Annotated in this window: 105 protein-coding genes, 2 pseudogenes and 1 riboswitch (2 of these 108 cut by a window edge); of the genes and pseudogenes, 52 read left to right on the top strand and 55 right to left on the bottom strand. The window is 43.3% G+C overall.

The genetic code is table 11. The features are described from left to right. Positions 1-168, bottom strand: partial view of a TrkA family potassium uptake protein gene (locus QQ041_RS07580; protein ID WP_285953484.1) — the 5' end (the start) only. 489 nt of this gene lie to the left of the window's left edge; only the first 168 of its 657 coding nucleotides appear in the window; its start codon is at positions 166-168; its stop codon lies off the left edge, out of view. 186 nt (positions 169-354) lie between these two features. Between QQ041_RS07580 and QQ041_RS07585 the strand changes: the two genes are divergently transcribed. The 3 genes from QQ041_RS07585 to QQ041_RS07595 all read left to right on the top strand — a co-directional run bounded on the left by QQ041_RS07585 (position 355) and on the right by QQ041_RS07595 (position 4,500). Continuing rightward, positions 355-1,470, top strand: coding sequence for a mechanosensitive ion channel family protein (locus QQ041_RS07585; RefSeq protein WP_285953485.1), 1,116 nt, complete (start codon positions 355-357; stop codon positions 1,468-1,470). 105 nt (positions 1,471-1,575) lie between these two features. Next, positions 1,576-3,060: a mannose-1-phosphate guanylyltransferase/mannose-6-phosphate isomerase gene (locus QQ041_RS07590; RefSeq protein ID WP_285953549.1), complete on the top strand. Its 1,485-nt coding sequence runs from the start codon at positions 1,576-1,578 to the stop codon at positions 3,058-3,060. A 15-nt stretch (positions 3,061-3,075) separates the two neighbouring features. Further along, positions 3,076-4,500: a phosphomannomutase CpsG gene (locus tag QQ041_RS07595; protein ID WP_285953486.1), complete on the top strand. Its 1,425-nt coding sequence runs from the start codon at positions 3,076-3,078 to the stop codon at positions 4,498-4,500. A gap of 110 nt (positions 4,501-4,610) precedes the next feature. Here the strand turns inward: QQ041_RS07595 and aroG are convergent, their stop codons facing one another. The 4 genes and pseudogenes from aroG to QQ041_RS07615 all read right to left on the bottom strand — a co-directional run bounded on the left by aroG (position 4,611) and on the right by QQ041_RS07615 (position 6,860). Continuing rightward, a complete protein-coding gene (aroG, locus tag QQ041_RS07600) occupies positions 4,611-5,663 on the bottom strand; it encodes a 3-deoxy-7-phosphoheptulonate synthase AroG (protein ID WP_060981594.1) in 1,053 nt (350 codons plus the stop codon). A gap of 313 nt (positions 5,664-5,976) precedes the next feature. Beyond that, positions 5,977-6,192 carry a DUF3820 family protein gene (locus tag QQ041_RS07605; RefSeq protein WP_004730103.1) on the bottom strand — a complete coding sequence of 72 codons (216 nt, stop codon included), beginning with the start codon at positions 6,190-6,192 and terminating at the stop codon, positions 5,977-5,979. Positions 6,193-6,296: 104 nt separating this feature from the next. After that, positions 6,297-6,407, bottom strand: a pseudogene (locus QQ041_RS07610) (DUF3313 domain-containing protein); the annotation flags it as partial. A gap of 99 nt (positions 6,408-6,506) precedes the next feature. Next, positions 6,507-6,860, bottom strand: a complete 354-nt coding sequence (locus tag QQ041_RS07615) for a hypothetical protein (RefSeq protein WP_048659090.1) — start codon at positions 6,858-6,860, stop codon at positions 6,507-6,509. Between the two features lie 322 nt (positions 6,861-7,182). Next, positions 7,183-7,272, top strand: a riboswitch (cyclic di-GMP riboswitch). 72 nt (positions 7,273-7,344) lie between these two features. On the opposite strand from QQ041_RS07615, the gene gbpA reads away from it, so the two are divergent. Continuing rightward, on the top strand, positions 7,345-8,811 hold the full coding sequence (gbpA, locus tag QQ041_RS07620) for an N-acetylglucosamine-binding protein GbpA (protein WP_086712601.1): 1,467 nt from the start codon (positions 7,345-7,347) through the stop codon (positions 8,809-8,811). Positions 8,812-8,922: 111 nt separating this feature from the next. On the opposite strand, the gene cyoE is transcribed toward gbpA, so the two are convergent. The 4 genes from cyoE to QQ041_RS07640 all read right to left on the bottom strand — a co-directional run bounded on the left by cyoE (position 8,923) and on the right by QQ041_RS07640 (position 12,598). Beyond that, complete coding sequence (gene cyoE / locus QQ041_RS07625) at positions 8,923-9,897, bottom strand: heme o synthase (RefSeq protein ID WP_086712600.1); 975 nt, start codon at positions 9,895-9,897, stop codon at positions 8,923-8,925. Then, positions 9,887-10,942, bottom strand: a complete 1,056-nt coding sequence (locus QQ041_RS07630) for a heme A synthase (protein ID WP_285953487.1) — start codon at positions 10,940-10,942, stop codon at positions 9,887-9,889. Before QQ041_RS07630 ends, cyoE begins: the two co-directional genes overlap by 11 nt. A gap of 102 nt (positions 10,943-11,044) precedes the next feature. After that, complete coding sequence (locus QQ041_RS07635) at positions 11,045-11,653, bottom strand: hypothetical protein (protein WP_146490062.1); 609 nt, start codon at positions 11,651-11,653, stop codon at positions 11,045-11,047. A 54-nt stretch (positions 11,654-11,707) separates the two neighbouring features. Continuing rightward, on the bottom strand, positions 11,708-12,598 hold the full coding sequence (locus tag QQ041_RS07640; protein ID WP_285953488.1) for an SURF1 family protein: 891 nt from the start codon (positions 12,596-12,598) through the stop codon (positions 11,708-11,710). Here QQ041_RS07640 and QQ041_RS07645 point away from each other — a divergent pair. After that, the gene (locus QQ041_RS07645) at positions 12,537-12,767 is read left to right on the top strand and encodes a DUF2909 family protein (protein ID WP_029203703.1); all 231 of its coding nucleotides are present in this window, start codon (positions 12,537-12,539) and stop codon (positions 12,765-12,767) included. The genes QQ041_RS07640 and QQ041_RS07645 overlap by 62 nt on opposite strands. 19 nt (positions 12,768-12,786) lie before the next feature. Here QQ041_RS07645 and QQ041_RS07650 read toward each other — a convergent pair whose 3' ends face one another. The 4 genes from QQ041_RS07650 to coxB are packed head-to-tail and all read right to left on the bottom strand — an operon-like array spanning position 12,787 to position 17,226. Then, entirely contained in the window at positions 12,787-13,671 is an 885-nt protein-coding gene (locus tag QQ041_RS07650) for a cytochrome c oxidase subunit 3 (RefSeq protein WP_086712597.1), read from the bottom strand. Positions 13,672-13,709: 38 nt separating this feature from the next. Further along, the gene (locus QQ041_RS07655) at positions 13,710-14,339 is read right to left on the bottom strand and encodes a cytochrome c oxidase assembly protein (RefSeq protein WP_285953489.1); all 630 of its coding nucleotides are present in this window, start codon (positions 14,337-14,339) and stop codon (positions 13,710-13,712) included. Between the two features lie 11 nt (positions 14,340-14,350). Further along, the gene (gene ctaD / locus QQ041_RS07660; RefSeq protein ID WP_052880005.1) at positions 14,351-16,012 is read right to left on the bottom strand and encodes a cytochrome c oxidase subunit I; all 1,662 of its coding nucleotides are present in this window, start codon (positions 16,010-16,012) and stop codon (positions 14,351-14,353) included. Continuing rightward, the gene (gene coxB / locus QQ041_RS07665; RefSeq protein ID WP_285953490.1) at positions 16,009-17,226 is read right to left on the bottom strand and encodes a cytochrome c oxidase subunit II; all 1,218 of its coding nucleotides are present in this window, start codon (positions 17,224-17,226) and stop codon (positions 16,009-16,011) included. Before coxB ends, ctaD begins: the two co-directional genes overlap by 4 nt. 470 nt (positions 17,227-17,696) lie before the next feature. Between coxB and QQ041_RS07670 the strand changes: the two genes are divergently transcribed. After that, a complete protein-coding gene (locus tag QQ041_RS07670; RefSeq protein ID WP_285953491.1) occupies positions 17,697-19,403 on the top strand; it encodes a phospho-sugar mutase in 1,707 nt (568 codons plus the stop codon). A gap of 102 nt (positions 19,404-19,505) precedes the next feature. Here QQ041_RS07670 and QQ041_RS07675 read toward each other — a convergent pair whose 3' ends face one another. The 4 genes from QQ041_RS07675 to yegD all read right to left on the bottom strand — a co-directional run bounded on the left by QQ041_RS07675 (position 19,506) and on the right by yegD (position 24,111). Beyond that, the gene (locus QQ041_RS07675) at positions 19,506-20,138 is read right to left on the bottom strand and encodes a LysE family translocator (protein ID WP_285953492.1); all 633 of its coding nucleotides are present in this window, start codon (positions 20,136-20,138) and stop codon (positions 19,506-19,508) included. 150 nt (positions 20,139-20,288) lie between these two features. After that, positions 20,289-20,921 carry a fumarylacetoacetate hydrolase family protein gene (locus tag QQ041_RS07680; protein ID WP_285953493.1) on the bottom strand — a complete coding sequence of 211 codons (633 nt, stop codon included), beginning with the start codon at positions 20,919-20,921 and terminating at the stop codon, positions 20,289-20,291. 288 nt (positions 20,922-21,209) lie between these two features. After that, the gene (locus tag QQ041_RS07685; protein ID WP_102479721.1) at positions 21,210-22,268 is read right to left on the bottom strand and encodes a porin; all 1,059 of its coding nucleotides are present in this window, start codon (positions 22,266-22,268) and stop codon (positions 21,210-21,212) included. Between the two features lie 490 nt (positions 22,269-22,758). After that, entirely contained in the window at positions 22,759-24,111 is a 1,353-nt protein-coding gene (yegD, locus tag QQ041_RS07690; RefSeq protein ID WP_285953494.1) for a molecular chaperone, read from the bottom strand. 158 nt (positions 24,112-24,269) lie between these two features. Here yegD and QQ041_RS07695 point away from each other — a divergent pair, with 158 nt between their 5' ends. Beyond that, on the top strand, positions 24,270-24,578 hold the full coding sequence (locus QQ041_RS07695) for a DUF1289 domain-containing protein (protein ID WP_146490051.1): 309 nt from the start codon (positions 24,270-24,272) through the stop codon (positions 24,576-24,578). A gap of 109 nt (positions 24,579-24,687) precedes the next feature. Here QQ041_RS07695 and QQ041_RS07700 read toward each other — a convergent pair whose 3' ends face one another. Next, positions 24,688-25,038, bottom strand: coding sequence for a HopJ type III effector protein (locus tag QQ041_RS07700; RefSeq protein WP_285953495.1), 351 nt, complete (start codon positions 25,036-25,038; stop codon positions 24,688-24,690). A gap of 193 nt (positions 25,039-25,231) precedes the next feature. Here QQ041_RS07700 and QQ041_RS07705 point away from each other — a divergent pair, with 193 nt between their 5' ends. Further along, the gene (locus QQ041_RS07705; protein WP_060981612.1) at positions 25,232-25,891 is read left to right on the top strand and encodes a PilZ domain-containing protein; all 660 of its coding nucleotides are present in this window, start codon (positions 25,232-25,234) and stop codon (positions 25,889-25,891) included. Between the two features lie 54 nt (positions 25,892-25,945). Here QQ041_RS07705 and luxQ read toward each other — a convergent pair whose 3' ends face one another. From luxQ to QQ041_RS07730, 5 genes are all read right to left on the bottom strand, one after another. Continuing rightward, the gene (gene luxQ, locus QQ041_RS07710) at positions 25,946-28,510 is read right to left on the bottom strand and encodes a quorum-sensing autoinducer 2 sensor kinase/phosphatase LuxQ (protein WP_285953496.1); all 2,565 of its coding nucleotides are present in this window, start codon (positions 28,508-28,510) and stop codon (positions 25,946-25,948) included. Next, positions 28,510-29,604, bottom strand: a complete 1,095-nt coding sequence (locus QQ041_RS07715; RefSeq protein ID WP_146490048.1) for an autoinducer 2-binding periplasmic protein LuxP — start codon at positions 29,602-29,604, stop codon at positions 28,510-28,512. Before QQ041_RS07715 ends, luxQ begins: the two co-directional genes overlap by 1 nt. Positions 29,605-29,912: 308 nt before the next feature. Next, positions 29,913-30,227: a GIY-YIG nuclease family protein gene (locus QQ041_RS07720; protein ID WP_285953497.1), complete on the bottom strand. Its 315-nt coding sequence runs from the start codon at positions 30,225-30,227 to the stop codon at positions 29,913-29,915. After that, positions 30,228-30,884 (bottom strand): YceH family protein, encoded by a 657-nt coding sequence (locus tag QQ041_RS07725; protein ID WP_285953498.1) that lies wholly within the window; start codon positions 30,882-30,884, stop codon positions 30,228-30,230. It abuts the gene before it with no gap. 63 nt (positions 30,885-30,947) lie between these two features. Then, positions 30,948-31,148, bottom strand: a complete 201-nt coding sequence (locus QQ041_RS07730) for a hypothetical protein (RefSeq protein WP_017630496.1) — start codon at positions 31,146-31,148, stop codon at positions 30,948-30,950. A 195-nt stretch (positions 31,149-31,343) separates the two neighbouring features. On the opposite strand from QQ041_RS07730, the gene QQ041_RS07735 reads away from it, so the two are divergent. The 3 genes from QQ041_RS07735 (at position 31,344) to QQ041_RS07745 (ending at position 32,854) form a co-directional block, all read left to right on the top strand. Beyond that, positions 31,344-31,658 (top strand): DUF496 family protein, encoded by a 315-nt coding sequence (locus QQ041_RS07735; protein WP_060981617.1) that lies wholly within the window; start codon positions 31,344-31,346, stop codon positions 31,656-31,658. Between the two features lie 169 nt (positions 31,659-31,827). Further along, positions 31,828-32,454 (top strand): D-Ala-D-Ala carboxypeptidase family metallohydrolase, encoded by a 627-nt coding sequence (locus tag QQ041_RS07740; RefSeq protein WP_146490045.1) that lies wholly within the window; start codon positions 31,828-31,830, stop codon positions 32,452-32,454. 163 nt (positions 32,455-32,617) lie between these two features. Continuing rightward, positions 32,618-32,854 (top strand): hypothetical protein, encoded by a 237-nt coding sequence (locus QQ041_RS07745; protein ID WP_146490044.1) that lies wholly within the window; start codon positions 32,618-32,620, stop codon positions 32,852-32,854. Positions 32,855-32,885: 31 nt separating this feature from the next. Here the strand turns inward: QQ041_RS07745 and QQ041_RS07750 are convergent, their stop codons facing one another. Then, entirely contained in the window at positions 32,886-35,477 is a 2,592-nt protein-coding gene (locus QQ041_RS07750; protein WP_285953550.1) for an ATP-binding protein, read from the bottom strand. An 880-nt stretch (positions 35,478-36,357) separates the two neighbouring features. On the opposite strand from QQ041_RS07750, the gene QQ041_RS07755 reads away from it, so the two are divergent. Beyond that, positions 36,358-37,794 carry a glyceraldehyde-3-phosphate dehydrogenase gene (locus QQ041_RS07755; protein ID WP_050621730.1) on the top strand — a complete coding sequence of 479 codons (1,437 nt, stop codon included), beginning with the start codon at positions 36,358-36,360 and terminating at the stop codon, positions 37,792-37,794. Positions 37,795-38,033: 239 nt separating this feature from the next. Here QQ041_RS07755 and QQ041_RS07760 read toward each other — a convergent pair whose 3' ends face one another. Together QQ041_RS07760 and hcp are read right to left on the bottom strand one after the other, a co-directional pair. Then, a complete protein-coding gene (locus QQ041_RS07760; protein ID WP_285953499.1) occupies positions 38,034-39,113 on the bottom strand; it encodes a hybrid-cluster NAD(P)-dependent oxidoreductase in 1,080 nt (359 codons plus the stop codon). Positions 39,114-39,217: 104 nt separating this feature from the next. Then, entirely contained in the window at positions 39,218-40,879 is a 1,662-nt protein-coding gene (gene hcp / locus QQ041_RS07765; RefSeq protein WP_146490043.1) for a hydroxylamine reductase, read from the bottom strand. A gap of 273 nt (positions 40,880-41,152) precedes the next feature. On the opposite strand from hcp, the gene QQ041_RS07770 reads away from it, so the two are divergent. Together QQ041_RS07770 and QQ041_RS07775 are read left to right on the top strand one after the other, a co-directional pair. After that, on the top strand, positions 41,153-41,383 hold the full coding sequence (locus tag QQ041_RS07770) for a hypothetical protein (RefSeq protein WP_009845683.1): 231 nt from the start codon (positions 41,153-41,155) through the stop codon (positions 41,381-41,383). 53 nt (positions 41,384-41,436) lie between these two features. Further along, positions 41,437-42,600, top strand: coding sequence for a carboxylesterase (locus tag QQ041_RS07775; RefSeq protein ID WP_285953500.1), 1,164 nt, complete (start codon positions 41,437-41,439; stop codon positions 42,598-42,600). A 122-nt stretch (positions 42,601-42,722) separates the two neighbouring features. On the opposite strand, the gene QQ041_RS07780 is transcribed toward QQ041_RS07775, so the two are convergent. The 3 genes from QQ041_RS07780 to QQ041_RS07790 all read right to left on the bottom strand — a co-directional run bounded on the left by QQ041_RS07780 (position 42,723) and on the right by QQ041_RS07790 (position 44,840). Next, a complete protein-coding gene (locus tag QQ041_RS07780; protein WP_017630487.1) occupies positions 42,723-43,337 on the bottom strand; it encodes a LysE family translocator in 615 nt (204 codons plus the stop codon). A gap of 100 nt (positions 43,338-43,437) precedes the next feature. Then, entirely contained in the window at positions 43,438-44,385 is a 948-nt protein-coding gene (locus QQ041_RS07785) for a LysR family transcriptional regulator (protein WP_285953501.1), read from the bottom strand. Beyond that, positions 44,379-44,840 carry an Lrp/AsnC family transcriptional regulator gene (locus QQ041_RS07790; RefSeq protein ID WP_146490040.1) on the bottom strand — a complete coding sequence of 154 codons (462 nt, stop codon included), beginning with the start codon at positions 44,838-44,840 and terminating at the stop codon, positions 44,379-44,381. Before QQ041_RS07790 ends, QQ041_RS07785 begins: the two co-directional genes overlap by 7 nt. A 231-nt stretch (positions 44,841-45,071) precedes the next feature. Here QQ041_RS07790 and yjeH point away from each other — a divergent pair, with 231 nt between their 5' ends. Further along, complete coding sequence (yjeH, locus tag QQ041_RS07795; RefSeq protein ID WP_285953502.1) at positions 45,072-46,340, top strand: L-methionine/branched-chain amino acid transporter; 1,269 nt, start codon at positions 45,072-45,074, stop codon at positions 46,338-46,340. A gap of 46 nt (positions 46,341-46,386) precedes the next feature. On the opposite strand, the gene QQ041_RS07800 is transcribed toward yjeH, so the two are convergent. Further along, entirely contained in the window at positions 46,387-47,844 is a 1,458-nt protein-coding gene (locus QQ041_RS07800) for a PLP-dependent aminotransferase family protein (RefSeq protein WP_285953503.1), read from the bottom strand. A gap of 90 nt (positions 47,845-47,934) precedes the next feature. Between QQ041_RS07800 and QQ041_RS07805 the strand changes: the two genes are divergently transcribed. Then, positions 47,935-48,594 (top strand): pyridoxamine 5'-phosphate oxidase family protein, encoded by a 660-nt coding sequence (locus QQ041_RS07805; protein ID WP_285953504.1) that lies wholly within the window; start codon positions 47,935-47,937, stop codon positions 48,592-48,594. A gap of 82 nt (positions 48,595-48,676) precedes the next feature. Beyond that, positions 48,677-49,642, top strand: a complete 966-nt coding sequence (locus QQ041_RS07810) for an urea transporter (RefSeq protein WP_285953505.1) — start codon at positions 48,677-48,679, stop codon at positions 49,640-49,642. Between the two features lie 4 nt (positions 49,643-49,646). On the opposite strand, the gene QQ041_RS07815 is transcribed toward QQ041_RS07810, so the two are convergent. The 10 genes from QQ041_RS07815 to QQ041_RS07860 form a co-directional block, all read right to left on the bottom strand. Beyond that, entirely contained in the window at positions 49,647-50,756 is a 1,110-nt protein-coding gene (locus QQ041_RS07815; protein WP_285953506.1) for a BatD family protein, read from the bottom strand. Between the two features lie 151 nt (positions 50,757-50,907). Next, positions 50,908-52,503, bottom strand: coding sequence for a VWA domain-containing protein (locus QQ041_RS07820; RefSeq protein ID WP_285953507.1), 1,596 nt, complete (start codon positions 52,501-52,503; stop codon positions 50,908-50,910). Then, positions 52,500-53,666, bottom strand: a complete 1,167-nt coding sequence (locus tag QQ041_RS07825; protein WP_285953508.1) for a VWA domain-containing protein — start codon at positions 53,664-53,666, stop codon at positions 52,500-52,502. Before QQ041_RS07825 ends, QQ041_RS07820 begins: the two co-directional genes overlap by 4 nt. Further along, positions 53,653-54,165: a DUF4381 domain-containing protein gene (locus QQ041_RS07830; RefSeq protein ID WP_285953509.1), complete on the bottom strand. Its 513-nt coding sequence runs from the start codon at positions 54,163-54,165 to the stop codon at positions 53,653-53,655. Before QQ041_RS07830 ends, QQ041_RS07825 begins: the two co-directional genes overlap by 14 nt. Beyond that, complete coding sequence (locus tag QQ041_RS07835; protein ID WP_285953510.1) at positions 54,155-55,099, bottom strand: DUF58 domain-containing protein; 945 nt, start codon at positions 55,097-55,099, stop codon at positions 54,155-54,157. Before QQ041_RS07835 ends, QQ041_RS07830 begins: the two co-directional genes overlap by 11 nt. Positions 55,100-55,110: 11 nt before the next feature. Continuing rightward, a complete protein-coding gene (locus QQ041_RS07840; protein ID WP_285953511.1) occupies positions 55,111-56,139 on the bottom strand; it encodes a MoxR family ATPase in 1,029 nt (342 codons plus the stop codon). Positions 56,140-56,202: 63 nt separating this feature from the next. After that, positions 56,203-57,234, bottom strand: coding sequence for a hypothetical protein (locus QQ041_RS07845; RefSeq protein WP_285953512.1), 1,032 nt, complete (start codon positions 57,232-57,234; stop codon positions 56,203-56,205). Then, on the bottom strand, positions 57,231-57,767 hold the full coding sequence (locus tag QQ041_RS07850; protein ID WP_146492759.1) for a hypothetical protein: 537 nt from the start codon (positions 57,765-57,767) through the stop codon (positions 57,231-57,233). Before QQ041_RS07850 ends, QQ041_RS07845 begins: the two co-directional genes overlap by 4 nt. A 12-nt stretch (positions 57,768-57,779) precedes the next feature. Beyond that, on the bottom strand, positions 57,780-59,084 hold the full coding sequence (locus QQ041_RS07855; RefSeq protein WP_285953513.1) for an anaerobic sulfatase maturase: 1,305 nt from the start codon (positions 59,082-59,084) through the stop codon (positions 57,780-57,782). Between the two features lie 296 nt (positions 59,085-59,380). Next, positions 59,381-60,961: an arylsulfatase gene (locus tag QQ041_RS07860; protein WP_285953514.1), complete on the bottom strand. Its 1,581-nt coding sequence runs from the start codon at positions 60,959-60,961 to the stop codon at positions 59,381-59,383. Positions 60,962-61,177: 216 nt separating this feature from the next. Between QQ041_RS07860 and QQ041_RS07865 the strand changes: the two genes are divergently transcribed. The 6 genes from QQ041_RS07865 (at position 61,178) to QQ041_RS07890 (ending at position 68,197) form a co-directional block, all read left to right on the top strand. Continuing rightward, complete coding sequence (locus tag QQ041_RS07865) at positions 61,178-61,957, top strand: response regulator transcription factor (protein ID WP_285953515.1); 780 nt, start codon at positions 61,178-61,180, stop codon at positions 61,955-61,957. Positions 61,958-62,201: 244 nt separating this feature from the next. Next, positions 62,202-63,029, top strand: a complete 828-nt coding sequence (locus QQ041_RS07870) for an SDR family oxidoreductase (RefSeq protein WP_285953516.1) — start codon at positions 62,202-62,204, stop codon at positions 63,027-63,029. 359 nt (positions 63,030-63,388) lie between these two features. Beyond that, on the top strand, positions 63,389-64,816 hold the full coding sequence (locus QQ041_RS07875) for a sodium-dependent transporter (protein ID WP_285953517.1): 1,428 nt from the start codon (positions 63,389-63,391) through the stop codon (positions 64,814-64,816). Between the two features lie 250 nt (positions 64,817-65,066). Further along, positions 65,067-65,390, top strand: coding sequence for an MFS transporter (locus tag QQ041_RS07880; RefSeq protein WP_146492754.1), 324 nt, complete (start codon positions 65,067-65,069; stop codon positions 65,388-65,390). A gap of 2 nt (positions 65,391-65,392) precedes the next feature. Beyond that, the gene (locus tag QQ041_RS07885) at positions 65,393-66,616 is read left to right on the top strand and encodes an HlyD family secretion protein (RefSeq protein WP_061017574.1); all 1,224 of its coding nucleotides are present in this window, start codon (positions 65,393-65,395) and stop codon (positions 66,614-66,616) included. A gap of 390 nt (positions 66,617-67,006) precedes the next feature. Further along, complete coding sequence (locus tag QQ041_RS07890; RefSeq protein WP_285953518.1) at positions 67,007-68,197, top strand: OmpP1/FadL family transporter; 1,191 nt, start codon at positions 67,007-67,009, stop codon at positions 68,195-68,197. 58 nt (positions 68,198-68,255) lie between these two features. Here the strand turns inward: QQ041_RS07890 and QQ041_RS07895 are convergent, their stop codons facing one another. Beyond that, the gene (locus QQ041_RS07895) at positions 68,256-69,017 is read right to left on the bottom strand and encodes a hypothetical protein (RefSeq protein WP_285953519.1); all 762 of its coding nucleotides are present in this window, start codon (positions 69,015-69,017) and stop codon (positions 68,256-68,258) included. A 132-nt stretch (positions 69,018-69,149) separates the two neighbouring features. Here QQ041_RS07895 and QQ041_RS07900 point away from each other — a divergent pair, with 132 nt between their 5' ends. The 3 genes from QQ041_RS07900 to QQ041_RS07910 all read left to right on the top strand — a co-directional run bounded on the left by QQ041_RS07900 (position 69,150) and on the right by QQ041_RS07910 (position 71,412). Continuing rightward, a complete protein-coding gene (locus QQ041_RS07900) occupies positions 69,150-70,106 on the top strand; it encodes a LysR family transcriptional regulator (protein ID WP_285953520.1) in 957 nt (318 codons plus the stop codon). A 217-nt stretch (positions 70,107-70,323) separates the two neighbouring features. Further along, positions 70,324-70,977 (top strand): OmpA family protein, encoded by a 654-nt coding sequence (locus tag QQ041_RS07905; RefSeq protein ID WP_285953521.1) that lies wholly within the window; start codon positions 70,324-70,326, stop codon positions 70,975-70,977. Between the two features lie 24 nt (positions 70,978-71,001). After that, positions 71,002-71,412, top strand: coding sequence for a hypothetical protein (locus QQ041_RS07910; protein ID WP_060981647.1), 411 nt, complete (start codon positions 71,002-71,004; stop codon positions 71,410-71,412). Positions 71,413-71,432: 20 nt separating this feature from the next. On the opposite strand, the gene QQ041_RS07915 is transcribed toward QQ041_RS07910, so the two are convergent. Then, positions 71,433-72,440 (bottom strand): AraC family transcriptional regulator, encoded by a 1,008-nt coding sequence (locus tag QQ041_RS07915; protein WP_146492748.1) that lies wholly within the window; start codon positions 72,438-72,440, stop codon positions 71,433-71,435. Between the two features lie 133 nt (positions 72,441-72,573). Between QQ041_RS07915 and QQ041_RS07920 the strand changes: the two genes are divergently transcribed. Next, positions 72,574-72,924, top strand: a complete 351-nt coding sequence (locus QQ041_RS07920; protein WP_146492747.1) for an MFS transporter — start codon at positions 72,574-72,576, stop codon at positions 72,922-72,924. After that, complete coding sequence (locus QQ041_RS07925; RefSeq protein WP_146492746.1) at positions 72,918-74,141, top strand: HlyD family secretion protein; 1,224 nt, start codon at positions 72,918-72,920, stop codon at positions 74,139-74,141. Before QQ041_RS07920 ends, QQ041_RS07925 begins: the two co-directional genes overlap by 7 nt. Positions 74,142-74,576: 435 nt before the next feature. Here QQ041_RS07925 and QQ041_RS07930 read toward each other — a convergent pair whose 3' ends face one another. Continuing rightward, on the bottom strand, positions 74,577-74,882 hold the full coding sequence (locus QQ041_RS07930; RefSeq protein WP_285953522.1) for a hypothetical protein: 306 nt from the start codon (positions 74,880-74,882) through the stop codon (positions 74,577-74,579). Between the two features lie 15 nt (positions 74,883-74,897). On the opposite strand from QQ041_RS07930, the gene codB reads away from it, so the two are divergent. The 4 genes from codB to QQ041_RS07950 all read left to right on the top strand — a co-directional run bounded on the left by codB (position 74,898) and on the right by QQ041_RS07950 (position 79,438). Beyond that, a complete protein-coding gene (gene codB / locus QQ041_RS07935) occupies positions 74,898-76,136 on the top strand; it encodes a cytosine permease (protein WP_060981651.1) in 1,239 nt (412 codons plus the stop codon). A gap of 9 nt (positions 76,137-76,145) precedes the next feature. Continuing rightward, positions 76,146-77,423, top strand: a complete 1,278-nt coding sequence (locus tag QQ041_RS07940; RefSeq protein WP_285953523.1) for a cytosine deaminase — start codon at positions 76,146-76,148, stop codon at positions 77,421-77,423. 361 nt (positions 77,424-77,784) lie between these two features. Next, positions 77,785-77,997, top strand: coding sequence for a cold-shock protein (locus tag QQ041_RS07945; RefSeq protein WP_004730009.1), 213 nt, complete (start codon positions 77,785-77,787; stop codon positions 77,995-77,997). A gap of 424 nt (positions 77,998-78,421) precedes the next feature. After that, positions 78,422-79,438, top strand: coding sequence for a GGDEF domain-containing protein (locus QQ041_RS07950; protein WP_060981653.1), 1,017 nt, complete (start codon positions 78,422-78,424; stop codon positions 79,436-79,438). Between the two features lie 185 nt (positions 79,439-79,623). On the opposite strand, the gene QQ041_RS07955 is transcribed toward QQ041_RS07950, so the two are convergent. Further along, complete coding sequence (locus QQ041_RS07955) at positions 79,624-80,220, bottom strand: hypothetical protein (RefSeq protein WP_285953524.1); 597 nt, start codon at positions 80,218-80,220, stop codon at positions 79,624-79,626. 169 nt (positions 80,221-80,389) lie between these two features. Here QQ041_RS07955 and QQ041_RS07960 point away from each other — a divergent pair, with 169 nt between their 5' ends. Further along, positions 80,390-81,919, top strand: coding sequence for a DUF3612 domain-containing protein (locus QQ041_RS07960; protein WP_019823380.1), 1,530 nt, complete (start codon positions 80,390-80,392; stop codon positions 81,917-81,919). 532 nt (positions 81,920-82,451) lie between these two features. Here QQ041_RS07960 and QQ041_RS07965 read toward each other — a convergent pair. Further along, entirely contained in the window at positions 82,452-84,080 is a 1,629-nt protein-coding gene (locus tag QQ041_RS07965; RefSeq protein ID WP_146492742.1) for a DEAD/DEAH box helicase, read from the bottom strand. A 163-nt stretch (positions 84,081-84,243) separates the two neighbouring features. After that, positions 84,244-85,599 (bottom strand): diguanylate cyclase, encoded by a 1,356-nt coding sequence (locus tag QQ041_RS07970; RefSeq protein WP_146492741.1) that lies wholly within the window; start codon positions 85,597-85,599, stop codon positions 84,244-84,246. Positions 85,600-85,882: 283 nt separating this feature from the next. Here QQ041_RS07970 and QQ041_RS07975 point away from each other — a divergent pair, with 283 nt between their 5' ends. Then, a complete protein-coding gene (locus tag QQ041_RS07975; protein ID WP_285953525.1) occupies positions 85,883-87,019 on the top strand; it encodes a DUF3541 domain-containing protein in 1,137 nt (378 codons plus the stop codon). Positions 87,020-87,129: 110 nt separating this feature from the next. Here the strand turns inward: QQ041_RS07975 and QQ041_RS07980 are convergent, their stop codons facing one another. The 3 genes from QQ041_RS07980 to QQ041_RS07990 form a co-directional block, all read right to left on the bottom strand. Next, positions 87,130-87,738: a trans-aconitate 2-methyltransferase gene (locus QQ041_RS07980; protein ID WP_285953526.1), complete on the bottom strand. Its 609-nt coding sequence runs from the start codon at positions 87,736-87,738 to the stop codon at positions 87,130-87,132. Between the two features lie 31 nt (positions 87,739-87,769). Then, the gene (locus tag QQ041_RS07985) at positions 87,770-88,039 is read right to left on the bottom strand and encodes a hypothetical protein (protein ID WP_146492738.1); all 270 of its coding nucleotides are present in this window, start codon (positions 88,037-88,039) and stop codon (positions 87,770-87,772) included. 248 nt (positions 88,040-88,287) lie between these two features. Next, positions 88,288-89,496, bottom strand: a complete 1,209-nt coding sequence (locus QQ041_RS07990) for a NupC/NupG family nucleoside CNT transporter (RefSeq protein WP_285953527.1) — start codon at positions 89,494-89,496, stop codon at positions 88,288-88,290. A gap of 613 nt (positions 89,497-90,109) precedes the next feature. On the opposite strand from QQ041_RS07990, the gene QQ041_RS07995 reads away from it, so the two are divergent. From QQ041_RS07995 to QQ041_RS08010, 4 genes are all read left to right on the top strand, one after another. Next, on the top strand, positions 90,110-90,586 hold the full coding sequence (locus QQ041_RS07995) for a hypothetical protein (RefSeq protein ID WP_146492768.1): 477 nt from the start codon (positions 90,110-90,112) through the stop codon (positions 90,584-90,586). A 284-nt stretch (positions 90,587-90,870) separates the two neighbouring features. Then, positions 90,871-91,140: a PTS sugar transporter subunit IIB gene (locus QQ041_RS08000; protein ID WP_017064872.1), complete on the top strand. Its 270-nt coding sequence runs from the start codon at positions 90,871-90,873 to the stop codon at positions 91,138-91,140. A 10-nt stretch (positions 91,141-91,150) separates the two neighbouring features. Then, positions 91,151-92,407 (top strand): PTS ascorbate transporter subunit IIC, encoded by a 1,257-nt coding sequence (locus QQ041_RS08005; RefSeq protein WP_285953528.1) that lies wholly within the window; start codon positions 91,151-91,153, stop codon positions 92,405-92,407. Next, positions 92,404-92,853 carry a PTS sugar transporter subunit IIA gene (locus tag QQ041_RS08010; RefSeq protein WP_029223524.1) on the top strand — a complete coding sequence of 150 codons (450 nt, stop codon included), beginning with the start codon at positions 92,404-92,406 and terminating at the stop codon, positions 92,851-92,853. Before QQ041_RS08005 ends, QQ041_RS08010 begins: the two co-directional genes overlap by 4 nt. Before the next feature lie 136 nt (positions 92,854-92,989). Here the strand turns inward: QQ041_RS08010 and QQ041_RS08015 are convergent, their stop codons facing one another. After that, positions 92,990-94,255, bottom strand: a complete 1,266-nt coding sequence (locus tag QQ041_RS08015; protein ID WP_285953529.1) for an HD-GYP domain-containing protein — start codon at positions 94,253-94,255, stop codon at positions 92,990-92,992. 226 nt (positions 94,256-94,481) lie between these two features. On the opposite strand from QQ041_RS08015, the gene QQ041_RS08020 reads away from it, so the two are divergent. Continuing rightward, entirely contained in the window at positions 94,482-95,027 is a 546-nt protein-coding gene (locus tag QQ041_RS08020; RefSeq protein WP_285953530.1) for a GNAT family protein, read from the top strand. 110 nt (positions 95,028-95,137) lie between these two features. Here the strand turns inward: QQ041_RS08020 and QQ041_RS08025 are convergent, their stop codons facing one another. Together QQ041_RS08025 and QQ041_RS08030 are read right to left on the bottom strand one after the other, a co-directional pair. Then, positions 95,138-96,487, bottom strand: a complete 1,350-nt coding sequence (locus QQ041_RS08025; RefSeq protein WP_285953531.1) for a HAMP domain-containing sensor histidine kinase — start codon at positions 96,485-96,487, stop codon at positions 95,138-95,140. Continuing rightward, positions 96,480-97,160 (bottom strand): response regulator transcription factor, encoded by a 681-nt coding sequence (locus QQ041_RS08030; RefSeq protein ID WP_285953532.1) that lies wholly within the window; start codon positions 97,158-97,160, stop codon positions 96,480-96,482. The genes QQ041_RS08025 and QQ041_RS08030 overlap by 8 nt, the downstream gene beginning before the upstream one ends. 534 nt (positions 97,161-97,694) lie before the next feature. On the opposite strand from QQ041_RS08030, the gene QQ041_RS08035 reads away from it, so the two are divergent. The 4 genes and pseudogenes from QQ041_RS08035 to QQ041_RS08050 all read left to right on the top strand — a co-directional run bounded on the left by QQ041_RS08035 (position 97,695) and on the right by QQ041_RS08050 (position 103,627). Further along, entirely contained in the window at positions 97,695-98,252 is a 558-nt protein-coding gene (locus QQ041_RS08035) for a hypothetical protein (RefSeq protein WP_285953533.1), read from the top strand. A 149-nt stretch (positions 98,253-98,401) separates the two neighbouring features. Beyond that, positions 98,402-100,357, top strand: a complete 1,956-nt coding sequence (locus QQ041_RS08040) for a bifunctional diguanylate cyclase/phosphodiesterase (protein ID WP_285953534.1) — start codon at positions 98,402-98,404, stop codon at positions 100,355-100,357. A 249-nt stretch (positions 100,358-100,606) separates the two neighbouring features. Further along, positions 100,607-101,086: a type II secretion system protein gene (locus QQ041_RS08045; protein ID WP_285953535.1), complete on the top strand. Its 480-nt coding sequence runs from the start codon at positions 100,607-100,609 to the stop codon at positions 101,084-101,086. 796 nt (positions 101,087-101,882) lie between these two features. Further along, positions 101,883-103,627, top strand: a pseudogene (locus tag QQ041_RS08050) (EAL domain-containing protein). A gap of 21 nt (positions 103,628-103,648) precedes the next feature. Here the strand turns inward: QQ041_RS08050 and QQ041_RS08055 are convergent. Next, positions 103,649-106,234: an EAL domain-containing protein gene (locus QQ041_RS08055; RefSeq protein ID WP_285953536.1), complete on the bottom strand. Its 2,586-nt coding sequence runs from the start codon at positions 106,232-106,234 to the stop codon at positions 103,649-103,651. Positions 106,235-106,393: 159 nt separating this feature from the next. On the opposite strand from QQ041_RS08055, the gene QQ041_RS08060 reads away from it, so the two are divergent. From QQ041_RS08060 to QQ041_RS08085, 6 genes are all read left to right on the top strand, one after another. Beyond that, the gene (locus QQ041_RS08060; protein WP_285953537.1) at positions 106,394-106,765 is read left to right on the top strand and encodes a GntR family transcriptional regulator; all 372 of its coding nucleotides are present in this window, start codon (positions 106,394-106,396) and stop codon (positions 106,763-106,765) included. After that, positions 106,762-107,616 carry an ABC transporter ATP-binding protein gene (locus QQ041_RS08065; protein WP_285953538.1) on the top strand — a complete coding sequence of 285 codons (855 nt, stop codon included), beginning with the start codon at positions 106,762-106,764 and terminating at the stop codon, positions 107,614-107,616. Before QQ041_RS08060 ends, QQ041_RS08065 begins: the two co-directional genes overlap by 4 nt. Further along, a complete protein-coding gene (locus tag QQ041_RS08070; protein WP_285953539.1) occupies positions 107,616-108,473 on the top strand; it encodes a hypothetical protein in 858 nt (285 codons plus the stop codon). The genes QQ041_RS08065 and QQ041_RS08070 overlap by 1 nt, the downstream gene beginning before the upstream one ends. A 1,024-nt stretch (positions 108,474-109,497) precedes the next feature. Further along, entirely contained in the window at positions 109,498-109,785 is a 288-nt protein-coding gene (locus tag QQ041_RS08075; protein ID WP_146492723.1) for a putative quinol monooxygenase, read from the top strand. Continuing rightward, positions 109,785-110,339, top strand: coding sequence for a nucleotidyltransferase family protein (locus QQ041_RS08080; RefSeq protein ID WP_285953540.1), 555 nt, complete (start codon positions 109,785-109,787; stop codon positions 110,337-110,339). Before QQ041_RS08075 ends, QQ041_RS08080 begins: the two co-directional genes overlap by 1 nt. Positions 110,340-110,498: 159 nt before the next feature. After that, positions 110,499-110,924 carry a bifunctional diaminohydroxyphosphoribosylaminopyrimidine deaminase/5-amino-6-(5-phosphoribosylamino)uracil reductase RibD gene (locus tag QQ041_RS08085; protein WP_285953541.1) on the top strand — a complete coding sequence of 142 codons (426 nt, stop codon included), beginning with the start codon at positions 110,499-110,501 and terminating at the stop codon, positions 110,922-110,924. A gap of 76 nt (positions 110,925-111,000) precedes the next feature. Here QQ041_RS08085 and QQ041_RS08090 read toward each other — a convergent pair whose 3' ends face one another. Then, on the bottom strand, positions 111,001-111,453 hold the full coding sequence (locus QQ041_RS08090; RefSeq protein WP_146492720.1) for an NUDIX pyrophosphatase: 453 nt from the start codon (positions 111,451-111,453) through the stop codon (positions 111,001-111,003). Between the two features lie 280 nt (positions 111,454-111,733). On the opposite strand from QQ041_RS08090, the gene QQ041_RS08095 reads away from it, so the two are divergent. From QQ041_RS08095 to QQ041_RS08105, 3 genes are all read left to right on the top strand, one after another. Further along, a complete protein-coding gene (locus tag QQ041_RS08095) occupies positions 111,734-113,446 on the top strand; it encodes an RluA family pseudouridine synthase (RefSeq protein WP_285953542.1) in 1,713 nt (570 codons plus the stop codon). Between the two features lie 196 nt (positions 113,447-113,642). Beyond that, positions 113,643-114,038: a hypothetical protein gene (locus QQ041_RS08100; RefSeq protein ID WP_146492718.1), complete on the top strand. Its 396-nt coding sequence runs from the start codon at positions 113,643-113,645 to the stop codon at positions 114,036-114,038. Between the two features lie 124 nt (positions 114,039-114,162). After that, a complete protein-coding gene (locus QQ041_RS08105; RefSeq protein WP_285953543.1) occupies positions 114,163-115,179 on the top strand; it encodes a dienelactone hydrolase family protein in 1,017 nt (338 codons plus the stop codon). Positions 115,180-115,209: 30 nt separating this feature from the next. Here QQ041_RS08105 and QQ041_RS08110 read toward each other — a convergent pair whose 3' ends face one another. Continuing rightward, positions 115,210-115,343, bottom strand: the 3' end of a protein-coding gene (locus QQ041_RS08110; protein WP_285953544.1) for an AraC family transcriptional regulator. 925 nt of this gene lie beyond the right edge of the window; only the last 134 of its 1,059 coding nucleotides appear in the window; its start codon lies off the right edge, out of view — the gene reads right to left on this strand; the stop codon is at positions 115,210-115,212.

Here is a 115,343-nt window from a genome sequence, read left to right on the forward strand (position 1 = left end):
GCTCGTACAGTTCGCAACAATAGCTTGTGAAACGAAAGTCGCTGCTTCTTTCACTCGCTCTTCATCAATATCGACGGCTAATACCTGCGCCCCTGAACCTTGCAGCTCTTTGCAAACTGACACACCAAAACGCCCTAAACCGATAACTGCATATTGTTTGTCGCTCATTTGAAATCCTGTTTAGAAATTTTAATTACACGGGATAGCCAAACCTACATTAGTTTCTATCTCAAAAAAAGTTAGTTCTGTAATAATAAGGTTATACTATTGTCATAATCGCTTGATTTATAAAGGTAGAGAACAACTCGAGTTTCTGCTAATTTCCAATTCATAATTTCTGCGGCAGCACACACAATGAATGAATTCATAACCCAAGTACAAACCTACATCAACCAGAGCCATAGTGATTGGGCAAACAGCGTCCTATTCATCACTATTGCAAGTTTTCTCGCTTGGGTAGCTTGGCGAATTATCCATAATCGCTTGGAAGTTCTGGCACAGAGAACCCACTTTCACTGGGATGACCTGCTACTAGAGGCACTGAAAACCCCTGTCAGTACGTTACTTTGGTGTTGGCCCGCGACCGTATCTATCGGGTTGATCCTTCAAGACCAATTTGGCAACGAAATCAACTGGTTAAAAACGCTCAAGCACATATTGATCATATGTACCTTCGTTTGGTTCACCTTACGAATGATCACCAATGCTGAAGCGTACATCTTAGAGCAGAAAAACAGAGATGAAACCACAGTACAAGCAATTGCAAAAGTAGCTCGTCTGTTCTTTATGGTTATGGGCGGCCTGACGATCATGCAGGCATTTGGGCTCAGCCTGTCAGGCTTGCTCACCTTTGGTGGTGTGGGTGGTTTAATCGTTGGTTTGGCAGCAAAAGACCTACTATCGAACTTCTTTGGTGGCATGATGATCTACTTCGACCGCCCTTTTAAAGTCGGAGACTGGATTCGCTCACCTGACCGCCAAATTGAAGGTACTGTCGAACGTATAGGCTGGCGTATGACCATTATTCGCACCTTCGATAAACGTCCTTTGTACGTACCAAACTCGGTATTCAGTAACATTGTGGTGGAGAATCCATCGCGAATGCTAAACCGCCGAATTAATGAAACCTTCGGGCTTCGTTACGAAGACGCAAGCAAGTTGGCTGTTATTGTGGATGACGTAAAAGCCATGCTTGAAACGCACCCAGATATTGATGCCAAACAGACGCTGATCGTTAACTTTGATAAATTTGGGCCATCAACGCTTAATTTCTTTATCTACACCTTTACAAAAACGGTCAACTGGGTGAGATACCATGAAGTTAAGCAAGATGTTCTGTTACAGGTGCTAGCGATCATCCATAAACACAATGCGGATATCGCATTCCCAACACAAACACTCAAGATTGATCCTCAAGGTTTTAGCGAAGCTCAAGCTATGATCATGTCCAATCCAGAAGCGCATCAATAAGCACACCTATATTGCTTATCGTTAAGTAAATTTCTTAGCGATAAGCAAAAAAGGTGAAGCGTGGTAACATGGTGCCAGTCTTCCAATGCACCCAATTACCACTCTATGATTGTACCTGTCATTCTAGCTGGCGGCTCCGGAAGTCGTCTCTGGCCACTATCTCGCGAGCTTTACCCTAAGCAATTTCTCAATATTGCCGGCAAGCAGTCCATGCTTCAGCAAACACTTCAACGACTGCAAGGTCTTGATGAGTACTTAACGGATAGTAACTGCGATGCCCCGCTCATCATCTGTAATGAAGAGCATCGCTTCATTGCCGCAGAACAAGCTCGAGCATCCAATATCCAACACAGTGGAATATTGTTAGAACCTGTAGGTAGAAATACAGCCCCAGCCATCGCACTAGCTGCGTTACAGGCTTTAGGTCACTCGAACAGCAGCCAACAACATAAATCTGACCCAATATTATTAGTGCTGGCTGCAGATCATCACATCGCAAAAACAGCTGCATTTCAGCAAACGGTGGCAAGAGGCGTTGAATACGCAAAACAAGGTAAACTGGTTACTTTTGGTATTACTCCAAACGTACCAGAAACTGGCTATGGTTATATAAAACAAGGAGAGCCACTCTCCCATCATGCTTTTGCCATTGAATGTTTCGTTGAAAAACCAGCTCTAGCAACCGCAGAACAATACGTTAATTCAGGGCAATACCTCTGGAACAGCGGTATGTTCATGTTTAGAGCATCACGCTACCTTGAAGAACTTGCTGAACATCGTCCAGAGATCCTAACGGCCTGTAAACTCGCTCTCACAACGCAAAACACCGACCTCGATTTTATCCATATTGACGCCGAAGCATTCCAAAGCAGCCCGAGCGACTCTATCGACTATGCCGTGATGGAAAAAACGTCGGATGCTGCGGTGATCCCGATGGATGTTGGTTGGAATGATATTGGTTCATGGTCTGCAATCTGGGATGTCAGTGATAAAGATGAACACAACAATGTGATTGAAGGCAATGTGTTAACTGTCGATTCTCAATACAACTACATCCACGCTGAAAACAAGCTGGTTGCGACGGTAGGTGTCGAGAACCTCATTATTGTCGAAACCAAAGACGCTATATTGGTTGCGAACAAAGACAAGGTTCAAGGTGTTAAATCGATTGTCAGTCAACTGAATCAAGCCGGTCGCACAGAACATTTGCATCATCGTGAGGTGTTTAGACCTTGGGGTAAATACGATGTTATCGATCTAGGCCAGCGCGACAAAGTTAAACGTATCACCGTAAAACCTGGTCACAAGTTGTCGTTACAAATGCACCACCATAGAGCGGAACATTGGGTAGTCGTGGCGGGTACTGCGAAAGTGACCAACGATGAGAAAACCTATCTGGTTGAAGAAGATCAATCCACTTACATCCCTTTAGGCCATATCCACAGCCTAGAGAACCCAGGGGACACTCCACTCGAAATGATCGAAGTACAAACCGGTAGCCATTTGAGTGAAGACGACATTATTCGATATCAAGATAGTTACGGGCGGAGCAAACAATCTAGCTCACCTCAAATCAACAAATCGAACTAGAGCAGCCACAATAGAATGAAACAGAATTTAGAGCTCAGCTGCTTTAAAAATAACGATATCCGAGGAATCATTGGTAAACAAATCAATGAGCGCCTTGCTTACCTGCTGGGTAGAGCATTTGGCGAATATGTCCTGTCCGCTACGCCTGAAACCTCATTCGATGACTTGGCGCAAGTGGTGATTGGTCGTGATAACCGCGAAACGTCTCTTTCATTACAAGAAGCCATGACCAAAGGCTTAATCGAGTCAGGGATTACCGTGATAGACCTAGGTATGACTGGCACAGAAGAAGTCTACTTTGCGACACGTTACCTAAAAGCGATTGGCGGAATACAAATTACAGCTAGCCATAACCCAATCAATTACAACGGCATGAAATTGGTCGGTGTAGACGCTAGCCCTATTAGTAAAAACAGTGGTTTAGATGAAATCAAACGACGCATTGAAGTACTCGAACAAGAGCTAAACAGCAATTTACCGCTCGTTTATGTGCAACCAAGTAACTCTAATAGACCGACTAGTATTCTCGCCCCTTATGTAGACCACCTACTCTCCTATATATCACCTTCTAAGCTTTCGCCAATGAAGATTGTAGTTAATGCAGGAAACGGCGTCGCAGGACATGTCATTGATGCTTTAGAGAATAAATTTAACAAACTCAGTGCCTCTATCACTTTCGTCAAGGTTCATCATACGCCCGATGGAGACTTCCCCAATGGTATTCCAAACCCTTTGATTAGAGAGAGTCAAGCAGCCACTCGAGATGCCGTTTTAGAACATTCTGCAGACCTTGGAATTGCATGGGATGGAGACTTCGACCGCTGCTTTTTCTTCGATGAAAAAGGCAATTACATTGAAGGTTACTACATCGTTGGTCTGCTAACCGAAGCCTTCTTGCTAAAAGACTCTAATGCAACTGTACTGCACGACATGCGCATGACATGGAATACAATAGAGATCGCAGAAAGACTAGGTGGAAACGCTGTTGGCGTAAAAGCTGGACATGCTTTGATCAAAGAGAAAATGCGAGAGTTAAACGCAGTGTATGGTGGAGAAATGAGCGCACACCATTATTTTCGTGATTTTGGATATTGCGACTCAGGGATGATTCCTTGGCTACTGGTTATCGAACTGATGTCGAAGACTCAACAATCTCTTCATCAATTGACGAGTACCAGTATGCAGAAATTCCCCTCTTCCGGAGAGATAAATCGCAAAGTTTCAGACCCCGAACAGGTCATGGCTTGCGTGTTATCGCACTACCGAGATAATGCCGTTGAGATCGATCATACAGACGGTATCAGTATGGATATGGGAACATGGCGCTTCAACCTAAGACAATCGAATACAGAACCATTAATACGCCTTAACGTTGAAACCAAACAAGATAGAGCTTTGTTATCATTTAAAGTCAACGAGCTACTGTCTTTTCTCATTTAAGAGTACAAGGTGCTTCCAATTTTCAACTAAAAACCATAAAAAAGCCCTTACTAACGATTGCTAATAAGGGCTTTGAATTTTCAGTAGCTTAGTCGCTGACTGTAATTGGTCTATTTGTTACGGCGAGCTTCAACAGCGTCTGCCAACTGGCGAAGTACTGTTTCAGTATCTTCCCAACCAATACATGCGTCAGTAACAGATTGACCGTAAGTTGCTGCTTTACCATCAACAAGGTCTTGACGACCTTCAACTAGATGAGACTCGATCATCACACCAAAGATAGCTTTGTCGCCGCCAGAAATTTGTGCACTTACGTCATCAGATACATTCATTTGACGCTTAAACTGCTTAGAACTGTTTGCGTGGCTGAAATCGATCATTACTTTTTGTGGAAGACCTGAAGCTGCTAGCTCTTCTTTGATCTTACCAACGTGTTCTGCGCTGTAGTTTGGCTCTTTACCACCACGTAGGATGATATGACAATCAGGGTTACCTGCTGTTTCAACAATAGCTGAATGACCGTACTTAGTTACCGATAAGAAGTGGTGAGAAGCGCTAGCAGAGCGAATAGCATCTGTTGCGATCTTGATGTTGCCATCAGTACCATTCTTAAAACCAACTGGGCAAGATAGGCCTGAAGCCAGCTCACGGTGAACTTGAGATTCTGTCGTACGTGCGCCAATTGCCCCCCAACTGATTAAGTCAGCAACGTATTGAGGCGTGATCATATCTAGGAATTCACTTGCCGTTGGCATGCCCATGTCAGTTAGGTCAAGCAGTAGCTTACGTCCTAAACGAAGGCCATCATTTAGTTTGAACGTATCGTTCATGTACGGGTCGTTGATTAGACCTTTCCAACCTACCGTTGTGCGTGGTTTTTCAAAGTAAACACGCATTACGATTTCAAGCTTATCGCCGAGTTCGTCACGCAGCACTTTTAAACGCTTGCCGTACTCAAGAGCAGCTTCTGTGTCATGAATAGAACATGGACCAACAATTACAAGCAAGCGATCGTCACTATCTTCTAAAATATTGTGAATCGCTTTACGGCTCTCAAAGGTTGTAGAAGAAGCAATTTCTGTCGCTGCAAACTTTTCTAAAACAGCAACAGGTGGTAATAACTCTTTTACTTTGTTAATTCTTACATCATCAGTCTGGAACATTGCTTACTTCTTCCTTTTTTCTATCCTTGAGCTGAATGTACGTTGTCTCACGTCACTTTCTATCAGCACTAATCTTCTTGTTCCCTGTAACTTAACTAGTAAAAACTCTAGTTTCAATCACTAATTGAAAATAAACGCAATTTTTTTTGTGTTTTATATTTAAAACACCCCGTATAACATTATTTACACGTTATCGATTGCGTAATTTATAGGAAAGCAAGAGTAGTAATTCATCAAGCTTCACCATTCCTGTGAAATTGTGTAGAACTGAAAAACAAAAAAGCTCACGTTATCAGCGTGAGCTTTTGTTTAATTACATTCTTTTCAATGGCTTGACGACACTATCAAGCCCTTCAATTTTGAGAGCCAGGCACAATTTTAATAAGTCGCCTAGTTCGCCTGACGGGAATCCCTTTTTGTCGAACCACAGCAAATATTCTTCAGGTAAGTCAATCAGTGTACGACCCGCGTACTTTCCAAATGGCATCTGCATTCGAGCCAACTTAATCAGATTCTCTTTCTCTAGCACTATTCGGTCTTTCTATGCGTCATCTATGTTCTGTAGAGTATCACCTAAACGTTCAACCCAATAGTTGATCGCATCTTTGGCATCATCTAGCGAGTCAATCATGGCTGAAAATCTTCATAACTGGTGAACTTGGTTGCGGTTTTAATTGGACCGCCTGCACAACCAAACCAAAAAATGCTGGTTGCAACAAGCAAGAGAAGTTTTAAAGGTTTCATAGCGCACTTACATTAAATAGAAAAATCCAACTAAGTATGCCATACTCTATGTGAGAAGATTGTAGAAAAAGGGGTTAAAACTCAGAGCTAGCTCTAAAATTAGTCATGCTGCACGGTATGAGCATACTCTACAATCACCTGATTTCCTTCGATATAAGCGTTTTGAATCTCGCCATCAACACTCATTCTACTTTTCAAATACACCACTTTAGGTCCAGACTCATTACCTTCTTTAAGTGAAGGGAACACATTTCTAGGTTCTAAATGAAGTAAACGGCAAAAGTGACTGATGAAAGACATGGTCAATGGCGTCTCCCCTCGCAGTACATTTGAGAAATCAAGCTGGTTCATCCCTAGCTTTTTTGAAAACTCCATCTGCGTAATTCGCATTCTCGATTTTTGTGACATCCACGTTTGATACAACGCATCTCTGTCTTGTTCTGTGAATTCCATACCGACTCCTTTATATAATTCATACCAATCAATTGTCCGTTTTTTCATACATGACATGTCAGAGTTCGGTTAGTGGAAACCAAAGGTTTGGTTTTGATATGAGCACAATTGTTCTACAGAACGAAACACAAAGACTCAAAGTATTCACAAAAACGATTAGAGCAAATACTTTCTTTATTTATATCAATAATTTATACATTAACTTAAGAAATATATAGCAAGTTAATTTGTATTAAGAATTAAAAGTTCGAGATTGGCATTCCACATTTCAATCGATTGATTCGCATTTATAAAACTGGTTGGCTACATTTCGTTTGCTCAAACGCACTTCTGGCAAACTATTTGAAAGAATAGGACGCAAAGCCACCGGTCTGTCGACAAATATTCTGTCTATGATAGCGGGGCCGCCACTTAATAGGATTTAAGTGTAAATGCATGCCGGAGTGTTCTCTTTTTTGTCGGCCAAATACAGTAAGGACAAATAATGAAACAACTCCCAAAAAAATCACTCATCGCACTATCGCTACTTAGCGTAAGCGGTGCAAGCTTCGGTCACGGTTATGTCTCTGCATACAACAATGGCGTTGCTGAGAGCCGTGTTGCCCTATGTAAGTTCCCCGCGAGTGATACGCAAGAGAAAAACACCAACTGTGGTGGTATCCAATACGAGCCACAAAGTGTGGAAGGCCCTGAAGGCTTTCCTGAAGTCGGCCCTGCTGATGGGAAAATCGCCAGTGCGCAATCTTCTTTAGCAGCAGCACTAGACGAGCAAAAAGCAGATCGCTGGGTTAAACGCCCTATCAAGTCTGGTTCTCAGTACTTTGAATGGACGTTCACAGCTAACCACAAGACTCGCGATTGGAAATATTACATTACTCAACCAGACTGGAACCCAAACCAGCCTTTGGCACGCAGCTCCTTTGACTTAACGCCATTCTGTGTTGTTGAAGGCAATATGAAACAGCCACCGATGCAAGTAAGCCACTTGTGTAATGTGCCAGAACGCGAAGGTTATCAAGTGATCCTTGCGGTATGGGATGTAGGTGACACTGCTGCGGCTTTCTACAACGTTATCGATGTGAAGTTTGATGGCGACGGCCCTATCATTCCTGATTGGGATCAAGGCGGTCAAATCAACCCAACACAAGACCTGAATGTAGGTGACGCTGTTTACACTCGCGTATTCGATCAATCCGGTGAGAACGCTTCATACAGCACTGAGCTTGTGATTGAAAGTTCTGAGCAAGGCAAAGCCAATAATTGGTCTTACGCTCTTTCTTCTAAAATCAACCAAGAGCAGACGCAAATCAAAGCAGGTCAATTGAACGACCAAGGTGATTTCGCCCCCGTTTACGGCACTAACCCTGTTTATCTAAAAGCAGGCTCTGGCTTTAACAGTGTAGAAATCGGCTACAAGATTGATACTCCAGAACCAGAGCATGAGCTAGAAGTAACAGGTCTAGAGTCAGAGTACATTATCGATGAGAGCCAACCTACCCAGCTAGATCTTACGTTAGCGGCAACAGGCGATATCCAAGCTGAGCTTACCGTGTACAACCATCACCGTGAAGCGCTTGCATCTCAGAAATCGGACCTAACAGACGGACAAGTTGAAGGTGTTCAGCTGACTCTTTCTAAGTCTGAAGCTGGCCACCACATGCTTGTGGTTGTGACGAAAGATGACCAAGGTAACTTAGTGGATCAGAACACGCTTGATTTCCATCTGATGGACGAGCAAACACCTCCACCAGCGGGCGATTACGACTTCGTATTCCCAGAAAGCATTGAGTCTTACACTGCCGGTACTAAAGTATTGAGCAGCGATGGTGGCGTTTATCAGTGTAAAGAGTTCCCATACTCTGGCTACTGTGTTCAATGGGCACCAACAGCAACTCAGTACGAACCAGGTGTCGGTTCACACTGGCAAAGTGCTTGGAACAAAGTGGACTAAGTACTCGCTAGATACTTACTTTGTATTAAGTGCGTTTTAGTCATCAACCAAACAAAAACGGATGCCCAAAGCATCCGTTTTCTTGTTCAGTAAAAGTAAAAACGCCAGTTGTTAAAGTAGATAGTGGTCTGCCAACAGAGCAACAAACAAGATCATGAGATGATAGATGGAGAACTTAAAGGTCTTCATCGCCATATTAGGCTCATCACGATACTTAAGCACCCAAGCGTGGTAAACAAACCCACCGTTGAGCACCAATGAAGCGCTCAAATATATCCAGCTGCTCATGCCGACTAACACCGGCAATATACACACGATGCTCAACAACAAGGTATAGAGCAAAATAGAAGTCTTAGTGTATTCGATTCCGTGGGTCACAGGCAGCATGGGGATATTCACTTTGGCATACTCATCACGACGATGAATTGCCAACGCCCAGAAGTGCGGAGGCGTCCAAATAAAGATGATCATCACCAACAACCAAGCATTTGAGTGCAACTCATTGGTAACCGCCGTCCAACCCAATAGCGGAGGCATTGCACCTGCGATCCCAGCAATCACGATGTTTTGTGGCGTCGCTCGCTTTAAGTACATGGTATAAATCACTGCATAACCCAACAAGCTTGCAAAAGTTAGCCAAGCGGTGAGTTGATTGACCCACACGACAAGCGTGACGAATCCAAGTAAGCCGATACCCGCTGCAAAGCTGAATACACGCACACTACTCAGCTCACCTGACGGTAAAGGTCGTCGGTTTGTTCGAGTCATCTGACCGTCGATCTTTTTATCGATCAAGTGGTTAAATGCAGCTGCTGAACCCGCCATTAGTCCTATCCCAATCATTCCGCACAGTGCTTGCTGTAAAGGTAAGCCATTAGGCACAGCCAGACACATCCCGACCAATGTCGTCAGCAACATCAAAGCAACCACTTTAGGCTTGGTCAGCGTTAAGTAAACTTTCCAAGTGGCTTTGTTCTTTGCAGCCATTTCGTTACTTAAAGCTATGTCGTTGTTGGCTGTTATCTTATGACTTAAGGTTGCGTCTTGAACCACTACTTCATGTTGTGTTGACGTTCTACTTACCATGATTACCTCCTTGTAATACACTGTTCTTTACCAAGCGCTCACTTGGTTTTCGTTGCCACACCACAAAATTGGTTACAACCGTGCTGATGAGCAACATCGCTGCGACTAGGTTATGCAAAACCGCAACTGAGATTGGTAGGTGAAACCATACATTGCTGACCCCAAGACTGATTTGAGTGAACAACACGATTGCGACAATCACGCTTAGCTTTTGATGGGGCGCTTGGCCAAACTTCCATAACTGGTACACGACCATCAGCACCGTTAACGTCGCCACAATAGCCCCAAACCTGTGCATGACATGGATGGTGAGCCTTGCAGGATACTCCAACACACCAAACTCATAATTATCATGTCCGCGTTGAGCAAAATCGAACGCATTTTTGAAATCGAGGTAGCTCATCCAGTTACCTTCACAAATAGGCAGTTGGGTACACACCAAAGCGGCATAGTTTGACGATGTCCAGCCACCAAGTAGTATCTGCCCAATCACAATGAGTAATCCAAAGAGCGCCCAAACTTTAAGTGATGGAGAATAAAAAGCCTCGCCAAAACGGCTTTGGAATTGAGACAAACGACAGTAGAGCAGACACAACAGTGACAACAGTGTGAAGCCCCCCATCAAATGCGCCATAACCACAACGGGCATCAACTTGAGAGTCACCGTCCACATTCCAAGCAAAGCCTGAAAAATCACAGTGGCTGAAATAAGCAAAGGAAGCCCAATCGAAGTAATATTCTTTTTAATACACCAAGCTACAACGACAAAGATAAGCAGCCCTAATGTTCCTGCAAAGTAGCGATGTATCATCTCAATCCAAGCTTTATCTGCTTCGAGAGCTCGCTCTGGAAATTGCAGATTGGCTTGATTCACCGCTTGGGCATCAGAGGGCACGGTGATCTTTCCGTAACAACCCGGCCAATCAGGACAGCCAAGGCCAGCATCAGACAAACGTGTATAAGCGCCGAGAACAATCACGGTAAGGGTTAACAAGATAGTTAATCTCATCACGAGCATCAGTAAATCAGGGGCTTTATTCTGCATCGTTTATCTCCCTATACTTATTCCCTTTCGTTGCTTACACTCAAGCATTAGCTCCATCTGCTAAAGCTTATAGACTTAAGCTTTAGTTGATAATCCTATCAACTACCCAACTCGTGACAGTTTGAGAAGCTTTCTTAAATCATGAATCATGCCTTTAGATTGACCAACTAACTGCGAAAGATCAGAAACGCTTTTGTACTCCATGACCAACTGTCCTAGTGGGTCAATAATGACAATGGAAGCAGGCGAAAACTCGGTACTTAACTGATCACCACCAGCTAACAAAGATAGAGCAGGCTTATCGAGCGAACCCGATAACGAGTTCCCCTCCGATACAAAAACAACGGGGGTCACCCGCTCTTTGTTTTTACCTAGCGCCAAATAGCTTTGATTCAAATAATGGAGCTGTTGCTCACACAAGCTTTCGCACTCTGTGGGAGCAATATAACCTACTAACCACCCTTCTCCAGCCATGGGTACCGTTATGCCAAAATCCGCTAGTGTGGTTCTGGGTTCTATCAATTCGCCCGAGTTAGTGACACCTGAGGTATACCAATTCTGGTCCAGCACGGTTTTGGCAATAATCGCAGGTAATGCGAAAATCAAAAATAATCCGATTAATACCAGACGTCCCTTAGTCTGGCGGCTTTTAAGCTCAGCCATGTTTGCATCGGTGCTTTCCTGGTTCATTTGCGCTTGAGATTTATCCATATTTCTTCCTTGTGGTAAGCACTGCCTTTAAGTCGCTATTTCAATCTCGAGTGCCTACTTCTTATTCATGTGGCTATTTTTCTTAAAATATCGGAACCCTATCAACAACATCAAAAACAAAAGTACGGCAGCCATTACAAACCATTGAAATGAGTAACCAAAGTGCTTCTCAGATTTCATCGCCGTTGGACGCCATAACATTTCATAGGGCCATGAATCTAAACTCTGAGGTTGGAAGACAAAGGGCAGTACTTCTTGCCCGGTGTACTCTGATAACGCTGTTATGTTTAGGTTTTGGATTCTATTTGGTGTCGTATTTTCTAAAGCTAACTCATGGCTTAAAGGATTCACCGAACGTGTATACAAACGCCCTGACATTTTGGTTGGTAGTGTGATGCTTCCTAGTTGTGGGAGTTCTCTTCTGTCACTGCTCGCTGCAACGAACCCAAGATCGATCAATAACTGTTTTTCAGCCACTAAGGATTTGTTGTCATCTTCAAAGCGAACCTCACCCAACATGTAAATCACATAGCCTACCGTTCCTTGGTTAATCTGGTTGTCTAACAAAACCACTAAACCATTGGGTGTTTCCAGCTCCACGTCAACTCTTAAGCCATTTAAAGACGGCAGTTCAGATGCACCTTGCATTTGTGTACGCGAGCCCTTCCATTCAGAGATCACCGTATCCAACGACCTAGACGATTGCTGCGCTCTTTCTGATAGCTGCTGTTCATAGCGCAATTTCTCGTTACCTCGCTCTAACTGCCATAAACCCAACTTGATTAAAATGCCGACTGAAACCACAGTTAAAACAATCGCTATCCAAAAACCTTTACTGCGGAACTTGTGTTCATCATCAATCAATCGGTTTGGAGTTATCACTATGGCGTCATCTACCTTTGTGTTGTTGTTTAAAATTGTGTTGGTCGCTTTGCTGTTCTTCATCGCTTTCAACTTGATGAAAGGCCTAATCCAAATCGCCTCGGGCAAACACAATGGCAAAAGACTGAGCCACTTCTTGGGTCGTCGTGTGATGTGGTCAGCTGTTGTCGTGTTACTGTTATTACTGGCTTTAGGTTCAGGAGTGATAACTCCCAACCCTCGCCCCTATTAATTCCCAATAGGCTCAGCAGTTAGAGCACATACACAAACACAAACAGACCTAACCAAACCACATCGACAAAGTGCCAATACCAACTGCCCGCTTGGAACGCAAAATGGTCTTTCGGAGTGAAGTGGTCTTTCGCAACCCTTGCTAGCAACACAATCAAAAAGAGGGTTCCTAAACAGACATGCAAGCCATGGAATCCAGTCAGTAAGAAGAATGTGTTGCCATAGATGCCAGATTGAAGTGTCAGCCCCATCTCTTGATAAGCGTGAAGATACTCTTCAACTTGGAAAAATAGGAAGAAGCCAGCTAGAACAATCGTGATCTCCAACCAGACGATTAACGCCATGCGCTTATTTTGTTCGAGGCTTAGGTGCGCCATGTGCAACGTCACGGATGAAAGCAGTAGAATAATGGTGTTCTTAAGAGGGATACCCTGCCAAGGCATAGCTTGTGTCGTCACGCCATCAGGTGTGGTTGTTAGCGGCCACATCGATTGGAACATCGGCCACAACACTTCGTGAGTCATTTCATTATTGCCCGCCCCACCAATCCAAGGCACAGAAATCATTCGAGCATAGAAAAGCGCACCAAAGAAAGCACCGAAGAACATGATTTCGGAAAAGATAAACCAACTCATGCCTTGTCGAAACGAACGAGATATCTGCTCAGAGTAGAGACCACTTAATGATTCCGTGATCACATTGCTAAACCAACCTGCAAGCATGTAAAGCAACACACAAAATCCGACTAACAGCACTGCTTTTCCAAACACACCACCAGCGGCATCAGTACCCATGTTTTGTACCGTCAAGCCAGCGCCAACCGCGACCAAAAACAGTGCTACAGCACCCACCAATGGCCAGTGGCTTTGATGTGGAACGAAATAAACTTCCTTTTTAGAACTCATCGCTCAACTCCTTATGTTGATACTAGTTCTGTAAATCCCTAATTACTTGCGAGTACGTTAGGCCCAGATTTATTGGCCGCTGCACCCACCTCACTCGTAATATTAAATAACGTATAAGAGAGCGTAAGCGTATGTATCGATTCTGGAATATCTGGCTCAATGTAAAATATCAAACCCATTTCTGCACTTTTGTGCCCGTCCAATGGCTGCTGATTAAAACAAAAGCACTCCATCTTATTAAAGTAGGTCGCTCCCATACCTGGAGACACCGATGGTACAGCCTGACCAACCAATGAACTCGCAGATAGATTCTTCGCGATATAATTGGTTTGAACTACCTCTCCTGGATGAACCTCTAGCACACGTACTTCAGGCGAGAACTGCCACGGCATATCTGGCTTAATGTGCGACATGAATTCCACTCGAACAGTACGAGAATAGTCGGGCTGCATTCCCTGAGGTTGCACCGCTGAAACGGTATTAGTTTTGCCATTGATCCCTAAAGCCTCACACATCACATCGTAAAGTGGCACCAAAGCAAAACCGAAACCAAACATCGCAACCACACTCAACACCAAGTAGCCCGTCAGCTTTTTAGACGATCGCTTATTAGATAGGCGCTTTGGCTGTTTTTTAACTTGATCGGAATCGCTTTGCTTATCACTCATAGCTAATTCCTCTAATCTACTTTAGGTGGATGAGTAAAGGTGTGGTGAGGCGCAGGGCTTGGTACTGTCCACTCAAGTCCTTCCGCTCTGTCCCAAGGCTTGCTTGGTGCAGGCTCTCCGCCTCTTACGCACTTAATAGCCAGCCATAAGAAAATCAACTGAGACAACCCAAAGGCAAAACCACCAATCGACACGACTTGGTTAACGTCAGCAAATTGAATGGCGTAATCTGGAATACGACGCGGCATGCCCGCTAGCCCTAAAAAGTGCATCGGGAAGAACAGTACATTAACTGAGATTACCGACGTCCAGAAATGCCACAAACTGAGCTTGTGGTCGTACATATGCCCAGTCCATTTCGGCAGCCAGTAATAGGCGGCGGCCATAATTGAGAACACAGCACCTGTCACCAGAACATAGTGGAAATGAGCTACAACAAAGTAGGTATCGTGGTATTGGAAATCAGCAGGTACGATAGCGAGCATCAATCCGGATAACCCACCAATCGTAAACAGAACAATGAAAGCAATAGCAAACAGCATTGGCGTCTCAAAGGTCAAAGCACCCCGCCACATGGTCGCTACCCAGTTGAAGACTTTCACACCTGTCGGCACAGCGATCAACATGGTGCAATACATGAAGAACAATTCGGCAAATACTGGCATACCCGTGGTGAACATGTGATGCGCCCAAACCAAGAATGACAGCAATGCGATACTGCAAGTCGCGTATACCATCGAGTGATAGCCAAACAAACGCTTGCCACTGAATGCAGGGATGATGGCTGAGACAATACCAAAAGACGGCAAGATCATGATGTACACTTCGGGGTGACCAAAGAACCAGAATATGTGCTGGAACATCACCGGATCACCACCACCAGCGGCATCAAAGAAGCTTGTTCCAAAGTATTTGTCGGTCAGTACCATGGTGACCGCACCGGCCAGCACCGGCATAACGGCTATCAGTAGGAAAGCGGTAATTAACCAAGTCCATACGAACATCGGTAACTTGAACCAAGTCATGCCCGGCGCTCTCATATTGACAATAGTTACGATCACGTTAATCGCCCCCATGATCGAACTGATCCCCATAATATGTACTGAGAACACGAATAGTGCAGTGCTGTCCGGGCCATAAGTTGTCGAGAGTGGCGCATAAAAAGTCCACCCAAAGCTCGGGCCACCACCCTCTGTAAACAAAGACCCTATTAAGATTAGAAAAGCAAACGGCAAGATCCAGAAGCTGAGGTTATTCATTCTCGGCAAAGCCATATCTGGAGCACCGATCATCATTGGGATCATCCAGTTAGCTAACCCCGTAAATGCTGGCATCACCGCACCAAACACCATGATCAAGCCGTGGACTGTGGTCATCTGGTTGAAGAAGTCTGGCTCAACGAGTTGTAACCCCGGTTGGAATAGCTCCGCGCGGATCACCATTGCCATAGCTCCACCCGTTAAGAACATCGCAAAGCTGAACCACAAATAAAGTGTCCCAATGTCTTTATGATTGGTTGAATATAGCCAACGAGCCCAGCCTTTAGGTGCCGCATGTGAGTCGTGATCATCAACAGGCAAATCACTATTACCCAAGGTGCCTTCCGCAGAATGGCTCAGTACTTGATCTTCTGCCGGAGCCGATTTCACCGGCTTATTGATTGGTGAGCTCATAATTGCTCCTTAGCATCATTTTGTGCTTCGTCCGATGAGCCCTGTTCGTCAGGTGCTTGGGCTCCGCCTTCTTGTTTAACTTTGTAAGCGTTAATATCTGAAGCCTGAACAATATCGCCTGTATCATTGCCCCAAGCGTTTCGTTGATAAGTCACTACCGCTGCGATCTCTTTCTCGGTTAGCTGATTATCGAATGCCTGCATCGCCGTGCCGCCACGACCATAAACAATGGTGTCAATATGAACATCGACATCACCAAGAGCGATAGGGCTCCCTTTAATGGCTGGGAACGCCCCAGGAATACCCTCACCGTTTGCTTGATGACAAACTGCACATCGAGTTTTGTAGACCTCTTCACCGATAGCGTTCAGCTCGTCCAACGAAAGTGACGCATCTAATGCATCTTTCGCGGCTTGCTGTTCGGCTAGCGCCAACTCTTTTTGCTCTGCTAGCCATGCGTCAAATTCATCTTCTTCCATGGCATGCACCACTATCGGCATGAAACCATGAGCACGACCACATAGCTCAGCACATTGGCCGCGATATACCCCAGGCTCATCGATTTTTGTCCAAGCCTCATTGATAAAGCCTGGAATGGTATCTTTCTTAACGGCGAACGCTGGCACCCACCATGAGTGAATTACATCGTCGGAAGTCATCAAGAAGCGGACTTTTCGGTCAATAGGCAATACAAGTGGCTTATCAACTTCTAGTAGGTAATGCGCGCCTTTCACTTCGATGCCTTCAATCTCTTTGTCGCTGGTCGCTAGAAGGCTGAAGAATTCGACATCCTCACCAAAGTAGCTGTAATGCCATTTCCATTGTGATCCAGTGATTTTAACTGTCAGGTCTGATTGGGAGGTATCTTCCATCGCTATCAAGGTTTTGGTGGCTGGTATGGCCATAGCGATAAGGATGATAATAGGGATAATAGTCCAGAGGATTTCGACTTTGGTACTTTCATGAAAATGAGCAGCAACTGCGCCCTTCGATTTCCTGTGCCTCAAAATCGAATAAAACATCACACCAAAAACAACAAAGGCAATCGCACAACAGATGTAGAAGATCAGCATATGAAGTTCATACACCTTACCACTGATCTCAGTGACGCCTTGAGTCATGTTGTAATCACTGCTTGCGTGCACTAAAGGCGATACTAAAAGCACAACAAAACTCTTCCAAAGCCACGCTAGCCTAACCAGTAATCTTTTCAAAAGATCTCTCCTTATCCTTCCTAATTGGATACTTGCGACCTAAATGTCGTTGCGAGCTATATGTCATTCAGAGCTGGACAACATTCATTGTTATTCCGGCTACACATGAAAAGGCGAATCTCAATCTACAACTCACATGAAATTAGCCTGTAAGTGGGCTACTGACCTCATATAACCTAAGAACTAATACGGTTCAAAAGCGTTGGAGGTTTCCATGAAAGATTCAAAAACGGCGAACTTGTTAAATTTTGTTATATTTATGTAAAAGGCTAGTTAGTGATATCCAATTGTTCAAGGTAAGTTTACTTACTAAACAGTCAATTATTTGAAGTGGCTTAATCTACATGCCTTCTTGCCGTTGGAATTTAATTTATATCGAGTTTTACGATTGCCCTCATGGAAATGATAATCAATATCAATTAAGTTAAATCCAACAGTAAGTCATACAGACATTTAAAGGTTTAGTGATTATGCAAGATGCAATGAACTGGTTAGCGAGAGACCCAGACCCAAGAACTCGTGAAGAGCTTCAGCACCTCATCGACGAGGAGATGCACGACGAATTAGTAGACCGCTTTACTCAACGATTAGAGTTCGGAACTGCGGGACTAAGAGGTAAAGTCGGATGCGGTCCAAATCGAATGAACCGTTTAGTCATACAGGAAACAGCAACCGGACTCGGCCACTACTTAATCGAACATGTCGCTAATGCTACCATTCGAGGAGTGGTCGTGGGTTACGACGGCCGATTAGACTCAAAGCAATTCGCCATTGATACAGCTTCTGTGCTCACGGCTTTGGGTATTAAGGTATACCTTACATCTCATGTAGCAGCGACACCTATCGTCGCCTTTGGTATTGAGCATTTCAATGCAGCTGCGGCTGTTGTTGTTACAGCCAGCCATAACCCTCCGGAATACAATGGCTTCAAAGTATACTGGGAAAATGGCGCGCAAATCATTCCACCTCATGATGCAGGCATTGCCGCTGAAATCGATATCGCATCAACCAAGTCAATCCCTTTAATGAGTTTAAGTGATGCTGAAACGCAAGGTAAGTTAGTATGGTTAACTGAAGGTTATTATCAGACGTATCGCGCTGCGATCAATCAGAGCCCATATGTGAGTAAAGAGAAGGAATCGGCAAACACCACCATCACTTACACCGCTATGCATGGTGTCGGCGCACAAATGGCTGAGGATCTTCTTCATGATTCTGGTTTCCATAAGGTGTTCAGCGTGGCCGAGCAAAGAGAGCCTGATGGTAACTTCCCAACCGTGAACTTCCCGAACCCGGAAGAAAAAGGCGCAATGGATCTGGTGGTCAACCTAGCGAAAAGTGTCGATGCCGATATTGCTTGTGCCAATGACCCTGATGCGGACCGATTTGCGGTTGCTGTGAGGACAGATGATGGCTCATACAAAATGCTAACTGGCGACCAAGTAGGTGTGTTATTCGCACATTACTTACTGTCAAAGCCACACGCGAAAAACCAGTTAGTTGGCAACAGTATTGTCTCTTCAACCTTGCTTGAAAAAGTGGCTCAATCTCATGGTGCGACTTATTTCCAAACGCTGACCGGGTTTAAATGGTTAGCTAATATTGGCATGCAATTAGAAGATGAGAATAACGAGTTCTTGTTCGCCTATGAAGAAGCGTTAGGCTACACCATTGGTACTCAGGTACGAGATAAGGATGGGCTATCGGCTATCGTCGTGTTTGCTCAATTGGTTGAAGAGTTAAAATCTCAAGGCCGAACGGTTTGGGATCTCCTTGCTCAGATTTCATTTGAACATGGGGTTCACACCAACGCGCAACGAAGTATTGCCCTAGACCCAAATTCACCGTCGATTGGTTCTAAACTCCGCTCGGCTCAGCCTAAAGCCATAAACGGTGTCGCTATCTCTGTGATTGAAGATCTACAGTCTTCTCTGCGCTTTGTTATTGGCGGCAATACCGAAGCGATCAATCTACCTTCCAGTGATGTGCTCATCTATCATCTCGAAGATGGCTCACGCATTATCGTAAGACCTTCGGGCACTGAGCCAAAAGTGAAAGTCTATTATGAGACGGTAACAAGATTTGAAGGGACAGAAACGTACGAAGACACTCGCCTGCGCGGTGAGAAGTACATGGAGAACCTGATTGAGCAACACCAGCAGGAACTGAATTCTTAACGATTGACATGTTCAACGTATAACAGCTAAGAACAAAAATGGACGCTTAGAGCGTCCATTTTTTTCGGCGACTAACCCCGGAAGTATGTTTTGGTTGTGAGCTTACGACGTAAAGAAAGAAGACAGCATCCAGATCGCCAATACGATGAAGACCCCGCCCATCACTTTTTGTTGATAGGTGCGAAACTTAGCATTTTCCACCAGAGACTTACCAATCGTACCCACTAAAGCCACCAGCAAAAAGTTGAACGTTAGGCCAAGAACATTCAATAATAAACCCAGAACAAGCATCTGCTCACCGGAAGTCGCTTCAATATTCGTCGACACGAACTGAGGCAAAAACATCACAAAGAACACCAACGCTTTAGGGTTAAGCAGGTTACTGATTAGCGCTCTTTGGTAGTAGGCTTTTGCTGCAAAGTTATCGCTTAGCTCAGGCGCGCTCCTCTGTTCTGTCCGAAGGCAATCCCACCCCATTTTCAATAAGTAGGTTCCGCCTAAAAGATGAAGGGCTTTTAAAGCTATTGGGCTCATCGCAATCAATGCTGAAACACCCATTGCAGCCAATACTGTCAGGATGATTCCGGAAGTCGCGTTACCTAAACTTGCGAACACACCAACCTTGCGGCCATAGCTCATACTTGAGCTCGCGATGAGTAACATATCAGGGCCAGGTAAAAGGAGAAGTGCAACAACGGCAGTCAGGTAGACAGGTAAAATGGTTAAGTCGATCATGGGTTTCAGCATTGATAAAAACGGAGGCGAATTTTATATCAATTACCAACACCCTTCCAGATGCAATTAGTGGTAATGCGGGAGTATATTCGAATTAAAAACCAACTTTAATCACTTGTACCAACTTATTAACTAAACATAGAGTATTAATTAACTCGCTACCCACTCAATCTCAATCAGTGTCGTTTCACCACACTTTAGACGACCAAGGAATATATCACCTCGATGCACCTCACCAACGCCTTTGGGGGTTCCTGTCATTACAACATCGCCATCAAGCAAAGTCGTGTAAGAGGTTAACTCTTCGAGGATAGTTTGTGGAGAATAAAGCATCTGCTCTACGTGCCCTTTTTGAACGCGAACACAATTAATAAACAGTTCCAGATTTAAGTCTGTGATATCTAGGTTATCTGTTGGAACAAAGCGACTAAATACGGCTGAACCATCAAACGCTTTGGCCCGCTCCCAAGGTAAGCCTTTCGCTTTTAAGCTACTTTGTAATGCACGTTTGGTAAGATCTAACCCTAAACCCACAGCGGAGTATTGACCATTTTTAACGATGAAGCAGATTTCTGCTTCGTAGTGCAGGGCTTCTTGATGAAAAGAAGACAGAGAGGACGTAACACTGGTGCTCGGCTTATTGAAAACCACCATAGAGTCTGGGATTGCATTATTGAGTTCTTCGATGTGATCGACATAGTTACGCCCAACACACAGCACCTTAGTTGGGGTTGCGGTTCGCTTCGAATTCATTAATTGTTCCTGCTCTACAACGCTGCTCATAGTTTGTCCCTGAACTATTTTTTGGAGTGAGAAGTTTAACGCATCATAAAATGAGAGTCTTCGACAAGATGGTTACCAATATCTAAATTCTGATCTTTAACTCAATTAAATGATTTAAATACTTTTATCCGAAGATCGCAGCAGTACGAAATAACAATCCAGATAAAAGTTCTAAACGAAAAAAGCCCTCTCCAACCAAAAGGTTTGAGAGGGCTTAGCATGGTGTCTAGGACAGTATCCTAAAAGGTAAACTTAAGGAGTAAACACTATGCTAAATAAGTCTGCGACTTATAGGTAGTAACGAGCACCAAGTAGCCATTGGTCGTCAGCATCTTTCTTGTAAAGGCCTGAACCTTGAAGATCAAACTGGTAACCAGCAAAACCTACGAACTGAGATGTGAAGTTGTATTCAGCTTGTAGAGCCGTTGTGCTGTATACAGTTTCGCTGTTCTTGTCGTCTTCTACCGCTTCGTAGTTAACGCTTAGGTTAAGGCTGTTAGACAGAGCGTAAGAAGCTAGTAGTTCAATTGCTACAGACTCTTCTAGTACACCAGTGAAGCTACCTACAGTCGCAGAGTTCATGTAGTTGTTCATTGCGTATACACCTGCAAGGTATAGACCTTCCGCGCCGTATGAACCGTAAGTTGCACTTAATACGTGAGAATCAGCAGTTTTTGAGCCAACAAAACCTGCGTAATCAACGTCACCTGTGTTGTAAGCGTAGTTTGCAGTAAAGTCAGCAATAGCGTAGTTCAAAGCGATCTGGCCACGGTTTCCGTAATCGTTGCCATTGTCTTTATCTGCCTTACGGCCTTGCCATGCAACAGCTGCACTTAGAGAGCCTGCGTTTCCGAAGTCTAGTGCATTAGCGTAGCTCACCATCTCTTCGCCACGACCAGTACCTAGGTTACCGTGATCATCGTAAATAAAGTCGTTTGCGAAAGCGATTGGCATATCAGCAACGCCAGCAACGTTGTAGTAAGGTGCCCATTGAGTACCTACTGCTGCACGACCTAGGTCATCATGAGTTAGACCAACGTAGCCTAGACGAGTTGTGAATGCTTCATCACCGCCGTCAAGCATGTTTAGCGCCCATTCACCTTTAGCATCAGCAGTAAAGCCGTTGCCTAGTTCATGAGTAGCGTTGAAGTTAATACGTGGAGAAACAGACTCTACACCGATATCATCTTCGTTGATACGGTCACCACTGTTTACATCACCAACAGCAACTGAAACGTGGCCGCCAACTGAGAATGTTGTGCCGTCTTCGTTGTAAAGTTCTACTGCAACTGCCTGTGTACCAAATACTGCACCAGAAATTGCTAGCGCTAAAAGTTTCTTATTCATTGTCATATCCATTTGTAACTGGGTGAGTTATTCACTAACAACCTCGTGCTTACGGAGAAGTTGTTACCTGCATTTAACAAGTAGGAAAACACTAATATACGAATGACAAAAAAGTTGCATTAAAATATATAAAATAAAACAAATCACACTATAAAAAACAAAAAATCAATATTAAACAAAAGGATAGAACACAAACCCGCCGTAACCTTTTTATATTTTGAGACCGACACCTTGTCAGATTTTGATTTTTCAATCGTGAAAGTAGCATTAAAATTCAAAGCAACATATTACTCATTAGACCATTGAGTGACACATCTTTAGCTTTGAAACATTTTGTAACATGCAGAACTCAGCTGAAATATTTTGCTTTGTGAAACAATTCCCAATTTGAGCTAGGAAAAATCACTCAATTGAAAGTGCACTAGAAAAAATACAAAAAAAAGGCAACCAATCAGCAACTGGTTGCCCTTAATAACACATCATTAAACTCTTATTTGAAGCAAACTTCAGCCCAGCGAGCTAAACCTGCAGTTACCGAACCGAAATAGTTGCCACTCACAATAGATACGTTAGGCACAGCTTGTTGTACAGCTTCACGAAGTATCGGTGAACGAGCTGACCCCCCCGTCATGTAGATTACGTCTGGCTTTTTCTGGCCTTGTTGAATCGCTTCTTTAACCAACTCAATCATCTTAGACTTTGGTGTTTCAATCGCTTCAACCATCTGTTCGATTGAGATGTCCACCTCGACCAATTCAGAGGCAACATTAATTGCAGCACGATATTGAGAGGATTCTGCCAGCGCGATCTTAGCTTCTTCCGCTCTGCGCACAATGCCGTAACCTAAAGTATCATGATAAACCTTCATCAAACGTTCTAGCTTTTGAGGCTCTGACGCTTCTTTACGAAGTAATTTCAATGCTGCTAGGTTTTCTCTTGAATAGAAATTCTTTTGAGCTTCAACATTATTAATCGCAATTGGATTCCAGAATTGAGTCAGTGGCATATCGATACCCGAAATGCCTTTGCTGCCCATACCAAAAGGTGACATCAGTTGTTTGAACGCAAGATAGATATCGAGGTCATTGCCCCCTACCCTTTGTCCACTGTGTGCGAGCAAACTCTGGGTACGATCCGCTTTACCAGACCAAGTTGGTCCCATTTCTAACAATGAACAATCGGTGGTACCACCGCCAATATCCACAACCAATACCGTTTGGTTTTCAGTTAGTGTACTTTCGTAATCAAGACCTGCAGCTACTGGCTCAAATTGAAAAGCGATATCAAAGAAACCGGCACGCTTAGCTGCGCGAGACAGTATATCTTCAGCTTGCCTGTTCGCCTCTTCTCCACCTCGACCATGAAAGTTAATTGGTCGGCCGATGACGGCTTGTTTGATCTGCTCTTGAGTCGTAAGCTCAGCTTGGTGCTTAATATTGGCCATCATGGCGCACACTAAATCTTCGAAAAAACTCACCTGAACATCATGCAGCCCACTCGCACCAAGGAAAGACTTAGGGGACTTAACATAATAAACGTCACGAGGGTCTTCTAAATAAAGATCCAACGCAGCCTGACCAAATGCCATGTCTTCTGGCACTAGATCGATACTCTCTTCTCTGTTCAGAGCAATAGCACGTCGGAGTACTTGCTCACCGATCGCATCACTCGGCTTAATATTCAAGTGGCGGAATAGATGTTCCGAAACGCTTTCACGGGTAGGCGCAAACACGGTTGAGGGAATATAGTGGTTGTTACCTTCTAACGGTAATAGGCTTGGCTCTCCATTGACCATCGCCGCGACAGAACAGTTCGCTGTTCCATAATCAAATCCAATAAACATAATATCCCCCACTCAACAAAAGGGGCAAGATGCTACCTGAAAAGCCTTGAAATTACGAGGTCATTTGCTTTTTTCGCTTGGTCATTTTTATTTTTCTGACTCTTAATAGCGAAACAAGTATGCTACATTTCAGGGCAAATGAATCACAGGTTAGATAAATGAAAACACCTTGCCGAGCGGCTTGTAAAAATAACGGTGGAATGTGCAGTGGCTGCTTTCGAACTATGGATGAGATTATAGGCTGGAAAAGCTTATCTGAAGACGAAAGACTGTCAGTCATGAATAACCTTAGCGGTGTAAGTTCCACTCACCAGTGTCCACAATGCAATGAACCGGCTCAGTGCGATATTAGTGCAGGTAAAGAAACGTGTTGGTGTTTTGAACTAGAGAAGAGAGATACTAACTCCGTACCTAAAACTGGGGTATGCATGTGTCGTAAGTGCTTGTCTGAGTTGCCGATTCAGTAGCCCACCAAGATAAAAGCCACTCAAAAAGAAAAAGCGAGAAAATCAAATCTCGCTTCAAAACACTTATTGTTTAGTAAGTATTTACTTCTTCTTTAAAGCAATTTACTTATTACTTAGCTTTTGCAACCAGCGCAGGCTGAGAAAACTGTATTCCGTTCCAGCCATGAACCATGAAGTTACGAATATTTTGATGATCGGTGTTCTTAGGAAAAGCTAGCACGTCGTTACGATAAAATTGACCAAAACAAGCAAGTGTTTGCTCTACTGATAGACCTTGCGCTAAACCAAAAGCAAAAATCTTACACGAACCATTATTTTGCCCTGCTGCATTCACCACCTCACCATTACGAAATTCACTCTCCGTAAAATCATAGTGAGCTTCAATCACCTGCATTGTTTCTTCAAATTGCACGCTTTCTGGAGTTTCAGCCAGAGTATTTAATAAGGTTTCCAGTTCCATTTACTATTTCTCCATCAAGTATATAACTGACAGCAGTGTATCTTGTTTTTCGGTAAGAGTAAGCCGTTGTTTACTTTGGACAGCGATTCACTTTTGGGCTTACAATGCTAATTACCTCAATGAAAGTAATGACATAGTTTTGTCAGGGCGTTATATTATTTTATCAAGCGGTTAACATTGTTCAGTAACGAATATGCATAAAGATAAGAACTTAGAACTGTTTAGATACCTTAAACCAGGTACAAAAACAGCAGCTGTATTAGAATTTGGCCCAGACGACTCCATCCAGATCAGTACACTTTATATCGGATACAAAGAAGATCAGTACCTTATCCTAGAGCTTTCACAAAAAGCGACAGAAGCTCTGACGCTCAGAAAACTCATCAATGTAGATATTATTGTTCGTGCTATCACAGATACTGAACTGGGGCATATTGTCGCCTTTAAAACCAATGTACTGGCTCATATCACCTCGCCCGCGCACCTTATTTTCCTGCGTCCTCCTTCGAGCTTTGCAAGCAAGCCTATCCGAGAACACGAAAGATACAAGGTACGCCTTAGCTGTGAAGTCACCTTTGATACTTTGTCATTGGATGCCACTTTGGTCGATTTTTCAGTTTCAGGTTGCGGCATTTATATCACGCAACAATCAGATATCGATGTAGGTTGGAAGATACAAGTAAACTCTGTCTTAAGTGAGTACTTAGATAGTGAACTGGTCTACAAAGTGGTGAGCAAGAAACGACAAGGCCAAGGCTGGCTGTTAGGCATTCAGTTCCCTGAACACCTAGATATGAGTGACGAGTTAAAAACGCTGCTGTTAGAGCAGGCCTTTGTTGCCGGCTTTGTATAAATGATTTTATTCACAATACTTGATCTATAGCGCTTTCAAAGAGTCAAATTAGTATTACGTTACATCCCAGTGTAAGTTTTTAAAATGAACAAATGCTTGGTGTAACGACTCTTCTTTAATAGGCTTTACAATCACGTAATTCGCTCCTGCAGCCATAAAGTTGTCTCTGGTTGAATCTTGAGCATCAGCGGTACACGCATAAATTGGAGCTGTGACACCAATTTCGCCTCTTAATTGCTGTGTAGTTTCAACACCACCTAGATTGGGAAGTTGGTTATCCATCAAGATAAGGTCATAGGCTGTCGCCTTAGCCATTTCTATCGCTTCTAAACCGTCTTTTGCCCAAGTAACTACCATTCCATATTTTTTGCAGAAAGCTTGAGCAATAAAGGCGTTAGTGTGATTATCTTCCACCAGCAGCACCTTCAAAGACCGGCTAAACAACGCCTCTGGCTCGATATTCACTTGTTGCTTAATGCTCAAGAGCGACTTAGAGCGCACTTCCACAGGAATTTCTATAATGAACTCCGAACCTTGTTCTATAACGCTTCGGACTTGGATGTCCCCCTCCAGCATATCGACAAGGTTTTTTACAATCGTTAAGCCCAACCCTGTTCCACCATACTCACGAGTAGTAGTCTCTTCAGCTTGAACAAAAGGTTCGAACACAGCATCAATTTTACTTTCATCGATACCAATACCTGTATCTTTCACTCGAACGACCAAACTAGCATGGTCTGAATTAAAGATACTTTCGAGTTCAAAGCTCACGGAAATGCCACCTTGGTGAGTGAACTTAAGGGCGTTACTCAGCAGGTTAAACATGATCTGGTTAAGACGCACTTGGTCGGTATTTATTTCGATGTCATCAACTATGTGATTCACAATCGTAAACGCTAATGATTTATCTTCACAAAGCGGACGATAAATGCTGTCCAAAGTATTGACCAACTCCCCCAAACGGAAGTTTTTCTTTTGAATATTGAACTGCCCCTGCTCTATCTTTGAGAAATCCAAAATATCGTTAAGTACCGCAAGTAGATGCTCCGCACTATTACAAAGTACATCCACCTGTTCTCGGTTATCTTCACTGTGTATAGAGCGCTTCAGTAACTGAGAAACACCGAGAATACCGTTTAGTGGAGTACGAATCTCATGACTCATCTTAGCTAAGAAGTCTGCACGCACATTCGCAAGGTGTTCTGCTTCTTCTCTTGCTCGATCTGCTTGCCTCTCAGCTTCAATAAGCTTGGTAATATCTTGTCCTTGCACTACCACACCAGTGATACCGTGTTCAACGCTTATTGCAGACATGTTCCAGCGAAATACCTTCTTGCCAATCGGCACATTGATACCCGTTAGTTTCGAGCCTTGAACGACCATCTGAATATTCGGCAGCATTCGGGTTTCAAACTCTTGAGCCACCGATCCGTAATTGTCATCGGCATCAAATAACGCCATTCGAGCCGCGGGGTTCATCTGGATTAAGTCGCCTTTCTCAGACCAAACCAGGATCGGTGAGTGGGCAAAGTTAAAGAGATCTTGGAACTTTTGATTCTGTTCCGATAAACGCTCAAAGGTGTCTTCAAGGGTACAACCAATATGATGAAATTCGAAAATGTTAGAGCCATCGAACTTGCTGTACTCTTCGCCATCACTTGCTGAGCGAGTGAAATCCATCAGCTTATCTAGTTCAGCAGCGACCCTTCTTTGAATCCAAGTTCGCGCAAAAAAAGACATCAATATGATCACCACAATCACCACGATGATTGCGCGCTGATAATTCTCTTCTAACGCAATGAAATTGTTGTTTTTTTGAATAGCTCGAATGATTAAAGGAGTTTCAACAGCATTGATCTTAATGGTTGCGATAGTGACAAAATGACGAGGCAACTGCTCGTACATTTGATAATTGAGGATGTCTGTAATGGTATAGCTTTCATCACCACTGAATGTCGATGTAACCGGTGTACCATGCGCCTCAATAACGATATTTTCGCAGTTACTGCCCTGTTGGATTGACTCAGCCAACGAGAAGTTGTTATCAAGCACAATAGCGATGTAGAGCTGACCAAGAACTTCCCCAGTAGCGTTATCAACAATAGGGGTACGGCGAGCCAACAAGTGACGCTTACCTATATTGGTCCTCAGTTTAATAAAATGCCAATTACTGCTGAACGAAACCTCATCAGAAATATGCTTTAAGCTGGACTCATCCAAACCATAAAACTGACTGTTGCCATCTTCCCAAGCCAAACCATCGTGGGTAGAGACAAAGCGTAAATCTGGAGCATGATCAGGCTCACGTTGGTCAACACCAAAGAAAAAGTAGCTCAGAGCATCTGCATCGTTGGTATCAAAATACTCCCGTAGCGTCTCACTGTGTGAACTACTATCTTGGTGAATTTGCAACACCGACAAACGATAATCAAACATATTCTGGATCAGGCTAGAGGTTTGCTGAACCGTTCGATTAGTCTCTTGTTTGACGATGCTACTACTGGTTTCATAATTATGAATAAGCACGCCAAGTGCCATCACGCCTATCACTAAAATAATGATACGTGTAATGAGTTTTGCTAAGGTGTTCCTTGGTGTACTGGCATAGCTTTTCTTCATTATTGACCTGAGTACCTAAATGCTCGCTGTTTAAGTTCTGAAATGCGTTCTGGGGAATCTTCCTTGGTCACAATTTCAAATTCACCAGAGTAAACGGTAGGTACTTCCAAACCGGCTAGATCCCACTTGATCGCCTCTGCCATCGCAATGCCCGTGTCGTCGTTCATACGCATGACAGTAACATCTAGGTCACCCCTTGCAATGGCTTCAAGTTCAGCAGAGCCGCCTCCCCAACCATTCACTAAGATGTCTTGACCCGATTCGCGGATGGCTTCCGCTGCACCAAGAGCGACATCCGTTGAGCATGCATAGATAAAGTCTAGATCCTTATCGTTCTCTATGCTGATTTTCGCCGCTTGGTAGCCACTGTCTTTGTTTGATTTGGTGTAAAACGAAGACTTAAGGGTAAAGTTCGTATCAGTATTCACTTCATGGATAAAAGTATCTCCACGCGCATCACTGATATAGCCTTGTGAGTAATACAAAACAGAATACTTACTGTTTGGTTGGCTTACTTGTTTAAAATAGTCCGCCAGTTTTAAACTGCCTGTCGCATGATCAAAACCCACATACATAAATGGCTGTCTATCTGCCCAAGCTCGCACTGGCGTTGTGATGTTTTGAAGAATCAACTTAGTATCTGTAGAGGTCAACACGTGCTCAATAAACTTACGGTGGCGCGTGGTATCTAGCGTGAAAATCAAATAATCCGTCTTGTTTTCAATCGCTTCTTGCAATGAAATGCTCTGCTGCGCGAGATCAGCATTAATACGGGTAAATACTTGATTTATTTGGTAGCGGATCTTCAGCCTATCGAGACGCTTCTCAAAAGCTTGAATATTACGAACCCAGTAATCCGAGATTTGTTGACCCGGATACACCACGGAAATCGTAATTGGCTCGTCTTGGATTCTTCTCAATGGCACAGGGTGATTTTGTACAGCCTCGACCATTTTATCGGTCAATGCTTTTTGCTCTGGAAAAGTGGAAAGATAATCTTGGTATTCCCAGTACCCATTGAGGACATGAGTACCATGGGATAGAGCGGACGCAGAAAATACGGCAAGTCCAAACAACATCAGTAAACGTTTCATATTTTTCTCGTTTTATATGAGCTACTTTGGCTCATTTTTTAACCTAGCATGACACCATCTCTTTGTATGGCTGAAAGATATTATGTAGGACAACGATGAGAAATGATAGCGTCTAACAATAATTAGAACGACATTCCAAATGAGTAACATGTTAATTTGGAATGGAGATTAAGAACAACTAGTTCAATCATGATTTCAGCCTATTAACAGTAAGAGTAATTACCATTTAAATTCATAAGCTTAGCTTGATTTATTATAGACCCTTACATTATTAAGATTTAATCAATAACAAACATTTTGGCTATGAATTATGAGACTTCGATATATTGAATTTGGTCTTCTTGCCACTCAATTATTAGTTTGAGTGATACCAATTTTTCTTTACGAGATTTGGGTAATTGTTTGATCGCGTATTCGGTTTTCAACGCCTCACTTTTTGACCCAACCCCAAAACTCCAAACCAACGTCAGCGGTCCTTTTCCTTTTAGTGCTTTTGCACCTTTGCCCGTTTGGTGTTGTTCAAACCGACGTTCCAAATTATTCGTCACGCCACAATAAAGGGCATTGTGACGATTGCGGATCAAGTACACGACCCAATCCGCATTTTTATCAACGTCTGACATTTAAAGCAGCGATTCAACCAGAGCCTTAAGCTCTGCCACTTCTGCTCGCAGGCTTGCGACTTCTGACTCTAATTCTTCAAACTTTTCATTCGATGCAGAAGGTGCTGCCGCGCTTACCGATGCCGTCGCAAACGCTTCAACATCCACTTCACCGCTCAACAGATGTTGATAACGTGATTCACGCTTGCCCGCTTCGCGTGGTAGCTTGACCACTAGCGCGCCCGCTTCTCTTGCAGCTAGCTTCTCAAGTGTCGCTTCCACCTCTTTTACATCGCTAAAGTTCGCTAGGCGGCCAGTTCGAGTGCGGAGTTCACCTGGAGTTTGCGCGCCACGCAGCAACATACAACAGATGATTGCGCGTTCTTGCTCAGTAAATTGCAGATCACCAAATTCCGTGTTGCAGAAACGATGCTGATACTTATTAACACGGCTGTTGAAGCTGCTTTCATCGCTCACCATGCGACGTCCGATCAAACCATCAACCGCATCTAAAACGTCTGACTCAGAAAGAGAGAGAACTGGCTCACGGTTACTCTTTTGATTACAAGCCGTTGTTAAGCTGTTCAGTGTTAATGGGTAGTGATCGGGAGTAGTGACTTCTTTCTCGATCAAGCAACCGATAATTCTCGCTTCAATTGGGGAAAGTACTGTGTTCATCGTTTTTCCTTTTTATTATTTTGATAATTCCATCTCAACACCTAACAATGCAGTCAATGAAGACTAGTGCTCAGACAAAATCGGTACTCGTTTCTTTCTGCCTTGTTCATCAATCATTATGATCTTAGAACGATTTAGCTCTATTTCCACGACTTCCAAATAAGTACGCTCTTGTACATACGCATCACGAAGCTTGTTTTGTTCTGCTGAAGATTCAGTGACGTTATCGTCCAATTCTTCGGTTTCTAATTGTTGTTGATTCATTTCACATTTCGTATCAATGCAGTATCTACATGGGATACTAACTTGATCGGTGAGATAAAAACAATCACACATCAGCGAGAGTGACTAATAATTAAACAACCTTACTTTTGCTTTGATCTAAAGACTGTTACATCATCAATTGATGTGCTTTAATCAGATTCAGACAATGTATTTGAAGATTAGGAAAAGGAATCTATGAGCAGCGTATTTGAAATTGTTAGCCAAGCACGACGTAAGAACAAACTTAAGCGTGAACTTTTAGACAACGAAAAGAAAGTTCGTGACAACCGTAAGCGTGTCGACCTTCTTGATAACCTACTTGATTACATCAAGCCAGAGATGACTCACGACGAGATCCTAGGCATTATCAAAAACATGAAGGCTGACTACGAAGACCGTGTTGACGATCACATCATCAAGAGTGCAGAGATCTCTAAAGCTCGTCGCGACATCAGCCGCCGCATTCGTGAACTAACAGAAGAAGACAAGCAAATCCAGGGTAAGAAGTAATCTAACCTCGTTGATTAACTTGTAATAATGTTAATAACCCATTCTTTGTAGTGGGTTTTTTTGTGCCTAAATTCTAGTGTCTATACTTAAGCGTACGTAAGTAACGATATAAAACTCAACAGCAGTATGAAACAAAATAACGAGTGAACATCAGCTATGGAGAGACCTTATGTACGCAAGTATTCTGATAACCTTAGCGCTATCAACTGCACAACCCTACCCTGAAGAGTTTGAGAAGCTTTATACCGAAGAGACAGAAATCACTTATGACGATCTCGTGGTCGATGTTCATGGCTATAAGGTTCCAACCCGCTCAGCATTTCGAGGTTGGATGCTCCTCAACCACGCTCAAGACCAAGTCAAAGCAATCGGACAACAACTCAAGGACAATGGCATAACTCAAAGCATGCCTCTGCATCTAGTCTTGCTGCAAGGGACGGATTGGGCAATGAGTAATACAACCTTGTTTACCCTCCCGAATAAGAAACATGTGCCAAACATGATCAACACCCTTAAGTACATACAGCAATATATTGAGCCTGAAATCGGTGTTGTTATACCAGTATCTGGAGAGCGAACCGATATCTACAATCAGCAAGCTGGCGGTGCACTACGAAGTAAACACTTGGAATTTTGCGCGTTGGACTTGGTTCCCGCCAATGATATTACTCGTGAAGATCTACACGTGAAGCTTAAAAAGGTTCATGCTGAATTTGGTCAGAAAAATAACGTTGGTCTAGGTTTGTATTCTGGTGTTCGGTTCCATATTGATACCTGTGGCTTTAGGCAATGGTAAAAGAACACATAAATGTCAAAATAACACGATAAAACAGCGTGTCCTTTTGACTCCAATAGGCCTCAATGAAAATTAAAACACTGATAAATAACAACTTTAAACTTGGATCGCTAATTGCTATTAGTTAAGTATCAAAAGAACTATTAGTAACTAGGAATTCAATATGAAGACGATGACTCAACGCTTTCAAACTCTACTTTCTGTTTCAAACTTCAGTTTAGCTATCACCGCCTTGCTTATGCTACTCAGCATTATTGTTGCTTATCCGATGGCCGATCACTTCTCACTGCCAATTCAAATAATGGCACACATCAGCACTATCTTGGTGGCTGCATTACTAAAGATTAGTTATGTAGGTCGTTGCCTTGCACAATACAATCTTGGATTGGAAGTTCGTTAGTTTGCACATCGCTAGCCTGATAATGAAGCAGTTAAACAATATCAAGGCTACTGAAAAGATCATACAGTTGGTGAGACTTATAAGGTTTTGGTAAATAGGCATTCATGCCCGCTTCAAAGCAATCTTTAATGTCTTCTTCTAACACACTCGCGGTTAAAGCAATGATGGGTAATGGTACGGCTTGTTGAACGGTTTCCCACTGTCGAATCGCACGAGTCGCCGTTATCCCATCCATAACAGGCATCATACAGTCCATCAAGATCGCATCAAACTGAGCACCTTGAGTAATCACGTCCACCGCTTCTTGGCCATTACTGGCAATCAAATATTCATAACCCGCTTGCTCAAGGAAGAAGCTCGCTATTTTCTGATTCATCAGGTTGTCTTCAACAATCAGAATACGTCGATTAAGAGAGCGAACCTCTTCATCTTTTGCTTCCACCGTCAGCACTTGCTCTTCACCGACATCAAGCGATTGTAAGCTGTTTAAGAACCGTCGGCCCAAAAATGGCAATGTATGAGTCGAATGAACCGTTTCTGAGATTAGATTGGTTTTAAATAGATGATGCTGACACACGATGACTCGAGTCAAAGAGTATGCTTCCTTCAACGTAGCAAGATCTTTCTCCATGGAGTGATGCAGCGTATGACAATAAAGTATGAAGTCGCTTTCTTTGAGGCTCTCATCAAGATCCGAAATGGATGACACGACATTAGGTCGAACGTTTAAGCGTTCGCATTCTTTGACCAGTTGATCGAGGTAATTGAAAGAATTCGAGATAATCGTCGCACGGCTTAGGTTGTTGAAGGTTTGAACGTGAACTTCGATAGTGTCTACATACAGACAAAATGTGAATGTAGAACCCTCCCCTTTCACTGAGCGCGCGGTAATATAACCGCCCATCAAATCAACAAGCTGTCGACAAATCGCAAGCCCTAGTCCTGTTCCACCGAATTGGCGAGTAATACTGCCATCTTCTTGAGTGAAAGGTTCAAAAATAGACTCTAACTTCTCTGGCTCAATTCCAATACCGGTATCAGACACACTGCATTCCAGCTTACCTCTCCCCATAGACATGGGTGTATAAGCAATGTCTGTTGTAATTGTACCCTTAGACGTAAACTTGATGGCATTAGATAACAGATTAGTCAGTACCTGCCTCACGCGGTACTCATCGAAAAACAATTGTGGCGGTGTTTGAGAATCAATATTGATGTCGAGCTCGATATCCTTACTTATCGCTTTGGATAAAATCACACTTACTGAGTCGTATACCGCCTCTCTCAGATCAGCATTGTGTGGTGATAGCATTAGGTTACCCGACTCGATTTTGGACAGATCAAGGATGTCATTCAGCAGAACCAATAATGAGTGAGAAGACGATTCGATATCTCCTAACACTTCTTGTTGATTCACGCTCAGTTGGCTTTGAGATAAGATCTCAGCCATCCCAATAATCCCGTTGAGTGGCGTACGTATCTCATGGGACATATTGGCTAAAAATGCGCTCTTGGCCTTGTTAGCCGAGATCGCATCTTCTTTTGCTTGTACTAGCTCTTTGTTATGTTGATAGTTGCGCTCCATCACTCGATTTAGAGTTTCAGTGAACTCGGCAAGTTCATCATTCCCTTGAATATGAATGACCTTTGGCTTGCCGTAGCTATCTGCGCATTCAGAGACTCCTTTCAAGATAATCGATAGGTTTCTATTTAGGCGAAGAGACGTCGCAACACCTAGCCATAATAAAACACCAGATACAGCAAGAATCAGAACTGTCATGATCAAGGTTTGTCTTTTTTGCAGCGCAATGTTTCTCGTCAGGTCAAACTGTAATTGCTTGGTATAAGCACCAACCGCATTTGAAATCGCCAGTTTCTTTCGTTCTAGGCCTTGCACATGGTCATATATTTCAGGTGACGAAAAATCTCCTTTAAGGATCCGAGCTGTAAAACGGTTTTGAAATTCATCTTTAGAAAACGTACTTAATAACTTTCTAATTTCAGGCGAGCGGCTTCCTGATCGGAAAAACGTATCTAATAACTGCTGCTGCCTTTCTAAAGCACCAACATAACTCAATAAATATTGTTCTATCAGCCTTGGAGCACGATACAAGCGGTAACTCAACCACGCTTCTCGCTGAGTCCAGAACACATAGTGCGTGAGATTGACAAACATCGCGTCAGCTTGACCGATCTTTTCATCCACTATGTTAAGACGATATTCAGATAGCTCCATTAACACATCTTTCAATAAGTCAAAGGCCTGCTCTGTTAGCTGTGTGTTGTTGTCAGTAATCAATGATGCGCTGTTATTAATATTCGAGGTCGCACTAGCTAAGTTTGCTAAAACCTCCTTAAGCTCAACCAATTGTGATTCAACACTCCAATTACTGTCTAGCTGTTGCAGTTGTGCCTCATACTGAGTGAGTCTATCCAATTCCGTATGCAGCTTTAAAAGCAGCTGACCTTTCTCAAGGGAGTCATTAGACAAAACTAACCATCGATAAGCATCACTTGAAACCGTATTAAAAGATTGAAGCGCTTCAACTTTAATGCGTGTTGTTTCGAGGTGGTTCATCTTCTTATCGTTCTTAAGCACTTCATTTACTGTAAAACCAAACATGATGAATACAGAAACCGTGGAAAGAAATATAAGACGCCATCTAATTGACATATTTATCATTTTTATAACCACTCCCTTCCCGAAAGTAATTTTATTTAGCCCAAGTTAAGAATAGGACATTAACAGAGGGTTATTGATCAAATTGGATATGAACAAACGATACTCTGAACCCAGAACGAAAAATTCGAAGAACAGAGCTTTAAAGCTGAGAGGCGTGCTTTTGCTAAGTGAAGTTTAGAAAAGCGAGGTTTCAGTGGGCAAAATGTAAACAAAAGATGTTTTCTCAAGTTATTATCACCCACATAACAAGTGAACGGCCACATTTAGAGGCTCAACTAGACTGTAAATAATGACTCTGCGCGCTAACAAAGCGGATAGTTAGGGTAAAATTGTGACATCCAATCGTTTGCGTGATGCACTTTTCACGCTCAAGCTAGGCTTATTCAAAGGTCGAACAACAATACTGGTTGATTCCCTTATTTGTCGTTTACTGTTTACGTGTAACTTGAGTTATCGATCACACCTTTAATGTTAATTATGACCTGCATTACATATTATCTTTTGAATTGAGTATTTTTTTACGAAAAATAAGTGCTACAGATTGTTAAAGTCAATAGTCTTTATCGACGTTCAAATCTTGATTTATGGCTAACATAAGGCCAATTTACAGATATTTTGTCTGCATTTATTTTTCCTAGCAGAATAACCCGTCATACCTTACAATCCTGCCACATAAAAATTACAAGTTACACACAAGGTATATCAGCACATTCAAGTGGCAATAAAGACCACAGCCTGATACCTCAAATCCCCTATGCTGATTGGCTTCCCTACAACCGCCATGAATGCAGAAACTTAACGTGAAAGGTCCCGAGTAAAGATGAGTCCCGAAAAGCACCTCCTAGATTGGCAAACTAGTCAAACCATTGCTGAATCCATCGCTCCAACTTTAGGTCAGTTATACCGTCAAAAAGGCGTAGAAGTTATCCTCTTTGGTAAGACCCTAGTTAACGCGACAACTATCGACATCATCAAAGCTCACCGCATCGCAAAACGTTACACTGGTTCTCCTCTTACAGCAGAACAGACTCAACCTATTATTCAGCACCTTCTCTCTATGGATTTGTCTCCATGTCGTATTGATGTTGGTCGCCTTGCGCATTCATTCTGGCAAGATCGCGAAGACACACACGGGTTGGATGATTTCCTACAAACTGCACTCATTGAATCGCTTGAAGGCGATGCGATGACAGAACCTCGTGACGTTGTATTGTACGGTTTTGGTCGTATTGGCCGACTGCTAACTCGCCTGTTGATCGAGAAAAGCGGCCCAGGCTACCCACTGCGTTTGCGTGCCATCGTTGTACGTGGCGGCAAAGATGGCGACCTAGAAAAACGAGCAAGCCTGCTTCGTCGTGACTCTGTACACGGCCAATTCAACGGCAGCATCGTGGTAGACCAAGAACGCAAAGCGATCATCGTTAACGGTAACTTCATCCAAGTTATCTACGCAAACAAACCAGAAGAAGTGGATTACACGACTTACGGTATTGAAAACGCACTTGTGGTTGATAACACAGGCGTATGGCGTGACGCGGAAGGCCTGAGCCAACACGTTGCGTGTAACGGTGCGAAGAAAGTTCTACTGACTGCGCCAGGCAAAGGCGACATCAAGAACGTGGTATTTGGTGTGAATGAAAATGTTATTCAGCCAGAAGACACCATCATCTCTGCAGCAAGCTGTACAACCAACGCTATTACACCTGTATTGAAAGCGGTTCACGACAAGTTTGGCGTACTGTCTGGTCACATCGAAACGGTTCACTCATTTACCAATGATCAAAACCTAATCGACAACTTCCACTCAGGTGATCGTCGTGGTCGTGCTGCTTCATTAAACATGGTTCTGACATCGACTGGCGCAGCTAAAGCGGTATCAAAAGCGATGCCAGAAATGGAAGGTAAGCTAACAGGTAATGCGATTCGCGTACCTACGCCAAACGTTTCAATGGCTGTAGCTAACCTAAACCTTGAGAAAGGCACAAACAAAGAAGAGTTGAACGAGTACCTACGTGAAATGGCGCTGTCTTCTGCTTTGTCTGCACAAATCGATTACACAGACTCGACTGAGATTGTATCTACGGACTTGGTTGGCTCTCGTCACCCAGGTGTGGTTGACGGTGTTGCGACTATCGCACAAGATAACCGTGCCGTGCTGTACATTTGGTACGACAACGAGTTTGGCTACAGCTGTCAGGTTGTTCACTGTATGGAACAGATGATGGGTGTACGCTACAAGACATACCCTGAAGTTTAATCAACTTCGCTCTTGTAGATACGTCCATCGCAAAAAGCTCCACAACATAATAACTATATCTGCGAAGTCTGTATGGGCTTCGCAACCCCTTTTGTTTTACTCCCCCGTATAAACAAGAGGGTTGCCACTTAGATCTGCTCTCTCTAACGGATCTAGGTGGCCTTTTTACATCTAGCGCCCTAACTTTTATCGCTATTGCAAGACCTTGTCTTCATCACTCTTGCACAGCTCCACTTCTGTTATAACTCAACCTCAACATCTGACTGAATCGAGCTTGAACATGCAAGCACGTAGCCCTGTTCTATCTGTTCTGGCGTCAATGTTTCTTGACTGCTTGATTCCACAGACCCTTTGGTCACTTTGCATTTGCAAGAACCACAGATCCCACTACGACAAGCGATAATAATTGGAACGCCTGCTTTTTCTAATGAATCCGCCAATGGTGTGCCCGCTTCCGCTTCAACTTCTGCGCCAAACGCAGGTACAAATACCTTAACAGCCCCATTCAAATCCGCAGACGCTTCTGCTTGTGATTCTGCTGAGGCAGTATTGCTATTAGCTAGTGAATTATTGCTTTGAGTTGCTGGCGTAAAGCTTTCCTGATAGAAGTTTTCCATGTTGAACTCTAGTTCTTTCAGGTAACTTTCTATGTCTTGCATAAAACCGACAGGCCCACACAAGTAAACAGTTCTGTCTAAGATATCTGGGCTCAGTTTTACCAACCAGTTCTTATCTAAACGACCTTGAGGAGCTGTTGTTCCCTCACTGTCTTTCAGAAGTAATCTTAAATTGAAGTTCGCGTGCGCTTCATCCATTTTATGAAGCTCTTCAAAATAGATAGTCTCAAGCTTGTTACGTGCCATGTGAACGAAATCTATCTCGATGTCACTACCTTGAGCGAGCCAGTATTTTGCCATCGCCATCACAGGTGTGATGCCGCAGCCCGCACTCACTAGCGTTACTTTTTTCGTCGCCGTTGGCATGCAATCAATACAGTTAAACACACCTGCAGGTTTCAATACTGAAACCTCATCACCTTCGTCAAGTTCATCAACAATAAAGTTCGAAACCAAACCACCTTCCACACGCTTTACCGTCAACTTCAGGCGGTTATCTTCCGGGCAAGAGGCCACAGAATAGGCCCGGTAATCCGTTTTCGTCGGCATATCCAAACCCAGAGTAATAAATTGCCCTGGCTTAAAATTAAAATGTAAGTCTTGTGGAATACTACCAAGCTCAAAGCTGACCGTATCTGGCGTCTCGTGCCATTTCTTTAAACACACTAAATTGATTGAATCGCTATCCGACCATGCATACATAGTTCACGCACCTTGCTGATGACTAAAGATTTAAATCTAAAAAGCCCCGCCGTTGACTGTTTTATTAAAAACGTCACAACAACGAGGCTTCAGGTTGGCTTAAATTAAGCTGCTAAGATTGTTTTAAGATCTTGATCTGGCGTTGTGATAGAACGCATATCGAACTCATCTTGAATAATCTTTAGTAAGTTTTCTGTTAGGAATGCAGGTGCAGTTGGACCAGTGTAAATGCCTTTCACACCCAGAGCGAACAAAGTAAGCAGGATAACAATTGCTTTTTGCTCGAACCAAGATAGAACTAGCGTTAGTGGTAGTTCGTTAATGCCACAATCAAACTCTTGGGACAGTGCGATAGCAAGCTGAATCGCGGAGTAAGCATCGTTACATTGGCCAACATCTAACAGACGTGGGATACCGTTGATGTCGCCGAATTGGTTCTTGTTGAAACGGAATTTACCACATGCCAATGTCAGGATTACTGAATCTTCTGGCGCTTGAGCTGTGAAGTCTGTGTAGTAACTACGCTCAGACTTGTCACCGTCACAACCACCCACTAGGAAGAAGTGCTTGATGTTGCCTTCTTTCACTTGCTCAATAACCGCAGGTGCCGCTTCCATCAGTGCGTTACGACCAAAACCGACAGTGATCATCTGCTCAATCTCGTCGTGTTTGAAACCTTCTTGCGCAAGAGCACAGTCGATTACTGCGCTGAAATCGTCGCCTTCAAGGTGATCAACACCCGGCCAGCCTACAATGCTACGTGTAAATAGACGGTCTGCGTATGAACCTACATCAGGGTTAAGCAGACAGTTAGATGTCATTACGATGGCACCAGGGAAGTTAGCGAATTCTTTTTGCTGGTTCTGCCAAGCGCTGCCGTAGTTACCCGCAAGGTGTGGGTACTTGTTCAATTCAGGGTAACCGTGTGCAGGTAGCATCTCACCGTTAGTGTAAACGTTGATGCCCTTGCCTTCAGTTTGTTGAAGGATCTTTTCTAGATCATGTAAGTCGTGACCAGAAACAAGAATACAGTGGCCTTTCTTAGTCTTCACGTTCACCGTTGTTGGTTGAGGGTGACCAAATGTATCTGTCTCGCCCTTGTCTAGCATTTCCATTACTTTGTAGTTCATCAAGCCAATCTGCATTGATGTATCAAGTAACTGTTTTAGGTCGGTTGGATCTGTACCTAGGAATGCCATGATTTCATGGTATTCAGCGAAAATAGCATTGTCAGTTTGACCAAGAACACGAGCATGCTCCATGTAGGCTGCCGCACCTTTTAAGCCGTATAGGCAAAGAAGGCGAAGACCAATCACGTCTTCGTGTTGAGAGTCGTGACCACGGTTTACCGCAGCTTGAGGCGCAAGTGCCAATAGCTCTGAAGAATCTGTTGGAAGATCGAATTGCGCAGCAGCCGAAAGTGCTGGAATTTCAAAACCAATCAATGTTGCTGCTGCGCGAACTTTTTGCTCTAAACGCTGCTTGAATTCATGAGACTGTTGTGCGAATTCGATAATACGAGCAGGGTCAAAGTTAACGTTAGTCAGTGTTGCGAAGAATGCTTTTGGTGCCCACTCATCAACTTCTGTATCAATAACATCGCAAGCGCGACCTAAGCTTGCCCAAAAAGAGACACCTTGAAGAGAATGCACCAACACGTCTTGAAGGTCGGATACTTCCGACGTTTTTCCGCACATACCTTGTGCGAAAGAACAGCCTTTTACGGTTGGGGTTTGAATTGTTTGTTCACATTGAATACAGAACATAAGGGCTCCAGTAATATTTTTGTTAACTATAAGTGCTTTGCTTACAGTGACTTATTCCAAACCCTATAGAGCATCAACCGTGCCAACTTTTAACTCATTGATTTTATTGAACTTAGTTTTATTCCCTTATTTTAATGCGTGATTATGACTACATATAAACTCCTTAAGGGCACACATGCGTGTCATAGTGACTCTCGAAGATTAATTAACGACGTTCATGTTTCGTTCAGAATAGAAGCGATAAAGTAACAACATAGAAAAAGAGGAATGAACATGAAAAATATATTAGTTACGATTGTTGCGTTGTTTACTGGCCTTTTGGCGTTATTCACTAGCTTGATCCTTGCTATTCCTTTAGCTATTGCAGCTTTAATCACTGGCAAGCGCATTCAGAATCAAATGAAGAAACAGGGATTCGCAGCCCACATGAACACACGTCAATCATCAACCAGTGATGCCGGTGTTATTGAAGGTGAATACGAAGATCTTTCAAGCAGAAAGTAACCTAAACTTTAGTTTCAAGCATAGTGAAAGCACAACAGAGACAAGATTACATAATGCAAAGAAAGCCCCTCCTAGCACTGCTGGCCTTAACAACTTTAAATCTCGTTGGTTGTTCCAACGAGACATCTATACCCGCTTACGAAACTTCTCCAGACTTGCCTAACTATCAGCAAGGCAGCTTTAATGCCTACGTCAATGACACCCAAGATTGGTTATTGAATAACCGTGTGTTCATGACGGAAGACAAGCAACTCGAGATTCAACTGAACTCCCCGACTGAATACAAACCTACCGAACCTAACGGCAAGGCGGTGTTATTGGTTCATGGATTAGGTGATTCACCCTACTCATTTAACGACATAGCTGCCCATTTGGCTGAGCAAGGTTACCTAGTGAGAACGGTATTGCTACCAGGTCATGGTAGTCGTGTGGGTGATTTAATGCAGCCAAGCTTGGAAGACTGGCAAGGCGTAGTGGCTCACCATACGAAGTTACTCGAACAAGAGTATGACTCTGTGTGGCTAGGCGGCTATTCAACAGGTGCGAACCTTGTAACGTCACAAGCGATGCATGATCCAAAGATCTCTGGGCTACTGCTGTTCTCTCCAGCGTTTCAACCGAGCTCACCTGCGGTTCAATATGCTGGGCTAGCGAGCTATTTTGTCACTTGGGCCGATCAAGATCCTGAAGACAATGTACTGCGTTATAACTCACTGCCAATGAATGGTGCTTCGGTTTATTACGAAACTTCAGAAGTGGTTCGCGAAAACTTACAAGATAAACACTTCGATAAGCCAGTGTTCATTATGATGAGTGAAGGCGACAGTGTGATTGATACTAGCTATGTTCAGCAGGCGTTTACTGAGTCTATGCCAAACCCAAACAACGTATTGATTTGGCAAGGGGAAACCACACTCGACGATCCTCGCGCGGTTCAATACAGTATGAAGATCCCTGAACAACGTATCTCTAACGGTTCGCACATGGGCTTGTTATTCTCGCCAAACAATCCGTACTACGGCATCAATGGCAGCGAGAAGATCTGCTCGAATGGTCAGGCTCAAGGTTTTGAAGAACAGTGCAATGCGACGAGTGAAGTATGGTACTCAGCGTGGGGATATCGCGAAGAAGGTAAAAACCATGCGCGTTTAACCTACAACCCTTACTTTTCCGATTCGATGAAAAAGCTAGACGAAGTTCTGAACTCAGAAGGCTAAAGACTCACTCGATAAAAACCTAAAAAGGCTCACTAGATAATGTCTAGTGAGCCTTTTTTATGGATATAGTTTAGATCCGTGTCGTTGCTATCCACGTCATTTTTTCGATGTCCGGACTACCGCTAGATCGTCCACACAACACGGACAGCAAGAAGAATCAAAACCACACCTGAAAGTCGGTCAATCAACTGCGCTTTAGAACGGATTCTTTCAACGATCAGTGGGCTCGATAGCACCAAGGTGATGAAGGTGTACCAAAGACCATCAACAATCAACGGTGTTGAAACAATGATCACTTGATTGCTGAGTTCATTACCTAACGCTACGAATTGGCTAAACAGAGCGATAAAGAACAACGCGATCTTTGGGCTCAAGATAGAGATCAAGAAAGCCTCGCGAGCAGACTGCATGTAGCTCATCTGTTCACCCGCTTCCAACTTCGCTGCAACGCCACCTTTCGAACGCAACGCATTCACGCCAAGGTAAAGCAGATACGCAGCCCCCGCCAAGCTGATCCCTTTAAATAGCATTGGCGATTGTTCTAGTAACACAGCCAAACCGACGATGGTTGCGAAGGCATAAATACCGATGCCAGCCGCGTGTGACCAAGCTGCGATAAGTCCATTGATACGGCCACCAGCCAAACTATGCTTAGCGATCATCGCCAAGCTTGGGCCCGGAGACATTGCACCCAACAAGCAAATCGCTAATAAAGAAAACCAAATTGTTACTGTCATCATTCCATTCCTAGTAAAACAAAGCGTTCCAGCTGAACACTCTACAATTAATACTCAATACTTAGCGCTTACAATATGCCGCAGCAGGTATTATTTGAAATCAAAGATTATCATTACTAGTATGATTTGAAATCATACTTATATTGTAACTCGACTTTTGGATGGCTTTAAACGCTTTCTCTCGAGCCCATTTATGGGCAGAGTCGTTGTCATACTTAGGATGCCATATCAGCCAATAGGTATGCATTTCTGTCTCAAACGGCAGCGAAAAGTAAGCGACATCGAGATGTCGCCCCAAGTTATAAGCAATATGCTCCGGCACAATCATCAAGTAATCGTCTTGCATTAACACGTTTCCCGCCGATGAAAAGAACGGTACCTGCAATGCGATTCTGCGTTTATGTCCCTGTTTCTTTAACGCAATATCCGAATAGCTGTCTTTGTCTCCCCCACCCGTGACTTTGATATGTGAGTAACTCACGATGTCTTCCGAGCTTATGGCTGATTGCTTAGCCAACGGATGAGAGGCTCTCATCAAACACACGGACTTATCCTCTCCGAGCTTGATACTTGAGACATGATCCGGCTTTTTGGGGAACATACTCGACGCCAAGTGAATACCTGATTCATTGAGCGTTTCAAGGAAGTTAGGCTGCCACAAGCGATAAGCCAAGTTGATATGGGGCGCATCCTTCGACACCTCGGACACAATAATGGGCAAGATATACTGGGCAACATAATCACTCGAAGCCAACACCAATTCACCTTGCCAATCTTGTGGATCAAATGGCTTATCATCTAATAAGTGGTCAAACTCGCCCAGCAAGTCATCGAGCTTGCCTTTAAGCAACAAAGCACGGTTGGTTGGAACCAGTTTGTTCCCATCACGAACCAACAAAGGATCACCACATAGCTCTCTAAGCTGAGCCAGTTGACGGCTAACCGCCGACTGCGTGATGTGCAGACGCTGAGCGGCTCGACTGACATGGCACTCTTCAAGAAGCACATGCAATGAACGCAATAGGTTTAAGTTGATATTGCCTAGCATGAAGTTACCGTCGGGTTCAGTTTGTTAAAAAACTCGGTCAGCACAGTATGAGTCATTAGGTGACGCAGATCTGGATAGCTTTGCAGTTGGTCGCGAACTTGATTTAAACGCTCCATGCTTTCTACTTCAACATACAGCATCATATCGGTCTCACCGCTTATCGAATGACACCATTGCACACCATCAATACTCTGGATTCGTTGCGCGTAAGATTCACAACTATGGTCGCTGCTCGACATGTCGAATTTCAGCAAAATATAAGCGCACACATTCTTCGTTTGATTTGGCTCTGTCACTTGAGCGCAGTAACCCGTAATCACTTTGTCGCTTTCCAGTTTTTTGATTCTGGCATTCACTGCCGAGCGCGAGAGGCTGACATCTCGGGCGATATCGCTCACTGAGCATCGTGCATTGGTTTTGAGAATATCCAAAATCTGGCGATCAAATTTATCCATACTTTTGATTCTTTCCACTTATTGTTCTATTTATAACGCCTAATTTGACACAACTTTCCGACTTATAACAGCCATTATGACAACCGACATTTTCACGCTTAAACGGATTAATACCGTCAAAATAGCGGTGTCTTACGACGTTTCGCTAGCTGTATTATTGATGTCGACAATGTATGATTTCAATCTCAGTATTACCCATCCCAGAATAAGCACCAAAAGCTAGGAGAGCGAATGACACAACTCAAACAAGAAATCACGCTAATGTCCGGAATTGGACAGCTCTCTACGACCTTGCTGGGTACTGGGCTATTTATGATTCCCGCTATCGCTGCAGGTATTGCAGGTCAGTTGTCGCTGCTGGCATGGTTAATCTTGTTTATCGCCATTTGCCCAATCGCCCTTACCTTTGCAGCATTAGGAAAACGCTACCCCAACGCAGGTGGCACCGCCTATTTTGTACGCCAAGCGTTCAGCGAGCGTTTAGAAACAAGTGTTGCTTGGTTGTTTGTGAGTGTTATTCCTGTCGGCATTCCAGCTGCGATTGCATTAGCGGGCGGCTTTGCTCAACAATTGTTACCCGCACCTCTCGACACACCGCTTGGTGCTCAGTCCTTTACCGTAGCCCTGCTGATTACCGTCAACTTGATGGGCAGTAAATCTTCTGGCCGCCTACAAACCGTAATCGCGTTGTCGATTTTCGCCTTAGTTAGCGCTTTTGTTTGGAAAGCCGATATCACGATAGCCGATGTTACTCTTCCTGCTATCTCGTCCGATTCGATGTGGTCTATCGGCGCAGCTTTGGCTGTTATGTTTTGGTGCTTTGTCGGAATAGAAGCTTTTGCTCACATGGGAGAGGAGTTCAAAAATCCACAACGTGACTTCCCAATCGCCATCATTGCAGGCTGTTTTGTTGCGGGGTTAGTGTACTGGGCTTGTTCCGTGGTGATTCTTAAACTGGGGGCTTACGGCTCACCTGAATTTGATGCCGCATCCATCCCGTGGGTAACAGAACAACTGTTTGGCAATGGCTTCAAAACGATCATCAGTGTACTTGGTTTCTTTGCTTGTTTTGCTAGCCTAAACCTTTACACACAAAGCCTATCACGAATGATCTGGGCTCAAGCTCGACAACACACTCCGACAAGTAGAATGGCTCAATTGAACAGCCGCGGCGTACCACTTTACCCAACATTAGCAATTGGCTTTATCGCGCTTATTTCGTGTGTGATTGGTGAGTTGTCTAACTTGGACCTCGAGTTCTTTCTCAAGCTCGCCAACGGTATTTTTGTTCTGGTTTATCTGCTCGCGATGTTAGCCGCTTGCCGATTACTGACTGGCGCATCTAGATACACCGCCATGCTCTCACTGGTCATCTGTACCTTGGTGTTTATTTGTTTAAGCTGGTCGATGCTCTATGCTGTCACTATTTTTGTGACATTGTCACTCCCTTGGCGTAAGTGGCTAGGTAAAGGTAAAACCGTTTCTGTCGACAAGTTATAACTCGATTAATGATGAATCGACAAACTGTAAGCAAGCCCTACCAATATTACTGATAAAAAAGCCGAGCGATCTGTTTGATCTTCGGCTTTATGTCAGCCAAACGGATATTTCCAAACCCCAACACCGCACCACTCCAATCACGAACATCACTTGATCCATATTCATAAAAGTCAAAAGGACGAATGATGATATTTTCAAGCTCTGCTCTACGGTTCCATTCCTGTTCTGATATTCCGTTCGACCATTTAACTGTCACATGCAACCCTGCCGCTTGGCTAATCACTTCAAGATCGCCATGAAACTCACTTTTAATCGCTTCTATCATCACTTCATGCTTGAGTTTGTATGAACGACGCATCTTTCTAATATGACGCAATAAATCGCCTTCGCGAACAAAATCCGCCAAAGCTTCTTGTGTATGGGACGCCGTGTCTCCGGTGAGCGCGTCTTTAATCTCAAGACACTTTGCCACGAGATTTGCAGGCACCACTAAATAACCTAATCGCAGGCCATTGAACATCACCTTACTCAGAGAGCCGACATAGATGATGCGATCATCGAACCCTAACTTACCCGCCAAACCTTGCATGCTGGTATAAGGGCGATGAGCAAACTGGAACTCACTGTCATAATCATCTTCAATGATCCATGACTGATGTTTGTTAGCCCAATCGATCAACTTGAGGCGTTGCTCAATATTGAGGGTCGTGCCCATTGGGTATTGGTTACTTGGCGTGACATAGAGAGCCTTAGCATTACTGGACAACACTTTTTCAGTATCTAACCCAACCTTTTCACGCACACTCACACCGTCTAGCTCTAGCCTCAACAGATCGATAATTTTATGCACTTGTCGATAGCCGGGCTCTTCCACAAGGATTTTGTCGCCCATCGCTAACGTCGCCATCAAACCGATTGAGATGGCTTGCTGCGCACCAGCGGTGATGATGATTCTATCGGCACTACAATTAACCGATCGACTACTCGCAAGATACCCGCTCAACGCTTCTCTCAAGGCCAAGCTTCCCTGAACCTCTTGATTGCCCGCAATGCTCTGACGTGTAGAGTGACGTTGCAGCAGCCTCTGCCATTTAGCAAAAGGGAATGCATCTAAGTCAGGAACTCCGGGGGCAAAGCTGCGGTTAATGTCGTTAGGTGTCGCTATGTTTGCACTCGGTTTACTTGTTACGTGCCTAACCTGTACATCCTGAACACTGTTTGTCTGAGACAAACTTAGGAAGTGCTCGGGCTGTTCAACCGACACATAAAACCCTGAACCTTGCTTGCTCTCGATATAGCCTTCGGTGACCAGTTGTTCGTACGCATAAATCACCGTATTTCGACTCACTGATAACTCGACGGCTAACTTACGTGTTGAAGGTAACTTACTGCCCTTACTCCATAAATCTTGAACGATCTTCTCTCTGATCGCTTGGAACAAGGCGGTTTGACGTGTGTCATGTTGCTCGTCTAACTGTAAGTCACCGACATCAATAGGCTGCATAACTGGATCCAAATAGTGTTTAAAAGTGGCTCTATTTAATAGACCAGTTAATCGCTACATTAATCAAAAGGCAATGATTAAGGAGCGATTATGTTATCTAACACGAAAAGAACCACGATTAAAAAAGGGGCTCACAAAGCCGTATTTGAACAAGAGAAACTGCATCAAATCATCGACGAAAGCTTAATCGCACACATTGCACTGCAAGGCGAACAAGGCCCAATGGTTATCCCGATGCTCGCATGGCGAGTGGATAACATGGTCTACATTCATGGGGCCAAAAACAGTCGCTTATTGAGAGACCTGAAAAAGGGAGACCCAACCTGCTTAACGTTCACTTTGTTCGATGGTTGGGTGTTGGCCCGTTCGGCATTTCATCACAGTGCGCATTATCGTTCTGCTGTGGTATTGGGGTCATTTTCAGTCATCGAGGACAACCAAGAAAAAGATCGCTTATTGAACATCTTCATTGAGCAAATCGCGCCGGGCAGAACCGATGAAGTCAGGCTCAGTAATGAGAAAGAGCTCACCGCCACCGAGCTATTGGCAATACCTTTAACGGAAGCCTCCGTGAAGATTGGTAAACATGGCGTGAATGATGATAAGACTGATATGGATATCCCAGTATGGGCTGGCGTATTACCTTATCGAACGGTTGTAGGGCCATTGGAGACAGTTCCAGAGCAAGAAGGCATCATTGAAACACCAGATTACCAACAAGCCTATGGTGAGCGCTGGTATCAGAATTGATACACAAAGATGGTCAACTTAATAAAATTGCATACAATCTGAGATACAAAGATTCAACATAGCAAAATAATGTAGTCAGACGATGAGAACGAATAAGGATATTCCACCATTTCAAAGCTTGCTCAATGGCATTGGGCAAGTCTATTTCACACCGTCTGTTATGACGTCGATTTTGCTATTGCTTGCCATTTCTATTGAATCAATTGCACTGGCTTTTCTTACCTTGATTAGCGCCAGTTGCAGCTATGCATTAGCCTTCTATTGCTATATGTACACCAACACCAACACCAACACCAACACCAACACCAACACCAACACCAACACCAACAAGGCAGCTTACGATATTGATAGTGGTATGTATGCGTTAAATGGCGCTTTAATGGGTTTATTTATCGGTAACTTTTTTGGTGTCACACCATTTTTGGTTGTAGTGACAATGTTAGGCGCATTACTCACAGTACCTATTGCCCGCATCGTATTCAGTTTTAAGAAATATCACGGTTACACTAGCGCCTTTATCCTCACCTCTTGGCTGATTTATGCTATCCAATCGACCTTGGATCTATCGGCATTTTCTCCATCCAACTCCGTATTGATACCAATAATCAGTTTTGAGGCAAACTCGTGGTTCAACCTACCGACAGTGGTGATCCCGTTGTTAAAAGGGATCAGCCAAGTCAGCTTTATAGACAATGCGTTGTCAGGGCTCGTTATCTTAATCGCCATCGCGCTTAACAACCTAAAGCATGCCACTTGGGTTGTGCTAGCAGTAATAATGAGCACCATTTTTAGTAAGATGATTGGTGCTTCTAACGAACTGGTTGCCCAAGGTCTTTATGGGTACAACGCCATTCTTGCCACTCTAGCGCTTGTGCTCTATCCGCGGATCTCTTGGCCGTTAATCCTATTAGGCATTCTTTTGAGCTCCCTTGTGACACTTGGCTTTCATGAACTGTCACTACTGCCACTCACCGCCCCTTTTGTTTTAAGTACTTGGGGGATTGTCTATCTGTCTGGAGTGATGAAAAAAAATCGCGTTACCAGTTAACGGTTTAATCCGCCTGATTTAGCTGACAAGAGAAAGCTATCAGTACTTTAAACAAGACTAATCGAGAACATTCATTCTTTCGTAGTTTTTCATGCTCAGAGCTTTCCTTATATCTTTGCCATATCATCTCAATACCTTCGACCGTTTCTACTCTGGGGGCCAGCACTCTAGATTGAAAATGCTCCAGTAAAACCAGATAAATCGAGCTCTCGAACAAAGGTATATCTTTCTTATAGATAGCTTGAGCTAAACAAAACCATTTGCTCTTAGGCCTTGCTTTAACATAGCGGTACAACAATGCTGTACTCAAAATCACAAGAACAACGATGACAGCGAGTCCGACCAATAGCACCTTGTACTGCTCCACAAAAGAAGCAAAGGTGTGCGACACTTGCCAACTTCGCTCAGGTAAGACAAGAGTTCTTTGCTGTTGAAACTCTGAATCCCACCAAAAAACGCTAACCGCAGGAAGCGTAACCTGGCCAGCGTTGTTCACTATATAAGTCACCCTTTCTAACCTTTGAGCCTGACGCACACCCCTTTGCTCATCATCTCGATACTGAGTTGATTCAGGATATACCAAAAATTGACTCGTTAAGGAATCAGGGAGTGTCGTGATTTCCGGCAAAAGTGCACTGATGGTGTCATGCGCGGATAACGTAATTTCACGAGTGATCGCGTCGCCTACACTGAGCTGTTCTTCCAAGCCCTGTGTGCTTTCATTTTGAGAGACAAGCGTCCACTTTTCTTTTAGCCTAGCTTCAGCACCTGTTAACCATTTGTGATCAGAAGTCATATTGGCAGAAGGCTTATGAGCATTGAAAGACAAAGCCTTCGTCATCACCACCCCATCAACATTATTACTGCCCTGCTTTACGCCAATCTCAAGCGCGACAGGAGGGATTTGATACTCTCCACTATGTAATGGGTAAAGCACAATTTCCCAGAGTTGTTTGGAGTACACTTTCCCATCAATACGTTCTGTGGAGTTCACAGCAAAAGAACTCATAGGCAACACGACCGCATTATCAACCTCGATACGGTGCACCTTGGTGCCTTTGGTGAACCATGTGTCTGTCATCACTTCAATATTGAGAGTAACCTGCTCATGCACTGCAATACCCGAACTGACGTGGCTCAACCACACGTTAAGCCTCACATTGCCTTGATCGTAGAGCGAAGCTAGCTTCTGACTGTGGGTATTAGGCTGGCTACAAGCAAAATGACTCATTAAGCTAATGACCAAACACAAAAGCTGAAATAACCTACTTAGCTGCATCTTTCCACTCCGTTTGGTTAGCCACCCCTTGCTGATACTGCAATGCAAACTTGGTTGAGATAAAGCTCGATAGATCACTCTGAACTCGCTTCATCCATTTTTCGTTGGCGCCTGGATCACTCAAGATTTGTTCAGCGGATAAGACTTCTTGAATCACTTGATCTTGTTCTACTTGCTGCTTTACACCATCCGAGCGTTCTGGCTTATCACCATTTTCTCGGCTCACCTGACGTTCATTGCTTTTCGATTGTTCCTTCGTAAAACTATCAATATAAGCAATCACATCTTCAACAATCTTTAAGTTATGAAGTGCTTCTTGACTGTCAGGGTCTTGCTCCAAGATCTCTCGATACAAAGACCTTGCCGCAACAAACTCTTTTTGATTCGCTAATGAAGCCGCCGCACCTAATTGCCCCTGTAAGGTATCACTGCGCATATAGAATTGTTGTGCCACTTCGTATTCGCCAGCTTGGTAATAGGCCGTTGCTTTCCAGTACTCATTTTCAAAGATTTGCGCGGCTTGTTGGTATTCTTGATCTTGATAATACAGAGCTCCCTGCTGATCTTTAGTCAGCCAAATATCGACCAACGAAAACTCTGCTGCGTATAAATTAGGGCTGTAAGTCGCGCTATAAAATAGAGAAACCACAACGCACCATTGAACTAGCCAACCTTTTCTAAACCACAATAAATACGGTACCAGCACCACCCACACCAAAGGGTAACTTGCATCAAACCAAGGCTCAGCTTGGTCTGCTGAAAGCTCAGCAAAAGACGTTACTTTCCCACTAAGGTTATATATATCTTGGTTATCTTGAGTAAAAGCAACGAAGTCACCATGCACAGAGCTGGCTAATTGCGATAGAGTTTCAATTTCCATAGGTAACGGGGATGGAACATCTTGATTGCCAACACCATAAACAAGCAGTTGATAGCCTTTTTCCTTGAAATAACCTTGATACTCACGGTAAGCCAGTTGATTAACGGCATCGGTCACCAGCAATACTGTTGCATTGTCAGTTTCAGATACCAATTTGTTGATGATAGGTAAGGTATATTCCGCAAACTTCCCCTCTCTTGGCATTACTTCGGGGTGAATAGCCTCTAATAGAGGCTTAAACACCGCAATATCTTGCGTTAAAGGCATCGCTAAATGAGCGGAGCCCGAATAGACGACTAACGCGGTTTTCCCTTTGCCTTGCAGGGCGATAAGCCGCGCTATTTTTTGCTTTGCTCTAAACAGACGACTTGGCGCAACATCCTTTTGTAACATTGACTCAGAGACATCAAGCACAATTACCAAAGGCGTAGTGTCTTCTGCAAAAGGCGAAGGCTGACGATACCAACTTGGCCCAGAAGCAATCACTATCACGACCAAGCAGATGACACTGAGCAAAAAGATCGGAAGGTGCTTAACACGAGACGACTCTCCAACACGCAAAGCATCAGACAAGTGCTTGGGCAAATGGGTTACCCACGAATTCTGTTTTTGGCTGCGGCGCCAGTTCATGATCAACACCACAACAAGTGGCACGATTAATAGCAGCCATTCAGGGCGAATAAAATGAAAGTTTCCCATCATAAAGCCCTCGCTTTTAGAGTCTCAGACGTGATACGAAGTCGCAAAACAGATCGAACCACCATAAACACTAAGTGATAGATGAAGGCGATAAGCAAAGGCACATAATGAAGGCTTTGTTTTGGCTGATAACGGTAACTTTCAAACACACTAGGTTCGAGTTCATTGATGGTGTCGTATACGTTATCCAGCTCAGTAGGTGACATCGCTAGAAAGCTCTGCCCTCCCGTTAACTTGGCAACAGTATCAATGACTTCCATATCAATCGCTTGCTCACCTGAAGTGTTCGGGCTCCCCATTGCCACAAGATGAATTTTAATGTTGTGCGCAGCAGCCACTTTCGCGGCATCAATCGGCGGCACTAAGCTGTCGGTATCATTGCCATCGGTAAGTACAATCATCAAGTGATCTCGGCCAAGATGTTCGTGAGTAAGGCGTTCATGCTCATGTTTTTCAGGAGCAAGGTTTTGATGATCTAGGTTTTGATGATCTAAGTTTTCAGGAACAAGGTCTTCAGAAGAAAGCTGATCAGGTTGAGCGCTATCTAAGCCGGATGGCAGCTCCTGCTTGTCTTTCTGATTCTTGGAAAGAAATGTCTTAATACCGAGTCCAATTGCATCGCCCAAATGGGTACTTTGCCCTGCCATTGCGGGCTCGGTTTCATTTAACAGCGCTAACCATGCGGTGTGATCAGCCGTAAAGGGCGATTGTAAAAAAGCAGAATCACCGAATACTATCAGGCCGAGTCGGTCGCCACTTCGCTTTTGACTGAACGTGTCCAACACCTCTTTTGAGGCCGCCAAACGAGTCACTTGGTTACCAGCACGATTAGAGAAATCATCTGTTGCCATAGAGCCCGACAGATCCAAAACAATCATTACATCACGCCCAGCTAGCTCTCTCGTCTCTTCAGGCCCTAGCCAAACAGGTTTTGCAGCTGCCAGTACGACTAAAAGCCAACCTAGAATCAGAGAAGAGCGTTGCCAAATACCCGCCTTAATCTGGTTTGATCCTTTCTCAGCACTCAGACCTAAACTTGATGTCAACGCATCAAAAAAAGGCACTTTCAAGGCAATTTGAGGAGTTTGATGGCTCGGAACAAAAGAGTAGATAAGAATCGGCAAGGGCAATAAGGCAAAGACCCAAAGGTATTCAAACTCGATCATCCGTCCCCCTCACATGGCTTTTTACCCACGCAATGGCGCTTAAACGAATCTGACTTAATTCACTTTCGGTCCAGCTATAATCTGATGCGGGCTTGTAGATATCTTGCTGCCATTGCAATAAAAGCGTTCGGTCAAAAACCTGATGCGGTGAAGAAACAGTGAGGAACTCCCCCCACTCATTGCCACTGAGCATCGCGACCTTACTTCCAGGAAACGAACAACAAGCTACTTGCTTCAACAGACTGTTTATTCTGCGTAACTCTTGTTGCTGGCGCTGATTATCAATGGTGTCTTGTTTAATTCTACTGATCGCTTTTACCGCCAGACGACGATATTTGTTCGCTTTGTAGGAGTGAAAAAGGTGGAACGATTTCCAAGCCCCCCACACTAAGATCAGAACAAATGTGGCTTTCCAACCAATTGTTGTTGGCAACCAACTGACATCAACAGTAGAGGCAGGATCGATAAAACCTTTGAGTAAAACTCGATTATCGGACACAGTAGCCCCCACTCATTTTTTGAATAAAATCAGCGATGTGGTTACCAGACGTGTCTAATCTAACCACATCAACTCCACCAGCACTCAATAACTGATGGATATCTTGGTAGCCTTGCTGGATTGTTTGGTTGTATCGATGAAGTTTCTCGTTCAATGAGGTATCAGCCAATAGCTGCCACTCACCATCACTGATATGAATCGGTTGAGAAAATTGAAGTTCCAATTCCATAGGGTCGTTGACAGCGATACCCATCAAATCATTGTGCTGCTTTAACCATTTGATTCGTTGAACATCTTGTTCTGTAGCATCATTGAAGTCGCTGATCATCACGATCAAACAACCCTTTAGCTTTTGCTGCGTTAGCTTAGTCAAAGCATCGGATAACCCTGAACCTGAGACTTCTTTACTTTTATGTTCTGCACGAGACAAATCTTGATTCGCGAGTGCCAGAGACTGAAGAATTCGTGCAACATGTGCTGAATGACGTTGTGGTTTATGCCAGTACAACTGCTCATTTGAAAAGATTAACGCTCCAATGCGATCACTGTCTTTTAATACCTTCCAAGCACAGCAAGCAGCAACTTGAGCTGCCGCCACAGATTTCATGGTATCAACCGATGAAAAGAACATGCTACTGCGTTGGTCGACGAGCAACACCACCGGCAGATCTTTTTCTTCACTTTGAACCCTTACATGAGGTTCAAGCATCCTCTGTGTGACATTCCAGTCAATACTGCGAATATCATCACCCATTTGATAGTGTCGAAACTCTTCAAAGTTAAGCCCTCGACCACGGTAACGAGATAAATGGTTACCCGCTTGTCGAGAACGGCTTTTAGCTATGGGTGGCAACGAGAAACCTGTCGACTTCAATTTTGTCGCCATCAGAGATTCAAACGAGCTAACAACCCTTACGTCATCGGACACCTTCATAACAACGTTCCCTAAGAAAGAGGCACATTGAGCAATAGCTCATCAACTATCTGTTCTGCGGTCACCGAATTCGACAATGCATCAAAACTTGGAGTAATACGGTGACCTAATACCGAGCCCACGACCGTTCTCACGTCATCTGGAGTCACATAATCACGCCCCGCTAACCAAGCATGAGCACGGCTGCATTTGTCTAGTGCTATTGATGCACGAGGACTTACGCCAACATCAATCCACTTATCTAAATTTGAATCCGGGTACAAATGTGGGAAGCGCGTCGCCATAACAAGATCCACAATATATTGCTTAATGGGCTGCGAGGTATGGATGCGTTTTACCGCCTCCTTACCAGCTGCAATGTGCTCAACACCGCCTTCAAATGCCGCAGCTAGCAATTCATTTTGTTCTTGTTGTAGCGTTCCTGAATCCATACTCTTATTCACTTCCTCATCCATTACTGCGAGCTCTTCCTTACGCACTAGATCAATAATCAACATTTCAGAGTCTCGCTCTGGATAGCCAACATTCACTTTCATCATGAAGCGATCCATCTGCGCCTCTGGTAGCGGGTATGTGCCCTCTTGTTCAACGGGATTTTGCGTTGCTATCACAAAAAAGGGTTCTGGCAGTGGCATGGTTTCACCCGCAACCGTCACTGTACCTTCAGCCATCGCTTCTAAAAGCGCGGCCTGCACTTTGGCTGGTGCTCTGTTAATTTCATCAGCCAGCACCATAGAACTGAAAATAGGCCCAGGTTGGAACGTCAGCTTCGACTGCTCTTGATGATAAATCTGAGTACCAGTTACATCGGAAGGAAGCAGATCGGGAGTGAATTGCACACGGCTAAAAGCCATATTCAATTGTTCCGCCAATATTTTAGCGGCGCGAGTTTTTGCCGTTCCAGGAAGCCCTTCCAATAAAAGATGCCCACCCGACAACAACACAATCATCATTGATTGTGTGACATGAGCTTGACCGATAATGGATTGGTTCGTCAGTTCAATTAACTGACAAATGGCTGCTCGAGTATCTGTAGACATAAAGTTACCTTGTAAGGCTACCTAAATAAGCTGTAATTCCTGAATAGGTATATCAGCGTTGATTTAATTTGGCAGATAGAGTTTTTTTAGTTTCGATACAACATCTTGAGGTGCGACAGATTCAAGTTCAGCAAGGCACTGGTTCGCATCTTGTCCTGCAACTAATAAGGTGTCGCACAAAGCGTATAGATAGGCTGGTTGCTCATGATCTTGATAGATAGCCCGATAGACATTAATCGCAGCCTCAGCATCATGTTCTCGCGCTAAAGTCGCGTAAGTGTATCCATAAGAACCGTTCATCGATTCAAGTTCATACGCATTTCTCAGGCGACGTAGCGCCTTCACGCTTTCCCCAGTTCGCAAGTAAGACAGGCCAAGGCTATAATGCAATGCCGCCGATTCAGGAAACTCTATCAACGTTTGCTTTAAAATAGACTGAGCGTGTTCATCGTCATCAATGCCTTTTAAATACTCTGCGTAAGCAATAGCAACCCTAGGCTCTTTATGATTTTCATATCGATCTAAGTAGATCAGCTCGGCCTGTTGAAATTTGCTTTGTAAGGTGTAGATCCAAGCTCGCTCTAAATCACCATCAAGATCGTTGGAGAGTAAGGTTAGGTGCCTATCGATTGCCGGAGCCAAGCGGTCGAGGTACTCGCCGGATAACTGCGGCCAAAGAATAATCAAAGTTCGGACAGCCTGAGCTTCAACATCGCGGTCAACATCATCAAGTAATGGGTAGACAACATCCCACTTTGCTTTACCCTGCCACTGTTCTGCGGCTTGTATTGCAGCCAAACGCATTTGCGGATGTTCAGAGCGTGAAGCTCTAGCGACGGCAATAACCGAATTCGGGCCATAATATATCCCCAAGTTAACAGTCGCAGCTGTACGTTGGTCTATAGGTAGAGCTTCATTTTGAGAATACTCCGCGAGTAACAACTCACGCTGTTCAGCAACAGTGGCCACTTGGCTTGCGCTTCCATTACTTAAAGGTTGAACATTTTTCGCCAGAGAGACTCGAGAATAAAGACTAAGCAATACTCCAAGGATAATGAGCAGTGCTGCTAACCAACTAACTAACCGATGTTTCATATTGGATGGCGCTCTATATACAGTTGTTGAGATAACTCTTCAGCCCTTACCAAAAGCGCATGCATAAAGTAAATCTCATCCGTTGTCTCGAAGTCATGAAATTCAAGCCATTGATTTAGCCCTTCAAGTGTTTGAGCTTGCTCGACCTTTTCTTGCTTATCGCTTAAGTAACCCAACGTTTTTAAGCCAGAAACCAACTCTTCATAGTTAACCGGAGGCATCATCAAAGTGATAAATTGCGGCTCATTAGTCATTAAAAGTACATCGTAATTCGCTTTAGCTATCTCGTAGTTTGTGCGTTTTAGTTCGTACTTTTCATCGCATTGAGCGTTATTAGGGCGTTTTTGGCAAAGGTTAAAAAGCGAAGCAAATTCTGTATATCGTTCACTTTTAGTTTGGAAAGCCATATCAATCACAGCTTTTACCGATCCTTGATTAAATAGAGTGTCTGTCGGTGAGACCGCTTTGGTCTGGGCGGTAACCGTTTGGCTAATCAGTGCAACAACAAGCAGCACAATAGTTTTTAGTTTCATCAGATAATGCCTCTATTTAAAATTGATCTTCATTGCATCGCCATTGATGCCTTTATTCACTGGGTAGCCCATAGTCGCAACAACCATTGAAATATAAGGATCAATATGTGAGAAGAACTGCTTCCAGCCTGCACACAAATAGTTCAACCCTGTTTCGCCATCGAGGGTTTTGATGAAGCGATTTTTCGGACACTCACCAAAACAAGCAAACTGATAAGTACACTCTCGGCACTGTTTAGGTAACGTTGACTCTTTTGCTCGGCCAAACTCTTCTTGGCCTTTTGAAAATTGCAGCTCTTCGAGCTTGGCATCCTTGATATTGCCAAGTTTGTACTCGGGATAAACGTAATGGTCACACGCAAAAACGTCACCATTATGTTCGATAGCCAAGCCTTTTCCACACACAGGAGCCAGTGTGCAAAGAGGGTTTACTCGTCCCATCCAAGTTTCAACGCAAGATTCAAAATACGGAACATTCACTTTGCCGATGTCATTTTCTAACCACTCATCAAAAATGGTACACAGGAAATCACCCCACTGGTGAGCAGAAACACACCAAGATTCGACAATTGAATTCGGGTGACTAGGCTCAGTTTCAGGCATGCCTTGAAAAAGAATCTCACCTTCTGACCACTTCTGTGGTGCTGTCTCTCGGAATGATTTCGGTTCTACAATAGGGATGAACTGCATCTGTGGTGAGCGAATTTCATCGCGCAGAAAGCGGTAGACTTCAAGTGGATTTGAACCAGTGAGGTTGTTTACACAAGTCAGCGTCGCAAAGGTAACCTTGTGTTTATGCAGAATGCCGACGCCTTTCATGGTTTGTTTAAACGTACCTCGCCCCGATCGATTGGTACGGTATGCATTGTGAATCATCTCAGGCCCATCAATGCTCAGGCCGACCATGAAGTGGTTCTTGCTTAAAAACTTGCCCCACTCATCATTAAGTAACGTCCCGTTAGTCTGCAGGTTGTTCTCGATTTTCACACCTTTCGGGCAGTATTTCTTTTGCAAGCGGACTACGTCACGAAAGAAGTTCACACCCAATAACGTCGGTTCTCCACCTTGCCAATGGAAAACAATCTCAGGAAAATTTTGCTGCTCAATATAGGTTTTGATGTAGGTGCCGAGCATCTCTTCGCTCATTTGAGTCGCGCAGCCACGCTCATGGCCCAACAACTCTTCTTTACTTAGGTAGTAACAGTAAGTGCAATCAATATTACATGCTGATCCAATAGGCTTGGTCATGATATTCATACGTTTCGCGGGGGCTGCTTTTGGCAACATAATGGTGTTGTGTTGAGCTGATTGGGTCATTGTTATTCCTCTTCTCGTTCACTCACATTCACTGTGCGATTACTTCCCTAAGATGGAAACCTGTAACGGTTATCTAAGGCTATTATTCAACAGCACTTATCAGTCGTAATCAGTAGTATTACGGATTCTGTTCATTGTTAATAAAAACCAAAGATCTCTTGAAATCAAAAAAAGAGCGGTCACTAGGACCGCTCTTTTTAGGGGTTTATCAACTTTTCAGCGGGGGCTGATTTGACTCACCTATCAACTAAAAAATATGACTTTATTGATCAATATTATTAGCTAGTCACTCAATATTATTGGTATTGAGCTCGCTGCCAGATTTGCATCTTATCGGCGATTTTGTCGATAGAGAAAGAACCTGGAACTTGGCGTGGTGGGAATTCTTGGAATGTTTTCAAGAACTGGAATGTGTAAGCCGCACCCAAGTACATGTATGGAAGGTGCTCTACACGCCACTGTTGGTAGCCTACGCCATCTTTATGCGCATTCTCATATGGGTCTTGGCGTAGGTTAAAGATGTAAGGGAAACGCAGCTCTTCGAACTGGCACTGCCACGTTTCAACACCATGACACTCGTTCACAGTGAACATCACTTTCCAGTCGCCCATACGAACGGCTGAAATATGACCATCATCAGCTGCATAAACGAAGCCCTTACGAGGCCACTCAACAGAGTTGTCTGCTGTTGTGTTATTACCTTTCTTAAGAGCCGGCATTAAATCAAAGCCATCTAGATGAACTTTGTACTCTTTACCATTAAGTTTTTTGCCTTTTTTCAGGTCAGCAACAATGTTTTTCTCACCAGCTGCACCCAGGAATGTTGGAGCCCAGTCATTGTGCGCTGCAATTTCGTTTGCAACAGAGCCCGCAGGGATTTTGTTCGGCCAGCGCATCATTGCTGGTACACGGAAACCACCTTCCCACGTTGAGTTCTTCTCACCGTAGTAACGAGATGTTGCGCCATCGGGCCAAGACCATTTCTCTGCACCGTTATCAGTGGTGTACGAAACGATTGTGTTGTCTGCAATTTTAAGTTCATCTAGTTTATCAAGCAGTTGACCGACCATGTTATCGTGTTCAACTAGACCGTCCCCATAAAGGCCACCACGTTTTGACAAGCCTTTAGACTCTTCTTTCAAGTGGGTCCAAACGTGCATGCGCGTTGAGTTGTACCACAAGAAGAATGGCTTTTGTTCTTTGTGTGCACGGTCGATAAAGTCTAATGCACCTTCTAGGAACTCTTCATCCACAGTTTCCATACGTTTAATCGTTAGAGCACCTGTATCTTCGATACGACCATCAGCGTATGAATGAATAACGCCACGCGGGCCAAAACGCTTCTTAAATCCGGGCGCTTGTGGGTAATCTGGGTGTTCTGGTTCTTCTTCTGCATTCAGGTGGTAAAGACTACCCATGAACTCATCAAAACCATTAGCCGTTGGTAAGTGCTCATCTCGGTCACCAAGATGGTTTTTACCAAATTGCCCTGTCATGTAACCCTTGGCCTTGAGCATCGTTGCGATTGTAGGATCTTCTTGGCGCATACCTTCAGCAGCGCCTGGCATGCCTACTTTTGTCAAACCCGTACGCATTGGGTGTTGGCCTGTGATGAATGCACTACGACCCGCTGTACAAGAGTTTTCACCGTAGAAGTCAGTAAACAACACGCCTTCGTTTGCAATACGATCAATATTCGGAGTCCAGTGACCAGCTTGACCACGTGTATATGCCGAAATATTGTCGATACCAATATCATCACCCCAGATAGCTAGGATGTTAGGGCGGCTCGTATCCGTCGTCGCATAACTTGCCATTGCAGTTGATGCAAGCGCGGCGCCCATCGCAAGTTGTAGGAAGGTTTTCTTTTTGAACATAGCTCAAGACCTTTTGTAATTTTAAAAGTAATTTCTTTCCGTGAGCTATTATTTAAGAAACATGATTTTGGGTAATCAGTAGTATTACTGATTTAAATGATAGTGATATATCAAACGTTGGCGATAATATTCGGTTATATAATGAAACGTTTGACGAGTAGCCCTAAAAAACGCTAGTTTGTTTAGTATTATTACTGTTGAGGCTGATTATTTTTGATGAAAAATACCACTAAAATATCTTTTGAAGACCTAGTGACGGAACAATCCGACGCATTAATAGGCTCGCCTCCCAAAGATTTTGACATGACTTGGCAAAGAATCGCGCACTCTGTATTAGATTGGTTTGACATTGATAGAGTCACGCTTTTTCCCAACTCAATGATCATGCTAAACGACGGAAAGACCGTTACTATCGCTCGTGAGGGAGTTCCAGAGCTCAACGCACAGAGCTTTATTAGTGGCAATTATTTAGATTATCTAAAACAACTAAGAACCAAAAAACGTTGGCTGACATTTAGCGAACAAGATATGAGTGACCACAAGATATCCGTCCTCAGAACACTGTATACGGAAGGTGGGCGTTGGCATGGCATCATCCCTCTGAAACTGTTTGGTCAAGATTGGGGGGCGCTATCCTTTTCCAGATTTAACAATGAGTTATCGCCACTATCAGATCAAGACATGAAACGTCTCAAACTTATTTGTGATATTTGGCTGTGTTATTGGCAGCACTCAACAATGGCTCGAAACCTAAAACAAGACCAAGCGACTAATGCAAATGAAGGTGAGAAGCTTCTTCTATTATCACCTAAGCAGTGCTCTGTATTAACACTGCTCGCTCAAGGGTTTACCGCAAAACAGTGTGCAGAAAAGCTATTCTTAAGCCCCCGAACCATCGAATCTCATAAATATCGTATGATCGACATATTAGAGCTTGAGAACAATACAGAACTCATTCAGTTCGCACTTCGTAATGGCCTAGGAATCGAACAATAACCTTCCTAACTATACTAACACTTCCAACATTCTACTAAGTAGGACGCCTGTTACTTCCAAATAATAGGCGTTATTTCCGTAATACTACTGATTACAAAAGCAAGCTCATAAATTAATTTAAAGTATCAGTAAGCCTATTATCTCAATATGTTTCTAATGACTATCAGCCCTTCATTTGATAAAAGTGCAAACGTCGCGGCATATAATAAGGTTTGCTTCCCAATTACTTTCTTGGAGCTTATCTATGTTAATCAAAAATGTTCTTGTTACTGGGGCCTCATCAGGTATTGGCAAAGATCTGGTCATTGCGCTACTCAAGCAAGGTCACACCGTTTACTGCGGTGCTAGACGCGTTGAAAACATGCACGATTTGAGAATATTGGGAGCACACGTTTTAGAGATCGATGTCCGTGATGAAGAGCAGGTAAATGCTGCTGTAACCCAAATGATCTCAGAAGTAGGCAATATTGATATTGTTTATTCTAATGCTGGTTACCCAATCGCAGGCCCTGTTGAAGAAACTCCGATAGAAAAAGTACACGCCCTCTTCGATACTAACGTTTACGGCGCTGCGCGTGTTGCAAGAGCTGTATTACCTCACATGCGAGAAAGAAACCAAGGCCGCATCATTTTTACTACCTCTATTGCTGCGCGTGTCTCCACCAGCATGAACTCTTGGTACTCCGCGACAAAACATGCATTAAACGGCATGGCAAAAGGGCTATCTCAAGAAGTCGCCGACTTTAATATTCAAATCTCAACTATTGAACCGGGTTGTGTGCAAACAGAGCTTGATGCAATCCAACTACGGGATATGAAAGAAACCAATCAGCTTTCGGCTTATAAAGTGATCGTCGACAAATCTCATCAATTCTTACACGACGCGTATAGAAAAGGTGCAACGCCAGAATCAACCGTAAACCACATGCTAAAAGCAGGGTTTGATTCAAAACCCAAGCTTAGTTACCAAACCACACTAGACGCAAAGCTAATGACTTTGGTACAGCGAGTAATCGGTGAAAAAGCGCTAGGCTCTATATTTCTAAAACTGATCAAGCGCACGTCAATTTGAACTCGATAATACTTGAGCACTTAGCTTGAACACTTAAATTGCTAGCTGAATGGGAACATGGAGCTACCTTCAGCTAATATTCGGATGCCCGCATTCATCCTCGAACCTACTTCCCCAAGGTTATCTATCGTTCCATTTCTCTTACCTGTCTTTTTCTTTTCCTTTTTCTAGAAAGTTGGCTCTTAGCAAAACCAACACGCACTTATACCGTAATTCTACTGTTTAGCTTCACCTTCACCCCCCATACACTGCACGGTGGTTTGAAGCAGTGCAACGTTCACAACTGCATATTGCTCTCATGACCATTAGTAAACGAAATCAAATTCAATCATTTTATTTAGAACACTTTCGGAGATGTTGTGGCGAGTAACCTTTCACAATCAAGAGACACATGGGGATCAAAGCTAGGCTTTGTAATGGCAGCGGCAGGTTCTGCTGTGGGCCTTGGGAATATTTGGAAATTCCCCTATACCGCAGGTGAGAGCGGTGGCGGCGCCTTCGTTCTTATCTACTTAGCCTTTGTCATTTTCATTGGCTTTAGTGTCATGCTAACGGAATTTGCTATCGGTCGACATACACAAAAATCAGCCGTGGGTGCATTTAAAGCGACTGATCGACGCTGGACATTTACCGGCGTAATAAGCGTGGTAAGTGGACTGCTAATTATGGGGTTTTACCCGGTTGTCGGTGGCTGGTCTATCGCTTACATCTATAAAATTGCCACAGGCTTACTCAACACTCCCCAACTAATAGGGGAAAGCTTTACTGGCTTCATTTCTACACCAGTAGAGCCTTTAATGTGGATGAGTGTCTATCTCTTTTTGAATGTACTTATCGTCATGAAAGGTATTTCTGGCGGCATTGAAAAAGCAGGCAAGATCCTAATGCCAATGTTGTTCATAATCTTGGTGATCGTATCGATAAAAGGATTGTCATTACCGGGTTCAAGCGCTGGCCTTAAGTTCTTATTTAGCCCTGACTTTTCTAAAGTAGACAGCAACGTTGTGCTTGCAGCACTCGGACAAGCCTTCTTCTCTTTAAGCCTAGCAACAGGTTGTATGATCACATACGGTAGCTACCTAAAGAAAAAAGAGAACTTAGTACAAACGACGGCGATGGTCGTTGCTATGGACAGTGGCGTTGCTCTACTGGCTGGTATCGCAATGTTCCCTGCAATGTTTGCATTTGGCATGGAGCCTGCTGCTGGCCCTGGCTTAGTTTTTGTTGTTGTACCTCAGCTGTTTGCAGAAATGGGTGGCGTGATCGGCTTACTATTCGCACTACTTTTCTTTGTAGGCCTTAGTGTTGCAGCACTCACTTCTTCTGTATCTCTTTTAGAGGTTGCGGTCTCGTACTTAATCGATGAGAAACAGATGACACGCTTTAAAGCGGTACTGGTATCAAGCATTACGATGATCAGTATGTGTGTACTCTCTTCACTGTCACTGGGAGGTATTGGCCCTAAGTTATTCGATACCGGCGTGTTCGATATCTTCGATCTATTGACTGACAAGATATTCTTAGCCGTTTGCGGCATGTTCATTTGTATCTTTGCAGGCTGGAGATTGAACAAAAAAGACCTAGAAAATGAGATCACCAACAATGGTGAAATTTCATTCCCTCTGTTTAACCTTTGGTACGGCTTAGTTAAATACATCATTCCTTTTGCAATCGCAATCGTTGCTTTTATGGGCGTGAAAGCTGGTTTTGACAGCGGCAAAGGCGAAGTCATGTTAATGGGTATCGCATTTATCGCGCTCACCGCGGTAATTTCTAAACGCTTCTAGAATCTGCGTCGACTTAAAGCGATGAATAACGAAAGCCTGTCATCAAACGACAGGCTTTATTTTTGGCTTTCTACTCACTCACCTACCCTTTAAATTCGCTCTAGATCATATTTTTCTCGACTAAAAATCATGACCCGTATTTTTACTGATTCACTCTGTTTAGTAGCTCCGTACCATTTCTCCACTCGTTCACTATTCTTGAGTGAACTCGCTCTAGCTTAATTTTTCATTCCCCCTTTTAGGAAGCTTTATGAGTTTAATTAGCATGCCTTTCGTCGACACTGCATTCGACACTGGCTTACACGTAGTATCAGGACTGGTACTGGTTGGTACTGTTTTAGGCGCGTTATATGCGTTTTGGAAGTTCCATGAACTACCTATCCATCACGCAGATAAAAAGAAACATGGTCAAATGGGGTTAGTCACCATTCTCACCTGGATAGGCTTTATCTGGCACTGGGTTTGGGTGCTGGCCGTTATTATTGCTTTTGTCGACACGGAAAAGAGCATACGCCGCATTCGTCATATTTGGCATGACACCGTACCAACTCAAACTACAAAGGCAGGAGAATAACGATGTTAGAAGGTTTAGCTGTTTGGGCTTTGTTTATTTATCTACTTCGCCTTGTTGGGGTGCCTTGGACAAAACCATTTAAAATGTTTGCTTATGGTGGTGGCTCTATCTGGCTTGTATTCGTATGGGTTGGCCTTATTACGTGGGCTCCGATGGATCTATCCGGCGGTTCCGTTGTGCAATCACCACATATTCAATTACGACCAGGTTCAACACGAGTAACGGGCAATATTGAAGCCCTTCACATCTCACCGAACAGTGAAATTAAAAAGGGCCAGTTGATTTACGAGCTCGACGATGACTCATACGTTATCGCCGTTAACAAAGCAGAAGCGCAACTAGCGATTGCTGAAATGGCTCATAAAGCAGCTTTACAAGATATCGATATCGCAAAGACAAACTACCGAGCTTCGCTTGAAGATATTGAGATAATCAAGAACCAGATATCTGCAGCAAAACAAGACCTGACGCTAAAACAACGCACGCTAAAGCGCTATGTCGACCAGAATGCAAAAGTTAAAAAAACGATTACAGAAAGCGTCCTTGATCAACAACGAACAGCCGTTGAAGTTGCAAAGAACCAGCTCACGATCATTGAGTCGCAATATCAGAAGTCAGAAATTACGGCAAATAAAAACCTAAACCTAATCGAGAAATCACAAATTTCCGAGATCAGTAAACAGGCCGATCTTCAAAACAAGAAAGCCGCTCTCGCTCAATCAGAATGGGATTTGGCACAAACAAAGATCTACGCACCAAGCAATGGTTATGTCACCAACTTTATGGCTCGTGAAGGTCAATTTGTTGGTGCTATGCCTCGACTAAAAATGTACAGCGATGAGAAGTTTGTCTTGATGAGAATTAACCATCAAGCATTTAGAAACATCAAAGTTGGCCAAGAAGCCGAGTTTGCTACCGCCATTTACCCGGGTAAAGTATTCAATGCTCACGTAGAAGGAATTGTTGAAGCGACAGGTGAGTCTCAAGGTTCTTTGCTTGCTCGTGAAACCAACGTGCGTGCAACAACAGGAAAGAACGTGATGAACAAGCACCACTTTGTTCGTCTGCGTATTACCGAACCTGAAGGCTACGACATTCCAGTCGGTGCCGTTGGACTAGCTTGGGTTAACGCAGAGAAACCAATTCCATTCTTGAATTTCTTGAATGTCATTCGCGGCATCATCATCCGAATGAAAGCTCAAATTTACTTCATATATAGCATGTAAGACCATGAATACATTTCATAAAATTTGTGATTTTGTAGATATTACGCATCGAAAAAAGAGTCAATTTATTCTACTTTCAGTATTCATTTACCTCATTTCACATTGCGCTAAGTAGTGTACTAACAGCTATATAACCATATTGGAAACTCAGCTACATCAAGGATGATGTGCCTCCCCTATAGGCTGCTGAGTTTCCATCCTTCTTGAAATCCGACTACGCGAGCTGAGCTTTAGGCTAATACTCGTGTCTAATTCATATTATTTCGCGAATTTTGAACATCTGAAATTTATGCAATACGGAAAAAATACTGAATATCTCCAACCACTCCTTCCTTACACTATCTGCAGTTTATTAATCCATGCCCTCAAGGCTAACCTGCAGGAAAAAAAATGAAAAAAACTGCTCTCGCTTTACTTATCTTTTCAAATTTAGCCAATGCTAGTGGTCTATTGCTCCAAGAAGCTGTCACTGCTAATGCTGGTACTGCAGGGGCTGGTGACGGTGTCTATACTGAAACGGCGACTGCTGGCTACACCAACCCTGCAACCATGAGCCACATGGGCGAACAAAAAACAACCATTAACACGATGGCACTGTATCTCCAGATGGACTATACCGATGCATCTAAAGATAGCAGCCTCCTAAACACCCCAGATGGCGATGCAAGTGCAGATACTTTGATGCCATCGATTGGGATTTTCCATGTACGTCAAGTAACTGAAAGTACACACATCGGAATCAATTTTGGTGCGATTGGCGGTTCTTCTATTGAGTATGGTAATGACTGGGACGGCGCTAACCATTTGGATAAAGCGTTCATGTCGGCACTGCAGTTAAACCCAAATATCAGCTACCAACTGGATGACAACTGGTCGATCGCAGCTGGTGTGCAAATAAACTACGGTTTAATTGAAGTTAGTACGACTGGCTTTGAGTCTGATATGGGTACCGATTGGGCATTTGGGTACAATGCAGGAGCAATGTACAAAGCCGAGCAATGGGCTTTAGGTCTTAGTTACCGTTCGAAATTGATTCATGATTTTGATGACATCTCAGCCTCTCTGGTCAATGGTAGCAATGCGATTGTGGGTACTGAACTTGTTGTTCCAGCAATAACTGACATCAGTGCAAGCTACGACCTTAATGCTCAAGTAACTCTATTGTCTTCCATTCAATTCCACCAATGGAGCGAATTCTCAGAGACTCCCGTCTACAACGACACACTAAATTCAGCACCAGCTCTTCCACAAGCAATAGATCGTAACTGGGAAGATGTGTGGAAATTCGCAGTGGGCGTAGATTATCAGCTTAACTCTGACTGGGATCTTAAAGCTGGATTCTCTTACGAAACTTCTCCGCAGGATGACCCAACGAAGCAATGGGTCGACTTACCTGTAGGTGAACAATACCGTTATTCACTGGGTGCAAGTACATATTGGAACTCAACTCGTGTCGATATTTTCTATGAATACGCAGACTTTGGCACGATGGAAATTGACCGTTCCAGCAAGTCATATACTCAGATTCAAGGTGAATTTGAAGGAAGCATCCACTTCGTTGGTGCAAACTTCACTTTCTAATGTTGCTCGCAGTAACTTCAAACGCTGAACTCTCAAGTTCAGCGTTTTGTTATCAATATTAAAAGCGGTAATCAATACCAACCGAGGCGGTCACTTCTTCTGAAGTTTCATCAATGCCTCGCTCATTTTGAACAGAAATCACATCGTATTTAAATTCAAACATGATGTTGAAATCTTTGTCTTTTACTTTGGTTTTGATGCCTTGCAGCCACATTAGGTTAGCAACCTGCATTTCAGCGCCACCGTATGACGAACCAAGATTAATATTAAATACCGAAAAGTGAGTATCGTTCCAAGGGTGTAATGCATACATGTTAACAGAACCCAAATGCGCTTCTTCGTTGCCCTGCAGAGGAGCGCCTAATCCGTTCAATGTTGAGTACGCATCACCACCATCGACATAGGTATAGTTCAACGAAGGGAAAAACAAGGTGCCATCTTCACTACCTAACGGCAGCATATAACCTGTGGTGTACATGTTCGCTGCGTCTTTTAGTTGGTAAACATCTACATAAACACCACCAAAAGAATCAAAGTGAGCAGCTCTCAATCGCGCATTCTCTGACTGAGTGTAATATTCAGCGAAACCAACCGTCTGAGATATATCACTGGTGAGGCCTGAAGCACCACCACCAGCAAGGAGTTTAAGTTCGCCTTCATCATCTGAAAATACCGCCGCTCTCATGCTGCTGTTTCGAGGGTCAGCATCATGATACTCATGACTGTTTTTTTCAGAAATTTGCTCTGCAAATACCGAAGTTGAAGCCAAAACTAATGCTGTACTAATTAGAGAAAGAGAAGCGATTTTAATATTTTTCATTGTATACACCAAAACTGACACTTAAGAAGATGGTGCCACTATATTTAGATGACTATTTCCACGCTACTTATACGAAAAATAAGCATCACTTATTCCATCGATTAATAATGTTAAGCAGAGGATAGGGATATTATGTACAAAAAATATAATGAACAGGTGAACCTAAATTATCTACGCGTGTTTGATGCTATTTACATTCATAGAAGCACCAAGTTGGCTGCATCGGCATTGGGTATTAGCCCATCGGCGGTTAGCCAAACATTAGCAAAATTACGTGATTACACTGGCGACAAATTATTTTATTCAGCCAATGGTAAGTTACAGTCAACCCATAGAGCAGATGCTATTGGTCTAGGCCTAAATGAGCAACTCGATGCGCTAGACAATCGGATTTTTTCAGAACTTTTTGAAGATCCAAGTGAATTCAATGGTGAACTCACTATCGCAGTATCAAGCGTATTTCTTGAAGCGATGGCTACAGAATTAACGAGCTCGGTTGTGTTTAACTCATTTCCCAAAGCAAAACTGAATGTCACTACCTGGACAGATCGAACGCTCACCGACATACAAAATGGCGATGTCCATATTGGGTTGAATTTCGGTCCAATTGACACACCAAAATCTATCCGTTCCGTTGCTCTCACCTCTAGTGAACCCATTGTTATCATGAGGAAAAACCACCCATGGTCTGATGGGAATTTTAAATTGGAAGGTTTCAATAAATATCCAACGGGTGGCATTCTGGTTCCCGGGCTCACTGACTTCAACGCAATACTAGAGCGTCGAGCCCCTGAGTTTTTTAATTTTAAATATCGCTCTGCCAGTATGTCTGTTTTAACATGTCTCGCTGAACATTCTTACATTTTAGCGATTACCGAAACACTCTCTGCCTCAATGTGTCCTAATACGATTGATTGCATCCAACCTGCTTGGTTAAACGAGCTAGCACCAGATCAAATGAGCCACTCTATTTACTACTTAGAGCGAAATCACAACCACCCTTTATACAGATTCTGTATCAATATTGTACGAACTTCTCTACAAGAGAAATTAGATACGTTAAAACTGAGAACCAAGATAAATACATAGTCATTGGGTATATTTACTGATTAAAAAACCTAAATTAGATGATATGAGAATTAATTCTATGTCGAAGAATAACATTTATAAAAACATATAATGATTATCTTTTAAAAAAACCTTTATTGCAGTATTTTTTCGGATCATTATTTATATTAATCCGATTAAGATAACACTCATAGATATAACTAAATTTAGTCACTCACTAATTAAGAGTATAGATTCAATGAAACGTGTAATCGTAACCCTCTCTATCGCGGCTTTGCTTTCGGGCTGCCAGGCAACTCAACGACAAAATGCCACCACCGGTGAAACCGAAACTAACTCAGCAACCAAAGGTGCTTTAGCCGGCATGTTGGCGGGCGCGGCAATCGGTGCTGCGACAGGAGATAGCTCTGACGCTCTGCGCGGTGCGGCTATTGGTGGAGTTGTAGGTGGAGGTGCAGGCTATTACATGGATAAACAGGAACAGGCACTACGTCAACAACTGGTAAGTTCTGGTGTACAGGTTAAACGTATCAACGACAAAGAGCTTCAGCTGGTGATGGAAAATGGCATTGGCTTTGACTCGGGATCATATCATTTGTCATCCGGCATTTACCCAACCTTAAACAGTGTCGCGCTTGTTCTTGGGGAATACCCAGATACACGCTTAGAAATCAAAGGACATACCGATAGCTCCGGCAACGATGCAAGTAACCAAACACTCTCAGAACAGCGCGCACAATCTGTTGGTAACTACCTTATCGGTCAGCAAGTTGCATCTGGTCGTGTCGTAACACAAGGTTACGGTGAGCGTTACCCTGTTTGCGGGAACGACACGAAAGCAGGCCGAGCCTGTAATCGCCGTGTTGAAATCAATATTTTGGCCTTGAATTAATCAATCACCAAAAGGAGCCTTAATATGTTCTTTAACCGTTTTCTCAAACCTTTCCTTGTGATTGGCGGCTTAGTTACAATGTACGCAGGGATTTATGCAATTAACCCTGAAACTGCGCTGCTTGATATGAACAACCTACCCTACGACTCTAACTATGTGTTTTTGTTCAGACACTGGGGAATCATGGTTGGGTTAATGGGATTCTTTATTGCAGCTTCAGCCTACGTACGCCGCTGGAGAGAATCAATCATCCTGTACTCGTTTCTCGAAAAGCTCTTTATGGTGTATCTGTTCGTTTCGAATTTTTTCAATCCAGAAACAGCACACTTGAACGCCAGTTTCATCCCGTTCGCCATTACAGACATCACCATCTGTACCTATACTCTTGGTTACTGGTACGAAAACTACAAGATCAGAAAAAATGTGAGCGCTTAGGCTAAGAAAAGCCTTGTTACTCAAAGACTGTTGTTCAAGCGCTCCACATATTGTCTAGGTGTCAGACCTCGATGTTTCTTAAACATCCGGTTAAAACTCGCGACGTTGGTATAGCCTAGCCTCGTCGCGACTTCTTCTATCGGCACTGAATACATCAAAAGCTCTACAGCCACGTTACTTAACGCATACCCCATAACGGTAGAAAAGTTGACACCTAATTTATGTAATCGACGTTGAAATTGCTGCTCAGATAAACCGAGTAAACTTGATACTTTATGTAGCGTTGGGAGTCCGAAATGGCGACTGTAATTGATCATTTCATAGGCCACCTTATGCTCATCAGCGGCATCGGGCATGTTGAGATAATGATCTAAGTCATGAAAGTTCATCGCCAAGCTCATCTTGCCAACTGAAGGGGATTGGTTGATCGACAATCTCAAGTTGCTTGGTATCCAAATCTCAGTTCGTGGTTGTCCCCATTGAATGTTGCACCCAAAGTACTCTTGATAAAGTTGAGTGTTTTCTCGATAACCAGCTATAGACACAGCTGCAGGGGTAAAATCGTCTCCCAAGTAGCGCCTTAATATCTTCATCATAAAGATGGCGACTCGAATAGAATCATGGACTTTGCCCGCCTCGCTATAAGCTGGGTTGTCGTAACACCACTTGATAAATTTTCCAACTTGAGTGCCATAGAGAAAGGCGCCAGATTGCAAACAGTGCAGTCCAATGTTAACTCGGCGTATGCTTGAAGCCAGATCGCGTCCAGAGAAAAACCAATTAGAAAGAGGACCTAACCTTTCAATATCGACTCTATCGGCGAGTTTCAAAATAATATCGGAGTCACCAGTTTGGTGCTGAAGTAAGCCATACCATTTATCCACCTCACTAACAGGAATAAGATTCATCGGATTATTAAATACCGACCTGGGAATGCCTAATTGCTCGACATTCACGAGCTTATTGGTCATCGCATGTTGGTAAATACCCAAAATTCCTAATGCTCTTAAGAAGTTACAATTATTCATTAGCCACCATACTTAGAAGTCACCATTACAGATCAAATCATATTGGCATCATTATTAAAGTAATTGGTAAATTTTCAACCTCTAAATCTGATATCAATCACACTCGGCGCTCAATTTAACCTAGGGTTTATCAATGAGTTTAGTCAGTGTCCCATTTGTCGGAACCGGCGCAGATACCGCACTACACGTAGTGGCAGGCGTTGTGTTAATCGCAACCATCGCTGCTGCATGTTACGGCTTCTGGCGTGTGCATGAATTACCAATCAATAAGGCTCACAGTAAAGAGCATCAACAACTCGGTTTGATCACCGCATTAACATGGATTGGTTTTGTATGGCACTGGGTATGGGTACTAGCCGTTATCTTAGCCTTTGTTGACATGGAAAAAGCCATCATCAATCTAAGAGATACTTGGAAATCACCAGTAGCACCTAGGGACAAAGCAACTTCCGACAAGCAAGATGAGGAGAGCCAAGCATGTTAGAAGGCTTAGCAATTTGGGCACTGTTCATTTACTTACTCAGACTTGTTGGTATGCCTTGGAATAAAGGCACCAAGGCATTTGCATATCTCGGTGGTACATCGTGGTTACTATTTGTATGGGTTGGCCTACTCAACTTCACTCCGATGGATTTATCAGGAGGCTCTGTCGTTCAATCCCCACATATCCAATTACGTCCAGATTCAACTAATGTGTCGGGTAAGACCACCAAAGTCCACATCCACCCGAATCAAGATGTAACTGAAGGACAGCTAATTTATGAAATTGATGACACCAAATATGTCATCGCAAAAGACAAAGCTAGCGTTCAGCTTGAGTCTGCAGAGGTTGCGCTCGATACAGCACGCCAAGAAGTGAGCATTGCTAAAATAAGCTATCAATCGGCACTTGAAGACATCAAGGCTTCAGTCGCGCAGATAGAATCAGCAAAGACAGACTTAGTGCTGCAATCAAAGACGCTTGATCGTTACCAGAAGCAAAACAGTGTCGTAGAGCATACGATTACTGAAACTGACATCGACCAACAAACAGCGAAGGTAGACTTAGCGACACATAACGTCACCACATTAGAATCTCAGCTTAGCAAGAAAGAAGTCGATGCCGAGAATGCAAAATTAAACATCCACAAAGCTGAAACCAATGTGAACAAGAAACAGACTGAGGTCGATTCAGCGAAGGCAACATTAGCGCAAGCTCAGTGGGATCTTAACAGTACCAAAATCACTGCACCAACTGACGGCTTTGTGACGAACTTTATTCTTCGTGAAGGACAGCGTGTTTCGTTAATGCCTCGTATTCAGATGTATACCGAAGAAAAGTACGTACTGATGCGAGTCAATCACCAAGCGATTCGTAATATTAAGGTGGGTCAACCAGCAGAATTTGCAACAGCGGTATACCCGGGGAAAATATTTTCTGCAACGGTTGAGGGTATCGTTGAAGCGACGGGGGAAGCACAAGCGAGCTTGCTAGGTATAGATGAACAGGTACGTGTCACTACTGGTCGAAACGTTCAGAACAAGCACCACTTTGTTCGTTTAAAAATCGACGAAGCAGAGGGCTACGACATTCCAGTTGGTTCTGTCGGGTTAGCGTGGGTAAGCGGTGAGAAGCCGATCGGTTTTATGGCATTCCTAGACGTAATACGCGGAATAATCATTCGGATGAAGTCTCAGTTGTACTTCTTCTACTCTATCTAAACACCTTCATTGGTGAAAAAATACAAAGCCCGTGTGATCAGGTATCACACGGGCTTTCTCGTCACTTAAACCTAAAATGAGAGACTTTAAGCACAAAGAATAGCCAATAGCCAATAGCCAATAGCCAATAGCCAAAGAATTAGCTCTTCTTTCAACCATCACCAAATCACCAAATCACCAAATCACCAAATCACCACTAATTGCAAAATGCATTTGCAAAACGCAAGGCAGAAATACTGAAACGCGAATAAATAGCCCAAATACGCACCAAATTGCTATAAAACAACCAATAAACAAGATTATTAGAGTTGGCACACTAACTGCAATGTAACTAATGACCCTTCTTAAGCCGAGGGTCACCTAGCCAACTGACGTTGTTAGTGAACCTATTATTGTTCACGAAATATATAAGCCAATTGCGGTTATTGCGATTGGCTATTTTTTTACCTGCAGTTTGGTCAACCGCTCCCCTTTCGATACAGACACCCATTCAAACGCATAATAATCAACATTCATAGCCAACCCTAAGCAGCAGATACCCAATTCGATATAGAAAACGTTTTCTATTGATTTTTTTGAAATAAATAGAAAAAATAACCCTATGTTATATAAGACAATTAGTGCAATAACTGATTTTTGACTACCTTTACTGACAAGATTAGCATTGACTACGTGATTTATATCACCATAATGCGCACGTTTGCCTGCAATACGGCGACCGTTAAATTTAATTTTGATCATTTGCGGAGGTAAAAAATGGCTGCTGATAATAACTACAGTCTAGGGCCGGTTCCTACATCGGCTAGGAAAGGAGTCGCTTCACTCACCATGGTAATGCTTGGGCTCACTTTCTTCTCTGCAAGTATGTGGACCGGTGGTTCACTCGGGACAGGCCTTTCATTCAACGATTTCTTCCTCGCCGTTCTCATCGGTAACCTAATTCTCGGTATTTACACTTCTTTTCTTGGCTACATCGGCTCATCTACTGGCCTCTCTACTCACCTTCTAGCTCGTTTCTCTTTCGGTACCAAAGGCTCATGGCTCCCTTCTGCTCTACTTGGCGGTACACAAGTCGGTTGGTTTGGAGTAGGTGTGGCAATGTTCGCAATTCCAGTACAAAAAGCGACTGGCATTGATACCAATACCCTGATTATAGTATCTGGCTTACTAATGACTGGAACCGTGTACTTCGGTATCAAAGCGCTCATGGTGCTTTCGGCGGTCGCCGTTCCTGCCATTGCCATTCTTGGTGGTTACTCAGTATTAACAGCAGTAGATAGCGTTGGCGGCTTAGAGCAGCTACAACTTATCAAACCAGAAACACCAATGGACTTCTCTATGGCCCTAGCAATGGTTGTCGGTTCGTTTGTAAGTGCGGGTACGTTGACTGCCGATTTCGTTCGCTTTGGTAAAAAGCCAGCAAGTGCAGTATTGATTACTATGGTCGCATTCTTTATCGGTAACTCACTGATGTTCATCTTTGGTGCTGCTGGCGCTGCCGCAACTGGCCAAGCTGACATTTCAGACGTCATGATCGCTCAAGGTCTACTTCTTCCAGCTATCATCGTGCTTGGCTTGAATATCTGGACGACCAATGAAAATGCACTTTATGCATCGGGTCTGGGTTTATCTAACATTACAGGCCGCTCAAGTACTACAATGTCTATCATTAACGGCATTATCGGTACGATTTTTGCGCTTTGGTTATACAACAACTTCGTAGGTTGGTTAACCTTTCTTTCGCTGGCAATCCCACCCATTGGTGGCGTAATCATCGCCGACTTCTTCGCGAATCGTAAACGTTACAAAGATTTTGCAAACGCAGAGTTCCAAACCGTTAACTGGGCTGGCATTATCGCGGTAGCAACAGGCGTAGCCGCTGGTCACTTTCTACCTGGCGTTGTTCCTTTAAACGCAGTATTAGGCGGTGCAATCAGTTACCTCGTGCTAAATCCTCTATTGAATAAAAAAGCTCTGAAATCTCAGGCCGCTTAAGGACACACTATGACAACCTTATTAATCAAGAACGCGAAACTTCAAGACCAAGAGGGCTTGAAACAAATCCTGATTGAAAATGGTCAATTTTCTCGCATTCTCGATAATGACGCACAAATTAAACATCAAGGTGACATCCTTGATGCTGAAGGTGGCATTGCAGTATCTCCTTTCTGTGAACCGCATATCCACCTAGATACTACTCAAACAGCTGGAGAACCTAACTGGAACATTTCTGGCACTCTGTTTGAAGGTATTGAGCGTTGGGCTGAGCGTAAAGAACTACTATCAATTGAAGACGTAAAGTCTCGTGCGAAGCAAACACTGAAATGGCAAATTGCTAATGGTGTTCAACACGTTCGTACTCACGTTGACGTGTCTGACCCTACCTTAGTTGCATTAAAAGCGATGGTTGAAGTTCGTGAAGAGATGAAGGAGTGGGTCGACATTCAGATCGTTGCATTCCCTCAAGAAGGCATTCTTTCATACCCTAATGGCAAAGAGTTACTTGAAGAAGCAGTGAAGATCGGAGCTGATGTGATTGGCGCTATCCCACACTTTGAATTCACTCGCGAATACGGTGTTGAATCGCTGCATTATGTATTTGAACTTGCACGTAAATACAACTGCTTGATCGACGTTCACTGTGATGAAATCGACGACGAGCAATCTCGTTTTGTTGAGACACTTGCAGCCCTTGCTCATAAATTTGAAATGGGCGAAAAGGTCACCGCTAGCCACACTACTGCGATGGGTTCATACAACGGTGCTTATGCCTCTCGCCTATTCCGTCTATTGAAGATGTCTGGTATCAACTTTGTTGCGAACCCGTTAGTGAACATTCACTTACAGGGTCGCTTTGATGATTATCCAAAACGTCGTGGCGTGACACGAGTTAAAGAGATGCTAGCGGCAAACATCAATGTATGTTTCGGCCACGATGATGTGTTTGACCCATGGTACCCACTAGGTACAGCGAACATGCTTCAGGTACTACATATGGGGCTGCATGTAACACAAGTGATGGGCTACGACCAAATCAACAACTCGCTTGATCTGATCAGTAATAACTCCGCTCGCACGCTGAACATCCAAGACAACTACGGTATTGAAGAAGGTAAGCCTGGTAGCCTACTGATTCTTCCTGCTGACAATGGCTTTGATGCAGTACGTCGCCAGGTACCAGTGCAGTACTCTGTGCGTCACGGTAAGGTGATTGCAGAGACTCAACCAGCTAGAACAAAAATTAACTTAGATCAGACTGAAGATATCAACTTTAAGCGTTAATATCGTCTATACTAATCATGAAAAGGAGGCTTAGGCTTCCTTTTCAGTTTGTCATGGCGCGTAATTTTATAAAACCATCAGCTATTTTAGGTAGTTTTTGTTAACCAGCACAACATGACAAAAAAACTCGCTGATTTCTCAATCAATGAGTGTACAACAGGAAAGACTGTGTTAACATGCACTCGCTCTGTTAGCCGGAGTTATTTAAGTTAGATGAATAGTAAAAAATGACATGTAAAATCGTTACCCGTTTTTGTAAGTAGTTTTTCCTTATTTCTTAGCAATATTAAATAATTCAATTATCAGCGCATTGCAGTAATGCAATCAACAATTTAGAAAATTTATGAATAAGGGACAAATTATGTCTAACACAAATACTGGCACTGTAAAATGGTTTAACGAAGAGAAAGGTTTCGGTTTCATTTCTCAAGACAACGGCGGTGCTGACGTATTCGTACACTTCCGTGCAATCGCTTCTGAAGGCTTCAAAACTCTGAAAGAAGGCCAAAAGGTTTCTTTCGAAGTTGAAAACGGTCAAAAAGGCCTACAAGCAGCAAACGTTGTTGCTCAATAATTAGCTTTTAGCTAAAAAGAATTTTAAAGCGCTGATTTTTATCGGCGCTTTTTTGTATCTGTCGAAAAGTTTTCGACACTCCCTTTCCGTTGATAACTTCCTCTACCACACTCTTCAATCTCTAGCCCCCTATTTCAAACAACTACACTTTTACTCATCAATTTAGAGCGTCATTTTCTGAAATCATTGCTAAGCTTTAGTGTTGATATTTACATCGCTGATACAAAGTGAATAACCAAAAATATGTTTAAAGAACAACCCATTAGATCTTACATATGAATACGCAATCGATATTCATAATAAAAATGAGTTATTTATCCAATCCTCATCCATTAATCATATAATTTTTAAAGCAAATACCTGCGAAATCCGCTAACCTTGTCGACAAGTGGCTTTAGTTATTTTGGTATCTGCAGTAAAAATAATGAACAAAGACGAATTTCAGAAATCCACCGCAAATCTAAAAAAAGCGGTGCCTCTTATGATGAAAAACAGGGTGTCTACTACACCTGCAAATTACGCACTTTGGTACACCTATGTCGATAACGCTATCCCACAGCTGACTCAAGACATGGACGGTGTTTTAGAACACTACGGTATTTGCCCTCCAGCCGTTGGTGAGCAGCTATATAACAATTATGTTGCGAGCAAATCCGAAACAAATATCAATGACCTTCGCGCTAATTTGGAACTGTTAGTTTCTGAAGTTTCGAATTCGATGAACGACACCCTGACCGACACCTCTGCATTTTCTGACATGATCGATAAAAGCTTTGAAGATTTAGCTCGTGTTGATAATGAAAGTTTATCGATCGATGAAGTCATGTCTTTGGTTCGTCAACTGGTTTCTGAATCACGTCACATTCGTCACTCCACTCAGTTTTTAAACTCTCAGCTAAACTCTGCAACGTCAGAAATCACCAAGCTTAAAAGCCAGCTGGTAGAAGTTCAGAAAGATGCACTCTTTGATAGCACTACGACACTCTATAACCGACGCTCTTTCGATCGAGATATGGAAACCTTGTGCGAAGCGCAGCAATCTTTGTGTTTGATTCTTCTCGATATCGACCATTTTAAAAACTTCAACGACACCTATGGCCACTTGTTTGGCGATATGGTTCTTAAAGGAATTGCTCGTAAGCTGAAGCTAAGTTGCCGAGAAGGTATCTCTGCTTATCGATTTGGCGGTGAGGAGTTCGCACTCATAGTGCCAAACAAGTCTTTGCGTATTGCCCGTCAGCTCGCAGATACCAATCGTCGATCTCTTGAAAAGCTGTCAATTAAAGATCGCCGCAGTGGTGAACAAGTCGGCAGCATCACCGCATCGTTTGGGGTTGCTGAACTTGAACCCGGCGAATCAGCACAATCGTTGATCGAACGTGCAGATAAACTGCTTTACGAAGCAAAATCACTTGGTCGCAATCGAGTCATGCCTCTTTAGCTTTATCACTGACACGACTTAACTAAAGGCAGTGAAGCATTCATCGACATACGTTTAAAAAGAACAACAAAAAGCCCCCAGGACTAACTAGTACGTTAATCTTGGCGGCTTTTGTTCAGCTATAAGTATTGACTTATTACTTACAGGGTTAAAACTCTACAGCGAGCTGAACCTACTTTGTGACACTAAAGCTGATAGCAGTAATTCAAGCAGTAATCTTCGCCACTCTTTGCTCTGAACTCTTTATCTTCGCTACATGCCTTTGGTTTACCTTTTGAATCACCTTGAATCAAGCTGATCCAGTGGCGCATAGCTGCGATAGTCTCTTCGCGCATTGTAGTCGTAGCTTCCATTGGTGATTGGCCGAATGTGGTGCATGATTCTAACTGAATATCATCAATCTCCACCAACTCGATGCAACCCGTCTCTTTATGGCAACCAAACATCACCTCTAAGTGGCTGCCACTGCCATCTCGGAATAAGATTGAGTCTGGGTCATTCTTCTCCCCCATGTACGCTACAAACTGTTTAGGGTGCTTTAGGCCACTATGCTGGCCATCTTTAAAGTAAGCCATGATATGACGGTAATCGACTACATAGCTGGTTACGTCTTGGTGTGAGCCATTCTCTAGTGGGAATAGTCGATCAAGCAGCTGTTTTGCTTTAACTTGCTTCTCAGTTTGCTGGTTGGCACTGATTGTCTCCACGGCAAAGACAGCTTCAGCGATAAATGGCTTTGATTGTTTTTGGATTTCTGTTTTATCGAATGTCAGCATATTCATAGTCTTTCCCTCTTGACCAGTCCGGTGAAACTCACCGATTTCTACAGCGAAAATGTGTCCTAGAGCAATTATTCCAAACTAACGTTTAATTTATTTGTCATTTTGTGAATTGCTTAGTTTGTAGATTAGCGCTTTTTTACATACAATTTCACAACAAAAATTTTACAATGTGAATTTTACAAATATGGCCTTGTCAAAAAGTTTAGTTCGTCAGTCACATTTCCTAGGTACGAAAATACGTAACCTTCGAAAACGTAACCATTTAACGATGGAAGACCTGTCTGCGCGTTGTATTAGGATCAACCCAGAATACGCACCTTCCGTTTCTTACCTTTCAATGATTGAGCGTGGAAAGCGGGTCCCAAGCATCGATATGCTAGAAGTGATTGCCCAGGTCTTTCAGAAAAACCCAACGTGGTTCCTCGACGATGAATCGGAACAACAAGCCATTGCACCTGATAAAGGAAATCGGGGTGGAATAAGTGGCATGGCACTCGAACCGAGCTTCCTTTTTTCCAACGACATTCTTCAAATCGCGATTCCTGAGATGCTTTCGCAAACGGGAATCTCCGGTCGCCAGTTTGCGCATCTATTGATTCGGGCACACCAAGAGAGCAACCAGAACCACTTCCCTGACCTTGAGCGAGCTGCAGAAGAAGTTGGTCTAAAACGTCTTAACCTCAGCGTAGAAGACCTCATAGACATCGCTAGAAGCCTAGGAATCAACATCCGCTGGGTTACACGGACACCTCAAGACGTAGTCGACGAGCTAGGAATTAATGCCAAGCAACTGGTTACTTCATTTTTTGAGCCTCCCGGTACTATCTTCTTAAACGAAATTCTCAAGGAATACCCAACTCGTCTAAAATACGACCTCTCGGTTTATATCGGCCATTGCATTCTGCACAGCAAAGAGGGGCTAAAAAGTGTGTTGTCGGTAGGTAACAACAATACATGGGACGACAACCAAGTTTCAGGCTCTTCTCAGCTGAACTCTCAAGACATTCTTCAAGCATGGCGTGACTTCGAATCTAGCTTCTTTGCCGGAGCACTGCTGTGTCCGAAAGTCCCATTTAGACAGTTACTCGACCGCACTGGTTACGAAATCGACGTTCACAAAAGAGCAGGGGTTTCCCCCTCTGTTGCAATGCGCCGAATGACAGTAGTATCGCCCTACCCTCACTGGCATTACTTTGATGCTTACGGGCCTGGGAAGCTCAAGGCGGTATACCGCGGGAACGGGATTCCACTGCCTTGGGGAAATATGAGAACGGTCGCTGATCCATGTCAACATTGGGCTGTGTTCCGTCGATTATCGGAGCCTCGAGCGGGAAGCTCGGCTCAAATCTCCATTTTAAATGTGGGAGACGAGCCAAGAATCTACTGCTGTGAATCCATCAATATGACGGATCCCGCGGGTAACAATCGTGTGTTGTGTGCTGGTATAGATCTCAACCCTGCGATTGATGCTCAAGGCGGTAATTCAAGAGACATAGCAGAGCAGCTAAAAGCATCATGTGTTAACAACGGTGGCTCTGTGGCAATCCCGCGCAACATCAAGAAAGATCTCACGACAATAGCCAAGATTCTAAATATAAATTGGATTGAACGTGGGATAGAGACAGAGGCAAGGCTTATCTGCTCCAGAGGTGGAGAATGCCCTCGCCAACCAAGCTGTTATTCGAAGTGTGGTGAGTAAAGAAGTAATAACAAAAAATAGAACCTAAAATTCAGGCAAAAAAAAACCAATCACAATAAGGGTGATTGGTCATATATTTTGTGTGAACAAAAAAGGTTCACTAACAACGTCAGTTGGCTAGGTGACCCTCGGCTTAAGAAGGGTCACCATTACCAATGCAGTATGCGTGCCAACTTTTAAAACACGTATTTACTACGCATCTGGACACGTATTGTTCGTAAATGCTTATTTGTTTTGCAAACTGAAATTGCAAATTGCAAAATTCAACAAAAACGCTAGTGATTATGTTGTTATTAATAAATCCTTAAAGATTCATTTCCCTTTCCCAAAATGCCGTACTTCCCTTAGGTTCAATCACTTTAAACAGCAATAAACCTCTCCTGAGTTACAAATCAACGCCCATAAAAAAACGCGAACATTGAAATTCAATATTCGCGCTTATTTGAGTTAGATAGCAGAAAGTCCCGAATCAACGAGAACTCTCCTAAAAAGCACTCTCGTTATTGGACCTTTATGATCTATCTAAGAGACTCTACTTCTGAGGAGCTGGCTTAGAGCGGCTTCTAGACGGTGACGGTTTGTTGCCTGTCGGCTTATTTGACGACTTGCTCGGACCGTAGCTACCACCGTAACCAGACTTCTTAGGCTTACCTGCGTTGTTTGGCTTACCTGTACCGGTAGTTTTACCCGCACCGCTTGGCTTGCTCAGAGTGTTCTGAGAACCTGCGTTATTTGCAGCAGGTTTATTGCCCGCATTACCGCGTTTAAAGTTACTGCCGTTGTTTCTTACTGATTTATCTTCACCAGTCGCGGCTGAATTGTTTTCAGTAGGCTTCTTTCCAGACGTTGGATTACGTTTTGGCGCTGAGCCATTACCTGCTACATGACGCTTATTCTTACCTGCTGGCTTGTGTCCACGAGCGTTATCACCAGAGCGTTGACCATCAGCATGCTCACGTGGCTGTTTTGCTTTTTTCGGCTTCTTAGGCTTGATTGGACGTGTATCTAAACGAGATTCTGGTAGCTTGTTTACTGGCGAGAAGCCTTCAAGCTCACGACGCTCTAGTACTTGTTGAATAAGACGTTCAATACCGAACAACTCGCCCACTTCATCAGCACAAACCAGTGAAATCGCTTTACCTACTTCACCAGCGCGGCCAGTACGACCGATACGGTGTACATAGTCTTCTGATACATGTGGAAGATCGAAGTTAACTACTTGGGGCAGTTGTGGGATATCGATACCACGAGCAGCGATATCAGTTGCAACAAGTACTCGTACCTTACCCGTTTTAAAGTTCTCTAAGGCTTTAGTACGTGCACCTTGGCTCTTGTTACCATGAATAGGTGCAGCAGTGATGTCTTGTTCTTCAAGGAAGCGAGCAAGCTTATTCGCGCCGTGTTTCGTCTTGCTGAACACCAACACTTGTCGCCAATCGTTATCTTTGATTAGCTTCGCTAGCATTGCGCTCTTTTTCTTTTTGTCTACTGGGTAGATGCTTTGCTCAACGGTTTTTGCCGTCGAGTTAGCAGGGCTTACTGAAATCTCAACAGGATTGTTAACTAAGCCTTTCGCTAAGCTGCGAATATCATCAGAGAACGTCGCTGAGAACAGTAGGTTCTGACGCTTCTTAGGTAAGAAAGCCAAGATCTTACGGATGTCACGGATGAAGCCCATGTCTAGCATGCGGTCAGCTTCATCTAGCACTAGGATTTCTAGTTGGTCAAAACGCACGGCATTTTGGTTATATAGGTCAAGTAGACGACCCGGTGTCGCCACCAACACATCACTACCTTTACGCAGTTTTTGCATCTGAGGGTTAATCTTCACACCACCAAACACAACCGTAGAGGTAAGCGGTAAGTTAATACCGTACTTCACTACGCTGCCATTTACTTGCGCAGCAAGCTCACGAGTTGGCGTTAACACCAGCGCACGTACTTGGTTCTGACGTACGCGAGGGCCTTTTGACAACATTTCAAGAATAGGTAGCGTGAAGCCTGCAGTTTTACCTGTACCTGTTTGAGCAGCGGCCATCACATCTTTGCCCGTTAGGACAGCTGGCACGGCTTTCTCTTGTATTGGTGATGGCTTATCGTAACCTTGTGCTTCAATAGCTTTAAGGATCGGTTCAGAAAGGCCAAGGGAGGTAAAACTCATAGATTATTTTCTCAGTTGAATAACATTTAGTATGAGCAACACGTTAAAAAATGCGTTGCTTCAGCTTTTGCTCATCAAATACATTGATACGGAGCAAAGCGCGGTATTCTGAGGCTTTTCCCCACATTCAGCAACTAAATTCTAATCGCAGCTCAAATTCAACCTAGATAACTTGACGCTTCTGTTCGTACATTTTTTCATCAGCCGCTTTCAAGAGCGCATCGACATCATTGTAGTTGTTATTATGAATAACCCAACCAACACTAATTCGAAGATAAATAGAGTGCGCCTCGTAAACAACTGGTGCCGCGCACATCGCCTTTCGTAGTTTAGTCACGATCGACGATACGTGCTGATCATCAATGATGCGTGGCAATAAAACTAAGAACTCATCACCGCCTATCCTTGCGACGATATCTGAAACTCGTAGTTCACTCCTAATTCGGTTTGCACACTCGATCAATACCTGATCGCCAGCTGCATGACCATAAGTGTCATTGATCGCTTTAAACCCATCGAGGTCGATATTTACAACGGCAAACGTTCTCGCTCGCTGTTTTTGAGTAGTTTTAAAGGCCTGCTTGAGGCTATACATAAAGTATCGACGATTCGGTAACATCGTTAGCTCATCATGCATTGAGCGGCTATCTGCAATACGGTACAGGCGATAAATCGTAAAGAAGGCAAACGCCAACACTAGCATTATGGAATAACCCACTAGCCTTACCGCTTGGATTCGGTACCAAGGTTCATCCATCAATACATATTCGTTACCAGAAAGAGCAAGGTACCAACCACCATATGGGAAACTTACCTGTTCGGTGGCAAACGCATTATCGAACACATCCTGAGTACCATAAAAGACAGCGCCATCTTTACCTGAACTGTTTTTACCACGTATCGCAAGTTGATACTTGTTCTCGATCTTCCCGATTCCGACATCTTCAAACAGCTCGTCTAAGCCAATAGCAGCGCTAGATACACCCCAGTAATCTTGATTGAAAGGCGGATCTCGGAAGATCGGAGTACGTGTAATAAGGGCTTGCCCTCCTTGAAACAGCTCAAAGGGACCCGCAATAAACGTATTGCCAAGATTACGAGCTATCTCTACAGACTCCCATTGGTTTGGGTGATCGCGATAATTAATACCTAGAACCTGCTCATTACCTTCCAGAGGGTAAACAAAATTTAGAATGTCGTCTTTGGCGAGTGCGATAAGTCGAATATGGAAGCCATCTTGAATGATATTCTCAGCAATCTTGTCCCAGTTTTTCACTTCACCATCAGGGTTAATGGTCACTAAAGTCGAGAAATTATTGAGGATATACATATCCGACACGATCGCGACTTCAATCCGAGAACGAATAATGGATAGTTGCTTTTTTGCCTCTGAATACGATTCGTTTTTAAGAAAAATTAATTGCTTGGCGTGAAAAAACTCAATCGCGCCAACTATCGTAAGGAAAAAAAGAACAGATACTATTTTGGCAGACCACTGCTTGCTAGAACCACTTGGCATTTACGAACCTCTAACACTTTTGTTCTATATACTGCCTGATAACGGCTCATTTCTGGCTTATTGCTCCAGTATGCCGCTAAGTCATTAAAAATCTATACTAACGTCTACTATCTATCAAATATTGTGCCATTCATCACTTCAGGTCTGTTAACTATACTAATTACTTAATCAAAAAGGGTTAGTAAACCTTATAAAGCTTACATTGTATTGACTCAAACCTTACATTAAAGGATTCATCGATGTTATTTTACATAGACTATTAATCAGCTTGGTACCTCACGACATGAAGCTAAAAACGATTACACTGTGCACATTACTATCGGCCTCAATTACGGTCGCTGTTCACGCACAAGAGAACGCTCTGGCGACAAATGTATCGAGTATTCAATCCCAAGCCGATTCGCTCAATTCTCAAGAACAATCTTTCAAGCAATCTGCTGACCTCATTCGCGCTACCTACGAAAGCCAACTTTACACCCTGCCTGCATTCAAAGAGGGTCACTACGGACTACGCATGTATCGCCAGACATTAGATGATAAGTATTCTGCTGCGGTATGGAGTGACATGGCACGAGTGGCAAGCAAGCTCAACACCCTGTCGAATGACGTTCAAACCATGGAACAAATCGTGCTCTACTCAGAAAAGCGCGTTGCATCTTATGTTGGCGATAGCGATGAGCGCAGCGTTCGACGCTACAACATCACCAAGCACATGCCAGAATACCTTTACCTAGGCGTTGACCTTCTTGGTTCTATGGCTCGTGCCAATGAATACGGTTTAGAACACAAGAACGATGCCAAACTACGTGAAATCATTCGTCGCTATGACTTCTCACGATACGTTACCAATGAAGACATGGTGAAAGCGTGGGCAGCTCAATTAGCCAATCAAGTCTACTGGCTACGCCAGCTAGGTGAACAAAATGTGGTTGATGAGTTCGTCGACACCTTCAAAAAAGCGTACCCAGACGATAAAGACAAGAAGCTCTCTAGCCAACAATACGGCAATAAGATCTATGGTATGACACACGTGATCTTTGGTGATTCGGAATATTATCAACACCAAGTAAGCGAACAAGATCATCAATGGATCTACGATTACTTCAGAGAAAACATCGATACAATATTGCTTCGTGCGAAAGAAGATGTCATTGCCGAGGTTGGATTGACCTTTTTGCTTGCGGGCTTAGAAGATGACCCGGTAGTAGAAAAAACTCGACTCGCGATCCAAGCCTCTATCGATGAGAAATACGGGATGATTCCTTCAATCACTGGTGATTTTGACCTTGAGTACGGTGAACACCGAAACGTGCTGGCGATCATGCTACTCGATTGGCAACAAGTGAATGAAGCACCAACCTTCAAAGGGAACCCAAAGATATTTAAAACGATTCCTTACGGGCTCGTTGAGAATAAATAGAACACTTAAGCCAGACGACAAAAACCAAAAAGCCGCACACCTTTAAGGCGTGCGGCTTTTTAATACCTGAAAAATATCAATAGCGCGTACAAAGCATAAAGCTAAAACGCTCAGACAGCCTTGTTCATCACTATCGTGAAATCCCCTTCAGCATAGCCTTCTATCAGAGAGACATCGTCACACAATGTTTTACAGAAGCGATATACGCCTTGAGGGTGGTAACTCATCAAGGCATTACGTGATGGGTATTGGCTTGAATTGAGAAGATTAAAAATCACGGTTTGATTCGCTAGGTCAAACATCCGAGTAATCATGTTTGTCAGATAGTCAGAATCACGGCAAATGTAGTTCAAAGAGCCACTCGCGATAACCACATCGTGTGCTTCTAGGCTCATCTTACTCATGTCACCCGCAAGGAACTGGCTGCGTGGTTCAGTGTAGTTTTGCTTGGCCTTTTTGAGGAAGCCTGCGTGTTGGTCAACACCGGTGTAAGATTGAATGTGGTAGATGCTGTCGAGCAGCTCGAACAATTCCCCATAGCCACACCCTAAATCCAAAACACTCTTATTTTCGAAATCAGCCGAACGAGCAATCACTTCGAAGCGACACAACTGACTCTCTTCATTGGTCCAACCTAAAGACTTTGCCTTATCCCCTTTCCAACGCTTGGTTTGCTTTCGGTGATACCAATACACCTTAAAACGATCACGCCAATGCATTACATACTACTCAATCATATGATCAAATCAGCTAGACTTTAGAGTCGTTCGAAAACAGACCACCGATCTTGTATCCAATCGCATAACACACCACAGCGGCAGTCACAAACACCAGTGCCGAGAAGAAGTACGCGACCGATGCTGCTACTCCAGTACCCCACACGACGCTAAACACCAAACCGAGATAAGCCTCTTGTGGCCACTGATAGATAGGAAACTGAGATCCACCAGCAATAAAATAAACCATCGTAAACAAGCCAATGAAAGTAGCAATAAGACCGATGATAACGCGCATATTCATGGAAAAACCTTTGATTTATTGGACTTGGTTGCCTTTGTTCTGAATCACAACCTAGTGTTCTTAATCGCAACCCGATGATATACAAGTATATCGGATAAAAGAGGTTGCCTCTATTACTCTTCCGAGTGAGCGTTACCCACCGTATAACCAATGACGTAATGGCCAGACTTAACGATCAGGCACAAAAAAGCGGACACCCTTCTCACGTTGAATCCGTAAGAAAAGTGTCCGCTTTAACTGAATCTAGCTTAAAGCAGGATGAAGATACCCGCTAAACATGCGCTCATTAGGTTTGCTAGCGTACCAGCTGCTACTGCTTTCAAACCTAGGTTAGCAACTTCAGCACGACGCTCTGGCGCCATCACACCGATAGAACCCAGTTGAATCGCGATAGAGCCGATGTTAGCAAAACCACATAGAGCAAATGTCACAATCACTTGGCTGTGTTCAGATAGCAGTGCTTTGTTCTCAACGAAATCGATGAAAGCAACAAACTCGTTCATTACGATCTTCTGACCGATGTAAGAACCCGCCATCAATACTTCATCACTCGGGATACCAATCAGCCACGCTAGTGGTGAGAACAGGTAACCGAAGATAGCTTGCAGTGTAATACCCGTAAAACCGAACGTTTCACCTAGGCTTTCTAAGCCCGTATTGACCATCGCAATCACGCTCACGAATGCAATCAACATAGTACCGACCGCCACTGCGACTTTCATACCGTTCATCGCGCCGCTTGCCAATGCATCAATCACGTTGCTTTGGTCTGCTTTATCTAGTTCGATATGGTCGTAGTCACTTGGTGTGCTGCGCTCAGGAACAATGATCTTCGCCATTAACAGGCTACCCGGCGCTGCCATGAAGCTTGCGGCAATAAGGTATTTAAGTTCAACACCTAAACCAGCATAACCACCAAGTACACTACCGGCTACCGACGCCATACCACCTGCCATGACAGCAAACAGTTCAGAACGAGTCATAGACTTTAAAAAAGGACGAATAAGAAGAGGAGACTCACCCTGAGAAAGGAAGATATTACCTGTCGCAACCAGAGATTCAGCTTTACTTGTACCCAGCAGTTTTTGCACCGCTCCGCCCAGGATTTGAATCACTTTCTGCATGATACCTAAGTAATAAAGCGCAGAGATCAAAGCACTGAAGAAGATAATGATTGGAAGTACGCGAACCGCGAAAATGAAGCCTTCAGTAGCAAGGTCACCGAAAAGGAAAGCAATACCAGCATCTGCAAAACCAAGCAGGCTAGAAACGCCGTTACTCAGGCTTGTTAACGCCAACTGTCCCCATGGGAAATACAACACTAGAGCAGCAAAGCCAATCTGAAGTAATAGAGCACGAGAAACCGTTTTCCAGTTAATCGAAGAACGACTTTCAGATAGCAGGTACGCGCAAGCAATCAGTGCAATAACACCGACAAAACCAAATAGAATATTCATAATGTGTCCTAGTAATCCTTATAGAGTGAACATGAGCCAAGCAAATGACATCAAAGGAACAGGACAAAGGACCGCAAGCAAAACGCTACGCGATGAAGGAGCTAACAGAGTTAGCGACTGTAACAACGAGTTGTTCATGTAAAAAATCACCTTATACAAGCAGTGGAACGTAGCTGGTCCGGTCCGTGGGGTCATTCACATATCCATGTGACGGCTTGTATTGGCTAAGCACCGGCTTAAAACCGGAAGAGAAGTATAAACAGTTAAGTGAGACTTTCATCACATTTTTTAACGCAAACGATCGCGCGGTCAAGGATTAAACAAAATGTATTGTTTGTCGTCGTTTTCGAGCTTCAAAACTGTAGACAATTTGTAGGGAGTTGAATTTGTAATGTTAAGTCTTTAAGTGTGTGAGCGTAATCACTCGGTTAATTCTGTGTGATTCTTACTACTTTTCTGTGCTCTGCCTCATTTCCCGAGACTTCAAGATTCATCTTAAGTTTAGATGCGTATATACTTTGTATGATCTCACCAAATAATTATCTATAAAATACCAATAGAGCTGATTAGATATAACAGCCATCGAGACTAAGAGAGGAAACTCGTGAAGAAAATGGAAGCTCCGCACGATATGAGCAATGGAGCTAGATTCAAAACAAATAGACACGGCTATGTGACAGTAGTTGAATATTATAATACCTATACTGTTATTGTCGCGTTTGAAAACACCGGAAATATCCGCGCTATCAGTGCGGCGAAATTACGTACAGGCCAACTAACCGATCGCTCTGTCGCACCTGAATCAATTATGATTGGAGAAAAGGTTGAATCTGTTAAACACGGAATATTAACCATTACTCAAGTTGAATCTGAAAATATTGTTGTACTGACCAATGCAAATAATGAAGAAATTAGAATGTTATTGCCTGCAGTGCAGAAAATGAAAGATAAAACTGAAGAAGTCGACAGTGAAAGTATTGCCTCCCCAAAACCAACCTCGCTTAGCCAGTTGACGAAAAGAAATAAAAAAACCAAAGACGTTAATAGCATGCTTAAGAAAATGCTTACTGACTACGGTCGATACGATTAATTCTCTATTTTCTACAATAAAGCCTCTATAGATTTATATTCTGATATAAAAACTAATTAAGCCTGCCTTTCTCAATAAAATACGTTGCATATTCGAGTGAAAAGTTAAATTTGATCAAAGTCTCACTCTGGATCTTTACTACAAATTAACGAGATCTCCATCACAATCTCATTTTAGCTTTGTGATGGGGATCTTATTGAAATCTGAATATTTCCATTACTATGCTCTCACACAATAAGAGAACGAAGTTTCTCAACCCCAAAAATCCAATTGAGACAAATATTATGAAAAAGATTCTTGTAGTTTGCGGTAACGGCCTTGGTACTTCTCTAATGATGGAAATGGCAGTGAAAGAAGTCGCTAAGAAAATTGGTTTTGAAGCAGAAGTTGATCACGAAGATCTATCATCTGCAGCATCAAGCAATGCGGATATTTGGGTTGCAGCAACAGATGTTGCCAACCAACTAAAAGATGCTGGTAAAGAGAACATCATCAGCCTGAAAAATATTTTTGACAAAGCATCAATTGAAGAACAACTAAAAACTTTCATGTAAGGTCAAAATTATGCAAAACTTTTTCGAGTTCATGCTCGGCTTATTAAAAGAGCCGGCAATCATGGTAGGTTTAATAGCTTTTATTGGCCTTGTTGCACAGAAAGCTGATATTTCTACCATTCTGAAAGGCACAATTAAAACCGTAATGGGTTTCCTAATTTTAGGTTTCGGTGCAGGTGCTCTTGTTGGCGCACTGAATAATTTCTCAGTTGTATTTACTGAAGCATTCGGCGTAAGTGGTGTTATTCCAAATAACGAAGCAATTGTTGCATTAGCACAAGAAGCATTCGGTTATGAAATGGCTCTAATTATGTTCTTCGCGTTCGTTGTGAATATTTTATTGGCTCGTATTACTCCTTTAAAATATATATTCTTAACGGGCCACCACACAATGTTCATGTCTATGCTAGTGGCAGTAATTCTATCTACAGCAAACATTGAAGGCACGGCACTCGTCGCAATCGGCTCGATCATTGTGGGTACATTGATGGTTGTGATGCCAGCTCTAGGTCAAAAGTACACAGAAAAGGTGATGGGTACTGATCAGCTGGCTATCGGTCACTTCTCTACCCTTTCTTACATCGTATCTGGCTTCATTGGTAGCAAGTTCGGTGACACATCGAAAACAACTGAAGACATCCAAGTTCCAAAAAGCTTGATGTTCCTACGTGATACACCAGTAGCCGTAGCAACAACGATGGCTATCTTCTTCATGCTTGCATCTATTATCGCAGGCGGTGAGTTTGTAGAAACAGTATCAAGTGGTCAAAACTGGGTGGTATTCACCTTCATGCAATCTCTAATCTTTGCGGGTGGTGTTTACATAGTACTGCAAGGTGTGAAGATGTTGATTGCTGAAATCGTACCTGCATTCAAAGGTATTTCGGACAAACTGGTACCGGGTGCGAAACCTGCTCTTGATTGCCCTATGGTATTCCCAGTAGCACCAAACGCAGTACTTATCGGCTTCCTATGTTCTTTCGGTGCTGGTCTACTCGCAATGGCAGTACAAGGCGCACTTGGTTGGACAATCATTGTAGCGGGCGTTGTTCCTCACTTCTTCGTTGGTGGCGCGGCTGGTGTTTACGGTAACGCAACAGGCGGTTTACGCGGTGCAATCCTAGGTTCATTTACGCAAGGTCTGTGTATCTCTTTCCTACCGATGCTGCTACTTCCAGTACTGGGTGGCCTGGGTCTTGAAGCAACAACATTTGCTGACTTCGACTTCGGTGTGGTTGGTCTGATTCTAGGGTGGATTGTTTCATGAGCCTGTTTGATTTAGTTGGTAACCAAGGCGTTATCATCAACTCTGAAGAGAACCTAACGGTTGATGCAGCAATTGATGTGACATGTTCAACACTGCTCGCGAGCAACAAAATCGAAGCTAGCTATGTTGAAGCTATCAAGCAAAAGCACAAAGACATCGGCGCGTACTATGTTCTAGCACCAAAGATTGCCATGCCGCATGCTCGTCCTGAAGATGGCGTTAACGAAGCATCACTGCAAGTGACGGTATTCAAGAAGGGTGTTGATTTAGAGTCGGAAGACAACGGTGACGTTTACCTTTCAATCACTCTGGCGGCAATGGATTCAGATAGCCACATCCATACTATTATGGCGCTGTCTGAACTGTTCCAAAATGATGATGACATCGATGCCATTATCGCAGCGGAAACTGAGCAAGCGATCATCGAGATCTTAAAGCGCTACTAATCTAGCCCCAAAGATCCTGATAAGACCCCCAATTAAAAAAGCGATAGCCTCGGCTATCGCTTTTCTGTTTCTGGTATTAAGTCATTTTTCATCGAGCGTGATTTAGGGAATCACACATCTAAAAGACTCACTGGCACTAAAACGCGTACATTCTTTTATCTGTCGATAATTCAAAGCAGTATTGCGCATGTTTTTTAAGACACTCAAACACTTCTCTATCCAGCTTAAAGTTATCAACGTGGTCCGTCAAAATAGCCATCGTCTGTTCTAGCGTCATGCCCGCACGATAAGGGCGAGACTGAGTCAACGCTTGGAACACATCAACCACAGCAACAATTCGACTCGGTTGATCCAGCTCTTCAGCCGTTTTTCCCATTGGATAACCCGAGCCATCCAACCTCTCATGGTGATTAGATGCCCACTGGCAAACCTGAGGAGAACTGAATAGCTCCTGCAGAGCGAATCGCGTGTCCGTAGCGTGGCGTTTAATGCAGCAATATTCTTCTTCAGTAAGTAAATCCGGCTTATGCAGAATGTCGTTAGGGGTTTGCAGTTTACCGATATCATGAACCAAACCCGCTAAATAAAGTTTACGCTGAGTGGTGTATGAATAACCCATCTGCTTGGCGAGGTATTCAGAGAGCTGCCCTACCTTCAAAGAGTGTTTAAAGGTAAACGAACTCTTGGTATCAACAACATTGGCAATAAATTCAGCGAAGGCGACCGTCTCATCCAACGACATTTGCTGAGAGAAGAAAGGCACAGGTTCAAAGTTATCCCTCATATTTTCAATGTAAGGGATCTCCATCGAGAACCAGAAATCATCCAAATCGACCAATTCGCACATGTGTTGCACAAGGTTGGATTCGAACATTTCATCCGCTTGTTCTGTTAAGAGTTCAATAATGCTGGCTTTGCCACCGGGTGTGAGGTTTCCATAACGATCTGAAGAAGTGATGCCATACAAGTAGTCGACCCTATCGGCAAGCATCACGATGGCTGCTAACTCTTTTTCTAACTCGCTAATATGAATAGCCTTTAACTCAACCCAAGGAGTGTGATGATAAAGCACTGGCTTAGCGAATATAGAAAGAACCGGGCACTCTTTTAGAATTTGGTAGCCCTTTTGACAATGGTGGTAACTCGAGTCAGGAATGAACCCTGAAACCAAACTACGTTGCTCATCAATTTGAGAGACACCACAGTCGTGAATTAACCCCAATGAGAACGCAAGTTGCGCTTGTTCTTCTTCCCATCCCACACTCAGAGCACATCGATACGCGATGTAACCCACCCTCTGTCCATGATTTTTGCTTTCGAAACCGACGTTATCAAGCGCCTTAGCAATACCAAATAGAGCCTTCCTTAGGTCTACGGTCACGTCCTGGCAATGTTGATTCATTAATTAAGCCTAGATTTTTTATAGTTTTTATATATTTAGGCCGCTAATACTAATGCATACTTAATGATTATATACACAACTATTGTAAGGTTTAATGAGTTTCGTGATAGATCTAACGTATCACGAAAACTCCGTGCCACAAGTGGTTGCATATTAAAAATCATGCGACATTATATACTGCCGACTAAGATTCACTAAAATCAGCAGCCATAAGAAAAGGAAAGACATGTTTAAAACAGTTATTGATGACGAACTATCCATCGCATTGGTTGAAGAGAGTTTCGCTGTTCATTACGCAGAGATCTCACAAAGCCAGAATGAGTACCTAAGCCAATGGCTTGTGTGGCCGCCACATTGCAAAACTGAGCAAGATTTTAGGATCTTCATCCAACGCTCGCTGCACGATTATGCGGAAGGTAAAAGCATGACATGTGCGATTATCTATAAAGACAAGGTCGTCGGTAACTGTAGTTTCAATACCATTGATCATGATAAGCAAAAGGTGACGATAGGTTATTGGTTATCTGAGACATACCAAGGAAAGGGGATTGTGACACGCGTTGTCCAGAAGCTGATTGATATAGCTTTCAATGAGTTAGATATGGAAAAGGTCGAGATATCAGCAGCAACGGGCAACCAGAGCAGTCGCAAGGTATGTGAGCGCTTACATTTCGCCTTAGAAGGTATCATTACACGTAACGAGAACTTGAATGGTCGCATCATTGACCACGCTATTTATGGCCTTCATCGTTCAAAGCAACAAGAGCGCTAACGTTTTGTAAAATAAGTAATATAATTTAGTAATTAACTATATGAAAAAGCCACAGCATAAGTCCGTGGCTTTGTTACTTGACGAGCCTAAAGAGCTCTTAAAGCTACAGCTTAAGCAACCTTTGGAATCACGATACTGAACTTGGCACCACCGTGGTTACTGTCGTCAATTTTGATATCCCAAGAAAGTTTTTTAGCCGCCGATAGAGCAATCGCGAGGCCTAATCCCAATCCCCCTGTGGTCGACGTTCTGCTTGAATCTAGTCGAGAAAACGGAAGAAACACTTCATCACGGCGCTCATAAGGAATACCAGGCCCATTATCCTCAACAACCACTAACCAACTCTCTGAGTTCTCATCTAACGTCACCCACACTTGGTCTTGAGTGTAGTTGCCAGCATTCTTAAGAAGATTATCGAACACTAAACGCGCCATTGAACAATCACATTTTATCGTACTGTCTTGTTTTACCTTTGATTCGAAGCTGACATTGTCCAACTCAGAATAACGGATCCGATCTAAACAATACTCAAGTAAACTCGCTCTGACTTTCACTAACTCAAAAAACGAGTTGTCCATTACATTCAACTTCGACAGCATGATAATTTCTGACGTTAGTTCGTTGATATCCTCAATGTAGTTATCAATATCATCGAATAGAACTTGATGATTATTTGGCGCTCCCCTTCTTAAAATATCGGTCGCCAATTGAATACGACTTAACGGGGTTCGTACTTCATGCGGGATAGCTTGAGCAAAGATATGACTCTGTTTCACCTTGCTCTCGATCTCTTCAGCCATGAAGTTAAAGCTGCTAGCTAAATCCGAAACAGGATGGATGTCATCCAAATCAGAGCGCGTACTAAGCTTCCCCTTACCAAACTGCTTCTGCTTTTCGACGAGCAACTCTATTCTTTCTTGAAAACGCCTCACAGGTAAGTAAACACTTGCTCCAATCGCCACAATCACAGCCAATAACAGCCCTAGCAAAAAGTGCCGTTCTGAATCCTCATACCATTCAATATCAGGAGAGAAAAAATCCCCAACCTCACTGAATCCAAAACTAAATTCAGAGTTTGGCAACTGAAATACTGCCGAATAGAGGTTATTTTCACTTAAATATATTGGCACACCGTTTAAGGTCGTATATAACTCACATCGTTGGCAGGGAGTCTCTCCCGACCAATCTTTCAACAGGCGTAAATCGAAGATATAAAATTGTTGGTAGCCTGTTCTATCGAGTGTTTTATATAGCGAGTCTTCTTGGTTGTGTTGGCGAACATACTGTTCAGCAAAGTAGATCCCATCATTAAGGAAGGTTTCGATCTCGGTCCTTCGCATGTACCCTTCACCAAGGTTCACAAATAAAAATATCGTTGCCGACATCCCAGTCACAATCCCAAGGTATAAACGAGCAAACATCGAAACCGAGCGAAGTTTCGCAGTAATGAACTTACGCAACCAGCATGTACCCCTTGTTGCGAACCGTGCGGATCAACTGTTTGTCTTTGGCGTGAATACGTAGCTTTCGGCGCAAACCAGATACTCGCATATCAATCGAGCGGTCGTTAAAGGCATAATCAATGCCTCTAAATAACTGACAGCACTGGTCTCGAGTGACAACCTGAGAAATGTTATTAACAAGAAGATTTAAGATTTCAAATTCGGCCGAGGTGAGCTTGAGGTTTTGTCCATACAGAGTGGCACTTTGGGCTGCATTGTTGATCACGATATCGCACTGTTTTTCAACTGTTACTTCCGGAGCAGGAACAGCTCGACGTAATAACGCTTCAATTCGTGCCAACAAGGCATGACCACGAATTGGTTTTGCAACGTAATCATCCGCTCCAAACTTGAACAAGCTAACCTCGCTCATTTCATCAGCAGAGGCGGTCAACACTAAGATCATTCCATTGTAAAACTCACGAGCTTGACGACAGATTTGCGCGCCGCTCATGCCTGGAAGCATCAAGTCCAGCAGAACTAAATCAGGTTCAATACTTCGGATCGCTTCAAGTGCCAAATTCCCTTCATGAACAACGCTAACATTGTAGCCTTCAGCTTCGAGGTAAAGCGTCGTTAAACGAGCTATCTCTTGGTCATCTTCAACAATGAGCACTTTGGTTTTTGACATTTCTATCACCAGTATTTATTAAAAGCGAGGGCAGTATATATACTGTTCATATATCATCAACATTGTGGTTAGAGCCCCAATTTTACCGTACGCAAAACATAGTAATCACTTTTGTACATACACGTTTACAAACACAGGGTTCAGCAACCAATACGCCTCAATTTATGAAGGTTTCACCATTCAGAACGATCTGCTAGGGCTGTATTAATCGCCTATCCACCACTTACATTCGCTTTATTTTCTTACTTGCACTTACATTTGAGGCATTTACAAAACCCTATCAAATCAACCATCCATACACTAACGACATGATAGTCAATAAAACCATAAAACAACGATTTGTCAGGCTAAAAAACCAAAATAGAAGACTTACAATCAAAAGAAATCGATTACTTCAACCTAGCACCAGTGCTTTCCATTTCTCAGTGTGAGGCATGTCCTATTAAGTAATATCTTCTTAAAGTAACATTCAGCCAATTGATACATCGCTTCAGTATTTGGTCATTATCACTTTCTCACAGGGTTCACTTTAAGATGAATAAAACGCTTTCACTGTTACTCACCACCACAGCTTTATTTTCAACATCGCTCTTGGCTGACACCAATAAACAAGAAATGGTGAAGCAGATTCAAGCACAAGTTAACTCTTGGATAGACATTCAGGTCACACCACAAACTAGCATCATTCAAAAGATGGTCTTCAACTGTGAGTTCTACAGTGCAACCCCTTATATCAAGTCGCCTGACGGGAGCGAGAGCAGTTCTGGTTCATACCGTTTTTACTCGCACAACGGTGTTTTAGGCTCGATGACAGAACCCTTCACCACTCAACCCCTTCCGGAGTTGACGATGTGCCTTAAAGAAGACTTCGTAGTCACCAACCAAGATGAAGCTCAGTTATTGTTTGAAGCTATTGAAACGGTCTACCCAAACCATTCAATGTTCGATGAGAACTTTCCTAAAGAGATCATCAATAAGCCAAATGGTTGGCACTTCATCGATGGTGAGATTTTTGATGATAAAAAAGGCTATGTCATTGAAAGCAACGCTGAAGGCAAAGTGACCAAAATCATCCGCTCACTGAATCTTTAACGCGCTGTTTCTTCTATACCATTTTGTTCTTGTTTGAAACAGCTTCTTAAAGGCTGTTAAAGGCCAGAATTCAATTTGACCAGCGACTGGCTGAACATAGTAAGTTCGGTGGGCGCGGTTCGACCAAACATCAGTTCACCGAGTTCAATATGATGACCAGTTATCAACCCTTCGAGCATCTAAAGTGTCCTATTTGGATATATGACATTGATAATAAGAGAATAACTTGGGCAAATAGCAGCGCCCTCCCTCTTTGGGAGTCAGAATCTATGTTTGAGCTGACGTCGCGCGACTTTAGTATAGAGATGTCAAAGGCAATAGAAGCGACCTTGGAAGAATACCAAAGGCAATTTCTACGTAACGAAAGCATCAAGATTTGGTGGAACTTCACCCCAAACTACATCTCTAAGCGTGCATTGTGTCTATTTTCTGGAATCCCATTGCCCGATGGTCGGACAGGAATGTTGGTGCAAGTCATTGCTGAAGAAGGCAGCTTAAAGCACGACCTAACTTGCTCAGATGGCGTAAACCTTTCCCTTTTGTTTGATAGGACTGGAAACGTAGTGAGTGCTAACTCCGCATTTTATCAAAACTATGGTTCACCGTTTGGCACGCTATCCGACTTTGTTTCTAGCGAAGAGACCGCTGCACAGTGGTTGTTTGCCGCACGTAAAGGTCGTGAAATTCTAGAAGAAGTCAGCTGTCAAATAGATAACAAAACCCATCACTTTGACGTTCAAGGAAAGTGGCTATTTGATAAAAGCGAGCTGCTGTTAAACCTCACCTGTACAACCAAACAGAAAGAGAAGCTACTCAAAGCCAGATACAACGCAGAGCACGACTGTTTAACTGAGCTTTATAATCGTCGTGGAATAACTAATCTTCTAGAAACCAGCATTGCCTATCGCTCGCCCTTTGAGTTGATGTTTGTTGATCTTGACGGCTTCAAATTGGTCAATGACACTTATGGACACAGTGTCGGTGATCAACTACTCAAACAAGTTGGCGAGCGTCTTAAACAGTTGGTTGATGAAACGTGCATGATCGGTCGATTTGGGGGCGACGAATTCATTGTTATTGCTCATACCTGTCGAAATAAAAACATCCCTCTGCTTTGCACTCGTATTATTGATGCCTTGAACCGGAGTTTTCATATCAAAGGCATTGGTACCTTGTCTGTTGGTTGTAGCATCGGTACCGCACATTTCCCTGATAATGCCGTCGATCAAGAATCACTGCTTAAGCAAGCAGGTATGGCGATGCATATTGCTAAAGCCAATGGTCGAAATCGTTTCCAAACTTTTACTCCTTGCTTGGCACAAACTCTTCACCGTAAGGTAGAAATCCGCCATCGACTCACACGCGCACTAGAAAACGATGATCTCAATCTTCATTACCAACCGATCATGAACACCAACAGTGATAAGGTGAAGGGCTTCGAAGCGCTACTTCGATGGTCGGACAAAGAGCTGGGTAACATCGGGCCTGATGAGTTTATTACCTTGGCGGAAGAAACCGGTCAGATTGTACCGCTCGGGAAATGGGTTCTTAACTCGGCACTTAAACAGTTATCGATTTGGCAACGAGAGTTTGATAGCGAATTAATGATGAGCATCAATATCTCAAGCATTCAGATGCACGCGTCCTTTGCCGAGCAATTATCGGCAATGCTTGAGTTCTACAATATCCAGTCTCAAAGTGTTGCCCTTGAAATTACCGAGTCCTCAATGATCTTCAAGCACGGTGAAGTCAGACAAGCGTTAAACGATATCTCCAAGTTGGGGGTAGAGCTTCACCTTGATGACTTTGGTACAGGCTACTCGTCGCTCTCGATGTTGCATGATCTGCCAATTAGCACAGTCAAACTCGATAAAAGCTTTGTCCATGGTTCGCATAAAGGGAGCAAAGCAATTGTTCAAGCTACCCATGCTATTTGCGACAAATTGGGGCTTAAAGTGGTAGCTGAGGGTGTCGAAACAGAAGTGCAAAAAGCATTCTTAATCGATTGCGGATACCAGTATTTGCAGGGGTTTCTATTTAGCAAGCCCATCCCATCAAATGAAGTAGAAAGCCAATTTTTAACGGGTCGATTCATCGATATTTAAAATATTACTTATCAATAAGGTCAAGTTTTAGAACACTCCGTAATCAGCAGAGTGGCGCAATATGAACGCTTACGTATGCTTACACAACACAAAATAATGAAAAAACAACAACAAGCGGTTGTTTTTTATAACAATTAATTAGTGAGGCAATCCATAAACTATATAGCAGATATACCTACCTTCTGTAATGACTTTGGTATTTCGATTACCCTCAAGCGATCCCTTTATTAAATCACATAACCGGTAAATATGAGCAGACAAAACGGCTTCACTCTCTTAGAACTTATCATCGCAGTATCGATTCTAGCGATCTTGTCTTCTACGGCTATGGTCAAGTTCTTAGACGTTCAGGGGAGCGCCCGTGCGAGTAAAATACACGATGTGGCAGGTAACTTACGTACTGGTATCGATATGATTTACGCTAAGTCTACGATTGCAGGTGTCGAGGGTGAGTGCAACTATGTTGAGAAGACGGAAATTGAAACCTACTACGTCTGCCATGGCTATCCGATAGCCTATGTTGATTCACTAAGAAGACTGCTCAATATCGACAAAACAGAGCTCCATGTAATCAATAAAGAAGTGGTTCCTGACAGCAATGCTGAGAGAGTGGCCGCTATCTCTTTTGACGCAGATAACTACACCTATTCACCTGAAGGAAATTTTTGTCAGGTACTTTATCAACCAGAAAAAGAACCTCAGATCGTCGTACTTGATGGTGCATGTTAAATACTCACGTATTGTACGCTTTCTATAGTTAACACAAAGCCACCGCAACAGATCTTTGAATATCATGTGGTTACGCTAACATTTGCTCAAAAATAACACTACTTTGTTACTATTTACGTCTTTAAGCACTGCCCAAGGTATAACACAAACTTAATTCTTTATAATTAGTCTGTAAATTTCTACGTGGGTGCATGTTTGATATAAGTGTTAACAGTGTTTTCATTAAATACCTTTCATAAATAGATAAGTATAAATAGATTCCTTGCGCTATCTAACACCTCCCTCCTTAACTCTTCATTATAAAAATAAGAATAAAACACACGACAAAAATAAAATCATCGACTATATCATCTTGTCACATTATTTATACAACCAAAATTACATATAAATTAGATCATATTAACAATCACATAAATTGACATATTTTAATTTTATCCTGAAAATTTATGATAAATCTTACACATCAATAAACTGAATGAATACCACCAAAAGCTACATTAGAAACCTCTAAACCTTGTAATTAAACCTACCACATAGGAGCTGTGGAATGGATAAATACCAAAACAAATGGATAAATCCCCCCTAGCCCTTGTAAATAATTGGCTTTCATTTATAAATTCAACTTTTGGGTGAACATCTCCATAACTTTTCATTCAAGCCCAAATTCTGCGATTAATATCAACATCTTGAGAGAAAATGGTGACATTTTGGTTATATTATTTAGATCGAACTCTTGTGTTGAATGAAAATCCCAGCCATCACGCCAATATAATAACTATCGCTTAGGAGTTGAGCCATGCACTGTTCTTTCAATATAAATAACAATAATGAGAGCTTGCAACTGATCTACAATGAAGAAAAAATATATATAAAAACGACAGCAATAAGATATCAGAGGAAAGTCTCAATAGTAAAGAGAGTTTTGTTTTCAAATATCTTATTGAACACTCATCAATATCTAACCCTCAATCTGCGAGAGACGTTGAAGAATCTTTTAAATTACATTTTGATGAAGAGTTCAGCTTATACGCATTAAAGAACATTATCGCTTCAATAAGAAAAAAGTATCGGAATTTATGTAAAAAAGCGAAGATCGATAATAACAGCGAACTTATCTCTAACCTTTATAAGGTGGGTTACTTCATCGATCTCGACAAAAGCTCTACAAACAGTATCGCACCGAAATACGACATCAACCGATTCAAGCCCAGTCAGATAGAGGTGTTAAAACTGATGTTCAAGACTTATCATCGAGAACTGATTAAGGCTCTGATAGCCGTGCTCACCATCTCTTCATTTTGCCTCTTCGTTGTCTACTTTTTCCAAATCCTTTATACGACGAAGATTGCAGATGAATACAGCGAAAACACCAAACATATTGCGCAAGAAATCATGGACTACAGTTGCAATAACGGAGGGGCCGTACACTCGCTAAGGCACTCACTCAACCTTGATTCTGTCATTATGACGACGTCTCGCGGTTCATGTTATATATCCAAGACGCGCTCGAAAATAGTAGACCTTGATCAAGTTGATGACTTTTATGATAGTGCCGATTTTGCTTATTCACGTTTTGCAGATACCAAGCGCGACATTGACCTTACTGTGCGAATTTCTAAGCGCTCTATTGAAGCTCGATACAATAACTCATTATTGCCTCTGTTAGTCGATTCAGTCTCTATCCAGAAGAATGGTTATTACATTCTTAATCTAGGAGAAGAAAGCAAAGCTATCTATCAAGCATCACTGCCAACCGGCGCAACCATCACCTTCTACAGTGACGATATTGTTGCACTGTGGGCTGCACTTTCTCTGATTCTCGCCACTCTACTTTATCGCTCCTACATTCTTGGCTTCGTCATATACATGTTTCGTTGGAAAAACATCTCCTTCGAAGAAGAACCCATCATCAACACCGAAGATAACAGCGTTCTATATTACGAGTTGCTATCGAGAGTTCGTAACGTTGGCGTTTTGAGCTTCATCAACACGATGAGACGCTCCAATTTACTTACCTTTCATACTATTTTGATCATCGAAACGGTAAGAAGAACTAAATTAAACAACAGCCATGAAATCTATGGTGTCAATGTATGCCCGAGTGCCTTGGTCGGCTCTAACTTTGCCAAATTAAAAGAGCATTTAGTCATGATGGAAGCGAATGAATTTGTCGTCGAGATTACCGAGTATTCAAACATTGGCTATGGATGTGAGGTTATCGATAACATTAAGGATGTCAAAAAGCTTGGTATCACCATCGCACTGGATGACTTTGGTACGGGCAATAACAACATCGAAATCATCAATGTTATATCTCCCACCTATTTAAAACTGGATCGCTGTTTTGTTAAGGATATCGAGTCAGGAGAGCACCATCAGGGTGTATTGCTTAATATCTCGGAAATTGGACGCTTATCAAACATCACGATGATTTATGAAGGTGTCGAGACACGTAGGCAACAATATATTTTGTGTCAGTTGGGCTACAACTTACATCAAGGTTATCTGTATAGCAGACCTCAAAGCACAACCGACGGGTAACTTAATAATAATATCAAACGTCTATGGCTCAGCACCTGTTGGCCCTGCTGCGTCGTATGGATATGGCGTAGCTCTAATCTTAGATCGAACGCAGTCTTCAAGCTTCGCAGGAAAGTACGCGTCAACTAACCCTTGGGCAGAGAGCGGCTTATCAAAGTAATAACCTTGTAGTAAATCACAGTGGTATTGCTGTAACTTCGCCATCTGTTCTGGGGTTTCAACGCCTTCTGCGACCACTTTCATCTGGCACGATGCACCAATATCGATGATAGCTTTAACCAAGGTTTCACTGTGCTGACTGGAATTCAATTTTCCAATAAAAGAGCGGTCTATCTTTATCTCTGTGATCGGCAGGGTATTCAGGTAGTTCAGTGATGAAAATCCGGTACCAAAGTCATCGAGCGAGATGCCAAATCCATATTCTCTAAGCCTTCTCAGTACCGGCTCGACAATGTGCAGATCTTTGATGAGAATGTTTTCGGTCACCTCTAGCGTCACTCGGCAAGGAGCTATACCCACCTCTTCGACGAGGCGAATGACCTTATCATCGAAACCAAGTTCGAAAACTTGCTTAGGTGACACGTTTACAGAAACTCCTACCGCCTCAGGTCCGTTTGGCATCAAGTTTAAGGTGTCTTCACATGCTTTCTTTAGTACAAACTCTCCAATTTCATGAATCTTACCAAACCGCTCTGCCGCAGGAATGAAGTCCAACGGAGACACAAAACCAAGTAAGCCGTTGTTCCAACGACACAATGCCTCAACGCCTTTTAGCTGCTCAGTATGAGAATCCACTTGAGGTTGATATAGTACATTGAATTCGCCCCTCTCTAACGCAGTTCTAAGCTGCTCTTCCACCGAAAATTCGTACTTCACTTTTCGATTGATCACATCGTCATAGAAAATTGCTTCGCCTTTATTCAATTCTTTAGCCTTGTACAACACAATGTCGGCTTTGGTTAGCAGTTCTTCTACCTCAGTCCCGTCATAGGGATACATCGACACGCCAGCCGAACACTGGATAGAGACCGAAGTACCCTGAATATTAAATAGCGATTGGAATACATCTTGGATTTGTTGGACTTTCTGTTCCGCTTCCACAAGATCGTAAACTCCCGGCAGACAGAAGACAAACTCATCACCCCCAAAGCGTGAAACGATATCGTTAGTCCCTAAGATTTGTTCAAATCGCGAACCTATCTGCTTCAGCAGCTCATCTCCGCTTGCGTGGCCATATTGGTCATTGATGCGTTTAAAGTTATCTAAGTCAACAAAGACTAACGCCACCAGCTTGCCTTCAAGTTTCGAATGAGCGATGGCTCGGTTCACTTGCACTTCAAGTTCAGAGCGATTAGGGAGAGCGGTCAAAGAATCGTGTCTTGCCATATGTTGCAAACGACGGCGGCTATTTTGGATTCGATTGAAGTCGTCGGAAATTCTCTGCTCCATTTGATCAAAGCGCAGCGATATTCGTCTGCTCACTAGAACGCTGATAAAAATACAGACCAAGGTAGCCAGCACACTCAAGATAAGAATTAGCCCAAATTCATTACGAGATTCCGAGAGTAGTTGGTCTTTTCTGTGTTCAATGGAAGCATTAACATTATTCAAGTACACGCCAGTACCCACTATCCACCCCCAATCACCTACCTTTTTGACGTAGCTACTTTTGGGACCGATAAAACCCTGTTTATCAACGGTGATGTAGTTAACAAACCCGCCAGACTCAGCTTGCGCTAAAACGTCTTGCTTGAAGTTGTTTCCAAGGTCATCGTAAACATTAAGATCTTGCCCAATATGGATTTGGTGTGCGTGAAGTAAGCTGTCACCATTCTGTTCAAAAACGAACAAGTATCCATTATCACCGACCGTTATCTTCGACAATATATCGAGAATTCTTTGGTAACTGACTCGTTTAACATCATCGAGAGAAATACCAGTGCCGAAATACCAATCAAATGGTTCGAACCGACGAATGTAACTGAGTTTTTCGAAGTGCGTATTGCCGATGTGTGGCTTTTCAAAGTCTTGCCCATCAAAGCCGGGACGAGGCACAAAATAGCGGGAATAAGCACCATTATTCTGCTTAAGAAGCGCTATTTGTTGTTTGATGACCGCCACACCACGGCTATCAGTCGTTTCAAGTTGATTTGTATTTTCTAGCTCTGGATCGCGAGGGTGAACCAGCACTGTACCCTGCATATCGTAGGCGTAAATGTAGTCTTTTTTGTCCGCGTAGCTCAGCTTTCTGATTTCATTAAAAATGAGCAATTTAAGCTCTTCTTCCGGCAGGTGTTGATTCGAGGAGTAGATATTCTGTGCAGCGGTATAGGCTCTATCCAGTCGACGTGTAATGCGCTTTTTTACCTCGATTTCAACAAGGCGCTGAGTGTGCTTTATCTGTTGCGATACTTGCAGTACTTGCGCCTCAATAGAGTCCTTTTGAGCAGAGATGTAGTCTGTTCTGATGAGGTCTACCAATGCCTTGACCTTCTGATCTACGCTGGTAAACATCGCCACATTCAAGACGATTGCAGAAAAGATGATGATGGTGATCGGCAAATATTTGGTAAACCAGACCAACTTTTTGTCATTAATATGCAACATATAAACACAACAGAGCAGAACAGAGTTCTATATAATGTCATTATTTTACTGAACAGCCAACCATAAAAGATAACATTCATTTAATTTATAGAAAAAGCTTGTCTATCTCGTAAAAAAGGATAGTGTTATACACATGTATATCACCATGCAGTTTTAATTATGACCGAATGGAAAGACGACCAACCGATCTTTAGGCAACTTGCCGCAAAGATCAGTGACCAAATTCTTCAAGGTGTTTGGCTAGAGCTACAAGCATTGCCCTCTGTGCGTACGGTTGCCGCCGATCTCAAGATCAACCACCTTACAGTCATGAAAAGCTATCAGTTACTGGTTGATGAAGGCCTAGTAGAGAAAAAACGCGGCCAAGGCATGTATGTGGCGGAAGGTGCACTTCAAAAGTTGAAAGAGTCGGCACACCAAACTTTCATTAACACACAGATCCCAGCCATCGCTGAGACGCTAGGCATCATTGATATGAGTGTCGAAGAACTCGTGAAACAGCTAGAACAACATATAAAGGACAAGTCATGAGTACTTTACTTTCAGTGAAAAACGTAACCAAAACTTATTCAAACCAAGTGGGTGTTGAGAACATCAGCTTTGAGTTAAAGCCGGGACAAGTGCTTGGGCTGCTTGGCCACAATGGCGCGGGTAAATCGACACTGATCAAATCACTGCTTGGTGGGCATAACTATCAAGGTGAGATTGAGGTGAATGGTTACCATCCTATCCACCAGCACGCAGAACTCATGCAGCACTTATCGTACATTTCAGATGTAAACGTGTTACCAGAGTGGATGACAGTGAAACAACTGCTTCGCTATACCCAAGGTGTACACCCAAGCTTCAACAAGCAAAAAGCCGAACAGACGTTAAGCAGCACTAACATTAAGCTCTCTTCAACGATTAAGCAGCTTTCTAAAGGGATGAAGGTACAACTTCACCTTGCGATCATCATTGCAACCGACACACAGGTGTTGATCTTAGATGAGCCAACGCTGGGTCTTGATCTACTCTACCGCGATACTTTTTATCGTCACCTACTAGAGTGGTTCCATGACGGCGAACGCGCGATGATCATCGCTAGCCATGAGGTTTCAGAGATTGAACACCTACTAACGGACGTGTTGATTCTGAAACAAGGCCACTGTGTGTTGCAAAAGAGCATGGAAGACATCGAGAACGACTATTTCATTATCGATGTCGCAAACAACCATTCAAGCGAGATCCAAAGTCTCAACCCACTGACCTCACAGCCTGGGCTGGGAACTACCAAGTGGTTACTGGAAGGCCAATACAAAGCGCAAGTTGAGTCATTGGGTAACATCTACAACGTGGGTCTCGCGGACCTATTCCTTGCAACACAGACGGAGAAGGCATAATGCATCCAAGTTTTTACATGCTAGAAAAAGAGCTTATCGAGCACAAAATCAACACTCGATTGCCTCTGTTTGTCGGGTTGTGTGGCTTCTTGCTGTTCGTTAGCTTGTTCTTTAGTGGTCAGGCACAACACGAGTTTTTCTTCCAAATGGAAGTCAACGGCGACGTGAGCGACATCCACAGAGAGTTCGCACAAGATCTTAACTCAGTGATCTACTTTGGCGCAGGCTTGATTTCACTGCTGCTTTCGACGCTTTATATCCCTAAAACGCTGCGTAAAGAGCGCCAAGAAGGCAGCTCAATGTTTTGGAGAAGTATGCCAGTATCGAATGCCATGACTCACGGTGTGAAGCTAGGTTTCGGTTTAGTGGTGATTCCCGCTATCTGCGCTCTGTTGGTTCTGTTCGCTGATTCTCTGTTTTGGATTCTGAACATTTCAAGCGAACAACAATTAGCACTGATAGTCGAGCAACAATCGCTATTCTATGTGCTAACCAATTGGGTGGTTTTCTTTGGTCGAATGCTGCTGGTTGCGTTAGTTCTATTGCCATTAGCAACGGTTACTCTGGCGATTTCGCAACTGGTTAACTCTCCGCTGCTTGTTATTTTCATCTCAAGCTTTGCGATTAAGTGGTTGGCTATCGCGCTATTCGGATTCTATGGTATCAATGATTTCTTTTCTGTCATCGTATCGTTGCCGATGAAAGTGCTGACGACCAGCAATCCATTCAGTGCGCTTTCAGAAGTCTCTATTCTGTCGCTAAGTATTTACGTACTGCTCGGTATTGGTGGTTACCTACTGAGCCTTAAGTTAAACAGAACTGATGATGTGAGCTTGAAGACGCTGTTCCAACGCTAGAGTCACTTATTCTGAACCTGAGCCCTGAGCCCTGAGCGGCTAGCCTCATCAGATATCAAAATCTAAATCAAAGCTTCTGAGAAATCAGGAGCTTTTTTATTGGCTGCTGTTTATTGTTAGGCACTTTAAACCCTAACAACGGTTTTGGTGATAGAGGCAAAGGTACGGATTGGTGGTTGGTTTTGGTTTTGGTTTTGGTTTTGGTTTTGGTTTTGGTTCAGGATGCTGAATGAGGTAAAGATAAACTAGGAGGTATTAATGAGCTGACATTGAATTGCATTATTGTTAATGCCTGCCAGCTCTTTGGGGGATGATTTCTTTAGTCGCCGACCAGATGAAGGTCCTTGAGAGTGCTATTGAAATCGGTTTGTTGCGTTTACAGATCTTGTAATCAGTTCTGCTTATAAGCTTTTAATTCATCATTTTAACTTCAAGCTCTTTCGCTTTTCAGTTATCGATATAAAGCTTATTTCTTTGAAGCTTCTTTCGCTGTGTCTTTCCAGTATTGGATGCGAACGCGATGAAGCTGTGCTCTTCTCATTTTTTTCATAAGGGATATTTCCTTTTCTTTAACTGCTCTTCATGAGCTATTTTTATTGCCAACCATTCGAATCTAACGGTGTTTGATGCCCAGTTCAATGATACAAATCACAAAATATATAGAGTTTTGAGTACCATTTACATCAAAGTATGACCTAGATATCAACTATGGCTCAATTCAATCCTATAAGCCTCTGTTCAAAATTAAGGTTAGTTCTCTCAGATGACAAATTCATTTCAGTATCAATACAGTTCAATGATACTAATTTAATAGACCGGACCAACGCGGATTTAGTTCCAACGTCTTATCTTTTATTGCTAATACCACCCCCAAAGTTACAGCGTAACTAAAACCAAATTCAATGTGAACAAATAGTCACCACATTAGTCTATACGTCACAACATCAAAATGGGATTATGTTTGTAACGGATAGAGCTTTTGATAGAAAAAAGCCGTAATGAATACAATTAAATGGACGTAATAATGAGTAAAGTAATTCTGCAAGGGCATATTCTGGTGCTAGACAACGATCTAGAAGCAGTGACACAAGCCTTAGTTGTGCACAAAGAACTGACACTGGAAGAACCTGGTTGTATCGTGTTTCGAGTCAGTCAAAGCACGCTTCAACCTAATCGCTTTGAAGTGTATGAAGAATTCACTAGCCGAGAAGCATTTGAATCCCACCAACAGCGAGTAAAAGCCTCTGAATGGGGTGAAATCTCCAAAAACGTGACCCGTCATTACCAAGTCTCCGACGTTCCGACATCATAATGATACATCCACTAGCCAACCGCATCGTCACATTGATCAAACAAGATCCCTTACGAATGCAGGTTTTAGACTGTGTCGCTCAGCTGGATTTACCGCAGTGCTATGTTGCTGCGGGCTTTGTGAGAAACCTCGCTTGGGATCACCTGCATGATTATGCCTCCCCGACTCCACTCAATGATATTGATGTGATCTACTTTGATCCCATTGATACCTCTTACGAATCGACTCTTCGATACGAGGATCTGCTTAAACAACGCTTACCCGAACTGAATTGGCAAGTTCGTAATCAAGCCTGCATGCACATCAGAAATGGGGATAAGCCTTACCAAAGCTCATTAGAAGCAATGAGTTTTTGGCCAGAAAAAGAGACTGCAGTTGCTATCAAACAAAAGCTAGCCGGAGAAATTGAGTGTATTTCTGCTTTTGGCTTAGAAAGTTTGTTTGATTTGCAAATCACACCCAACCCAAAGCGTAGCCGAGAGATCTTTGATCAAAGAGTACAATCCAAGGACTGGCTGATCCAGTGGCCCAAGTTAACGATTAGTCACCGTTAACTAGCAGTCGAATTCAAACGCTAAAACCATTGACTAAAATCCCAATCAGATCGAACATGCCCCACTTGTTAGCTTATTAGCTTAGTAAGTAAGTTAGTAACTCATCAACCGCGCGTGGCGACTAGCTGCTACGCTCTCTCGTCATACTGAGTAACGACCATGAACCAACAATACATGCTGCAAGCACTCGAAGCTTCGCGCCAAGCCTTACCTGATTGCCAACCAAACCCGCCAGTAGGCTGCGTTTTGGTAAAGAACGATAAGGTGGTATCTGTTGGGTACACGCAAAAAGTCGGCGGAAACCACGCCGAGGTCGAAGCGCTCAATAGCTATGATGGAGCAATGGAAGGGGTTACCGCTTACGTAACTTTAGAGCCATGTTCATTTGTCGGCAGAACTCCCGCTTGCGCCAATACATTGGTTAAAGCCGGTGTGAAACACGTAGTGGTGGCGATGCTAGACCCAGACCCTCGTAATAATGGTCGTGGTGTAGCAATACTGGAATCTCATGGTGTCAAAGTCGATGTGGGGCTATGCCAAGCACAAGCGAGTGCCTTTTTAACCCCATACCTTGGTAAGTCTTAGTGCTCAGTATCTGTGGAGTTTAGCTATTACACTAGGATTATTGAGTACTCGTTACTCAACATCCAGTCAACCGAGACTAACCCACGTCTACTCGATAAAGTGGGTTAGCTGGCGTATCAACAAAGTATGCCCAGATATGATCATACACCGCATGTTGGTTAGGGAATGGCGCTAACGCTTTCGCTTCCTCTAAACTGCACCATCGATACTCAGTGTGTTCATGGTTTAATTCTACCGCTTGGTCTGGCGGGCAAAGCACAGCAAATATCGGGATAAGTTGAATAACATTGACGTTCGCCTCGTAGAACTGCTCCAAAAATTGAGCGTTATACAGTTCTTTCGCTTCGATTTTAGTTTCTTCTTCAAATTCACGTACGATTGCCTGCCAACCAGTTTCATCCGCTTCAATCGAGCCTGCAACATGGCACCAATAGCCGCCCTTTACGCGCTTCATTAATAGCATTTTCGTCTGTCCGTCGATCTCAGAAAGAGCGACACCAGCCACAATCGAAGTATTGAGTGGAATCATAACGTTACCTTTTTAGAACACGAAGCGAGCAAGCCTAGCACCCTTCCATCAGTAAGTAGTCCTTGATGATGGAAAACGAGATACTAATCATTAATTTGTATTCCTCCCCAAGCACTCCAACCTTATGCGGACAATCGAATTTACTGTATCAAACGACGGTGCGATTTCTTATTTGAGGCGCTTTTAGATAAAGAGTAGAATCGCCTACCTTATACTGTATTTAAGCTCTCAAAACACAGTAGACTCATAGCCATTTATCACCATCAAGTAAGACGACTATATGCACTCATCAAAACCAACGCACGACTCAGAAAACAGCCATACACCTGAGCATTGCTTCACTCGTTTTCAACAGTCGATCGAGTCATATTCGTTGCCTGAACGTTTCACCTTCCCGTTCTACTATGAACCGCACCCATTGTGTGAGATCGCCTCTCAACAGCTTCAACAATATCTAGAAGCTCAAACTGATTGGCAGCATGACTTCGGGCTAGATTCTGACTCTGGTCGCGGCAAAATGTTTGGTGTGTTGTTAGTAAGAAGCCCAGAAGGTGATCTGGGTTACTTCTCTGCTTTCTCTGGGAAAATCGCCGACCAAAACCTGCTGCCCCATTTTGTGCCACCGGTATTTGATATGTTGAGCAGCGACAGCTTTTTCCATCAAGACACGGCTGACATGATGGCTGTGAATGCGAAATTTAAAGCGCTGCAAGTCAGCGCTGAATATCTCGAATTGTGTGAGCAGTTAGCACAGCAGAAAGCACAGGCAGAGCAAGAGATCGAAGCGCAACGTTTGTTGATTATTGAAGGCCGAAAAACACGTAAAGAACAACGTGAACAAGGTAAAGAAAACCTTGATGAGCAAGCTTTCGAACAACTAAATAACGAGCTAAACAAAGCCAGTGTTGCCGACAAGAATCAGCAGAAGTACCTTAAGCTCAACTGGGAACAAACTCTGAATGAGCTTCAGGGCAAAGTTGACGTGTTTACGACTCAATTAGCTGAACTCAAAGAGCAAAGAGCACATATATCTCATCAGCTTCAACACAAACTGTTTTCACAATACGCTTTCCAAAATGCGGAAGGCAATGTCGAAGACCTTAACCAGATCTTTGAAAATACGCCAAACAAGATTCCACCAGCAGGTTCTGGCGAATGTGCTGCGCCAAAGCTTCTGCAATATGCGTATCTGAATGGCTATACGCCACTGGCACTGGCGGAATTTTGGTGGGGCCGTTCTCCGAAATCGGAAATTCGCAAACACAAAAAATACTACGCTTCTTGTCAAAGCAAATGTGTACCAATCCTTGGCCACATGATGAAGGGCCTTGAAGTGGATCCAAACCCACTATTAGAGAACCCTGCTGAAGGCAAAGAGCTCGATATTCTGTTCCAAGATGAACACATTGTCGTGGTTCATAAGCCAGCTGGTTTTCTATCCGTACCGGGAAAAACCATCAAAGACTCGGCCTACACTCGCGTTCAAGAAATGCATCCTGATGTTGAAGGGCCATTCGTTATACACCGCTTAGACATGGCGACCTCTGGCATTCTGATATTTGCCCTTACTCGACGTGCGAACAAAAGCTTGCAGAAGCAGTTTATTACTCGTGAAGTCGAGAAGCGATACGTAGCTATGATTGAAGGTGTTCTGGCTGAAGATGAAGGTTATGTTCGATTACCGCTGCGTGGTGATTTGTACGATCGCCCTCGTCAGATTGTCTGTTTCGAACACGGAAAGCCTGCAGAAACTAAATGGGAAGTGATTGAACGCAATCAAGAAACCACCAAGGTTTACCTACACCCTAAAACAGGACGCACACACCAATTACGAGTTCACTGTTCACACGAAGAAGGGCTCCATATGCCAATCGTAGGTGATGGCCTATATGGCAACAAAGCTGACCGTCTTCACCTACATGCAGAACGACTTGCTCTACACCACCCAATTACTAAAGAGTGGATGGAATTCCAATTTGAAGCAGAGTTCTAAAGATTCTCATCAATAACGAGTCTTAATGAAAGGAGTCACACCATTTGTGGCTCCTCTTCTCCCATTTCCCCGCATTTCACGCCCTCGTTTTGCCTAACTCTTTCGGATATATCTCCACGCTTATTGCACTACATCAAGGTTCACTTCATTTTGAGGTGTAGGATGCCCCTCTTCACCTTTCCTTGAGGCCTTTGATATGTCATCAGCTGCTTTGAATCTGCATTCCAATACACAAACATCTTCTTTGGCTACTGCGCCAATACCAACACGAACACCAACAAACTTAAAGCCAATCACAACGAAAAAACCGGATCTGAATTCGGCAATGCTGAGTCTCATCGAAGAAGTTAAAAATGAACTCCCGCTCTATGAGTCAGAGACATTCATTTGTGGACCAAAAGGAAATTGCTCAGGTTGCTCTAAGAAATTGCTAGAGATGGTCGACACAGAATTGATGTACTGGGAGCACAGCATTTCAATGGGACAAGGACCAAACTTCGAAGAACTGCGTCGTTTTGGCAAGCTATGCAGCAGCGTAAGACGCGGCTTAGAAAGAAACGGCTTGGTAGAGAAACGCCCTAGAAGAAGGTGACTAGAGCCAAGTCGTTAATTTTGGTACTGAAACACGATCTAGGGCGTCCTCGATCGTGTTTGAGGTCTCGCCCTCACTGACTTGAGCGCATATTGACTCCAATTACCTCAATTGGAGTTAAACCATGAAATGGATACATTTACTGTTCACACCCCTACTTTTCCTTTGCGCTTCATCAATCGCTTCCGATGTCGGATTCACCCAGATAACCTTAACAGACGACCCTATTCGCCCCCTCAACACTGCCATTTGGTATCCCACACAAGATGAATCAAACACGTCCTTGATTGGCGATAACCCAGCCTTTATAGGCACGAGAGTCATCAAAAATGCCAAGATCCAATCAGGTAAGTTTCCCGTTGTCCTCATATCGCATGGTTATCGTGGTAACTGGCGAAACCAGAATTGGTTGGCGACCGAACTTGCACATCTCGGATACATAGTCGCCTCAGTCAATCATCCGGGAACAGCATCTTTTGACCAATCCCCAAAGCAAGCAGCGAAATGGTGGGAAAGACCGCGAGATATCACACGAACTCTCGATTACCTGTTAAGCGAAGTGCTATGGAAGCAATCTGTTAACGCCAACAATATCACTGCAATCGGACATTCATTAGGAGGCTGGACAGTGATGCAATTGGCAGGAGCGAAAATCGATAGACCAACCTTTGAGGCCAATTGTCTCATATACCCTAACCCACGAACTTGTGGGCTTGCTGAAGAGCTAGGGCTAGACAAAGTCCAAGCTGAAGAACCAAACCAAAAAGACCTTTCAGATCCTCGAATTCAACGTGTAGTTAGCCTTGATCTGGGGCTTTCACGCAGCTTTTCAGTCGGCAGCCTAAATGACATTAAAGTGCCAATCTTAATACTGGCGGCTGGGATTGATATTGGCGACTTACCTCAGGCATTAGAGTCTGGCTACATGGCAGAGCATATTCCTCTTAGTTCGAGACAATACAAAGTCTACGAAAACGCCACTCATTTCAGTTTCATTCAACCATGTAAATCAGGAGCCGAAGTAATACTTGAAGAGGAAGTACCGGGCGATGGCATTATTTGTAAAGACGGCTTAGGATCTTCACGCGGTGAGCTACATCAATTGATATTGAATGACATTATTGGCTTCCTGAATCGATAAACTTAGAAGTAAACAAACTCAATCTAACACTTATGGCGAGCTTCGAAACTCACTCGGAGTTTGCCCAGTAATCCTTGAAAACTCTCGATTGAAATTGGACTTGGTTTGAAAACCTGAATTGAGGAAGATATCGGTTATCGTGTCATCACTTTGCTTCAATAGAG

It is taken from the genome of Vibrio sp. TMPB1044 (genome assembly GCF_030442075.1).
GTDB classification, from domain to species: Bacteria; Pseudomonadota; Gammaproteobacteria; order Enterobacterales; family Vibrionaceae; genus Vibrio; species Vibrio satsumensis.

Coding starts and splice junctions, on each gene's coding strand:
- QQ041_RS07990 (WP_285953527.1), bottom strand. CDS start 89,496: ATGAATATTCTATTTGGTTTTGTCGGTGTTATTGCACTGATTGCTTGC.
- QQ041_RS08000 (WP_017064872.1), top strand. CDS start 90,871: ATGAAAAAGATTCTTGTAGTTTGCGGTAACGGCCTTGGTACTTCTCTA.
- hcp (WP_146490043.1), bottom strand. CDS start 40,879: ATGTTCTGTATTCAATGTGAACAAACAATTCAAACCCCAACCGTAAAA.
- QQ041_RS07995 (WP_146492768.1), top strand. CDS start 90,110: ATGGAAGCTCCGCACGATATGAGCAATGGAGCTAGATTCAAAACAAAT.
- QQ041_RS07780 (WP_017630487.1), bottom strand. CDS start 43,337: ATGACAGTAACAATTTGGTTTTCTTTATTAGCGATTTGCTTGTTGGGT.
- QQ041_RS07900 (WP_285953520.1), top strand. CDS start 69,150: ATGTACAAAAAATATAATGAACAGGTGAACCTAAATTATCTACGCGTG.
- QQ041_RS07880 (WP_146492754.1), top strand. CDS start 65,067: ATGAGTTTAATTAGCATGCCTTTCGTCGACACTGCATTCGACACTGGC.
- QQ041_RS08005 (WP_285953528.1), top strand. CDS start 91,151: ATGCAAAACTTTTTCGAGTTCATGCTCGGCTTATTAAAAGAGCCGGCA.
- QQ041_RS08045 (WP_285953535.1), top strand. CDS start 100,607: ATGAGCAGACAAAACGGCTTCACTCTCTTAGAACTTATCATCGCAGTA.
- cyoE (WP_086712600.1), bottom strand. CDS start 9,897: ATGGTAAGTAGAACGTCAACACAACATGAAGTAGTGGTTCAAGACGCA.
- QQ041_RS07730 (WP_017630496.1), bottom strand. CDS start 31,148: ATGAATCAACAACAATTAGAAACCGAAGAATTGGACGATAACGTCACT.
- QQ041_RS07685 (WP_102479721.1), bottom strand. CDS start 22,268: ATGAATAAGAAACTTTTAGCGCTAGCAATTTCTGGTGCAGTATTTGGT.
- QQ041_RS08105 (WP_285953543.1), top strand. CDS start 114,163: ATGAAATGGATACATTTACTGTTCACACCCCTACTTTTCCTTTGCGCT.
- yjeH (WP_285953502.1), top strand. CDS start 45,072: ATGACACAACTCAAACAAGAAATCACGCTAATGTCCGGAATTGGACAG.
- yegD (WP_285953494.1), bottom strand. CDS start 24,111: ATGTTTATTGGATTTGATTATGGAACAGCGAACTGTTCTGTCGCGGCG.
- QQ041_RS08065 (WP_285953538.1), top strand. CDS start 106,762: ATGAGTACTTTACTTTCAGTGAAAAACGTAACCAAAACTTATTCAAAC.
- QQ041_RS07885 (WP_061017574.1), top strand. CDS start 65,393: ATGTTAGAAGGTTTAGCTGTTTGGGCTTTGTTTATTTATCTACTTCGC.
- QQ041_RS07630 (WP_285953487.1), bottom strand. CDS start 10,942: ATGCAGAATAAAGCCCCTGATTTACTGATGCTCGTGATGAGATTAACT.
- QQ041_RS08085 (WP_285953541.1), top strand. CDS start 110,499: ATGAACCAACAATACATGCTGCAAGCACTCGAAGCTTCGCGCCAAGCC.
- QQ041_RS08070 (WP_285953539.1), top strand. CDS start 107,616: ATGCATCCAAGTTTTTACATGCTAGAAAAAGAGCTTATCGAGCACAAA.
- QQ041_RS08100 (WP_146492718.1), top strand. CDS start 113,643: ATGTCATCAGCTGCTTTGAATCTGCATTCCAATACACAAACATCTTCT.
- QQ041_RS08010 (WP_029223524.1), top strand. CDS start 92,404: ATGAGCCTGTTTGATTTAGTTGGTAACCAAGGCGTTATCATCAACTCT.
- QQ041_RS07970 (WP_146492741.1), bottom strand. CDS start 85,599: ATGCCAAGTGGTTCTAGCAAGCAGTGGTCTGCCAAAATAGTATCTGTT.
- codB (WP_060981651.1), top strand. CDS start 74,898: ATGGCTGCTGATAATAACTACAGTCTAGGGCCGGTTCCTACATCGGCT.
- QQ041_RS07725 (WP_285953498.1), bottom strand. CDS start 30,884: ATGAACACAGTACTTTCCCCAATTGAAGCGAGAATTATCGGTTGCTTG.
- QQ041_RS08040 (WP_285953534.1), top strand. CDS start 98,402: ATGATGACCAGTTATCAACCCTTCGAGCATCTAAAGTGTCCTATTTGG.
- QQ041_RS07735 (WP_060981617.1), top strand. CDS start 31,344: ATGAGCAGCGTATTTGAAATTGTTAGCCAAGCACGACGTAAGAACAAA.
- QQ041_RS07895 (WP_285953519.1), bottom strand. CDS start 69,017: ATGAAAAATATTAAAATCGCTTCTCTTTCTCTAATTAGTACAGCATTA.
- QQ041_RS07755 (WP_050621730.1), top strand. CDS start 36,358: ATGAGTCCCGAAAAGCACCTCCTAGATTGGCAAACTAGTCAAACCATT.
- QQ041_RS08080 (WP_285953540.1), top strand. CDS start 109,785: ATGATACATCCACTAGCCAACCGCATCGTCACATTGATCAAACAAGAT.
- QQ041_RS07930 (WP_285953522.1), bottom strand. CDS start 74,882: ATGATCAAAATTAAATTTAACGGTCGCCGTATTGCAGGCAAACGTGCG.
- QQ041_RS07700 (WP_285953495.1), bottom strand. CDS start 25,038: ATGGAACTGGAAACCTTATTAAATACTCTGGCTGAAACTCCAGAAAGC.
- QQ041_RS07810 (WP_285953505.1), top strand. CDS start 48,677: ATGAGAACGAATAAGGATATTCCACCATTTCAAAGCTTGCTCAATGGC.
- QQ041_RS07835 (WP_285953510.1), bottom strand. CDS start 55,099: ATGAAGGTGTCCGATGACGTAAGGGTTGTTAGCTCGTTTGAATCTCTG.
- QQ041_RS08055 (WP_285953536.1), bottom strand. CDS start 106,234: ATGTTGCATATTAATGACAAAAAGTTGGTCTGGTTTACCAAATATTTG.
- QQ041_RS07790 (WP_146490040.1), bottom strand. CDS start 44,840: ATGGATAAATTTGATCGCCAGATTTTGGATATTCTCAAAACCAATGCA.
- gbpA (WP_086712601.1), top strand. CDS start 7,345: ATGAAACAACTCCCAAAAAAATCACTCATCGCACTATCGCTACTTAGC.
- QQ041_RS07950 (WP_060981653.1), top strand. CDS start 78,422: ATGAACAAAGACGAATTTCAGAAATCCACCGCAAATCTAAAAAAAGCG.
- QQ041_RS07745 (WP_146490044.1), top strand. CDS start 32,618: ATGAAGACGATGACTCAACGCTTTCAAACTCTACTTTCTGTTTCAAAC.
- QQ041_RS07940 (WP_285953523.1), top strand. CDS start 76,146: ATGACAACCTTATTAATCAAGAACGCGAAACTTCAAGACCAAGAGGGC.
- QQ041_RS07695 (WP_146490051.1), top strand. CDS start 24,270: ATGAAAACACCTTGCCGAGCGGCTTGTAAAAATAACGGTGGAATGTGC.
- QQ041_RS07750 (WP_285953550.1), bottom strand. CDS start 35,477: ATGTTTGGTTTTACAGTAAATGAAGTGCTTAAGAACGATAAGAAGATG.
- QQ041_RS07770 (WP_009845683.1), top strand. CDS start 41,153: ATGAAAAATATATTAGTTACGATTGTTGCGTTGTTTACTGGCCTTTTG.
- QQ041_RS07865 (WP_285953515.1), top strand. CDS start 61,178: ATGAAAAATACCACTAAAATATCTTTTGAAGACCTAGTGACGGAACAA.
- QQ041_RS07640 (WP_285953488.1), bottom strand. CDS start 12,598: ATGAAGAACAGCAAAGCGACCAACACAATTTTAAACAACAACACAAAG.
- QQ041_RS07845 (WP_285953512.1), bottom strand. CDS start 57,234: ATGAAACATCGGTTAGTTAGTTGGTTAGCAGCACTGCTCATTATCCTT.
- QQ041_RS07590 (WP_285953549.1), top strand. CDS start 1,576: ATGATTGTACCTGTCATTCTAGCTGGCGGCTCCGGAAGTCGTCTCTGG.
- QQ041_RS07760 (WP_285953499.1), bottom strand. CDS start 39,113: ATGTATGCATGGTCGGATAGCGATTCAATCAATTTAGTGTGTTTAAAG.
- QQ041_RS07980 (WP_285953526.1), bottom strand. CDS start 87,738: ATGCATTGGCGTGATCGTTTTAAGGTGTATTGGTATCACCGAAAGCAA.
- QQ041_RS07800 (WP_285953503.1), bottom strand. CDS start 47,844: ATGCAGCCTATTGATGTCGGTGACTTACAGTTAGACGAGCAACATGAC.
- QQ041_RS07670 (WP_285953491.1), top strand. CDS start 17,697: ATGCAAGATGCAATGAACTGGTTAGCGAGAGACCCAGACCCAAGAACT.
- QQ041_RS08035 (WP_285953533.1), top strand. CDS start 97,695: ATGAATAAAACGCTTTCACTGTTACTCACCACCACAGCTTTATTTTCA.
- QQ041_RS08030 (WP_285953532.1), bottom strand. CDS start 97,160: ATGTCAAAAACCAAAGTGCTCATTGTTGAAGATGACCAAGAGATAGCT.
- QQ041_RS07840 (WP_285953511.1), bottom strand. CDS start 56,139: ATGTCTACAGATACTCGAGCAGCCATTTGTCAGTTAATTGAACTGACG.
- QQ041_RS07805 (WP_285953504.1), top strand. CDS start 47,935: ATGTTATCTAACACGAAAAGAACCACGATTAAAAAAGGGGCTCACAAA.
- QQ041_RS07860 (WP_285953514.1), bottom strand. CDS start 60,961: ATGTTCAAAAAGAAAACCTTCCTACAACTTGCGATGGGCGCCGCGCTT.
- QQ041_RS07820 (WP_285953507.1), bottom strand. CDS start 52,503: ATGATGGGAAACTTTCATTTTATTCGCCCTGAATGGCTGCTATTAATC.
- QQ041_RS07675 (WP_285953492.1), bottom strand. CDS start 20,138: ATGATCGACTTAACCATTTTACCTGTCTACCTGACTGCCGTTGTTGCA.
- QQ041_RS07635 (WP_146490062.1), bottom strand. CDS start 11,653: ATGGATAAATCTCAAGCGCAAATGAACCAGGAAAGCACCGATGCAAAC.
- QQ041_RS07965 (WP_146492742.1), bottom strand. CDS start 84,080: ATGAGTTTTACCTCCCTTGGCCTTTCTGAACCGATCCTTAAAGCTATT.
- QQ041_RS08095 (WP_285953542.1), top strand. CDS start 111,734: ATGCACTCATCAAAACCAACGCACGACTCAGAAAACAGCCATACACCT.
- QQ041_RS07955 (WP_285953524.1), bottom strand. CDS start 80,220: ATGAATATGCTGACATTCGATAAAACAGAAATCCAAAAACAATCAAAG.
- QQ041_RS07945 (WP_004730009.1), top strand. CDS start 77,785: ATGTCTAACACAAATACTGGCACTGTAAAATGGTTTAACGAAGAGAAA.
- QQ041_RS07595 (WP_285953486.1), top strand. CDS start 3,076: ATGAAACAGAATTTAGAGCTCAGCTGCTTTAAAAATAACGATATCCGA.
- QQ041_RS07920 (WP_146492747.1), top strand. CDS start 72,574: ATGAGTTTAGTCAGTGTCCCATTTGTCGGAACCGGCGCAGATACCGCA.
- QQ041_RS07925 (WP_146492746.1), top strand. CDS start 72,918: ATGTTAGAAGGCTTAGCAATTTGGGCACTGTTCATTTACTTACTCAGA.
- ctaD (WP_052880005.1), bottom strand. CDS start 16,012: ATGAGCTCACCAATCAATAAGCCGGTGAAATCGGCTCCGGCAGAAGAT.
- QQ041_RS07825 (WP_285953508.1), bottom strand. CDS start 53,666: ATGATCGAGTTTGAATACCTTTGGGTCTTTGCCTTATTGCCCTTGCCG.
- QQ041_RS07680 (WP_285953493.1), bottom strand. CDS start 20,921: ATGAGCAGCGTTGTAGAGCAGGAACAATTAATGAATTCGAAGCGAACC.
- QQ041_RS07975 (WP_285953525.1), top strand. CDS start 85,883: ATGAAGCTAAAAACGATTACACTGTGCACATTACTATCGGCCTCAATT.
- QQ041_RS07585 (WP_285953485.1), top strand. CDS start 355: ATGAATGAATTCATAACCCAAGTACAAACCTACATCAACCAGAGCCAT.
- QQ041_RS07715 (WP_146490048.1), bottom strand. CDS start 29,604: ATGAAACGTTTACTGATGTTGTTTGGACTTGCCGTATTTTCTGCGTCC.
- QQ041_RS07855 (WP_285953513.1), bottom strand. CDS start 59,084: ATGACCCAATCAGCTCAACACAACACCATTATGTTGCCAAAAGCAGCC.
- QQ041_RS08075 (WP_146492723.1), top strand. CDS start 109,498: ATGAGTAAAGTAATTCTGCAAGGGCATATTCTGGTGCTAGACAACGAT.
- QQ041_RS07785 (WP_285953501.1), bottom strand. CDS start 44,385: ATGCTAGGCAATATCAACTTAAACCTATTGCGTTCATTGCATGTGCTT.
- QQ041_RS07655 (WP_285953489.1), bottom strand. CDS start 14,339: ATGAGTGATAAGCAAAGCGATTCCGATCAAGTTAAAAAACAGCCAAAG.
- QQ041_RS07705 (WP_060981612.1), top strand. CDS start 25,232: ATGCATAAAGATAAGAACTTAGAACTGTTTAGATACCTTAAACCAGGT.
- luxQ (WP_285953496.1), bottom strand. CDS start 28,510: ATGAAGAAAAGCTATGCCAGTACACCAAGGAACACCTTAGCAAAACTC.
- QQ041_RS07775 (WP_285953500.1), top strand. CDS start 41,437: ATGCAAAGAAAGCCCCTCCTAGCACTGCTGGCCTTAACAACTTTAAAT.
- QQ041_RS07740 (WP_146490045.1), top strand. CDS start 31,828: ATGTACGCAAGTATTCTGATAACCTTAGCGCTATCAACTGCACAACCC.
- QQ041_RS07650 (WP_086712597.1), bottom strand. CDS start 13,671: ATGAGTTCTAAAAAGGAAGTTTATTTCGTTCCACATCAAAGCCACTGG.
- QQ041_RS07850 (WP_146492759.1), bottom strand. CDS start 57,767: ATGAAACTAAAAACTATTGTGCTGCTTGTTGTTGCACTGATTAGCCAA.
- QQ041_RS08060 (WP_285953537.1), top strand. CDS start 106,394: ATGACCGAATGGAAAGACGACCAACCGATCTTTAGGCAACTTGCCGCA.
- QQ041_RS07720 (WP_285953497.1), bottom strand. CDS start 30,227: ATGTCAGACGTTGATAAAAATGCGGATTGGGTCGTGTACTTGATCCGC.
- QQ041_RS07905 (WP_285953521.1), top strand. CDS start 70,324: ATGAAACGTGTAATCGTAACCCTCTCTATCGCGGCTTTGCTTTCGGGC.
- QQ041_RS07890 (WP_285953518.1), top strand. CDS start 67,007: ATGAAAAAAACTGCTCTCGCTTTACTTATCTTTTCAAATTTAGCCAAT.
- QQ041_RS08015 (WP_285953529.1), bottom strand. CDS start 94,255: ATGAATCAACATTGCCAGGACGTGACCGTAGACCTAAGGAAGGCTCTA.
- QQ041_RS07910 (WP_060981647.1), top strand. CDS start 71,002: ATGTTCTTTAACCGTTTTCTCAAACCTTTCCTTGTGATTGGCGGCTTA.
- QQ041_RS07985 (WP_146492738.1), bottom strand. CDS start 88,039: ATGAATATGCGCGTTATCATCGGTCTTATTGCTACTTTCATTGGCTTG.
- QQ041_RS07645 (WP_029203703.1), top strand. CDS start 12,537: ATGGCGTCATCTACCTTTGTGTTGTTGTTTAAAATTGTGTTGGTCGCT.
- aroG (WP_060981594.1), bottom strand. CDS start 5,663: ATGTTCCAGACTGATGATGTAAGAATTAACAAAGTAAAAGAGTTATTA.
- QQ041_RS07615 (WP_048659090.1), bottom strand. CDS start 6,860: ATGGAATTCACAGAACAAGACAGAGATGCGTTGTATCAAACGTGGATG.
- QQ041_RS07915 (WP_146492748.1), bottom strand. CDS start 72,440: ATGAATAATTGTAACTTCTTAAGAGCATTAGGAATTTTGGGTATTTAC.
- QQ041_RS07870 (WP_285953516.1), top strand. CDS start 62,202: ATGTTAATCAAAAATGTTCTTGTTACTGGGGCCTCATCAGGTATTGGC.
- QQ041_RS08090 (WP_146492720.1), bottom strand. CDS start 111,453: ATGATTCCACTCAATACTTCGATTGTGGCTGGTGTCGCTCTTTCTGAG.
- QQ041_RS08020 (WP_285953530.1), top strand. CDS start 94,482: ATGTTTAAAACAGTTATTGATGACGAACTATCCATCGCATTGGTTGAA.